This is a genomic window from Crateriforma conspicua, from assembly GCF_007752935.1.
In the GTDB taxonomy this organism is placed as follows: Bacteria; Planctomycetota; Planctomycetia; order Pirellulales; family Pirellulaceae; genus Crateriforma; species Crateriforma conspicua.
This window is the reverse complement of sequence record NZ_CP036319.1, coordinates 3,632,039-3,747,381: the sequence shown is the minus strand read 5'-3', so window position 1 is coordinate 3,747,381 and position 115,343 is coordinate 3,632,039. Positions and strand designations below refer to the sequence as shown.

The 115,343-nt window shown below is 57.8% G+C and carries 77 protein-coding genes and 1 pseudogene (2 of these 78 running past the window's edge); 37 read left to right on the top strand and 41 right to left on the bottom strand.

Going from position 1 to position 115,343, the window contains the following annotated elements:
* Positions 1–6,023 carry the 3' end of a right-handed parallel beta-helix repeat-containing protein gene (locus tag Mal65_RS13920; RefSeq protein WP_145298634.1) on the top strand. The gene continues 21,286 nt to the left of window position 1, outside the view, so only the last 6,023 of its 27,309 coding nucleotides appear in the window; the start codon falls outside the window, past its left edge; it ends in the stop codon at positions 6,021–6,023.
* Between the two features lie 151 nt (positions 6,024–6,174).
* Positions 6,175–6,765 carry a hypothetical protein gene (locus Mal65_RS13915; RefSeq protein WP_145298631.1) on the top strand — a complete coding sequence of 197 codons (591 nt, stop codon included), beginning with the start codon at positions 6,175–6,177 and terminating at the stop codon, positions 6,763–6,765.
* Positions 6,766–7,153: 388 nt separating this feature from the next.
* On the opposite strand, the pseudogene Mal65_RS27590 reads toward Mal65_RS13915, so the two are convergent.
* A pseudogene (locus Mal65_RS27590) lies at positions 7,154–8,354 on the bottom strand (IS256 family transposase); the annotation flags it as partial.
* 469 nt (positions 8,355–8,823) lie between these two features.
* Between Mal65_RS27590 and Mal65_RS13895 the strand changes: the two are divergent.
* The gene (locus Mal65_RS13895) at positions 8,824–9,981 is read left to right on the top strand and encodes a DUF6807 domain-containing protein (protein ID WP_315852808.1); all 1,158 of its coding nucleotides are present in this window, start codon (positions 8,824–8,826) and stop codon (positions 9,979–9,981) included.
* 192 nt (positions 9,982–10,173) lie between these two features.
* On the top strand, positions 10,174–10,542 hold the full coding sequence (locus Mal65_RS13890; protein WP_145298615.1) for a flotillin-like FloA family protein: 369 nt from the start codon (positions 10,174–10,176) through the stop codon (positions 10,540–10,542).
* Positions 10,543–11,161: 619 nt separating this feature from the next.
* Here Mal65_RS13890 and Mal65_RS13885 read toward each other — a convergent pair.
* From Mal65_RS13885 to lacZ, 3 genes are all read right to left on the bottom strand, one after another.
* Positions 11,162–11,947 carry a PEP-CTERM sorting domain-containing protein gene (locus Mal65_RS13885; RefSeq protein ID WP_145298612.1) on the bottom strand — a complete coding sequence of 262 codons (786 nt, stop codon included), beginning with the start codon at positions 11,945–11,947 and terminating at the stop codon, positions 11,162–11,164.
* Between the two features lie 263 nt (positions 11,948–12,210).
* The gene (locus tag Mal65_RS13880; protein WP_145292848.1) at positions 12,211–13,440 is read right to left on the bottom strand and encodes an ISL3 family transposase; all 1,230 of its coding nucleotides are present in this window, start codon (positions 13,438–13,440) and stop codon (positions 12,211–12,213) included.
* Between the two features lie 520 nt (positions 13,441–13,960).
* Positions 13,961–17,134: a beta-galactosidase, LacZ type gene (gene lacZ / locus Mal65_RS13875; RefSeq protein WP_145298609.1), complete on the bottom strand. Its 3,174-nt coding sequence runs from the start codon at positions 17,132–17,134 to the stop codon at positions 13,961–13,963.
* Between the two features lie 610 nt (positions 17,135–17,744).
* On the opposite strand from lacZ, the gene Mal65_RS13870 reads away from it, so the two are divergent.
* Together Mal65_RS13870 and Mal65_RS13865 are read left to right on the top strand one after the other, a co-directional pair.
* Positions 17,745–18,008: a hypothetical protein gene (locus tag Mal65_RS13870; protein WP_196784152.1), complete on the top strand. Its 264-nt coding sequence runs from the start codon at positions 17,745–17,747 to the stop codon at positions 18,006–18,008.
* A gap of 149 nt (positions 18,009–18,157) precedes the next feature.
* The gene (locus tag Mal65_RS13865) at positions 18,158–19,420 is read left to right on the top strand and encodes a hypothetical protein (RefSeq protein WP_196784151.1); all 1,263 of its coding nucleotides are present in this window, start codon (positions 18,158–18,160) and stop codon (positions 19,418–19,420) included.
* Positions 19,421–19,457: 37 nt separating this feature from the next.
* Here the strand turns inward: Mal65_RS13865 and Mal65_RS13860 are convergent, their stop codons facing one another.
* The 4 genes from Mal65_RS13860 to Mal65_RS26505 all read right to left on the bottom strand — a co-directional run bounded on the left by Mal65_RS13860 (position 19,458) and on the right by Mal65_RS26505 (position 22,270).
* Positions 19,458–20,471: an SGNH/GDSL hydrolase family protein gene (locus tag Mal65_RS13860; protein WP_165701263.1), complete on the bottom strand. Its 1,014-nt coding sequence runs from the start codon at positions 20,469–20,471 to the stop codon at positions 19,458–19,460.
* Positions 20,472–20,482: 11 nt separating this feature from the next.
* Positions 20,483–20,899 carry a bifunctional nuclease family protein gene (locus tag Mal65_RS13855; RefSeq protein ID WP_145298605.1) on the bottom strand — a complete coding sequence of 139 codons (417 nt, stop codon included), beginning with the start codon at positions 20,897–20,899 and terminating at the stop codon, positions 20,483–20,485.
* A gap of 183 nt (positions 20,900–21,082) precedes the next feature.
* On the bottom strand, positions 21,083–21,979 hold the full coding sequence (locus tag Mal65_RS13850) for a PIN/TRAM domain-containing protein (RefSeq protein ID WP_390621854.1): 897 nt from the start codon (positions 21,977–21,979) through the stop codon (positions 21,083–21,085).
* Between the two features lie 153 nt (positions 21,980–22,132).
* Complete coding sequence (locus Mal65_RS26505) at positions 22,133–22,270, bottom strand: hypothetical protein (protein WP_165701262.1); 138 nt, start codon at positions 22,268–22,270, stop codon at positions 22,133–22,135.
* Between the two features lie 200 nt (positions 22,271–22,470).
* Between Mal65_RS26505 and Mal65_RS13845 the strand changes: the two genes are divergently transcribed.
* Complete coding sequence (locus Mal65_RS13845; RefSeq protein WP_390621974.1) at positions 22,471–23,706, top strand: sulfatase family protein; 1,236 nt, start codon at positions 22,471–22,473, stop codon at positions 23,704–23,706.
* Positions 23,707–23,767: 61 nt separating this feature from the next.
* Here Mal65_RS13845 and Mal65_RS13840 read toward each other — a convergent pair whose 3' ends face one another.
* From Mal65_RS13840 to xseB, 4 genes are all read right to left on the bottom strand, one after another.
* Complete coding sequence (locus Mal65_RS13840; protein WP_145298599.1) at positions 23,768–24,643, bottom strand: NAD(+)/NADH kinase; 876 nt, start codon at positions 24,641–24,643, stop codon at positions 23,768–23,770.
* Positions 24,644–24,651: 8 nt separating this feature from the next.
* Positions 24,652–26,559, bottom strand: coding sequence for a 1-deoxy-D-xylulose-5-phosphate synthase (gene dxs, locus Mal65_RS13835; RefSeq protein WP_390621973.1), 1,908 nt, complete (start codon positions 26,557–26,559; stop codon positions 24,652–24,654).
* 98 nt (positions 26,560–26,657) lie between these two features.
* Positions 26,658–27,695 (bottom strand): polyprenyl synthetase family protein, encoded by a 1,038-nt coding sequence (locus Mal65_RS13830; protein WP_196784149.1) that lies wholly within the window; start codon positions 27,693–27,695, stop codon positions 26,658–26,660.
* A gap of 95 nt (positions 27,696–27,790) precedes the next feature.
* Positions 27,791–28,228, bottom strand: coding sequence for an exodeoxyribonuclease VII small subunit (xseB, locus tag Mal65_RS13825; RefSeq protein ID WP_145298597.1), 438 nt, complete (start codon positions 28,226–28,228; stop codon positions 27,791–27,793).
* 308 nt (positions 28,229–28,536) lie between these two features.
* On the opposite strand from xseB, the gene Mal65_RS13820 reads away from it, so the two are divergent.
* Positions 28,537–30,099, top strand: a complete 1,563-nt coding sequence (locus tag Mal65_RS13820; RefSeq protein ID WP_145298595.1) for a coiled-coil domain-containing protein — start codon at positions 28,537–28,539, stop codon at positions 30,097–30,099.
* 798 nt (positions 30,100–30,897) lie between these two features.
* Positions 30,898–31,881, top strand: a complete 984-nt coding sequence (locus Mal65_RS13815; RefSeq protein WP_145298593.1) for a hypothetical protein — start codon at positions 30,898–30,900, stop codon at positions 31,879–31,881.
* Positions 31,882–32,050: 169 nt separating this feature from the next.
* Here the strand turns inward: Mal65_RS13815 and ppk2 are convergent, their stop codons facing one another.
* From ppk2 to Mal65_RS13775, 9 genes are all read right to left on the bottom strand, one after another.
* Positions 32,051–32,863 carry a polyphosphate kinase 2 gene (ppk2, locus tag Mal65_RS13810; RefSeq protein WP_145298591.1) on the bottom strand — a complete coding sequence of 271 codons (813 nt, stop codon included), beginning with the start codon at positions 32,861–32,863 and terminating at the stop codon, positions 32,051–32,053.
* A gap of 220 nt (positions 32,864–33,083) precedes the next feature.
* Positions 33,084–33,254 (bottom strand): hypothetical protein, encoded by a 171-nt coding sequence (locus Mal65_RS26500; RefSeq protein ID WP_165701261.1) that lies wholly within the window; start codon positions 33,252–33,254, stop codon positions 33,084–33,086.
* 269 nt (positions 33,255–33,523) lie between these two features.
* Positions 33,524–34,735, bottom strand: a complete 1,212-nt coding sequence (locus Mal65_RS13805) for a DUF1559 domain-containing protein (protein ID WP_145298589.1) — start codon at positions 34,733–34,735, stop codon at positions 33,524–33,526.
* A 696-nt stretch (positions 34,736–35,431) separates the two neighbouring features.
* Positions 35,432–36,106, bottom strand: coding sequence for a (d)CMP kinase (gene cmk, locus Mal65_RS13800; RefSeq protein ID WP_145298587.1), 675 nt, complete (start codon positions 36,104–36,106; stop codon positions 35,432–35,434).
* A gap of 117 nt (positions 36,107–36,223) precedes the next feature.
* The gene (locus tag Mal65_RS13795) at positions 36,224–38,917 is read right to left on the bottom strand and encodes a transglutaminase TgpA family protein (protein WP_165701260.1); all 2,694 of its coding nucleotides are present in this window, start codon (positions 38,915–38,917) and stop codon (positions 36,224–36,226) included.
* Positions 38,917–40,305, bottom strand: coding sequence for a DUF58 domain-containing protein (locus Mal65_RS13790; protein ID WP_145298583.1), 1,389 nt, complete (start codon positions 40,303–40,305; stop codon positions 38,917–38,919). Before Mal65_RS13790 ends, Mal65_RS13795 begins: the two co-directional genes overlap by 1 nt.
* Positions 40,306–40,351: 46 nt before the next feature.
* Positions 40,352–41,248, bottom strand: a complete 897-nt coding sequence (locus Mal65_RS13785) for an AAA family ATPase (RefSeq protein ID WP_145304909.1) — start codon at positions 41,246–41,248, stop codon at positions 40,352–40,354.
* Positions 41,249–41,403: 155 nt separating this feature from the next.
* A complete protein-coding gene (gene alaS / locus Mal65_RS13780; RefSeq protein WP_145298581.1) occupies positions 41,404–44,235 on the bottom strand; it encodes an alanine--tRNA ligase in 2,832 nt (943 codons plus the stop codon).
* A 244-nt stretch (positions 44,236–44,479) separates the two neighbouring features.
* The gene (locus tag Mal65_RS13775; protein WP_145298579.1) at positions 44,480–47,350 is read right to left on the bottom strand and encodes a sulfatase-like hydrolase/transferase; all 2,871 of its coding nucleotides are present in this window, start codon (positions 47,348–47,350) and stop codon (positions 44,480–44,482) included.
* Positions 47,351–47,902: 552 nt separating this feature from the next.
* On the opposite strand from Mal65_RS13775, the gene Mal65_RS13770 reads away from it, so the two are divergent.
* The gene (locus tag Mal65_RS13770; protein ID WP_145298577.1) at positions 47,903–48,928 is read left to right on the top strand and encodes an alpha/beta hydrolase family protein; all 1,026 of its coding nucleotides are present in this window, start codon (positions 47,903–47,905) and stop codon (positions 48,926–48,928) included.
* 50 nt (positions 48,929–48,978) lie between these two features.
* Here Mal65_RS13770 and Mal65_RS13765 read toward each other — a convergent pair whose 3' ends face one another.
* From Mal65_RS13765 to rfbB, 6 genes are all read right to left on the bottom strand, one after another.
* Positions 48,979–49,596 carry a hypothetical protein gene (locus tag Mal65_RS13765; RefSeq protein WP_145298575.1) on the bottom strand — a complete coding sequence of 206 codons (618 nt, stop codon included), beginning with the start codon at positions 49,594–49,596 and terminating at the stop codon, positions 48,979–48,981.
* A gap of 122 nt (positions 49,597–49,718) precedes the next feature.
* Complete coding sequence (locus tag Mal65_RS13760; protein ID WP_196784147.1) at positions 49,719–51,272, bottom strand: OprO/OprP family phosphate-selective porin; 1,554 nt, start codon at positions 51,270–51,272, stop codon at positions 49,719–49,721.
* Positions 51,273–51,610: 338 nt separating this feature from the next.
* Entirely contained in the window at positions 51,611–52,567 is a 957-nt protein-coding gene (rsmH, locus tag Mal65_RS13755; protein ID WP_196784146.1) for a 16S rRNA (cytosine(1402)-N(4))-methyltransferase RsmH, read from the bottom strand.
* Positions 52,564–53,508, bottom strand: coding sequence for a sugar phosphate isomerase/epimerase family protein (locus tag Mal65_RS13750; RefSeq protein WP_145298572.1), 945 nt, complete (start codon positions 53,506–53,508; stop codon positions 52,564–52,566). The genes rsmH and Mal65_RS13750 overlap by 4 nt, the downstream gene beginning before the upstream one ends.
* A 151-nt stretch (positions 53,509–53,659) precedes the next feature.
* Positions 53,660–55,765: a BBP7 family outer membrane beta-barrel protein gene (locus tag Mal65_RS13745; protein WP_145298571.1), complete on the bottom strand. Its 2,106-nt coding sequence runs from the start codon at positions 55,763–55,765 to the stop codon at positions 53,660–53,662.
* Between the two features lie 422 nt (positions 55,766–56,187).
* On the bottom strand, positions 56,188–57,207 hold the full coding sequence (gene rfbB / locus Mal65_RS13740; RefSeq protein ID WP_145298568.1) for a dTDP-glucose 4,6-dehydratase: 1,020 nt from the start codon (positions 57,205–57,207) through the stop codon (positions 56,188–56,190).
* Between the two features lie 203 nt (positions 57,208–57,410).
* On the opposite strand from rfbB, the gene Mal65_RS13735 reads away from it, so the two are divergent.
* The 14 genes from Mal65_RS13735 to Mal65_RS13670 all read left to right on the top strand — a co-directional run bounded on the left by Mal65_RS13735 (position 57,411) and on the right by Mal65_RS13670 (position 79,136).
* On the top strand, positions 57,411–59,684 hold the full coding sequence (locus Mal65_RS13735; protein ID WP_145298565.1) for a S9 family peptidase: 2,274 nt from the start codon (positions 57,411–57,413) through the stop codon (positions 59,682–59,684).
* 227 nt (positions 59,685–59,911) lie between these two features.
* Positions 59,912–61,231, top strand: a complete 1,320-nt coding sequence (locus tag Mal65_RS13730; RefSeq protein ID WP_165701259.1) for a Gfo/Idh/MocA family protein — start codon at positions 59,912–59,914, stop codon at positions 61,229–61,231.
* Between the two features lie 622 nt (positions 61,232–61,853).
* Positions 61,854–62,717: an RnfABCDGE type electron transport complex subunit B gene (locus tag Mal65_RS13725; protein WP_145298559.1), complete on the top strand. Its 864-nt coding sequence runs from the start codon at positions 61,854–61,856 to the stop codon at positions 62,715–62,717.
* 108 nt (positions 62,718–62,825) lie between these two features.
* Positions 62,826–67,778, top strand: coding sequence for a 2-oxoacid:acceptor oxidoreductase family protein (locus Mal65_RS13720; protein WP_196784145.1), 4,953 nt, complete (start codon positions 62,826–62,828; stop codon positions 67,776–67,778).
* A gap of 10 nt (positions 67,779–67,788) precedes the next feature.
* Complete coding sequence (gene rsxC / locus Mal65_RS13715; RefSeq protein WP_145298556.1) at positions 67,789–69,132, top strand: electron transport complex subunit RsxC; 1,344 nt, start codon at positions 67,789–67,791, stop codon at positions 69,130–69,132.
* On the top strand, positions 69,129–70,172 hold the full coding sequence (locus tag Mal65_RS13710) for an RnfABCDGE type electron transport complex subunit D (protein WP_145298552.1): 1,044 nt from the start codon (positions 69,129–69,131) through the stop codon (positions 70,170–70,172). Before rsxC ends, Mal65_RS13710 begins: the two co-directional genes overlap by 4 nt.
* Positions 70,169–70,939, top strand: a complete 771-nt coding sequence (locus tag Mal65_RS13705) for an RnfABCDGE type electron transport complex subunit G (RefSeq protein ID WP_145298549.1) — start codon at positions 70,169–70,171, stop codon at positions 70,937–70,939. Before Mal65_RS13710 ends, Mal65_RS13705 begins: the two co-directional genes overlap by 4 nt.
* On the top strand, positions 70,939–71,583 hold the full coding sequence (gene rsxE / locus Mal65_RS13700; protein WP_145298546.1) for an electron transport complex subunit RsxE: 645 nt from the start codon (positions 70,939–70,941) through the stop codon (positions 71,581–71,583). The genes Mal65_RS13705 and rsxE overlap by 1 nt, the downstream gene beginning before the upstream one ends.
* A complete protein-coding gene (locus Mal65_RS13695; RefSeq protein WP_145298543.1) occupies positions 71,580–72,161 on the top strand; it encodes an electron transport complex protein RnfA in 582 nt (193 codons plus the stop codon). The genes rsxE and Mal65_RS13695 overlap by 4 nt, the downstream gene beginning before the upstream one ends.
* A 58-nt stretch (positions 72,162–72,219) precedes the next feature.
* Positions 72,220–72,444, top strand: a complete 225-nt coding sequence (locus Mal65_RS13690; protein WP_145298540.1) for a hypothetical protein — start codon at positions 72,220–72,222, stop codon at positions 72,442–72,444.
* On the top strand, positions 72,435–73,295 hold the full coding sequence (locus tag Mal65_RS13685; protein ID WP_145298537.1) for a ferredoxin reductase domain-containing protein: 861 nt from the start codon (positions 72,435–72,437) through the stop codon (positions 73,293–73,295). The genes Mal65_RS13690 and Mal65_RS13685 overlap by 10 nt, the downstream gene beginning before the upstream one ends.
* A 273-nt stretch (positions 73,296–73,568) precedes the next feature.
* On the top strand, positions 73,569–75,722 hold the full coding sequence (locus Mal65_RS13680; protein ID WP_196784144.1) for an ATP-binding cassette domain-containing protein: 2,154 nt from the start codon (positions 73,569–73,571) through the stop codon (positions 75,720–75,722).
* Positions 75,719–77,056, top strand: coding sequence for an HlyD family secretion protein (locus Mal65_RS13675; protein ID WP_145298535.1), 1,338 nt, complete (start codon positions 75,719–75,721; stop codon positions 77,054–77,056). Before Mal65_RS13680 ends, Mal65_RS13675 begins: the two co-directional genes overlap by 4 nt.
* 298 nt (positions 77,057–77,354) lie before the next feature.
* Positions 77,355–79,136 carry a TolC family protein gene (locus Mal65_RS13670; protein WP_196784143.1) on the top strand — a complete coding sequence of 594 codons (1,782 nt, stop codon included), beginning with the start codon at positions 77,355–77,357 and terminating at the stop codon, positions 79,134–79,136.
* A gap of 400 nt (positions 79,137–79,536) precedes the next feature.
* Here Mal65_RS13670 and Mal65_RS13665 read toward each other — a convergent pair whose 3' ends face one another.
* Positions 79,537–80,613 (bottom strand): hypothetical protein, encoded by a 1,077-nt coding sequence (locus Mal65_RS13665; RefSeq protein WP_145298532.1) that lies wholly within the window; start codon positions 80,611–80,613, stop codon positions 79,537–79,539.
* Between the two features lie 130 nt (positions 80,614–80,743).
* Entirely contained in the window at positions 80,744–83,626 is a 2,883-nt protein-coding gene (locus Mal65_RS13660; protein ID WP_145304904.1) for a hsp70 family protein, read from the bottom strand.
* Between the two features lie 44 nt (positions 83,627–83,670).
* Between Mal65_RS13660 and Mal65_RS13655 the strand changes: the two genes are divergently transcribed.
* Positions 83,671–84,018 (top strand): MGMT family protein, encoded by a 348-nt coding sequence (locus tag Mal65_RS13655; RefSeq protein WP_145298529.1) that lies wholly within the window; start codon positions 83,671–83,673, stop codon positions 84,016–84,018.
* Positions 84,019–84,050: 32 nt separating this feature from the next.
* On the opposite strand, the gene Mal65_RS13650 is transcribed toward Mal65_RS13655, so the two are convergent.
* The gene (locus Mal65_RS13650) at positions 84,051–85,865 is read right to left on the bottom strand and encodes an Hsp70 family protein (RefSeq protein ID WP_145298526.1); all 1,815 of its coding nucleotides are present in this window, start codon (positions 85,863–85,865) and stop codon (positions 84,051–84,053) included.
* Between the two features lie 54 nt (positions 85,866–85,919).
* Positions 85,920–86,813: a helix-turn-helix domain-containing protein gene (locus Mal65_RS13645; RefSeq protein WP_145298523.1), complete on the bottom strand. Its 894-nt coding sequence runs from the start codon at positions 86,811–86,813 to the stop codon at positions 85,920–85,922.
* A 381-nt stretch (positions 86,814–87,194) separates the two neighbouring features.
* Here Mal65_RS13645 and Mal65_RS13640 point away from each other — a divergent pair, with 381 nt between their 5' ends.
* The 4 genes from Mal65_RS13640 to Mal65_RS13625 all read left to right on the top strand — a co-directional run bounded on the left by Mal65_RS13640 (position 87,195) and on the right by Mal65_RS13625 (position 92,476).
* On the top strand, positions 87,195–88,277 hold the full coding sequence (locus tag Mal65_RS13640; protein ID WP_145298520.1) for a sigma-70 family RNA polymerase sigma factor: 1,083 nt from the start codon (positions 87,195–87,197) through the stop codon (positions 88,275–88,277).
* Between the two features lie 113 nt (positions 88,278–88,390).
* A complete protein-coding gene (locus Mal65_RS13635; protein WP_196784142.1) occupies positions 88,391–89,806 on the top strand; it encodes a TIGR01777 family oxidoreductase in 1,416 nt (471 codons plus the stop codon).
* Positions 89,803–90,252, top strand: a complete 450-nt coding sequence (locus Mal65_RS13630) for a hypothetical protein (protein ID WP_145298514.1) — start codon at positions 89,803–89,805, stop codon at positions 90,250–90,252. Before Mal65_RS13635 ends, Mal65_RS13630 begins: the two co-directional genes overlap by 4 nt.
* Before the next feature lie 136 nt (positions 90,253–90,388).
* On the top strand, positions 90,389–92,476 hold the full coding sequence (locus Mal65_RS13625; RefSeq protein ID WP_196784141.1) for a M13 family metallopeptidase: 2,088 nt from the start codon (positions 90,389–90,391) through the stop codon (positions 92,474–92,476).
* Between the two features lie 225 nt (positions 92,477–92,701).
* Here Mal65_RS13625 and Mal65_RS13620 read toward each other — a convergent pair whose 3' ends face one another.
* From Mal65_RS13620 to Mal65_RS13610, 3 genes are all read right to left on the bottom strand, one after another.
* Positions 92,702–93,370 carry a DUF8091 domain-containing protein gene (locus tag Mal65_RS13620; protein WP_145298511.1) on the bottom strand — a complete coding sequence of 223 codons (669 nt, stop codon included), beginning with the start codon at positions 93,368–93,370 and terminating at the stop codon, positions 92,702–92,704.
* Between the two features lie 27 nt (positions 93,371–93,397).
* Entirely contained in the window at positions 93,398–93,961 is a 564-nt protein-coding gene (pyrE, locus tag Mal65_RS13615) for an orotate phosphoribosyltransferase (protein ID WP_145298508.1), read from the bottom strand.
* A 174-nt stretch (positions 93,962–94,135) separates the two neighbouring features.
* The gene (locus tag Mal65_RS13610) at positions 94,136–95,566 is read right to left on the bottom strand and encodes a L,D-transpeptidase family protein (RefSeq protein WP_145298505.1); all 1,431 of its coding nucleotides are present in this window, start codon (positions 95,564–95,566) and stop codon (positions 94,136–94,138) included.
* Positions 95,567–95,790: 224 nt separating this feature from the next.
* On the opposite strand from Mal65_RS13610, the gene Mal65_RS13605 reads away from it, so the two are divergent.
* Complete coding sequence (locus tag Mal65_RS13605; protein ID WP_145298502.1) at positions 95,791–97,137, top strand: Gfo/Idh/MocA family protein; 1,347 nt, start codon at positions 95,791–95,793, stop codon at positions 97,135–97,137.
* Positions 97,138–97,163: 26 nt separating this feature from the next.
* On the opposite strand, the gene Mal65_RS13600 is transcribed toward Mal65_RS13605, so the two are convergent.
* The 3 genes from Mal65_RS13600 to rny all read right to left on the bottom strand — a co-directional run bounded on the left by Mal65_RS13600 (position 97,164) and on the right by rny (position 100,762).
* The gene (locus tag Mal65_RS13600) at positions 97,164–97,919 is read right to left on the bottom strand and encodes an apolipoprotein acyltransferase (RefSeq protein WP_145298499.1); all 756 of its coding nucleotides are present in this window, start codon (positions 97,917–97,919) and stop codon (positions 97,164–97,166) included.
* A 178-nt stretch (positions 97,920–98,097) separates the two neighbouring features.
* Complete coding sequence (locus Mal65_RS13595) at positions 98,098–99,042, bottom strand: alpha/beta hydrolase (RefSeq protein ID WP_145298496.1); 945 nt, start codon at positions 99,040–99,042, stop codon at positions 98,098–98,100.
* 151 nt (positions 99,043–99,193) lie between these two features.
* Positions 99,194–100,762 (bottom strand): ribonuclease Y, encoded by a 1,569-nt coding sequence (gene rny / locus Mal65_RS13590; protein WP_145298493.1) that lies wholly within the window; start codon positions 100,760–100,762, stop codon positions 99,194–99,196.
* A 320-nt stretch (positions 100,763–101,082) separates the two neighbouring features.
* Here rny and tilS point away from each other — a divergent pair, with 320 nt between their 5' ends.
* On the top strand, positions 101,083–102,168 hold the full coding sequence (tilS, locus tag Mal65_RS13585) for a tRNA lysidine(34) synthetase TilS (protein ID WP_231131133.1): 1,086 nt from the start codon (positions 101,083–101,085) through the stop codon (positions 102,166–102,168).
* On the opposite strand, the gene bcp is transcribed toward tilS, so the two are convergent.
* On the bottom strand, positions 102,152–102,625 hold the full coding sequence (gene bcp, locus Mal65_RS13580) for a thioredoxin-dependent thiol peroxidase (RefSeq protein WP_145298487.1): 474 nt from the start codon (positions 102,623–102,625) through the stop codon (positions 102,152–102,154). The two genes, tilS and bcp, sit on opposite strands and share 17 nt — an antisense overlap.
* 273 nt (positions 102,626–102,898) lie before the next feature.
* Between bcp and rsfS the strand changes: the two genes are divergently transcribed.
* The 3 genes from rsfS to Mal65_RS13565 all read left to right on the top strand — a co-directional run bounded on the left by rsfS (position 102,899) and on the right by Mal65_RS13565 (position 107,073).
* Positions 102,899–103,447, top strand: coding sequence for a ribosome silencing factor (gene rsfS / locus Mal65_RS13575; RefSeq protein ID WP_196784140.1), 549 nt, complete (start codon positions 102,899–102,901; stop codon positions 103,445–103,447).
* Between the two features lie 15 nt (positions 103,448–103,462).
* Positions 103,463–105,451 carry an arginine--tRNA ligase gene (argS, locus tag Mal65_RS13570; protein ID WP_145298484.1) on the top strand — a complete coding sequence of 663 codons (1,989 nt, stop codon included), beginning with the start codon at positions 103,463–103,465 and terminating at the stop codon, positions 105,449–105,451.
* A 1,220-nt stretch (positions 105,452–106,671) separates the two neighbouring features.
* Positions 106,672–107,073, top strand: coding sequence for a hypothetical protein (locus Mal65_RS13565; RefSeq protein ID WP_145298481.1), 402 nt, complete (start codon positions 106,672–106,674; stop codon positions 107,071–107,073).
* Between the two features lie 148 nt (positions 107,074–107,221).
* Here Mal65_RS13565 and Mal65_RS13560 read toward each other — a convergent pair whose 3' ends face one another.
* From Mal65_RS13560 to Mal65_RS13550, 3 genes are all read right to left on the bottom strand, one after another.
* Positions 107,222–107,707 carry a glycine cleavage system protein H gene (locus Mal65_RS13560; RefSeq protein WP_196784139.1) on the bottom strand — a complete coding sequence of 162 codons (486 nt, stop codon included), beginning with the start codon at positions 107,705–107,707 and terminating at the stop codon, positions 107,222–107,224.
* 239 nt (positions 107,708–107,946) lie between these two features.
* Positions 107,947–109,263: a coproporphyrinogen-III oxidase family protein gene (locus Mal65_RS13555; RefSeq protein ID WP_145298478.1), complete on the bottom strand. Its 1,317-nt coding sequence runs from the start codon at positions 109,261–109,263 to the stop codon at positions 107,947–107,949.
* Positions 109,264–109,427: 164 nt separating this feature from the next.
* Positions 109,428–110,609: a BamB-related PQQ repeat family beta-propellar protein gene (locus Mal65_RS13550; RefSeq protein WP_145298475.1), complete on the bottom strand. Its 1,182-nt coding sequence runs from the start codon at positions 110,607–110,609 to the stop codon at positions 109,428–109,430.
* Positions 110,610–110,927: 318 nt separating this feature from the next.
* Here Mal65_RS13550 and aroD point away from each other — a divergent pair, with 318 nt between their 5' ends.
* The 3 genes from aroD to Mal65_RS13535 form a co-directional block, all read left to right on the top strand.
* Entirely contained in the window at positions 110,928–112,418 is a 1,491-nt protein-coding gene (gene aroD, locus Mal65_RS13545; protein ID WP_145298472.1) for a type I 3-dehydroquinate dehydratase, read from the top strand.
* Between the two features lie 138 nt (positions 112,419–112,556).
* Complete coding sequence (locus Mal65_RS13540; protein WP_145304900.1) at positions 112,557–112,994, top strand: GNAT family N-acetyltransferase; 438 nt, start codon at positions 112,557–112,559, stop codon at positions 112,992–112,994.
* A 189-nt stretch (positions 112,995–113,183) separates the two neighbouring features.
* Positions 113,184–115,343, top strand: the 5' portion of a protein-coding gene (locus Mal65_RS13535) for a hypothetical protein (protein WP_145298468.1). 588 nt of this gene lie beyond the right edge of the window; 2,160 of the gene's 2,748 nt are visible here — the first part of the coding sequence; its start codon is at positions 113,184–113,186; its stop codon lies off the right edge, out of view.

Below are 115,343 nucleotides of genomic sequence, written 5' to 3'. Positions count from 1 at the left end.
TCTACGACAACTTGCGTGGTATCGAGTTTGACTCTGCGAATATCGCGAACAATCGTGTGTACTCCAACACAATTGGCCTGTGGTCGGGAAGAAGCTACGACTCGGATGTGATCGGCAATACGGTCTACAGCAACAGCGTTGGGATCAGCCTGGAGGGTGAACGTCACAACCCGCTGATCGCATCGAATCTGATCTACGCGAACACCAACGGTGCGATCTCGGTCAGCGGCGGCTGGGTCCACGGCGGTTCAATCTACGATCCCGAACTGGGCACGCGGATCGAGGGCAACACGATCTACCAGGAGGTCGGCGACGCGGTGACGCTTGCCAACTCCACGGGGATCTCGCTTGCCAACAACATCATCCGGGTCGATGGCGGCGCAGCGATCAATGTGGCCGCCGACGCGATCGACCAGTTCCAAAGCGATTACAACCTGTTCGATTTGCGGGGCGATGCGGCGATCGCGGTCTGGGATGACCGGTCGTTTGCAACGTTGCCAGACTGGTCGTTGGAACTGGGCATGGACCGCGGCGGCCAAGTCGGCGATCCGATGTTTGTCGACATCGACGGAGCCGATGACGTGTTGGGCTACACCAGTCAGGTCGTCGAAACGTTCATCATTGATGACGGGGATCCGGGATTCTCGACGACCGGCAACTGGCAGGAACGAACCACCAACGGTTACGAGGACGACTATCTGTACGGCAACGCTCAGCAAGAGCACTCCGCTCGTTGGACCTTCCAGGATCTGGTTCCTGGGGCGACCTACCGGATCTACACCACTGAGCAAGGCCGAAACTACAACACTGACTATCGGGTTTACTCGGGCGATCAGTTCATCATGCGTGGCGGTGAGCCGACCGTCGAGGGCGATTGGGGCTGGCTAGCGACGATTCAGGCACCATCGGATTCGATCACAGTCAGTACATCTTTCGCCGCGGATTACAACTATGGTCGTAAGGTCGACGCGATTCGATTGGACCGTTTGGAGATTAATGATGGCGGAGACGAGGACTTCCACCTTTCCAGCGGATCACCGGGGATCGACGCGGCCGATCCCAACGCGGCGTACTTTGCCGAACCGCTTCCCAGCGGTGACCGGGCCAACCTGGGGGCGTATGGCAACACGGCCGAGGCGACCCGTAGTGATTCGCAGTTCGTGCAGGTGCTCTCACCGATCGGCGGTGAGAAGTGGATCGCCGGGGACACCGAAACGATCCAGGTTCGCAGCAGCGGGCTGACTGAGCAGCGGACGGTGCTCGCGATCAACGCCGGCGGTGCGTCGGTGGGCCGCTTCGGAATCAATGATTTTTTGGTTGAGGGCGCCAATGCCGCGACCAATGCGACGGTTGACCTGTCGCTGGTCACCGATCCGGCCCCTGCGGAGGTCTACCAGAGTTATGCCAGAAGCCATTCGTGGTATGAACCGCTGAGGTACGAGTTGCCGTTGGCCGCGGGTAGCTACGAAATGCGGCTGCACTTCATCTCGGACAGCGGCAGCCTGTTCGATCTGTCGATCGATGGTCAGGTCGTTGAAGCCGGTTTGGATTTGGATGTGCAAGCAGGTGGTGTCGATAAGGCACTGGTCAAGACGTTTAGCGTTATCAGCGACGGTCAAAGCCCGACCGAGATCCGCATGAACAGTTTGAACGGTTGGTACGCTCAGGGATTGGCAGCGATCGAGTTGGTCCAGCCCAACGCCTTGGGGACGAGTGATCCGGTCGTCTCATTGGATGTTTCGGTCGACGGGGGATCCACCTGGAGCGAGATTGCCGCGGACCTTCCGCTCGATGCGAGCGGGCTTGCCAGCTACGACTGGACGATTCCCCCATCACTGGTGACCGCCGGCAACGAAGCGTTGATCCGCGTCCGTGGCGACGGAGTCAGCGCCCAATCACGCGGTGGCTTTTTGATCTCACCGGCGGGCAACCAGTACTACGTCAACATCGCCGGTGACGTGGACTTTGGCGACAACCAGTACACGACCGCGGTGGGTGACAACGCGGCCAGCGGCCGCAGCCCGGATTCACCGATGGCGTCGCTTGGTGCGTTACTCAACGCGTATGACCTGGACGCCGGGGACGTGGTCTACGTCGACAGCGGCAATTACCAACTGATCGACAATCTGCGGATTACCGCCGAGGACGCGGGCGTGACGATCACTGGACCGACCGAAACGGGCAAGACAGCGACGCTGGACCGGGGTGCGACCGGGGAAGGCCGTTATGCGATTGAGTTGATCGGGACGAGCGACGTGACGCTGAGTGAACTGACAATCACCGGTGGTCAGTCGGCGGTGTATTTGGGTCAGGACGCGGGTAACGAACGGATCGTGATCGCCAGCAACGAAGTCTTCTCGGTCGGTTCGACATCCAGGGAAGGTGCGATTCATGTCGGCGTGGGAAACTCAGAAGTCACGATCGCCGGCAACCGGGTTCACGACAATGGCGGAGTGGGGATCAGCGGCTATGGTGGCCTGATCGAGATCGCCGGCAACGAGGTGTTTGCCAACGGTGGGTACGGCATCGACGTCGGGTACTCTGGCAATCGTGACCTTCTCCGCAGCGTGACGGGCAACCTGGTTTACGGCAACGCGACTGCTGGGATCAAGGCGGATGGTTACTCCGGCAATCACCCGACTGAGGTGATCGGCAACACGGTGTACGGTCACACGACGGACCGAACGTGGTCCGAAGAAGGTTCCGGTATCATCCTCAGTGGTGCGATCGCCCGCGAGAACGAGGTTTACGACAACCTTCGCGGGATCACATTCAATTACGATGCTTCGGTGATCGACAACCGGGTGTACGGCAACGCGACGGGATTGTGGTCTGAGGACCGCGGCTATGAATCACGGTTGATCGGCAACACCGTCTACAGCAACAGCGTCGGGATTACCTTGGGGGGTGAACGCCAAAACCCGTTGATCGCATCGAACCTGATCTACGCGAACACCAACGGTGCGATTTCGATCAGCGGCGGCTGGAAAACTTTTAGCCCTGACGTAGGGCCGGGCACGCGGATCGAGGGCAACACGATCTACCAGGAGGTCGGCGACGCGGTGACGCTTGCTGACTCCACCGGGATCTCGCTTGCCAACAACATCATCCGGGTCGATGGCGGCGCGGCGATCAACGTGTCGGCCGACGCCATCGATCAGTTCAAAAGCGATTACAACCTCGTTCAGATCGGTCCGGGATCCTCCGCTGCCTTCGGCAACTACGCCGGCAACGTCGCAGCCAACTTGGCAGCTTGGCAAACAACCAGCGGCGTTTCAGGCCATTCGATCCAAGGCGATCCGTTGATGATCGATCCGAACGGGATCGACAACCTGCTCGGCTACGTGGACAGTGTCGATTACGGCGCCGACGACAACTTTGCCCTCCGAAAGAACTCTCCCGCCATTGATCGCGGATATAGTTGGACCTTTGCTCAAACGGACTACGTCGGTTCAGTCAATCTCGACGATCCGGCGACGCCCGATCGTGGTAGCGTCGAATATGGCGAGACGACTCTGACACCAATCACCTTTTCACTAAGGGGAGCCCAGCACACTGGATACACGGATGGACAGTGGGCGAGTCACGAGATCTCGCTACCGTTCGAGTTCCCGTTTTTCGATCAAACGGCAAGTTCGCTGCAAGTTCACTCCGACGGTTGGATCGCGCTGGCCGGCGGCCATATTGCTGTGCTAAGTGCCGACATCGCGACCAATGTTAATCGTGGCGATGCGATTTACTTTGATGACAGCGTGTCCGGCGAAGTCTCCGTTTATTGGGATTCTCATTCGGTCGAGTTGAACACTGACGTCAAGTTCGGTGTCAGGCTCCATCAGGATGGTCGAGTGGAATGGCTGTACGGAACCACGGGAGGCCAGGACGGACAGGTCGAGATGCATGGTGGATCGGGCATTTGGACTCGAACTGCTTCCATTTCAATGGCGACCGCTTCGCTGAGTGATGTGGCGATCGGCTTCGACTTGAGTGCCGGAAACCGAGACATCGGGGCTCTTGAGTTCCGCGGGTCCAGCGAAGACATCACCGCACCGGTCGTCGCAACGACAGTTCCCGCCGGGATCGAACAGCAAGAATCACTTGCCCAGGTGTTCGATTCGATCCAGGTTCAGTTCAGTGAAGAAATCAACTATTTCGATGCAACCTCCTTTGACGCCTACCAATTGCGTGAAGCAGGTGACAATGGTGTGTTTGGAGATGGCGACGACGAAGTCATTGGGTTATCGCCCGTCTTTGAGCTTGGATCCAACGCGGTCTCGCTCGCGATCGATCCGGTCCACCTTCGCGAGATCGCTTCTCCACTAGCCGCCGCGGCATCTTTAGCAAGCTTCGCATTCGTGAAAGACTCGGCACCGCCGCAGCGTTACCTTCCCGACGGAAACTACCGACTCGAACTCGCAAGCAATCCGACGTCCAGCCTCCGCGATACCGCTGGTATTGCTTTCGACGGCGACGGCGACGTGGAACCCGGCGGTGATTATGTCCGCGAATTCCAGGTCGAACACGGTCCGCAGCTCGAACTCCTGTTTCTTGACTCCAACCACGTCGACGAAGGCGACGTGGTCACAATCATCGGTCACTTCCAAGACCTGAGCGATGCCGCCGAGCACGTCCTCCGAATCGACTGGGGCGATGGGTCAGCGGTCCAGGAGCACTCGCTACCACACGGCTCGGGCGCTTTTGAATTTGACTATGCGTATACTCGTGACAGCCAGAGCGAATCCGACGGGATGTTCAACATCGAAGTGATGCTCGAAAGCGATTTGGGGCGACAGCTACAATCCGACGATCGATTTTTGACCGTTACGGTCGACAATGTCGTACCGGAAGTTATTTCGCTTGAGATTCCGGGTTTGATCGAGGAGGACCAAGAATTCCAGATCACGGGAACGTTCACCGATCCGGGAATCGATGATCAGCACATACTCTGGATCGATTGGGGCGACGGTGAGGCACTTGAGGAAGTCAGCCTGCCGAACGGCTCTCGCATTTTCTCGGTGTCTCATCGCGTTGAAAACGTCGTTTCCCGACCCCTGCCGCAATCGCGTCAAATTAGCGTTGTGATCCGGGACAACGTCGATTCGAGTCAGCCGCTCGGCGGCGAGATCGAGGTTCTCTCTCAGAACAGTCCGCCAGTCATCGAGGATGCAACCTTCAATCTGCCCGAATCGACGCCAAGTGGTGCTGTCGTTGGGCAAATTAATAACGCGGACCCCGATCTAATTACGCCCGGCAACGACATACAAAATTTCCGCATCTTTGGGGGGACGGATCAGGATCTGTTCGCGATCAATGACTCTGGACAACTGCGTTTCGTGAACGGTTTTCAACCGACGACGGGAACGTATCAAGTGATCCTCGAAGTCACAGACGGACGCGGTGCGACCGACCTAGCGACGTTCACGGTTCAAGTGCAAGCGGCACCGCAAGTGGCCGACGTTGTCATCAATGGCGGAGATTCCTCACGATCCATGGTCACGTCGCTAATGGTTGTCTTTGATGAGTTGATTGAACCTGAGACGCTTCCCGATGCATTCACGTTGACAAACATCACGACCGGCGTGGTAGTCGATTCACTCATCGTCGGTGAACCAACAACTGACATCGAGGGCAGAACCATTGTCGAGCTGAGGTTTGGGCCGGGGGCATCCGTCGTTACCCGTGAAGGCGATTTCGCGCTCGGAAACTCACTTGCCGACGGCAACTACCGATTGGACATCAACGGCAGCCATGTCCGTTCAGCCACGACAAATCAGGTGATGACACACGATCACGTCTTCGGCGGAAAGACAGCGTCGGACGTGGATGATCACGACCAATTTTTCCGTCTGTTTGGCGACAGCAACGGGGACGGAATCCGCAATGGAATCGATTTGCAAGCGATCGTTCCGACGCTTTTCAACCCGGAAAATTTTGAAGCCAGCTTCGACATCAACGGCGATGGTGTCATCAACGGAATTGACCTGCAAGCGTTGATTCCAACGCTGTTTGGACCTCGCCGAGAATAGACCTCCCCTTTCGTTTTGCTTTCTAGAGACAAAGTTTATGTTTGCACGATCATTGTCCATCTGTTTTGTAGCAACGGCGTTAATGAGTACGTATGCCAGCGGTAGCTTGGTATACGACCTCGCACTTCGCGTCCCTGGACAGAAACCAAGCATGGGTGCGATCATCACCCTGAAGCCGGGTCAAAGAATCTTGGGCGTCGAGCTATTGCTCATCGAGACAGTTCTGCCGGGTAGTGAATCGATCTTCAAAAACGACGCGCAGACCGTGGCGTTTGATGGGACAATCAACCGGAGCGGAAACCTGTTGGCGTTTTCAGCGGACCTATCCGCAAATGGGGCCGATGGACGTTTCGAGAAGTTGGTGGTGAATAGCTCGGGAGGTGGACCGAGTCCCATAAACGACGGGGATACCGTCGGATACTTTGCGCTAGGTATCTTTGGTCAAACCGGTGTAATGCCAACAACGACCGACGCGGATACTGCTGAGGCGGTTTTGGGTACGGTGGACCTGATTGCTCCTTTGACCGGTTCGACAACTTTTACTCTCGCGGACTATTCAATGGATGACGGGGACTTTACCACGTTCTCGACCGGTAGCCTCGAAGCAGCTGCTCGTGGATCGGGCGGTTCATTTAATCCCAACTCGTTGACGCTCACCGCAGTCCCGGAACCATCGGCTTTATTGCATTTAATTGCCGTATTTGCTTGCATTGGGTTGAAGCGGAGCCGGTTGCAGGCTTGATTTCCGACCGGCATCCGTCTCCTATTGAGTCCTGTGCGAGGAAATTGCTTCACGTCAAGCTGGGGCCTCCCGCGTTGGAGTGCCCACGAAGCACCTTCTGTGGATTCGCCTGCCATTGACAGTCTTCGCTCACGCGCTCCGATGAAACGTGGATGTTCGGGGCGGGCCAGATTGCCAATCGACCCCACTTCGTCGATGACCAAACATGCTCTACCGGGTTCGGGTCTGGATAGCAGGGCGTTAGATAGATGAATAGAGCAATCGTAAAATGTTGTGTTTCGAGGTGTTGAATTTGGCAGCGGTCTGTTCTTGCAGAATTCCGCCATTGAAAGAAAGACCGTCCTTCGATGACGAGGGTCATCTTTTCGTGGCAGTTCAGACGCCCTCATTTCTTCGAGGTTGACTCGGCAAGCTTGAAGATTATTGCCAAGCTCGAACGACGAGTGCCATTGCCTTTGGTCTTGCGATGACGAAGCCGGATCGTCGAGAAAGTCAATGCAATCGGACTTGTCGTCCTGAGATGAATCCGGTGCTCGGCAGGGAATTCGTAGAACGTCAGCAGCAGGTCGCGGTCTTTCTTCAAGCAGTCGCGAGCCTAAGCGTACTTCGCTGGGTATTTTTAGATGAACGCATCGGACGCTTTCTCCGCATCATCCTTCGTCTCGGCTTGCCAGATTTCATGAAGGTCGCCTTTGGCTTTGGGCTGAACGCTCCTCGGCAACTTGTTCAGAACGTTGGCCGTTTTGTGACCCCAGCAGCGCTGCCCTTGCATTTCAGGGAACGCTTTGCAGATCGCCGCCCAGAAACCGAGGGCACCGTCACCGACGGCGATCCTCGGGGCCTTCTGCAAGCCGCGCTGCATCAGGTCAATCAGCAACTCACTCTAGCTTTGTTCGCTTTCGCGATAAACGTCCAGCACGGCAATCAGTTCCTTCTTACCATCTGCGCGTCGCGCCCATGAGGACCAGTAAACATCACTTTTAGTCGGCATCATCTTCCAGGCGAACCTTCGTGTAGATGCCATCGGCCCACACGTAAACGTACCGCTTGCCCGACAGATCGTGCTTGCCCCAGTCGTCGTACTCACTGCACCACTGTTTTTTGAGCCGACAGACAACATTGGGACTTAAGCCCGCTGCACGCTCTCCAACCAGGGCTTGCGCGAAATCGCTCGTGGAGATCGCTTTGAGGTAGAGCCAGGCAATGAGTTCTTCAATCGATGAGGTCTTTCTTAGATAGCTCGACTTCACACTTGGTGCAAAACGGACACGGCGTTCGGGACCAGGGTCGTTGTCGCGGGCTCTTCGCTGAGTGAAGAAAATCTCGTCGACCCGGTCAGAATCTGCCGCTCGGGGAGAAAGCCGTTGTTGACGACCAAGCGTTGTCCTTGCTCGTCGGTGCGATGGGCATGCTGGGAGATAGTCGTCAACTTCGGCATCGATGGCTGACTGGAGCATGCCTCTGTCTCCCTCGCGGGCGTTCTCACCAAGCGTCCTTTTCTGATCAAACTAAGCTCTGAAGGAAAGGACTTCCCGATCCAGAGGCCAACTCTCTGGAACGTCTTGTCGGCCTGCCTTAGTCTTGGGCATGGTGTATTCCCTTGCCCACTTCGGGACGCCCAGGTGTAGCGGTTTCAGCAGGATGCGCAACCTTCATTCTCTTGTATCCATCGACAAAGCAATCGTCGGCTACTCGACCGCAACGAGCATTCAGGGGTAACTGATGTGGGGGACGCCTTGCCGCGTCAAGCCAATTTTATCAAGCGACCGCTGGGATCATTGTCGCTGATTTTGGACTCATCGTATTCTTTTGAAGATGCCATCGACGCGACAGATCATCCGATGATCGTGTCTCTCATTATCGTCGATGGTTTCGTTGGAATGTCCCGAAACGGTTGGTTTGACTTGAAACCCAGCGCCTGCGTCACAAAAACGCTGCATCGGGGGCGCAACGCGGAGGCGACGGATCGAAGTTCGCCATTCCTGCGCTGTCTTGTTCTCTTGTCCCCTGCGTTTCAGTCACTCGTTTACACTGCTTTAAGCACGGGGCCAGCAACTGATGTTGTTCTTGTGCCCCGAGTGTTCCGACCCGACCAGCATCCAGAATGATGGTCAGCGTCGCTCGGGAATTTACGCCGATCAACCTTTCGCAGTCACATCGAAAATGCGCGCAGCCTTAAAAAGCACAACGAGTACTCTTGCGAGGACACGCCGTGAGCCAATCCTATCGGGACCGCTGACGCTGATGCTTTGCATTGCGTCGGTTCCGCTGGCTGTTCAGGGCGAAGACCTCGTGTTGACGGAGACGGAAGACACCATTCGCATCACGCTCCGCCAGAAACCTGTGCTTGAATACGTGAAGACGGCGCGGACGGTCCCGTCAGGGCTGGATCAGTACTACCAGCGTAATGGCTACATCCATCCGGTGTTTGCCCCCACGGGCGAGCAAGTGACAGGAGACTACCCGTTGGATCATGCTCACCAGCACGCCCTGTTTTTCGCTTGGACGAAAGCAACGTTTGATGGGACCCACGTGGATTTTTGGAACCAGGCGAAGCAATTGGCGGGCATCGAGTTCCGCGGCGTGTCCGAGATCAAACGATCTCGCAAGCGCGTTTCATTTTGCGTCAAGCACGCCTTCACTGTTGGCCAGGGGAATGAGCGAGTGGATGCGATTCACGAGACTTGGACTGTTTCCGTCTATCTGACCCCGAGTGATCATTTTTTGTTCGACGTTGAAAGTCGTCAGCGATGCGCCTCGGACAAGCCCCTGAGGATCGAAGAGTATCACTATGGTGGCATGGCGGTTCGCGGAAATGCGACTTGGCTGAAAGAGAACGCGGATCGAACGATTAAGCCCGGTGACCTACAATTTTTGACCAGTGAAGGAAAGAACCGTTGGGACGGCAATCATACTCGCCCCCATTGGGTTGCGATGTCTGGCAAAATTGCAGGGCAGGACGTGTCGTTGACAGTGTTCTGTCATCCCGACAACTTCCGCGCACCTCAACCCGTTCGGCTGCATCCAAATAAGCCGTACTTTTGTTTCGCTCCTTCTGTGGTCGGCGATTTCAAAATCGAGCCCGGTGAAGAATATGTATCGCGGTATCGCTATCTTGTGACCTCTGGGCCTGTCGATGTCGACCTTGTGGATAAACACTGGAAACAATTTTCCTCGTCAAACGAGGATTTGGTCCCGGGCCGTGAATCCAAATGAACCAAGCTCCGGAGAGTGTGACCAATCCAACGTTGTCGCATTCTTTCCGTTGCGATTCACATCCGTTCCTTGCCGGTACTGGCAGGCAAGAATGAAGATTCCGCCGTGTTTGGATGGCCAGTTCCTGCATGGCTAGACAGTTGAATTGCATGATTAACGCCGCTTGCCCCAGGGACATCCGAGAACCCGAGCATGAACAACGAATTGATCGCCATCATTGTTGCTGCGTTTCTTGCCGTCTTTATATTGGTTGTCGCGACCGTGTTTCTATTGTTGATTCGACCGTGGTTGCAAGTCTTCTTGTCGGGCGGAAAGGCATCGCCGCTCACGATTTTGGCAATGCGACTTCGCGGGATGCCGGTCAAAACGATTTGTGACGCCTACGTGATGATTGTCCACTGTGGCGTGGCAGTCGACATTAACCAGATTCAAAGGGCACACTTGATGGGGGCCGATGTCGACAAATTGGCGCGTGCCGTCTGCTTTGCGAAGCAGAACGATGAACCGTTCGTTTGGGACGATCTGGTGGCGACCGCGATCGAAGACAACTCGCGTCGTTAAGCTCGTGTCTACGAATTGATCGCCCGAAAGTCGGTTACGAATTGCAAACAATCAAATCGGACCAGCCGATCGACGGTAGATTGCGCATTGTCGGAACGCACGGAATTCTCGGATCGCTTCATCGGCAAAAGCGTACAGATCAACGCCAAGACCAGAATCCAGGATGCAATCGGAACCAACGTTTTTCGGAGTTCCGAGGGGTGCTCGTTCGCTTTCATCGTTCGACTCATCCGATTCGGCTCGTGGGGGTCTTTCAACAGAGATCCCACGTGAAGGCCGAGTGAGCGCCAAAGCTTCCTATTTTTCGATTTTTCCTGGCCACTTTCTCCGTTGGAGCATCTTGGTCGACGAAGGGCTACCTTGAGAAACGATAAGAAGACACAGGGTATCGAACGGATACACTGAACCCCACGCACTCTTGCGGTGATGTAACCAAGAGCTCGAAAAGTGGCGGCAGGCTCGCCAAGTTTTCAGGTGCTGTTTGGGTTCATAAGCGTCAATCAAGAACCCCAAATGCGCACCAACGGGTCGCCCCCGGCGACTCCCGCCCTCTCAACACGGCTCCACAACTCAAAAAAGACGCCTGACCCCTTTGGTGTAACGCGGAGCCAAGTCCGTTTCACCGATTTGTTTTCCGGCGGTCGCGTGGACTACTGAGAAGCGATGATGAAGCCCCTGCCAAACGTCTGCGTCGCTGAACGGCATTTTGAAGAGAGACCGCGCCAACACCAAAAAGAAACATCAGGCTGGAAGCAGGTTCCGGGACCGCTGAGGCGTTGTGGGTGAATGACCTCCACTGCGTTTCACCCTGTGCATTGGTTGTCCCGTCACCGAACAAAATCGTTTCTGTCGTGGCCCCGCTGGAGTAAGTCGTGCCGGCAAGAATCAAGTTTCCATCCTGAAACAAACGGATGGGGCTCCCCAAAGTTTTCCCGTCAACCACAAGTGAGTAATCGTGGAAGGCATTGGTATCCACTGATGTGTTCTCGGGTCCGCGAGAGAGGGGCCCGTCGAGGAAGAAGACCTCATCATTGCCGACAAAAAGGACTGCGCTGACATCGGGGGCAACTGTGACTGCGACTAAGCCTACTTCGCGAAAGACTTGGTTACTGAAGCCGGAGATGTAGGCCATCTCAAAATCGACCACCGTCTGCGACGGGATATTCAGCTGGGTGCCACTCATCGAGTAGAACATTTGCTCGAGAACGTTATCACTCTGGAGCGTGAGTGTTGGTGTGGTGAATACAGGATCTTCTGGAGTCGAGTTGTCAAAAAGTGAGTAACCGACAGCATTTGGTGTCACGCCCGAGGAACCCATCCAGGTGACAATTCCACCTTCAACCGCCGACGTGCCAGAGACGAGAATTACTAAAACGGCTACATAACCTGCAGGTTGGACTCTCATCAATTCACAAGTCTCATTCGAGTTTTGTCGTTCGTATGCCTATGATTAGATCCGAAAAAGTCTAATTTCGGATATGCCATTTGTCAAAAACGTGGCTGGCACGAACTTAGTCCAGTCCTGTAGGTCATGCTCCGCATGACAGGGACTCTCCGACCGCGGGCGGCGCTGGGCGACGTAGACACCGTCACGCACAGCGTGACCTACTGATCTATGGTCGCCGCTGGTCGGTGGAACTTCACATCTAAAATTTGGTCCATCCGGGTTTATTGTGGGCAGAGATCCAGTCCGCCGCAGTAGAAATAGATCGCGGTTTTGAAGTTCTCTCGGTTTCGGTAGCCACCGACGCGTCGTTTGATTGACATGATCTTGCTGTTGATTCCTTCGGCTACCGCGTTGGTGATTCCATGAACGCAGTAACTGACGACGTTGGCGAGACGTTCCTTGATGGTGCGGGCGACCTTCTTCAGCGGAGTCAGCTTGGTGTGAATCACTCGCCGGTACCAGTCCTGGAAGAAGAGCGTTGCTGACCCCGCGTCCTCATGGTGCCACAGATCGCGAAGCATTTCCTTATAGGCCCAAGCCTTTCCCGTCTCCAACTCTTGCTTGTAGACCCGGTCGAATCGTTCTCGCTGGGCGTCAGTCAGGTTCTCTTGCCCCGAGAGCCAGAGATAGCGAGTTCCCGTCAAGCGATCATCGCCCTGACTCTTCAGTTGGCGGTGTTCGCCGCGGCGAACCTTGTCGACCGCCTCGCTCGCCAGCTTCATGATGTGAAAACGATCGTGCACGATCTTGTGCTCCGCCATTGGAATGTTCTGCTTCGCGCTTCGGACGAACGCGGCACTCATGTCCATCGCGATGGCCTCGACAGAATCGCGTTGCTCCTGCGAAAGCTGCGAAAAACAGGCGTTTCCGCTCTCGGTATCGTTGCCATCGGAGATCGCTTCGACGGTGCTGCGATCAAGGTCATAAATCAACGTGATGTAGTTTTGCCCTTTGCGGAAGGCCTTTTCGTCGATGCCAATTCGCGGCATCGGTTTTGCCGACTTGCGAGCTTGCCCGCGAGCGACTGCTCTTTTGAGAATGTGCCAGGTCTCGTCCCAGCTTGTCTTCAAGATGCCTTGGGCTCCTTGGACGGTTTGCGTGGCGAGCAACACATCGATCGCAAAGCGTTCAAAGAAAATAGTGAAGCGACTGCTCTTCTCCGCCCAAGGCAACGTCGCCTGCCTGACGCCGTGCTCAGGGCAATTCACCCGAGGCGGTTGAGCGTGAAGGACGGTGCGGAAATGCATGGTGTCCAGGTGTCGCCAGCGACGCGACTTCGTGTGATCGTAGACCGAGCAGGCCTTGCCGCATTCAGGGCAACAAAATGAGGTTCCCTCAGGATGTTCGACGTACACGTCAACTTGCTGGGCTTCGGGATCGAGTTTGACATCAGCCACGAACCAAGGCTGCTTGAGTCCGAGGATCTGCTGGTAGAATTCGGTTTCTTGCATCGGTGCCCTCCTTTGCGGAGAATTCTAACCGACCCACAGAATTCCCGGATGGACCTAAAATTTGCAGACACCGATGAGGATGTAGCACTTGCGTTGCCAAAGTCCTGCGATGGTTCGCAAAGAATTTCACAGCCACTTGATTGGCGGCACCCCGATCCGGGCGGCGATGATAGCGTCCACATCGAAGCTCCGCATTTCGCCGACGCGGTTGAACTTCACCGGTGCAATGCAAGCACTGGAAAAGTTCGCCGCGTCGCTAAGGTTAGGGGGCGGACGTTTTCAACAGCGACGGGAAAACCCGCTCGAAACACTATCAGAACTTCATGCGGGAAAACGGCCGGGGCGTCAAGGAGCCAGGGAATCGAAACGTCGCGTCAAACAATTCAAGCTCATGCAAAAGCCCTGTGATCCGGACCGAAAACGTTACCCCACGGCAGCTTAGCGCCGAAGTTCACGCCATCCACTTCTGATCCCTCAAACGCAGCAGGGCTGTTGATGGGTTGCAGTGAATGACGTGATGTTACTTGGGGCGAATGGTGAACGACCACTGTCGATGCCCGGCGGGGATGCGATACTTTTCGAGCGGCATCGCCTTGGGTGACCAAGAGTCGGTTCCGCCCACACCCATTTGTCGGTCATCCAGGTTCAGCGTGTAAAAGCCTTGCTCCACTAAATCGTAGGTGTGTCGGGCTTCGTCAATGTTTTCCGATGAGTAGGGCCAAATCGAAAACCCAAAAGGCTTCGAGCCGTCGATTCGAATGGTTTGGCCTTCACCGGACAATTCCAACCATCGCGTTTCGGTTCGGTAGCCATTTTCTTGCGGCATGGCGTACTCGAAATACAGATCGTCGGTGGGCTGCACATGCCGTGCGACTTCCGCACCGCTGTTGCGGTCCCAGTAGTTTTCCCACGGGCCCTTTCCAAAGTACTGCGAAGCGGAAAAGACCTTGGAGATGCCCATGGTGACACCGAAGCGCGGAAGGTTGGGAAGCGTTTCATCCGCGTCCAGATCCAGTGTAACCGCAACGGCACCGTCGCCAGAGATGCGATAGTCGATCTGTAGTCGCAACCGGTCATGGACCTGGATGACAGTGACGTGCGCGGTGTTTGGTTCGGAGGATTGCAAGCGAACGGACTGCGTTTTCAGCTTGTCGCCCAGTTCCTTCCAATATTTTTGGCGAACATGCGTCTTTGCTCCTCCCCGGTCGTTGTCCGTTTGGGGACGCCAGAAGTTTGCTCGCATCGGGCTATGGATCCACTGGACACCATCCATTTCATAACTGACAAGTGCACCGGAGGTTCGGTCGATTTGTGCGGTGAATGATTCTCCGACAAAGGTGTATTGATCCGCTTGTTCGCGAATCTCCAGCGTTGCTAATGACGGCGGATCGTCGGAGGCCGGCGATTCCATGGGCAGTTGAAACTGCTCTTTCGCAATTTCATATCCTTGATCGCACCACAAGCGGTCGCTGGTCTCGTGGAAGCTGACACGCAACCAGTATTCGGCGTCACTGTCGTCGATCGGCATCGAATAGGGAAGCGTGATTCGCTTCGCTTGCCCTGCCGGGAGGTCGATAGTGCCGAAGTCTGCTTCTTCGATCGTCTGTCCGTCCTTGGAAAGGGACCAGCGGACTGCATAGTCATCCGCATTGTTGAAATGAAAGCGATTGACGACGTTGATCGTTCCTTTGGTCAGGTCAACTGCTTCGAAAGCGATCGGCTGGAAAATGTATTTGCATTCCTGGGTCTTCGGGGTCGGCGTCCGATCGGAGTTGAGCACACCGTTGAGGCAGAAGTTGTTGCTGTTGGGCTGATCTCCGAAGTCCCCGCCGTACGCAATGTATCGGTCGCCCGCTTCGTTGGTGGTTTGCAAGCCTTGATCGATCCAGTCCCAGATGTAGCCTCCCATCAAGTTGGGTTTCGAACGGATCAAGTCCCAGTATTCTTTCATGTTGCCGAGGGAATTGCCCATCGCGTGGGCATATTCACACATCACGATCGGACGGTGGATGTGCTTTGCATCGGCAAGTTCACGCAGCTGATCGACCGAGGGGTACATGCGGCTAATGCAGTCGACATAGGGCGGGTCATCGGGATTGGCTGGCAGAGCCCAACGTTGTGACTCGAATCCACCGGCTGGATTGTACTGTGGACTGCTCGGGTCCCCCTGGGCACCTTCGTAGTGGACGAAACGACTCGGATCGTAATCCTTGATCCAACCAGCCGCCGCGGCGTGAATGGGCCCGCATCCCGATTCGTTTCCCAGCGACCATGAAATGACCGAGGGGTGATTCTTGTCCCGTTCCACCATGCGGATCACACGATCATTCACGGCAAAGTGCCACGACGGTTCGTTCACCAACTGTCCCTTGATTCCATGTGACTCCAGATTCGCCTCGTCCATGACATAAATGCCGAACTGGTCGCACATGTCATAAAAGTAGGGATCGTTGGGGTAATGGGATGTTCGGACGGAATTGAAATTGAATCGCTTCATCAGGCGAACATCTTCTCGCATGTCCGCTCGCGTTAAGGCTTTGCCATGAACGTGATCATGGTCGTGACGATTGACGCCCATTAGTTTGACGGGCACTCCATTGACCAATAATTCGCCGTTCTCACTGATATCGATCTCGCGGAAACCGACTTTGCAACTTCGCGCCTCCGCCAGTTGTCCATCGGGATCGGTCAATCGGAAGACGAGTGTGTAAAGGTAGGGCTGCTCGGCCGACCACTTCCGAGGCGAGTCGACGTTTGTTTCCATCAGCCCAAACTTCACATTGTCTCGTTGTGGGTATCGTTCGTTCACAATGGCGTCGACGTCGATCTTCAGCTCCGAATCCAAGACGGCTTTACCAGTGGAGTCATGAAGCTGAGCGGACAATGTCCAGCCTTTCCATCCATCCAGCCGATCGGCCAGGATCCGCGGTCGAATCCGAAGGGTCGCATTTTGGAAGTCGTCATCAAGATCAGTGCGAACGAAGAAATCATTGAGCGCAGTCCTTGGCTGGCGAAGAAGCAGCACTTCGCGATGGATACCACTGAGCCGCCACATGTCTTGGTCTTCGAAGTACGATCCATCGGACCAGCGAAACACTTGGACTGCCAGACGGTTCGTCCCAGGCTTCACCAGCTTCGTCACGTCGAACTCGGCGGGCAGGCGGCTGCCTTGGCTGTAGCCAGCCAACTGGCCGTTGACCCAAACGTAGAACGCCGATGATACGCCGCCGAAGTGCAGAATGATTCGGTCCTTGGTCCATTGTTCGTCGACTTCGAAGTCTCGAACGTACGACCCGACGGGATTCTCGCGATCGATCCGCGGGGGATCAGCTTTGAATGGGTAGACCGAATTGGTGTAGATCGGCTGGCCGTAGCCTTTGACCTCCCAGCTTGATGGGACAGGCAGGGTGTCCCACTGCGTCACATCAAAATCAGATGCGAAGAAATCATCCGGGCGGTCTTCGGCGTTCGGCGTGAATTTAAACTTCCAGTCCCCGTTCAAAGACGTCATGCGCGATTCTTTTCGGTCGCCCAGCAGCGCGTCTTCCGCGGTCGCGAATGAGTAGGACGTAACACGCGGGGGCATTTTGCCCTTTTCAATGACTCGCTCGTTTTCCCAGTCGTTAGGGAAGACCTGGGCGATTGCGGTCGATGCAAAGCACAGCACGCACGCAACGAAAAACAATCGTGACATGACAAGGGACTCTCGGGTGGGGATCATGATGGCCCGAATTCGAAACGGGCGTCGGCAACTTGAACGCATCGCAATCGGATCGGATGGGGAATCCATTGTCCAAAGTCGCGTGCATTTCGTTCCGCGGTGGTTCCTAAGAATCTAACATCTTCCGCCCGGGGATTCATCCATCGACAGGCAATGGTCGAGCCTGGCCATGTGGATCACAGCTTGTGTTTTTGTGTGCCGGCTGGCTTTTGTCACTACAAATTGGCCTGGCAATACATTCTGTCATCGGATGCTGAGGTGCCTGATGCGACCATTCGTGACCACCGCAGCCGATTTGATGCAGAGGCGAAAGGCACTGATGTCAATCCAGTGTCCCAATCGAGACTGATTGATTGGGACAAGTAGCAGAGCGTGGTCAGCACGGCATCGGCGCAGCGTTGCCCGTTATGGAAGAGGATGCCGGGCGTGAAGGGCCGCTGGGACGTGCTAAACTTCGGCGGAAACGCAGTGTGATTTTTGAGCGATCGCGACTGCTGGTTCGTGCGGGTTGTTCCAGTTGCAGAGTTTGGTTCTGGGTGGGTTCTTTCGAATGGTCGAGTATTGCCGACGATGTCATCGCGCTGTGGATCCCGATCGCGATTGGATCGAGCGATTCTTGCGCGAAGGCGCCCCCGATCCACCGGAGTCGCGTGCAACCAAGGCCGACTTGCGACAGGCGATCGCCGAACGGGATTATCTGTTGAAGCAACTACATGCGATGGCACTGCGGATGCTCGCCAAGGAATTGTCGATTGCCTCTTCGCCGCCGTTGTCCGACGATCGTTCGCCGTCGCAGATTCATGAGGACATGCGGCGTTGGCTGCAGGACCAGCGGCCAGGATCCTAAGTCGCCTCGGCGATCGCGCGTCGCTAAACAGTCGTCTTCACTGAAGAATCAGATTCTGGCATCTTAGGTGCACTGAAGCGGGATTAAGTTGACGCCATTGAAGTCCCGCCATTGATGCGTCGCGTTCCATACGGACGGAGTTTGCCGTTTTGAGTTCTACCGAGATCCTGTCAGATGCGCCGGAGACGTCCGTGGATGCGGAGACGCCGATGGATTTGATCGAAATCGGTGTGATCGTTGCTGGCCCGTTGGATTTTGTCGATTCGCGGGCGGCCAAGCTGGCGGTCGAACAGGCGGACGCTCGTTTGACTGAGATGTTCCCCGGTTTTGAATTCAATTTCTTCGAAATACGACGCCCGGAGCTTTCGGCCGGTGCGACGAGTGATTCGACATCGATCGAGCCGGCCTTGTTGTTGCAGCGGGCGCTGGAAGAACGTGACGCGCGGCACTGGGATTTTGCGTTTGTGCTGACCTCCGCGGAACTGGAAGGGATTTATTCGCCGTATTGTTTTGCGGCGTTGAGTCGATCCATGGACGCGGCTGTGATTTCGCTGTCACTGATCGATCCGCAAGCCTTGGGCGTTGATGTTGATCACGTCGAACGCATCGAGCGAATCGCCAGACGTCTGAGTCGTTTGATGTTGCACGCGATCGGGCACTTGACCGGATTACCCAAAAGCGATCACCCAAACGACTTGCTGTATCACCCGCCCGATGCACAGGCGTTGGATTTGATGGCGGCGCTTCAGCCGGAGGATGTGGAGCGACAACGGGAAGTCTTGGAATCGATCGCTGACCAGCGTTTGGAAGAAGGGGCCGGTAAACAATTGAGTTCACCGGCGTTTGCGATTCGCGCCGCATGGATCAATCGTGCCCAGATTTATCGATCGATCTGGGCGGCTCGGCCGTGGGAGTTTCCCAAACGTTTAAGCCGGCTGACGATCGCGTCGTTTTCGGCGCTGGCGATCTTATTCATGACCGCGGAATCCTGGGACTTGGCACTGGCCCAAGGTGCACCACGGATCGTGGGCTTGGTCGCGTTGACCGTTTTGACCACCACGATTTTTGTGGTGACGCGACAGCAATTGTTGGTTCGCCGACGCAAACGACGAAGCGAGCAAACGGTGGTTACCAGCGTGCTGGCGATCGCCATCGTGTTGCTGGGAATGACGGTGACTTGGCTGACACTGTTTTTGGTTGGTGCCGTGTTGTCACAATTGTTGTTTCCGTCGGGCCTGATTGCTTCTTGGGCATCGTCAACCATTGAAACGACCAACGACTTGTCGTGGATCCATCGACCTCAGATGGCGGCGTTCAGCGCATCGCTGGCTTTGTTGATCGGTGCTTTGGGTGCCAGTTTTGAATCGCAACACTATTTCCGCCACATCATTTTTGTGGACGAAGAGATCTAGCAAGTGGATGCCGGAACCGCGTTGCTTTTGGTCCAGCCTACGGCTGAGCTGGCAGTTGTTTCGATTCGATCTGGTCAAAGATTCGGTCGGCCGCTCGGACGGCTTCGTCGATCGGCAAGCCTTGCGGTATTCCGGGACGTTGATGGCCTGCGGCCGTTACGAAAGCGTCACGCAATAGACGCATCGCTTTGACGTGTTCGGGCGCCGCCACCGGTTTAAACTCAGAAGCATTCGCGGCATCTTTGGATGATCGAGATTGCCCCAATGCGTTGACGATGATCGTGGCCATCACCGCATGACCGCGATCACTGGGATGCACTCCATCGGGTTGCAAAGGCTCCGACGATGAAGCAACCGACGTTTGATTGTGTAACGCGTCGCTCATTGGGCCGTGCAAGTCGATGACGGCGTACCCGCTGAATCGCATTGATCGCAGCCAGTCCGCATAGGTTCGCATCACCGCCGGGTAATCCCCGTCGATCGGTTGTCGAAACCGCGAAGCATCGAACGAGGGCGGTGTCACGTGAATGATGGCGATGTCACGCTGGACCGCAGCATCATGCAATCGCTGAATGCCATTGCGGAACGCGGCAAACCGTTCGTCGCTGAGCGGTTGATAGATTCCACAGTTGATGCCGTAACAGGCAATGATCAAATCAGGCCGACTGACCCGCAGCACGTCATCCAATCGTGTATGCAGATCTGGTCGTGGAAACCGTCCGCCCGCATGTCCATCTTCGCTTAAGCCGGAAACGGTTTCACTGGGCAAACCCATGTTGATCACGACCGGCGGCGCATCGGGACGCTGGCCGCGCAGCCATTGCTGGATGGCCGCGACATAGCGACCGTCAAAAGTGATGCTGTCACCCAGAAAGACGATTCGATCCGCGTCGGAAACCATCTGCCACATCGATGGTGACGATTCGTCGTCTGTTTCGACCGACGGTGTTTGTGCCAAGCTCGGCGAAACCACCATTGCCATCAACCAACCGGCGATCGCGACGGTGAACAAAGCGTGGCGGCGAATCCGGCGTAACGTCAGACATCTCATGGCGACGCGGCTCACGAAGTCGTTGATGTGGCTTCATCCAAAACCGTTTCGCTGACATAAATGGGCAGCGGTGGGTCGAAAGTCACGGCCACCGCAATCGCATCGCTTGGGCGGGAATCAATATCGATGGTTTCACCGTCGCTGCGGATCAATCGCAGCTGAGCGAAATAAGTGTGATCGTTCAGGTCGCTGATGATCACGCTTTCGACGGTCGCATCCAGCGCTTCGGCGATACGGACGATCAGATCGTGAGTCAACGGACGCGGCGGCTGATAGTCTTCTTTAACGCGGCGATCGATATTGGTGGCTTCGAAGATACCGATCAAGATCGGGAACTCACGTTCGCCGTTGACTTCCTTCAGATAGATGACTTGGTTGTCGGTCAGCTCGGAGATGATGATCCGAGCGAGCTGCATTTCGACGGGCATAGGCGTTCGGCTTCCCTGAAACGATTCGAATCATGACGCAACCACATTGTAGCATTCTGTGGTGGGTCGTAGCGTGTCGCGGCGTCCGCACTTAAGGTTTGCTCAACGCATGGGCGGACGAGCGAGCGATCAATCTTCACATTCGGACAGCCTACGATCGCGTCGGCCATCGGTGGCGGACGATCAGCCGCGGTTGGCGTCGCCGTCATAGCGGGTGAAGATCATCTTTCCGGCGTTGGTTTGCAGGGTGCTGGTCACACGCACCTGCAATTCTTGGCCGATCCGTTTGCGTCCACCTTCGATGACGACCATGGTGCCATCGTCCAGGTACCCGATCCCCTGTTCGGGGCCTTCGCCGGGCTTGATGACGCGGATCCGAAAAACTTCATCGGGCAGATAGACCGGGCGGAGCGAATTGCTGATTTCGTTCAGGTTGATCACCGGAACGCCCTGCAGCTTGGCGACCTTGTTCAGGTTGAAATCGCCCGTGACGACTTTGCCTTCCAAGTGTTTGGCCAACAGCACCAGTTTCAAGTCCACCGATTGGCCGGCAAATTCGGGCAGCTCGCGATCAAAGATCTGTAGATCGACTGTTTCGTCGGCCCGCAAACGGTTCAGCACGTCCAGTCCGCGGCGGCCGCGCGTCCGGCGCAGCTTGTCACTGCTGTCGGCGATCGCCTGCAATTCGGTCAACGCGAATCGCGGCATGATCAACTGGTTGTCGAAGATCCCGGTGGCCACCAAGTCGGCGATGCGTCCGTCGATGACCACGCTGGTGTCCAGGATCAGCGGCTTGAAGCCTTTGACCTCCCGAACGAATTCCACGTAAGGAATCAGAAACCGGAAATCGTCTTTTGTTTGCAACAGCAAACTGGTGCAGACATACACCAAGACCAAGCCGACAACCAATTGGAACGCGCGGCCGTTGACCATTTGTTCCAGCATAGGCGCCATGGCGATCCACAAGATGAACGTCAACAAGACCCCGACCAGCACGCCGAAATAGACCGCGGTGATCGTGTCGATGCGTTTCTTGGGGATATAGATGTCACCCAAAACCACGGCCGACGCCCCCGCCATGACCGAGGTGAACAGGGCGTAGGGAACCCACGATGGCGCCCCTGTCGGCACTGTCGCATCGATGACCGCAGCGGACACGCCGCCGGCACAAGCGATGAACAGACAGCGGAGTACAATCAGTGCCATCGACGATACGTGGTGGATTCGAAACGGTTAAACTGGTCGGGTGACTCGGGCGGTGGTGATCAAAACGAAGCCTGCCGGCGTGTTGTCACACGACTCCGACGATCGCAGCACAAAACTGCGACCGATGATCGGATCGCCTTCCACACTATCGCAAACCAGCAGCATTGGTTTGTCCAGCCCACTGAAAAAACTGCTAAACGGTTCGCTCTGACATGAAAAGCATGCATCTCCGTCATTTTCGCATCTTGTTCGTTTTGATCGCAATGTGCGTCCTGAGCGATGCCTGGGCCGGTCGTGCGGAGGCTGACGATTCTGAGGGGCCTGGATCGGGGGCATCCGGCGGATCGGACCGTCCCAATGTGGTGATGATCATCAGTGACGACCAAGCCTGGACCGATTACGGATTCATGGGGCATGAGCACATCAAGACACCGCGGCTTGACGAACTTGCCGCCCAGTCGTTGACGTTCACTCGCGGGTACGTCCCCACCAGTTTGTGTCGCCCTTCTTTGGCGACGATGATCAGCGGGCTGTACCCCCACCAACACGGCATCGTGGGCAACGATCCGCCTTGGGCGGGCATGGACGCGGGGCAACGCCGTCCGCCCCACACGGCCCAGCCGTATTTGCAATCGCGGATCGATTACTTGCGGCACATCGATGCGATGACCACCCTGCCCGATCGCTTGGCGCCACTGGGATACCGATCGTTGCAAACCGGAAAGTGGTGGGAAGGCAACTTTCGCCGTGGCGGCTTTGACGCCGGGATGACGATCGGTGACATGTCACGCGACGGGCGCCACGGCGACAAGGGCTTGGCGATCGGTCGACAAGGCATTGCGGAAATCGATGAATTCCTGGACCAGAGTGTCAACGATCATGCACCGTTCTTCGTCTGGTACGCACCGTTTTTGCCGCACACTCCCCATACGCCGCCTCAACGTTTGCTGGACAAGTACGAACCCGTCGCGCCGTCATTGTCGATCGCAAAGTACTGGGCGATGTGCGAATGGTTTGACGAAAGCTGTGGTGCGGTGCTGGACAGTCTTCAGCAACGCGGGCTAAGCGATAACACGATCGTCTTGTACGTTTGCGACAACGGCTGGGTCAATCGAACCGACGCCAGCCGGTACGCACCACGCAGCAAACGCAGCCCCAACGAAGGCGGCATTCGCACACCGATCATGGTCCGTTGGCCGGGGCACGTCGAACCCAAGATGGAAAACGACCAAATGGCCAGTTCCATCGATTTGGTCCCGACCGTGTTGGCGGCGGCCGGACAAGACATCCCCGCTGAACTGCCCGGAATCAACCTTTTGGATGCCGCTGCGGTCGAGGGACGAAATCAATTGGTCGGCGAAATCTTTGACCACGACATTCGATCGCAAACCGACCCGGCAGCCAGTCTGCAATACCGCTGGATCATCCGCGATTCGATGAAGCTGATCGATCCGTCGGAATTGATGGACGACCAATCACTGCAGTTGTACGACTTGGCCGACGACCCGCATGAAAACCACGACTTGGCGGCCGAGCGACCGGATTTGGTCGAAAGTCTTAGCGAAGCGCTGGACCAGTGGTGGGCACCGAAAACAAAGTAGTCGCCAACGTATTGGGCGACTGACTTTGACGCGTCAGCACGTTTCGTCATCGTGCCAACGTCTAACGATCCGGGTTCACGCTGCCGCCCCAACCCAGTTTGTCGCGCAGCGTGCGATGGTCGTTCTGTCCGGGCACCGATAGCATGCGGAAACTGACATCCGCACGACAGATCCGGACGCGGTCGCCGGGATACAGCCGGTCCATCGGCCGACCGTCCACGACGATGGAGGTCGATTCGGTCGGGTCGGTGATGGAAAATTCCATCACCGTGTCGGCGGTTTCCACCAACGGACGATACGTCAATGTGTGCGGGCTGATCGGGCTGACCACCATCGCCTGCAGGTGACGACGCAGAATCGGACCGCCGGCGGACAGATTGTGGGCCGTCGATCCGACCGGTGTCGCCACGATCAATCCGTCGCAGCGGTATCGAGTTGCCAAATGACCGTCGGCCCAAAAATCGATGTCCAAAATTCGATAAGGCGGGCCGCCCAAGATGGCCCCTTCGTTCAATGCCAGTTGCTGCGCCGCGACTTGGCCGCCACGAAACAGCGTGATCTGTAGCATCAAGTGTTCGACGACTTCGAACCCGCCACAACAAACCTGCGGCCAGGTATCCAGGAAGTCATCGGGCGACAACGCGGCCAGGAAACCCAAGCGACCACAGTTGATGCCCAGCACGGGAATCTGGTTGGTGCCCATTTGACGCGCGGACTGCAAAATCGAACCATCGCCGCCCAGAACGATCACCAAATCGTGATCCTTGTCCGCAAAGTCATAGGCGAACTCCAGGTCCTCCACCACGATGTCGGCGCGCTCGGCGATCGCCGGCCGAATCCGTTCCAACTCCTTGCGAACCAAATCCCGATCCGGCGCCCCAAGAATGGCAACTTCCGGACGGCTTCGCATTCGGTCCAGCCAAGCGTCGGTGGACATCGCGTCGCTCACGTCGAAACCGAGGTGGAGATGCCCGCTTCTTCACGACAAACGTCGGCGATGCCTCGCGGTGACAGTTGGCTTTCGTCCAACAGTTGGGAACGATCACCGTGTCCGACGAACTGATCGGGAAGCGCCAGTGTGCGAACCCCACGGGTATCCAGACGCTGTCGAGCGGCCGATTCCAAGAAAGCTGATCCAAAACCGCCGACCGTCGTGCCTTCCTCCAACGTGATGACAAACCCGTCGCCGCCGACAACATCCGCGATCATCGCTTCGTCGATCGGTTTGACAAAACGAGCGTTGATGACGCGAACACTCAATTCGCCGCTCAGCAGATCCGCCGCCGCCAGGGCGTGTTCCAACATCGCGCCGTACGCGACGATCGTGCCGTCGGTGCCCTCGCGAAGGACTTCGCTTTTCCCGATGACGATTTCGTCCGGAATACGGTCCAGCTGCGGCGCCGACGCTTTCGGGTAACGGATTCCCGAGGGGTGATCGATTTCCAATGCCTTTTGAAGCATCAGTTCCAACTCGGCCGCATAGCCTGGCGCCATCAACACCATGTTGGGGAACAGACGCATGTAACCGATGTCGTAAACACCGTGGTGCGTCGGACCATCGGGTCCGGTCAGCCCGGCGCGGTCCATCATGAAAATCACGGGCAAGTCTTGCAGTGCGACCTCTTGGAAAACTTGGTCATAGCTGCGTTGCAAGAACGTGCTGTAGATGTCCACGATCGGACGCAGCCCTGTTTTTGCTTGCCCCGCCGCAAAGGCAACCGCGTGGGATTCGCAAATTCCGACGTCGAAGAATCGATCGGGAACTTGTTCACGAACGGGTTCCAGTTTGTTGCCTTGGCACATTGCCGCCGTGATCACCGTCACGCGATGATCGTTCTGCATCGCACGCAGAATCGCGTCGCGGGCGTGGTTGGTGTACGGGGGAAGCCCCGAACTGGGCAACGTGACCGGACCTTCGTCGGTGTCTTTGAATGCCGGCGGTGTGTGAAAGAACACCGGGTCTTCGGCCGCCGGTTTGTAACCGTGCCCCTTCTCCGTCACGACGTGCAACAAGACCGGTCCCGACATGTTGCGGACCAGTTGCAAATACTTGCGCAGCAACTGAATGTCGTGGCCGTCGATCGGGCCTATGTACCGGATGTCCAGTTCTTCGAACAACATCCCGCCAAGCAGTCCTGCTTTGACGCCTTCCTTCATCTGTGCCAGCAAGCGTTCGGCCGGATCACCGAACATGGGGACGTGGTCCAGCAAGCGAACGACTTCGCTTTTCAAACCCGTATAAAACGGATTGCCTCGCAAGCGATCCAAGTACTTGGCCATCGCGCCGGTGCGAGGACAAATCGACATCTTGTTGTCGTTCAACACGATCGTCAGATCGTCGCCAAGTTCGCCGGCGTTGTTCAACGCTTCGAAAACAATCCCGCTTGGGAATGCACCGTCGCCGATGACGGCCACGGTTTTGCGGTCGCGTTCGTTTTGGACATAGTCGCCGCTGCGCAGACCCACCGCCGTGCTGACGCTGGAACCGGCGTGACCGGTCATGAACAGGTCGTAATCGCTTTCGGCCGGGTTTGGATAACCCATCAAACCGCCGGCAGTGCGGATCGAGGCAAAATCGTGATAGCGGCCGGTGATCAACTTGTGCGGATAAATCTGGTGCCCGGTATCCCAGATCAAGCGATCGCGAGGAAAGTCGTATTCCGCGTGCAGGGCCAGACACAATTCAACCACGCCCAGGTTGGACGCAAAGTGCGCCGTTCGCGTTGCCAACAGATTGCACAGAACGTCCCGGATCTCTGCCGCGACTTCGTCCAATTTCTCGTGCGAAAAATCTCGCAGCGGGCGTGAATCGCCCAGTGCCGCCAGCAAGGGGTGCCGGGCGGCTGATGTCACCGGCGTTTGCCTGTCAGTCGTTTCGTTTTCAGTTTGCTTCTTCGACACGCCCGATCGTCCTGACACCGGTTGTCCGGTTGGTTGTTCGCTATTGTCCGTCAATGCGTTCGCTCCAGTACATACCCCGCCAATTTAATCAACCGCCACGCGCCGTCACCCAGCAACCGGGCATGCGACACCGCCGATTCGGTCAACTGCACCGCTTTTTCACGCGATGCTTCGACGCCCAACAGGCCCGGATACGTCAACTTTCCTCGCGCCGCATCCTTGCCGACTTGTTTGCCCATCGCGTCGGCGGTCGACGTTGTGTCCAGTAGATCGTCCACGACTTGGAACGCCAGCCCAAGGTCTACAGCGTAGTTGGACAAGTTTTTCCGCGTCAAAGCGTCCGCACCGGCCAGAATCCCCCCTAAAGCCAGCGATGCGTCGATCAACGCCCCCGTCTTTCGGCGGTGGATCGCTTCCAGATGGGCCAGCGCCGCCAGGCGACCGGGTTCGTCCGAAGTCCAATCGTTGTCGCATTGACCCGCATGATCCCGCTCGGCTTGCAAATCATCGGACTGTCCGCCCACCAGAGCCGTCGCGCCCGCCGCGATCCCCAGGTGCCGGACGGCCGGGCCGACCAAAGCCGGATCACGGATCCCGTCGGCCAGGGTCGCAAAGGCCGCGGTCAGCAACGCGTCGCCGGCCAGGATTGCGGTCGCTTCGTCAAACTGCAGATGCACCGTCGGACGGCCGCGACGCAAATCGTCATCGTCCATCGCGGGCAAATCGTCATGGATCAGCGAATACGCGTGAATCATCTCCACCGCGGCGACGGCGGGCGCCAGCTGCCACGCCGCTTCACTGTGCGGGTCGATGCCGCACACCTGCCCGGCCATCAACACCAAGGCCGGTCGCAATCGCTTGCCCGGGGCCATCAATGCGTAACGCATCGCATCGGCCAACAGTGCGGGACATCCATCACCGGTCACGACTTCGGAATCCAAAGCACGCAACAACATCGCTTCGATGGGCGCCGCCAAATCGGCCATGCCCGTTGCGTCTTGGGACGATGCATCAACGCCGGACGCGCCGTTGCCGGATGCCCCGCCGGAAGATTGCTGAGATGAGACGGATGACGATCGTGATGTCACGTGGGGCCGGATCCTTTCAGGCTGCCGCATTCATTTTCAAACACTGCATTGTAGGCAGACGAACACCCAGACAAACGGGGGCTGAAAGCTGCAACCTAGAACAGATGCCCGGCGCCACCGTCGTCCGAATCCCCGGAAACCTCATCGTCCGATTGCCCGTCACCACCGACGGTCCGCTTCTTCGCCCCACGTCGACTGCCACGCGCGGATTGTTTTTGCAGCAGATCGTCACCGCTCGCGTCGTCAAAGTCGGTCGTGATCGGCTGGCCGTCGGCATCGATACCGGCCAGCAAGCGGACCTGCTGTTCGGCACGATTCAGATAGTCATGGCAGCGTTTCAATTCTTTGACCGCTTGTTCGTACTGCTTCAGCGATTCGCTCAAATCCAAATCGCCGCTTTCCAACTGATCGACCACCGTTTCAATCTTTTCGACGGATTCTTCGAACACGAATTTCGGCGCGTCGCTGTCCGATTCCGACGGATCGGATGCCGCGGCGGACGTTCGGGTGCGTGTCGATTTTTTCTTGGCCATCAGCGTCTCGGGTCTCCCAAGGTCTTCTCGGCGGGGTGCGTCGCCGGTGACTGGCAGGCTAACGCGCGTCGAGATTTTTGTCAGTCCCGTCGATCGCTCACACCGATGGGTGATCACGCCGGCCGGATAGCACAGGCCCTTTCACCCCGCACGATCGCCACGATTGGAATCATTGAAACCAACGACCGTGGTTCGATTCGTACGACGAATTCTTTGACGCCAGGCGGTTTACGACCTAGATATCAGTGGACGGATGCTCCATTCGGACCGTTCGACACAGGCAAAGAGATTCATGGCTGACCGCAACAATGGCTCGAAAAACAAGGAAACGGAACCGACGTCGCAACTCGCGAAAGCCCGAAACGAAGGTCGCATGCGCCCCCGAAACGGCGCTCCCTTCGCAGAATCCTGACGCCACACCGGTCGACCCGCCGGAAGCCGACGAGTCCACGCAAGACCCGGTATCCGATCAAGTCCCCTTGGTGGAATCACCGTCGGTCGCGGTGCCTGACCCGGTTGCCACCGATGGCCCCCAATCAGACGACGCAGCGGCCCCATGCGATGTCGCCACCAGTGACACCGAAGCGGACGACGTTCGAAGCACCGACGATATCGACGACGTCGTGGCCGCCATCGAAAAAGCGGTCGCCATGGCCGATCGTCATGACGGCGATGATTGCGGCACGGGCCAAGAATTCGAACCGTGTTTCGAGGACGTCGCCGAGGCGTACGCCGACCAGACTGAGTGCCCCTTCGATGGCCCCTTGCCGGCGAATTTCGAAGCGGTCGCCGATGATGTGGCGAACCTTGATGATTCGACAAGCCATAGCGATGACCAGGCGGGCCAGGAAACCGATTTGGGTTACCGCCCGGTCCCCTCGCATTGGACCCCCGCGTCGCCGGCAGCCGACAGCCCGCTGACCGCGTTTGCCATCGATCAGTTCATGCCCGCGGATCCGGTTCGCCAACAGGCATGGACGACGCAACCATCGCTTGCACCGGAGGCAGTCGGCCCCGCAACGGCGATGTCGTCGGAGCTGACCGAGCGTTTGTTGGCAGAATTCGCCGACTTAAAATCGCACGTCATCGAAGCCACGGATTTGGAATCGCTGAAGTCGCGGATCGATGAACTGACCGAAGCCAACGAATCGCTGCAGAAGCAGAATGATGAACTGGCCGAACAAAACGCCGACTTGGCTTCCCGCGTCGCCGGCAGCAGCGTCCAACAATCGATCGAATCCGACGCCACGCAGCCCGGCGGATCGCCCGATCTGCTGACATGGGAACAACGCAAGGAATTGATCTATCGGCAAATGGAAGAGGACTCTTTCGACGCCGAATCGTTCCTGACGACCTTGAAGCAGAAACAAGAATCCAGCGGCGTCATCGCGGCACAAGCGGCAACACCGGGCGACGCTGAATCACTTGGCGACTTCGATCTCGCCGATACAGTCGATCCCGCAGATACAGTCGCACGGTTGTTTGACCAGCTGGAATCGTTGCAGCAACAAGTCGAACGTCGTGACGATGAATTGGGCGAATTGCGTGTATTGTTGGAACAACGCGGCCCGGCCGAAGACGGCATGACAGTGGGGGCCGCATCGATCGCCCAGATGTTTGACGCGGATGAATTGATCCAGGAAGAACGTCAACGTCTGCAAGACATGCAGGCGGATTGGGAAGAGAAATTCCGCAAAGTCGAAATCGAGGCCTCTTTGGAACGGGCCAAGCTTTCACGCGAACGCCAAGAACTGCAGCGGAAGAACGCTGAACTGGAAGAACGTTTGGCCCACGCACGCCGTGAATGTGAACAGAACAACGCCGGCGGTGAAGGAAAGAAACGCCGCTGGGCCGCCCAACTGGGACTCTAGGCGACAGCTATTGCATTCGGGGACCTAACGCATCGGCGTTCTGGCGGGTCCACCGGGCGGTGTTCGCGCATCAACAAGGCCGCCCTTCGCACCGCGTCAGGCGACCCATTTTCATTCGGCTCGGAATCAATGGTCGTCGAAGATCTCGGCAATCGGTGGGCTATTTCAAACCATCGAAACGTCACCGAACCCCGACGTCACCAAATTCGTCTATTTCTTGCGGTGACGAATCTTGGCTCGCATCCTGCGCTTCTTACGTCCGACTTTACGACGTCCTTTACCTGATTTCTTGGTTCCCACCGAGTCGAGTCTCCGAAATGTGATGGATGTTTGCTTGGCCGCCCACGACGGCCACGGATCAATGAAGGTATTCAGCCAAAGAATGCGGTGCGTGTGAGGTCGCTAACGGCCGCAGTGCAGCAAGCGAACCCCGAAATCGCAACGCGGTTGGTGCCCCAAAGCGTCGGGGCCAGGCGGATCGCGGGTTTTGGCGCCTTCCGCGTCGCCTGTTTCGATTCAAAGCAGCACGGAAGATTAGCAAAAATCACGCATTTCACAAGTCATCCTGTCGTTGGCCCCCGGTCAACGGCCGGTTTTCGCAGCGACCTGCGTCATTCCTCCAGCCGCGTCACCGAAGCCGTCCGTCCGCCCGGGCGACCAGAGCCACAAAGATCTTGACGTGCGGGTGTACAGAAAGTTAACCACCGGTTGAAAACCAGGGCCAATGCAGCGATTTTCGTCGCCGGCCCGGCGGTTTGCCGTTTGTGATTCGCGCCCCGCACCGAAAAGATCAATCGCTTGGCGGTCCGACCTGATTCATTGCCGGAATGGAAATCTCGTCCCGTTCGCCACGCGAAAGGGGCCGGCATTGGTTTGTTGGCCGCGCTGTCGTTGGCCGGCTGTGCCAACTGGCGTCAGAGCGAAACGGAGCCTGTGGTCACTCACAAGGCCGAATCGGTTCAAACGCTGCACCATCGCACCGATGCACTGGTGATGAGTAGCCGATTCATCACCATTCGCCCGCCGGAACCGATCGCCAAAGTTGCTGAAAGTCTGGCCGCGGAAGACACCCCTGATGGGATGGCAAGCCAGGATTCGGAATCCAGTCCCGCCGGTGATTCTTTCCTGCCCGATCCCTGGGACACGATTTGGAACTGGGTCGATGAAACGGTCGTCGATGCGGGCGATCGTCGACGCCTGTTGGATAACGGTTTGCGCGTCGGATTGGTCAAGGATCGTCAAAAGGTCGATCAGTTGTTGGCGGAAATGACACCGCCGTCGGACTTGATCAACGACTTCATGGAACAGACCGAAATCGCCACTGACGTCTCGGGGCTAAGCGGTGCGTTTCCGGTGCGATGGGCCGAGCGTACCGAATTGTGGGTTCGCCGGGCCGACTCGAAAACGCGAACCGTGTTGGCTCGCATCGACGGCCAAACGGTCGGCCGAACCTTGGATGCGCCGCAACCATTGTTTGCTTTGGAAGCGAATCCGACATCGATGGCCGGTCAAATTCGGCTGACGTTTCGGCCGGAGATTCAGCACGGACCAATGAAGCGTTCGTTCACGCCCAGCAAGGCGGCGGTTCGAATGGAACAACGTCGCGATGCTTGGTCGCTGGCCGAAAATCAATGGGACGTTCGGCTGAGCGAAGGCGACGTTTTGATCGTGGCGCCGACTCGGACCACACAGGCGTTGGGCAAAGCGATGCTGACGCAACAAACGGCCGATCAACAGACCTTTCATACTGTCGTTCTATTGACGTTGGATCGGATTCCGTAGGTTGAGTTGGTTGTTTTGGCGGGGGTACGGGCCGCCGCGTTGCCGAAATTGCGTCGGGCCCTAGTTCGGTATAGGGCCTGTTGCGGACGCTACGTTCGCAGAGCGAAAGGCGACGATTGGGGTCCGCACCAGGCCGGCTTCCAACAAGCGATGTTGCGGCGAAGGCACATCAATAGTGCTGGGGCACAAAGTTACGGCCGGACAGGGATGCCGTATCGTCATAGGCCCCTTCTTTGGACCGCTTGGGCAATCTGACTTCTTCGGCGGGGACCTTCTCGTACGGAAACTGATTCAACAGGTGCCGGATGCAGTTCAATCGTGCGCGTCGCTTGTCATCGGACGGCAAGATGTTCCAAGGTGCGTGGTCCGTGTCGGTGGCTTCCAACATCATGTCGCGTGCCTTGGAATACTCATACCACTTGCTGCGCGAAGGAAGATCCATCGCGCTCAATTTCCACTGCCGCAGCGGGTCGGTGATCCTGGCTTCGAACCGTCGCTTCTGTTCCTCGTCACCCACCTCCAGCCAATACTTGATCAGGCGGATTCCGCCATCGGCGATGTAGATTTCGACCACGGGACATAGCTGCAGAAAACGCCGGTGTTCTTCTTTGGTACAGAACCCCATCACATACTCGACACCGGCGCGGTTGTACCAACTGCGGTCAAAGATCACGATCTCGCCGGCGGCCGGAAAGTGGTTCATGTATCGTTGAAGGTACATCTGGGACTTCTCGCGATCCGACGGTGCGGGAAGTGCGACCGTGCGAAACACACGGGGGCTGACGCGTTCGGTAATGGCGCGAATCGTCCCGCCCTTTCCCGCGGCGTCGCGGCCTTCGAAAATAACGATCGCACGGATGCCGTTGTGCTTCACCCAAGCCTGCAAATGACAAAGCTCTGCCTGCAGTTTGCGAAGCTCTTTCATATATTCCGTACGTTTCATCTTTGACGCGGCACGCTTGGAATCCGGTTTCGAAGCCATGTTGTTTGTCTCGCATCAAGTGGCAGTGGAACCATGCGGCAGGTTAAGCCTATCTCTCAAAGCTTAGCGGATGAAAGATGCTGTTTGACACACTGGGCACGGGACCAGGATACGCCGGAAGCATCGGCTGATCGTGCCGGCCGACGGCGCAATAAAAAAAGTCATCCGCCACAAGCGTGACGGATGACCCGGTGGGGAATTCGGGGTGAAAGCACACCGATTAACGAGCCGCGTCGGCGGCCGCTTGTTCGGCTTCGTAAGCTTCCATTTGGTCTTCGATGTCATCGGGTTGTTCGATGACGGTGTTGTCGCCGCCACCGCTGCATCCGGTCATCATCGGAACGGTGAAGATCAAAGCGGCAAAAGCCAGAATCATGGAACGAGTCAACATGGATGGAACTCTTCGGGGGTTTTACAAACGAGAAAGAAAAACGGCTCGGGCGACGGCAACATGTTCGCTGTCGTTGACGTTCACCGTCACGGACGGCCGATAGGTTCAAGCCATCAGTGGGCAATCGAATCACGACCGGTGGGCTTTGCGGGTCGACTGGGCCGCGGATGTCTGGACGACTTCACACGGCCCCTGTCTTTGGCAAAGACGCGTTTGGTTAACACGCTGGTGGTGGGTTCCCATCCAGCGTGCAATGTTCGACGGCCGGTTTACAGGTCGGTCGAGTCGTAAGTTTCGCGGCTGGCGCGGGTACCCATGGCACCCCAAACGCCGTACGGGCTGGCGATACCCGCGTTGCCAGCGGCCTTGTAGACCGTCTTGGCACGACGATCACCGGCGTCGATGGCGTCGGTGATGAACTTCACCGCACCGTCACCCATCACGACGTGAACGCCGCCGGGGTGCTGGCTGCTGGGCGGATAAATCCCCCAGGTGTTGTCGTTGCCCGTTCGCGAAACGGTTTCGCTGTTGGGCGGCAGGATCGTGTTGAAACCGGTGAACTGGTGACACCCGTCGGACCAACGAAAACCACGTGCACGGCTTGACCAGTTGCCATCACCACCGGTGCTTTGGTCGGTGGTCAAGTTGGTATCGGGCAACCAGTACAGCGGACGATTCGGATCGATCAGACCTTGGTCCAACGCCCATGACGGGTTGTCACGCAGCGGTCCCGAACCGGGGCCGTCGGCCGGTGCGGTACGGATGTCACGAGTACCGGAATCCGACAAGATTTCGCCGACCATGATCGTGTTGGACAATCCGTCGACGACGTCACGGAATTTTTTGTACTCGCGACAGACGAACATCCCACGTCCCGAAACGTTGATCTGTTCAACGTTGCCGGTCGAAAAGTTGTTCGGGGTCACCCACTGATAGGCACCGACGTCCAAGTATTCGACCGCGTCACCCATGCAGTTGGCATAGTTACAACGGCCAAGAGCGGGCGAACCGACACCGGGGTCACTGGGGCAACGGAACGACGAAACGTCGGTGGCCCAAGGACGATAATCGCCACGCCACGGGGCGGGGCCCATCGACGGCCACGGCGGGTTCTTGGGATCGCCGTTGGTCTTCACGGCCATCGGATTGCTGATCTGATCCCACAACGGTTGTTGCTCTATGAACGGCAACAGAGGAACCAAATAGCTCAGACGCAATTGATTGCTTCGCGTGCTGTCGCCGATGTTGGTTTCGCCACGCGAGCCGCCCATCATGGCGGGCAAGTTGTTGAACGCCGAGTGATAGTTGTGCAGCGCCAATCCGATTTGCTTGGCATTGTTGCTGCAAGACATCCGACGTGCGGCTTCACGTGCCGACTGAACCGCCGGCAACAACAGGCCGACCAGGACGCCGATGATGGCGATCACCACCAACAGTTCCACCAGCGTGAAGCCCGGTCGAGAGGAGGATGTTTGTCTCATCTGAGAACTCCAAAACTTCGAGAAAGATAAATCGCCCCGCGGATCAGGTGCGGGTGTACACCTTTTGTCGCACTCGACTGCCCCAGTACGACAACTGAGTTCCCAGAAGCACCGCTAATGAGCATTAGTGGTGGACGTTCCAGCAACTTGATCAAACGTTAACGATCAGCGAGTTTCAATTCCATTACGCCGGAGCGAAGGTTCGTTTATCTTGAGCTAACGAACGATCACCTTTATCGGTGACTTGCCAATGGTGCGACAAATAGCCCTACGGAGGTGGCGTATCTGCGCCCCTTGCTGCTCATTTATCGGTCGCCTGTCTTCCCTTAGGGCTTTTTTGTGGATTGCGACCATTTGTTGCGATACCTCATCTGGCCTCGAAAATTCTTCAGGAATTTTTCCACTGGTGACGTTATGGCGCACCCTGCACCCGCCAAAACAGTCTGATGAGCGACTGCGGCCAATTGCTTGGGTGTCCGCGTGCCCGCCAAGCAGTCGAAACTGTGCGATCGAAACGGTGCCATCAACCCACTTCCGCGTCGCAGACGTGTCAAAGTGGAACGATTACCGTGGCGGCAGCCCTTTGGCGTGGGGGTGGCCAAAAGAGCTGATGTGCCCAGACATCGGATTTCGACGCGATAGCAGCGGGCAGAAGTTTTGCGCCCAATGGAAACCTAAAGCGTTCTGTCCGCCTAGTTAAGAAGCCGTCTTGGACGTTCGGGATTCCAAGACGCCGTGGATGATTTCCAAAACCGCCTGCAGCACTTCGTCGCTGGACAGACAGTCGGTATTCACCACGATCGCGTCATCCGCCGCACGCAGCCGACCAACGTCACGCGTGGTGTCTTCCAGGTCGCGTCTGTTTTGGGCGTCCAGGATTTCGTCGATCGAGAGGTCCACGCCCGTTTCGGACAATTGCAACTGACGGCGACGGGCGCGGGTCTGCGGTGACGCGGTCAGAAACACCTTACATTCCGCGTCAGGGAAAACTTCGGCGCCTTGATCGCGTCCCTCGGTGACAATGTCTTTGCCCTCGGCGACCTGTCGTTGCATTTCCGACAGCCTGGTCCGCAGCGGCAAAAGATCGGCGATCCGACCGATGGCGGCACTGACCTCCGGTTGCCGGATCTCCTCCGAAACGTCTTCGCCGTTAAGAAAAATGCGTTGGTCGTCCCAACGCAATTCCAAGCAACCAGCAAATTGTTCCAAAGCATCGACGTCATCGAAGTCGATGCCGGCCCGAAGGCACCCCAGCGTCACGGCACGATACATCGCGCCGGTGTCAAGAAAATCGAACGCCAGTCGGTCAGCGACTTGGCGAGCGATACTGCTTTTCCCCGCGCCGGCGGGGCCATCGATGGTGACGATCACGTAGCGATTGGTCGCGTTTGAAGTCCAGAAGTCAGTCCAACAAAGTATAGCCGTGACTTCCGATCATTCCACCGTTTGCAGGCACCCGGGCCGCAGCAAACGACACGTTTTCGGCGTCTAGGGTTTCCCAGCCGTTTCAACAGCATCGGGTTGTCCAGCTTGCCCAGACGCGCCCGCGCCGATGTCCCCCTGGTTCACGATGCGGCCCACCCGCTCATTCAGATCGTCTAACAGCGAATCAGTCACCTTTGCGTCCACTCTGTCACCACGATATCGCATGGCGTAGAACAACCGCGTCAACGCCGCGAAGGGTTCCCCGGCGGGAAAACGTGACGGTGACGTCTTCGCAGAAATTTCGGTGGACAGTTCGGCTGGGGTCTGGCCCGTGCGTCGATGGACGCCCAAACGCTGCAGCTGATCGACGGCATCGGCATAAAACGCCAAAGTGGGGCGTGCCGCGGTTGTATCGGCCAAGTCACCGCGATTGCGACCCAACAGCGCGGGTAACTTCAGCCGCAGCAACACGATCACCATCACCGACATGCTGATCGTCGCAAGCGCGGCGGGCAATGAAAATCGATTGCCTTTGGCCAACGACCCACCGCCCAGTTCACCGGCCCGAGCCCGCGCCAGACTGGCCTGCAATCGCTGAATCATTTGGGTGTAAGCATCGCTCATCGGCGTCGATCCCGCGGTGGCCGACAGCACGCGGTCTTGGCGTCCCCCGTCCATGTCCACCACGTAGTCGTCCCACAGGTTTTGCGCGATGTCCAGCACTTGGTTCACACCGCCGCTGCGATCCGGCATGATTCCGCCGCCCGATCCGCCCGGCGTCGGATCCAATCGCACCCAGTAGTATTCCGAGGGGCGCTGTCCGGCCAGATTCGCCGTCGGCGGTAGTTCGTCTTTGTGCAACAGGGCTTCGACCCAAGCATGGGCATGCAATTGTCGCGCGACGTAGTAGTCCCCCAATGTGTTGTATTCGTCGGTGCAGTAACCGACGACCATTCGCGCCGGGATGCCTTCGCTTCGCAGCATCATGATCAGTCCGGATGCGAAGAACTGGCAATGCCCGCGTCGATCGACCTTCAGGAACTGTTCGATCGGGTCGACGCCTTCCAAGATATCGGCACTAAGATCCAAGGTGTATTCGAAGTCGTTTCTGGCGGAGAACAGATTTTCGGCCGCTTTGACGAAGTCAAATGTGCTTCCACGATCGGCTGACATATCCCGTCGAATCATCTTCGCCAATCGCCCGGCCGTTGGGATATTTTCCCGGCTCCATTCGGTGCACAGTTCCAGATACTTTTCCCAGTCTTCTTCCGTCTTGTAGCGTAGGTTCCGGATTTCCAACCGCTGTTCCAATCGGGCGTCGTCTTCGGAATCGATGTCCAACAATTCTTCATCGTCGGCAAATCTTGTTTCATCTCGGTGCGTTCGGCCCCAGGGATCGTCGGTGGTCCAAGGTGAAATGAATTCCGACTGGTCTCCCAGATAGAACGCGTTGGTGGTGTATCGGATGCGATAGCGTGGGTAGCCGCCCGAGGATCGTTTGGGCCGAGACAATTCATAGCTTGCCGGCGTGTGGTGGATCCGTCCCGGGCCTGCGACCTCGAAATAGGGAACGATTCCGAACAGCGACTGGGACTTGGTGGCTTCGTGATTGACGGTGACCGTTACCGAGTCGAACAGAGCGCGGTCCTTGGCGGGGATCCCGTCGTATTCCACGGGCGTGGGCGCGAAACGACTTAAAACGCCCGCATTGCGTGATCGCCACATGCCGTGGGAAAGCTCGTTGGACAAATCCACGCTGTACGTCTCCAACGCTCGGCCACGCAGGTACATCGGCCCGGTGATCTGATACAGCTTTCCGGTCCGCCGATCTTGCAATCGCACGCGGAGTGCCGTTTCACCGCTTTGCAGCAACTTTCCGACTTGCATCAAGTCGACTTCATCGTTGAAGCCCACCAATGCGGACCCGGCACTGCCCATCGTCGACGCGTCGGTCATTCGCGGCAACGCATAGAAAAAGATCGCGGCAATCAACATAACCGCCGGCGTGATGGTCATGCCGATGACCCAGAACGTCCGGCGTCCGGCCAGTGCCAGCGATTGATTCGATTCCGGGGTGCCGGTCAAAATCCACGCTTCATCCAGATCGATCTCCGGTTCATCGTCTTGGAACATTTCGTCGCTTGGCGGAACCGTGATTCGACCTTGCGCGTCCAGCGCACTGTGGAACGTTTGGTCGATCGCCAAGGAATCATCGCCTTCGGTTGCCGCACTGGCGGTGGACAACAGGCTTACACCAAAGACACCGACCAAACCAATGGGGATCAACGCAGCGCCGAACTGTAGCGCATCGTTGAACACCGCCGCAACGATCAGTTGCAATAAACAAAAGACGACGATCTGTTCATAGATCCGCTGGGTCTTGCGCTGCAGCATCAAGACGGCTTGTACCGACACCAACAAATAGGCGACCGCCTCGATCTGTTTGCTGCCCGGACCGCCCAAGTCGCTGAAATCGCTGACACAGTAAAGTCCGGCAATCCCCATCGCCGTGTAAGCCAGCGGGGCGGGCATGGAGAACAACCGGAAGCGATCGACGAACAGATAGCCGAAAATTGAGAACACGGCCGCGGTCGTGGCCAAGCCTTCCAAGTTGTCGCCACGCATCGCCAGTCCGCCCAGGCACGACAACACGGCAAACGACAACTGGGTGCGATTGATCAGCCGACGCTGTGGTTTGGTGGGATTGGCGACGACCACCGACCCACTGGCTTCGCCGACCGTCTGTCCGCTGGCCATCACGCTTCGTCCTTTCGCAGCCCGGCCGACGCGGACGCGTCCGAATCCAGGAACTGCTTGGCGGATTGACCGGAACGCGACGTTCCCGGCGCTGGTCGGTTGGACGAATCTTGGCTGACGATCATGCCACCGACGGTATCGGTCGTCACGTCCAACCATCGGATTCGCCCGCGACGCGCCCACATGGTCAGAATGTCACGCAGTTCCGGATCCTCGTTCATCGCGTCTTCCTGGGATCGCGGGCTGGCCACAATCAAATCTTGGGGCAATCCCACCGCTTCGACGGCGTGGTCCAGCGTTTGTTTGATCGGCGGTGTGGCCGACGGTTGAATACGGGCCAGGGTTTGAAACAACCTTCGCCGCGCCTCGAACGACGTCCCCGCAATCATCGCGCGACTGCTGACGCCGGCCGAAGCGAAAACGACCCGGTTACCCGGCTGGGATGCCAAGTCGACCAACAACGTGGCGGCCAAACTGATCGCCGTTTCCACATCGTCGCCCGTCCGAATGCGTCCGGACCAATTGGAACCGGACGATTTCGAACCGGATGATGATCCCGGCAAAACGCCTTGCATGGCTTGGTCCGGTGCGTACCAAGCGTCCAACAGTAAACAAACGTCGTAACGTCGTTGCTGTTCGAACTGACGCACCGCCAAGTCGCCCAGCCGCGCGGTGGTGCGCCAGTGGATCCACTTTGGATTGTCACCGGGATGGTATTCACGCAGCCCGAAAAAGTCGCCTTCGTCATTGCCGCCGCGATGCGCACCGACCGTCGCGCCGCCGGTCCGCTGCAATAGAACGTTCTTCCATCCCCGACGCAGACGCAACAAACGCGGATACACGTCCAGCACTTGGCTTTGGTCCGATTGGGCTTCGGCCTTCATCAGGGAAAACGGAAAGGTCGTGGACACCGTGACCGGCCCGAATCGATACGACCCGCGATCGGCGATCCGGCAAATGTACGACGGCGTTACGGTTTGACGCCCGCCGACGACGCCGATCCCGCTGACCGCTTTGGCGCGTTGTTCCGGCCCCGCCGTGCCGCCGCCCAAGACTTTCAGCCATCGACCGCTGTTCCGTTGATCGTCCAGAACGATTTGATCGGTGATCCGCAACATCCACAGGGGCAAGAATCGATTGTGGTTGGTCAATCGGAACCGGACACGAAACGGTGTGCCGGCAAACGCTTCGCTGGGCAAACGGCGGCGGATGTCCACCGATTCTGCCGCTCGAGTGCACCACCGCCACTGCGTGATCAACGCCCCGACCATAATGGCCGCCAAGACCAACAACAGATTCAGCCCGCGGATCGCACCGCCCAGCATGGCAAAGGCGATCACGAATCCGAAGTGCCAACCCAGTCGTGTCAAACGGGTACGTCGAATCATGTTTTCGGGGTGACCAAGTCAGTTAGGTCAAACGTCGTCCGGTCAATCAAACCGGGACCGGCACCTGTTGCACCAAATCGGCAACCTGTTGTTCGACATAGTTTCGATCGGCGCCTTGGAAAATGCCCTCTGGCAACACGCGGTGCGACAGCGCGGCGACGGCCAATTGTTTGATGTCGTCGGGGGTGACGTAGTCGCGGCTTTCGGTGATCGCCCGAGCCTGGCATCCGCGATAAAAGCTGAGAGCGCCTCGGGTGCTGACGCCGACTTGGAAAGCGTCGTGCTGACGTGTCGATTCGACAATGTCCAATAAGTATTCCACCAACGAATCGTCGAACTTCACCTCGCGGACCGCCATTTGGGCGTGCCGGACCGATTCGACGTTGACGACGGGTTGCAACTGATCGACCGGTTCACCGGTGCGGTGCGTCGACATGACCTGGCGTTCCATTTCACGCCCCGGATACCCCACGCTGGTCCGCAGCAGGAACCGGTCCAACTGGCTTTCGGGCAACGCATAGGTGCCTTCGAATTCGAAGGGGTTCTGCGTGGCGATGACGATGAACGGGCTGGGCAACGGATGAGACTTTCCGTCCACACTGACGCGTGCATCGCTCATCGCTTCCAACAACGCGGACTGCGTTCGCGGTGGAGCACGGTTGATTTCGTCCGCCAGCACGACGTTGGCAAACACCGGACCGGGGCTGAATTCAAACTCGTGTCGGTCGGTCCGATAAATCATGCTGCCGGTGATATCGGCGGGCAACAAATCGGGCGTGAATTGCAATCGAGTAAAGCTGCCTTCGATGGACTGGGCCAACGCTTTGGCGGCCAACGTTTTCCCGACGCCGGGAACGTCTTCCAGCAAGACGTGTTCGCCGGCGATCAGCGACAGGACCAGCATTTGGACCACGTCGGGTTTGCCCAGCAAGACCTTTTCGATGTTGGCCGATAACAGCCGTGAGGTTTCAAACGCGGGGTCGTACATAGAAAAGCTGGGTTCAAGATCCGGTCATTGCGTCGCCGCCATTCTATCGGATGGTAACGACGCAAGGTGGCCCGTGGGGATCATTGTGGCTTGGATCACGCGTTTTGGCGTCAAGCATTTTCGCTAAGTGCCGCCTGGATCTCCGCGATCGCTGCGTCCAACGCTTCGGGCAACTTACTGGCATCTTTGCCACCGGCCTGAGCCATGTCGGGACGACCACCACCGCCACCGCCGAGGGCTTTGGCGGCGTTGCCCACCCATTTGCCCGCGTTCAGCCCGCGTTTGACCAAGTCATTGCTGAGCCCACCGACCAGCAAGACCTTTTCGCCCTGACGCGCGGCCAACAGTACCGCCGAAGCATGGTCGGACTTCTTGCGAATCTGGTCGATCCAGCCACGCATGATGTTCGGGTTGGCTCCCGGCGTCTCGGCGACCACGATCAGACAGTCACCGACCGTTTGGCCCGAACCGATCAAATCGTCCGCGGACAATTTGCCGCCTGCGGTCATCTTTTGCAGTTCGTCCAACAGATCCGATCGATCATCCAGCAACGCCTTCAATCGATCCGGCACATCCGACGTGGCGACGTTCAACAACCGCGCGGTGTCACGCAAAATTGCTTTCGCCGCTTCGTATTCCAGGGTTCCCGGATCCGCATTGCCGACGATCGACGCGGCGTGTTCGGTGGCCACGCCGCTGTTCAGTTCCTTTTTGATGCCGCGGACGTCGTTGGCCAAATCCGTCGCCGCTTTGACCAGATTCTTTTGGCTGCACCCCAGGATCTCCGCGGCCTTGCGAGTCGTTTCGATCGTCGATTCGATATGCGATTTCGCTCGAGGCCCCGTCAACGCGACGATACGCCGGGTGCCCGACGAAACGCTTTCTTCGCTGACCAATTCGAACGCTTCGACGTCGCCCGTGGACGTCAGGTGAGTTCCGCCGCAAAGTTCTTTGCTGAATTCACCCATCGAAACCATGCGGACGGGGTCGGGGTATTTTTCACCGAACAACATCATCGCGCCGGCTTTGCGTGCATCGGCCAAGGCGACCGTTTGCCAGCGGATCGGGTCTTTCGCTTGGACGCGATCGATGACGTCGGTGCGAATCGCCGCCAACTTGTCTTCGTCCAAGGCTTCTTGGTTGCTGAAGTCGAATCGCAACACGTCCGCTTCGACCTTGCTGCCCTGCTGTTGAGCGTGCGCGCCGACGTTCTTCTGCAACGCGTAATGCAAGATGTGGGTCGCGCTGTGGGCCCGCTGCAACGCTTGGCGGTTGTCTTGGTCGACGATCGCTTGGCAGGCGTCGCTTTCGGAAACCTTTCCTTTCACCAAGCGTCCGTGGTGAACGACCAAGTCGCCGTGTTTCTGTGTGTCGGTCACGTTGAATTCGAAACCGTCACCGCGGATCACGCCGACGTCGCCGACCTGGCCGCCGGATTCACCGTAAAACGGCGTTCGATCCAAGACCAACCGCATCGGTTGATCGGGATCGGCCGATGCTGATTTCACCAACGTCGATTCGTCCGAATCATCATCGGTACCATCGCCGATGATGATTCCCTTGATCGTGGCTTCGGCGGTCGTGGCGTCGTAACCCAAGAACTCGGTATGTCGCAGCGATTCCTTCAACGTTTCCAGCGGACCGGTTTGGAACAGTTTGAACTGATCACCGCCGCTGATTTCGGCGTGACGCTGCATCGCTTCGGTGTAGCCGTTCCAGTCGAATGTGAAGCTCTTTTCGGCTCCCATTTGTTGCAACAGTTCCGGCGGCACTCCGTAGCTGGTGTAAAGGTCGGCCGCCTGGTCACCATCGATCATCCCGGTGCCAGATGTTTCCATGTCACCGAAGATGCGATCGATCCGTTGTAGCCCCGCATCGATGGTCGCAAAGAATCGTTCTTCTTCGCCGCGAATGACGCCCTGGACCCGCTGGACCGTTTCCGTCAATTCCGGATACGCGGGTTTCATGGCATCGGCGACCGCGTCGACGATCTGATACAGGAACGGATCGCGCAATCCCATCTGGTGTCCGTCCAACACCGCGCGTCGGATCAGCCGTCGGATGACGTACTTGGCCCCATTGGCACCGGGGTACACGTTTTCGTGGACGGCAAAGGTGGCCGCGCGGACGTGGTCGGTGATGCGGCGTAAACGTCGGCCGTTGTCGCTGTCGTATTCATAGGGGACCGACGTCACTTCCGCGGCCGCTTGGACGATCGGCATCAAGATGTCGATGTGATAATTCGTCGGGACCTTTTGCAGCACACTGGCGGTTCGCTCCAGGCCCATCCCGGTGTCGATGTTTTTACTGGGCAGCGGACGCAGGTTGTCCGGCGGATCACCGACGCGATTGAACTGCGTGAACACCAGATTCCAGATTTCGACATCGCTGCCGTCATCCAGCACGTAATAGATTTCGCTGCACGGACCGCACACGCCGTCCGGACCCTGGCTGGGTGCCGACGCGGGCCAAAAGTTCTCGTCTTCCTCCATCCGCGCGATCCGCGACGTGGGCAGACCGATCCCTTCGTGCCAAATCTTGGCCGCTTCGTCGTCATCCTTGTAAACGGTGACTGACAGTCGACCTGGATCCAGACCCAGCCATTTTTTGTCGGTCAGAAATTCCCAAGCCCAGCGAATCGTGTCTTCTTTGAAGTAGTCGCCGAAGCTGAAGTTGCCCAGCATTTCAAAGAACGTGTGGTGGTACGCCGTCCGTCCGACGTTGTCGATGTCGCCGGTCCGCAGACACTTTTGGCACGTCGTCGCGCGGGTGAAGTCCAGCGTGACTTTGCCCAGGAAGTGGTCTTTGAATTGGTTCATTCCGGCGGGAGTGAACAGCACCGAGGGGTCCCAAGTGGGGACCAGCACGTCGCTGGGACGGCGGACACAGCCTTTGGTTTCGAAAAAGGCCAGGTACTTTTCACGAAGCTCGTCGGTTTTCATCGGTCGCGGCGTGGGGCGAATGCGGTGGCAATTTCTGTCGACGGTGATTCAGCCCGATTCCGAACGCTGGATCAGGGACCAGCGTCGTGGTGGGCCGGGCGGGCACCGTCGACAGCGTCTGTTTGGCCCAGAAGCATATCGCAGGAACCGATTCTGCCGAAGACCATCAGACGCCGGTTCTGGCTCGATCCGCCCCCATCACCGCGGGCCCCCAGCGCGTCGCCGCCATCGCCATGGCGGTGGCCTATTTCCACCGCCGCTTTCCGAACCGCTTTTCCTGCTGGCCGCGCGGCACGGTGACCACACCGTCAGCCGGCAGCGACTCGTTCCACTGCAACAACTGGTCCTTCAGCCGCTGGGTGATCTGGGGACGTTTGTCGGCCATGTTCTTCGTTTCCCCGATATCGTTGGCCAAGTCGTACAGCTCCACCGCCGATCCATCGATGTTGCACAACAGTTTCCAATTCTTGTCACGGATGGCCAAATCCGGATACGGCTGTTGACGGTTGCCCGGATGGTCCGGCGGCCGACGCCACATCAGCGGCGTGTTCCGTTGGGCTTGGTTGTACCCCAACAATGCCGACAATAAATCTTCGCCATCGGGTTGGTAACTTTCCGGGGCTGAAACGCCGGTCGCCTGCAGAATCGATGGCACCAAATCGATCGCCGATGCGATCGTCGTTTCGTTGACCGTCCCCGCCGCTTCGGGACGAATCATTCCCGGCCCCCAGACGATCAGAGGGCTGCGGATGCCGCCTTCGTACAGCTTGCCTTTGAAGCCACGCAGGGGGCCACCCGCACCAGCACCGGGTTCATGGCCATTATCGCTGGCGACAAAGATCAACGTGTTCTTGGCCAGTTTGGGATCGTTGCGGACACGGTCAAACAGCACGCCCAACTGTTCATCCATCGTTTTCAAAACGGACAGGTACAGCGTGCGTTTTTCTTGGTCACCGCGACGTCCCGCCGGTGGGAAATAAGGGGAGTGCACGTCGTCGGGCCAAACGTTGACGTAAAACGGCGGTGTCTCGTCGCCCTGAGATACTTCGCGAACGAAGTCCAACGTCTCAGCAACAAAACGTGACGTGATCACGCTGCGGTCTTCCCACATGATCGGCCCCTTGCCCAGTTTGTCGCTGCCCAACGCATGCGGCTTGGGCGGCTTTCCGTCGTAGGCGTCTTTCAGTGGCAAGACGCGGGGGCCCAATCCTTCGAAGTTGGTCAGTGACCGAACGAAACCGTACTTCGAAATCATCGGCGCATCGCCGACATCGCGTTGGCCGCCCATGTGCCACTTGCCAAAGTGACCGCACGCGTAGCCCGCTTGTTGAAGCAATCGAGGCAACGTGACGGCTTCTTCGTCCAGCCAATCGGCCACACCCCGCTCGGCGTTCAATTCGCGTGATGCCAGATAAGACGTGATGCGATGTCGTGCGGGGTAATGTCCGGTGGTCAACGCCGTTCGCGACGGCGAACAAATGGGCGAATTGACATAAAAATTCGTCAGCCGGATGCCTTCGGACGCCAGCCGGTCGATGTTCGGCGTTTGGCCTTCGATGCCACCGAAGCAAGACAGGTCGGCCCAGCCCATGCCGTCGATGAAGACCATGATCACGTTGGGCGGCTGGCCGGAGGGCGGCAACAATTTGGCTAGTCCAACGGAATCGGGTTGATCGCCCTGGTCGGTCATCCACTGGTCCAACCGAGTGCTGAGCCGAGCCAGCTGGCTGTGGTGTTCCGGATCGCGTGCCAGGTTCAATAACTCCAGCGGGTCTTCCTGCAAGTCGTACAGTTCCTCCGCTGCACGTTGTTGGTACCGGCGAACCACGTTGGCGGCATCGGTGTCATCGCCGGCTTTGGCTTCCCAGCTCGGCCAATACCCGGTGTCGGCGGGCTTTTTGTCGATGTGGGTTCCGAATTGGAATTGTGGATACAAATTTCGGATGTACTTGTACCGCTTGCCCGTGACCGCACGCGCCGGATAGACGTTCATGTTGCCGTCGCCGCTGTGCGTGGTCAGGATCACGTCGCGATGCGTGTCGGCTTGTCCGGTCAAGACCGGCATGATCGATCGACCATCCAGCTTCACCGGTGCCGCCGCGTCGGGATCGCCGCCCGCGGCCGCAACCATTGTCGGCAACAGGTCGACCCAGCTGACCATCGCGTCGGTGCGGACACCGCCCTGGATCTTTCCAGGCCAAGAAACAATCAACGGTGTTCGGATGCCTTCTTCGTAAAGGTTCCATTTGGCGAACGGCCACTGGGCACCGTGATCGCTGGTGTGAATGAACAACGTGTCTTTGCCCAGCACGTCCATCGTTGCGTCATAGACCGCGCCCAATTCGTTGTCCATTGTTTGGACCGCTTGCAGATAACGCTGGCGTGCCTCCCGCGTTTCTTTCGTGTTCACGTGATGTGGAGGAACACGAACGTCATCGATCAAAAACGTTTCTCCCTCGGGCCACGGGACGTGCGGCCAATTGGTGCCCACAAACAAACACAACGGCTTGTCGCTTTGGCGGGCCCGCAACCATTTCACCGCTTCATCAACACACTGGTCTTCGTGGTAGTTGAAGAACTTTGCCACGTCGAAACCGTATTCCGGCGTCTGGCGATAGTGGCCGACTTTGCCAAAGGCGGCGACTTCATAGCCCAGTTCTTGCAAGTACGCGGGCAGCTTCTTCAAGTCCGCCGCCGGTCGCGCGTGGTTGCGTTCCGCCCCGTTTCGTGCGGGTGAAATCCCGGTCAACAAGGCGGCGCGACTGGGGGCACAGGAGGGTGACGCCACATAGGCCCGATCAAACGTCATCCCGACGTCGGCCAAACGCTGCATGTTGGGCGTTTGAATCTCGGTGCTGCCGTAGACTGAACTGTCGGTGACCGTGTGGTCATCGGAAAGGAAGACGACGATGTCCGGTCGTCCTGTGCTTGCCTGCTGTTGTGCCTCGTCCCTGTCCGGAACGCCGTCATCGGCCCGCAGGTCGACCGCGACAGTACAGAAGACGATCGCCGACGCGACACCGATCCTGGCGATCAGGTTCGCGGAGAAAAGCCGATCGCAAAACGAAAACACACGATTCGCCGTTTGGGACGGCCAGCGGTTTCGAAAGAACATGGTGGGCTGTGGGATGAGGGGTGTTTGGGAACGTGAACGCCGTCAAAAACGCATTACGAACCAAGAGTCGCAGACTTCGACAAAAGTTTTGCGAAAGCCGTCACCAGTGTAGAAACCCGCACGAAAACGTGCATCAAATCACGCCAGAAATTGGACTGCACTTGCGACGGCCTTGCCCAGCAGCGATAATTGGGTTGTCGGGTCGCGGTAACGCGCCGCGACGGACAACTTCCGAACGATTGTCGGGGCCGCTCTGGTTGGCACCTGGACCCGACATCGTCAAACCTAAAACGTAAAGGAGGTGATCAAGTGGATTATTGCTGTACTAGCCAACGGGGTGGTAACCCGTAGCGATGCCGGCGGGCTGATGCCTCGGCACAGCCACCCCACTCGCGATCATCTGCTTCGACTTTGATAAGTCTGGCTGATCAACTGCGAGACAAGCCCGTTTGTTGAGATTTTACCTTGGTCTCGACAAGCGGGTTTTTTTATGGACTGACCCCACACGCCATCCTCTTCGCTACGCGTCTTCCTTTCTGTTCATCAGCATCCATGACGGATTTTCTGCCGATCGCCCGCCACGCATTGTCGATGGCACTGTTTTGGGGAATCCCGATCGTCGCCGCGGTCGGGCTGATTGCATACTTCGGCTTCGCACGACTGATCGCGTCCAAGTTGCTCGGACGTCGCGTACTAAGATGTACCGACGAAGAAAGCCCCGCCGATCGTGGTTTTGACCAGATCGCGTTTGAGATTCAGGTTCCCTCATACAACGCGGTCGACGGTGACACCGAAACGCCCAAGTGTCGCCTGGACGGTTGGCTGATCCGGCCGCCCGATGCCGGTCCCGACGACCGACCGCCCTGTGTCTTGATGGTGCACGGATTCAGCAGCCACAAGAATTGTTTGTGGACGTTTCCCGATGATCCCGACTATCGCGCATCGTTGTTGCACCAAGGTGCCGATTCGCTGTGTCGTGCCGGATTCGCCGTCGCCGCAATCGACCTGCGGAACCACGGTCAAAGCGACGAAAACGGTCCGGTCACTCTGGGAATTCGCGAATCGTACGACGTCTTGGCGACGCTGCGATACCTGAAAGCCAACGCGGATCGACTCGGGATCGACGGCAGCCGGTTAGGTTTGCGCGGCGAGAGCATGGGCGGGGTGACCAGCCTGATCGCAGCCTCCATAGACGACTGCGGATTGATCGCGGCGTTGTGGTGTGATTCGACATTCGCCGATGGTCATCGTGTGGTCGGCGACTTTTTAAACTATGCGGGCGTCTGGCGCGGCTTTGCGCCGGCGACGCGACTGTGGCTGAAAACGCTGACCGGGCTGGACGTCAATGACGCCAGCCCGGTTCGTTATGTCGAAAAGATTCGCTGTCCGGTGATGCTGGTTCACAGCACGGGAGACACGATGGTGCCCATCGAACACTTTGACCAACTCGCGTCGGCCGCCTGGGCAAACCCACCGGAAACTTGGCGTTTGGCGGGCCACCGCCACAACCGTTTATGGAAAGAACCCGATTACCACCAGCGGCAAATCGAGTTCTTTCGGCAACATCTGGGGGCCTGATCGAAAGTCGATCCGATGTTCGACGCCGTCGGCAGCGACAAGTCGTACGCCTACTGAACGACTGCTGATTCCAATTTGTCGGGAACCGGATTCACTTCGATCGGTGCAAAGTAGTCCATCGCGGTGTCTTCGGTTTCCCCTGACTGATCGTCTCGGGCGACCTGCGGTTTGCCGGCCGCGACGTGCAATTCGGGGAACCCACCAGCGGCCCATTCTTCGTTGACCACCATTCGAATGGTTCCGTCTTCCGACATGGCCGGCAAGCCGACCTGTTCCGGCGGCGTGTTTTCGCTCAGGTGCAGTTGCTTGCATCGCAGTCGGTGGATCTTGCGATAACACGACTTGCAAACCGTAACGACCGACCAGTCATAGGTGCAGACTTCTTTGGTGTGCGTCTCGGTTACCAGTTTGCGAACGGTTCGAATGCGACCGCATGGTTTCAGCGGACCGCATTCCCACCAGAACCGGACCGGCGGAATGCAGATGTCTTCGCATTCGACATCACGGCATTCCACATCAACTTCTTCGGTATCCACGGTGACGTGGCACCGTTTGGCTTGGCAGACACAGCAGGTTCCGCATTCTGCCAGTGCGGTGTTGGAAAACAACGACGCGGTGGCGACACTGACCAGAAAGGCGACTTTTGAAAACAGACGTTGGATATTCATGACACTTTCCATTGGATTTGGGATTCAGATTCGGTGGGAAGGCTACGGTGGATCCCCCACGGTCCGACGTGATGGCCGGACCGAACCGATGCACCGGAGCGATGGATCGATGCGTGTGACGATTAGAAGTCGACCATGTACCGCATCCCCCAGATCATGAAATCGCCACCGTCATAGGGTGCCGCGGCGGCGTTGTCTTCGATGTTGCCCCAGATCAGGTTGGTCTGGACTTTGCTGTACGCGGTCCAGTGCCAGTTGAAGCCAAGCGTTGCCATGTCGGCGACACCACCTTGGATGTTGCTGTCGCTCAGGTCCAAGTGGTCGTAACGGGCGGCAACTTGAAAGGCACCCAGTCCCCAACCGCATCCGCCGCGGCAGCGATCCACCAGGAAGAAGTTTTCAAACGGCTTGACCCGGTCCAGAACACCGTTGGATCGCTTGTACGGGTTGAATTCACCGGTCAGGAAGTACGACACATAGACGTATCCGCCGTGGAAGAACAAATCGTCGTCGATGGCGACGTTGTCACGCTGCATCGGCGTCAGGAAGTATTCACCGGTGATCTGAAGCGAACCGACGTTGAAGATGGATTCGAACGCGACCACTTCGTACCAGTCGGCACCTTCGATGCGTCCGGTGTTCAGCCAACGTTCCGAACTACGGGCCAGCGGTCGGGTACGGAATCGTCCCTCGTTGTTGTTGTCGTCCAAGTCCGTTTCGCCGTCGCCGTCCGGCTTGGCGACCGCACCGGCCAACCCCAAGTGCCAGTAACCACGACCGCCGCTGGTTTCGTCGTACCATGGCGACGCCCAGATGCGAGCGTAACCGCCCATCTGCAACGCATCACCGATGAATCGCCCGGACGTGTTGATATTTTCCAGGTTATAGATGCCGTAGGCCCAACCGATGGATTCTTCATCGTTGTGACCGTACATCGCCAAACCGAACCGGCGGGCGTCTTCATTGAACGATTCAACGGCCAGGGGACGTTCGGCGAATACGTTGAAGCGGCTACTGTTCAAGTGGTCCAAACCCAACGGACGCTTTTGGTTTCCCAAGATCAGCCGATTGTTGCCGGGCAAAGCGGCCCAACCGATGTAGGCGTCTTTGATTTCTGGCGTGCTGGGGTTGTTGAAGTCGATCTGCATCCGCCAAAACATGTCGCCAGGGACATCGCCCTTCAATTCCAAACGAATTCGGCGGAACGTCCAGCGGTCTTCCGGGTCATGATTCGGGTCACCATTTTCGATGATGTTGATTCCTGGATCCGTCTCCGCAAAGTTCCAGTTGTCAATGTGGACCCGGCCGTTGATGCTGGTCGACGGCTTTTTCTTGGCCGCGGCTGCTTTTTTGTCCAAACCTTCTTGGAAATCGTCCCAGTCGCTTTGCAGAGCTTCCAGTTTTTCGGTCAGCTCCTCGATGGTCGCTGCCGTTTCGTCTGCGGCGGCCTCATTCTCCGGTGCATCGAACAGTTCGGACGATTCGCCCTCCCCGTCGGCTTCGATCAGCGATGGTTCATCGGCCCGCGGCGCGAAATCGCTGTGCGGTTGCCCCGTTTCGACATCGGACAACACGGGTTGTGCCAGCACGAACTGATCGGCTGATAACGTTGGGGTAAAGCCCAGGATACCTGCCAGCGCAGACGCCAAGGCTGACGCCTTTAGTGAATGATTCATCCTTGAATCCATGATTGCAACGACGTGACTGAATCAACAATCACAATGCCCCCAAAAGGGCCGTGACCGTTCCGCTTTGTGTTTGACAAGCCCTCCTGGCCGACAAACACCTGTCTTCGCCGGTTCCATCGCCACAGACGTGGGAACCCGCCTGTTGACAATCTTCGGACCAGCCCGACGTTTCGAGAAATGCGAACGTCGGGGACTTAATGAAACTTCACCCACCTGCGTCCATCGACGCAAATAACCCGTACGATCCGTTCGTGGGGGCACAGACGGTCCGCTTGCTAAGACCGATCATTTGTGCGAACACGAACGACAAATGTGGGCAATGCTGCTCAAGATTCAGCGTCACGCCGCTGTGCGATCCGTAGTTTTGCGCTCCGGCTGCGCGGGTTGTGCTGGATTTCCTGGTCGGTCGGGCGCAAGGGTTTCTTTGTCAGCACTTCCAGGCGGTCTTCCTGGCGGAACGCGTTCTTGACGATCCGGTCTTCCAAGGAATGAAAGCTGAGCACCAAGATACGTCCGCCCGGGGCCAGCCAATCGGCGACCTTCTGCATGGTGCGCGTCAGGATGTCCAGTTCCTCATTGACCGCGATCCGCAACGCTTGAAACGTTCGTGTGGCGGGATGGATGTCGTGATTCTTGGACCGTGGAACACATCGCCGGCAAATTTCCACCATTTCGGAAACCGTGCGAACGGGACGTTTGGACCTGGCCCGAGCGATGATTTCGCGCGCGATACGGCGGCTGTAACGTTCTTCGCCGAACTGATAAATCGCGTCGGCAATGGCCTTTTCATCGTGACGCAGCAGCCATTGGTGCGCCGGGATCCCGCTTTCCGGATCGAAACGCAAATCCAGTTCCCCGTCGCTGTTGAAGCTGAACCCACGGTCTCGATCGGCCAGCTGATCACTGGACAAACCCAGGTCCAAAATGATCGCATCCGCGGCCGGAAAGCCCGCCGATTCTAGTGCGACCGGGGTCGATTCATAGCTTCCCAGATAAAGATCAATTCTGGGGTCCAGCGGAATCGATTCGGCACGTTGCGAAACCGCAGGGTCGCGATCTAGGGCCACGATCGAAAGCGAATCCCAGGAAGAATCAGACGTCTTTCTGCGAAAGTCGTCGAAATGCTGCAGGATCAAGCGACTGTGCCCACCGCCGCCAAAGGTGCCGTCGACGACCACACGCGGATGGATTTCACAAGCGTATTGCACGATCTCATCGGGCATCACCGACAGATGGATCGAGCGCGCGGCGTTCGGTTGCGGTTCCGATTCAGACAACGTCACGCTTTGGGTTCGTTGCAATGAAGGGCCGTTTCCATTTGTTGCCGAACGGTCTTCAGGTGCTGAAGATCGCCACCGCCGACTTCCGCGGCCAGCCAGCCGCTGTATCCGATTTCCCGCAGTGCCGCACGAACGTCGTCCCAAGGCAAATCGCCTTCGGTGATCGCGGTGAACTTGTCATCGCTGCGTGAAAACCCTTTGATGTCCAGCTTCATCACCCGGTGGCCCAACGTGCGGATCCAATCACCGGGTTGGCCGTACTTCCAGTGATTGCCGATGTCGAACTGCATACCGACCAAGGGCGAATCAAAGCGGTCGACAAAAGCGGCCATGGCATCGGCGGTTTGATCGTCTGGGCCGTCGTGTTCGTACAAGAACTGATTCCAAACGTTCTCGATCAGGATCTTGACCCCCGAGCGTTCGGCTTCCGGCAATGCGGCTTCGACCGCCGCGACGGCGCGGTCCATGACCACATCGGGCGCCCCGTCGGTGCCCCGCCCCGGGACCAGCAACATCGTGTCGGCACCAACGGCAGCCGTTTTGCGAATCCCGTCTCGCAGCAACGACAACGCCTCCGCACGGACATCCGGATCCGGATCGGTGTGCCGCGTTCGCCAGTGATACCCACCAACGGTTCCGTCGATGATCAAACCGGTTTGCTCGGCTGCCGCGATCGCTTCCTCGGCATTGATGTTGGTCGTCATCAACTCCACGCCCAAAAAGCCCGCGTCTGTGGCAACCTGGAACTTCTCCGCCAGGGTTTCGCCTTCGCGGACCATACCGATTTTCAGTGTCGTCCAAAGCCAGGCGTCGGTCGTGGGCGTGGTCGAACGGTGCTTGGAATCGTTGGCGGCGTCTTGCGCGGATGCCCCCAGCGATTGCACCGCACCATAGACAGCGGTGCCGGCGGCCAGACTGTGTTGCAGGAAGTGTCGACGTTTCATGTGATCGGTCTCTCGCGGAAAATTCCAGGTGGCGAACGCAGACGCCATGACAGGCATGGCGTCAGTGTACGAAAGACGGCCGCGACAGGTGACCCGTCGCGGCCGTCAAAGAATTTTCAAACGCCCCACCGATCGGCGGGCTTGCCGGGCACTAGAAGTTGAAGTCGGCTCCCACGTACGCACCGTGCAAGAAAACGCTGTCGGTTGCGTGAATCGTGTCGGGGTGACGCGACGTTCCATAGTCTTGTGCGATCTGGCTGGTGCTGGTCGCCACCCCGCTGAGCCCCATCACGCGATAGCCGCCGCGAACGGTCCAGGCGTTGGACAGTCGATAGCCCAGTCCCAGATCCAGTTCACCCAACGTCGCCAGGACGGTGTCTTCGATGTTGGTTTCCGCCAAGTCCATGGGATCGCCGAAACGATAGGCCGTGACGTTCTCGGTTCCGACGCGGCGATAGGCTTGGGCGTGGTTGCCGTACAGGCCGAACTTTCCGGAACAGTTCAGGTTCAAGCGATTGGTCAAACAGAACACCAGTCGACCGCCGGCCTGGTAACCGAACAAGTCGTTTTCGACACACGACGTGTCATAGATATCGTCGAATTGGTAACCGGCCGTTCCGTTGATGTTGTAAGCCAATTGCGTCTTGTCATCGAACTGGAACCATCGGAATCCGTGACTGGAAACGATCTGCAGTCGTCCGTTACAGGGCCGCACCAGCGGGCCCGCGGCACCGCCGTATCCGAATCGACCGCCGTAACCGCCGGCGCCCAATCCCAAGAATTTGCGATACCAGTGTGCCGATGCGATGCCGTCGCCACACATCGGTGCGGCACGCTGGGCTCCCATCAGACCAAAGCAATACAGATTGACTTCCACGCCGTCAAACTGGACATCACGCTGGGCTCGCACATTGGCGGCACCCGATGAACCACCCGAGGTCCCCGTGATGTGGTTGTAAACCTGTTCCTGACCGCTGCCGAAATCCATGTGGTAATCGTGATACGACTGCATCGCGGGACGAATGAAGTTCGTCGCCGTGATCGCACCGGGATGCGTGTAGATGTACGTCTCTTGATCGGGATCCAAGTGGAACACGCCGACGCCAATGCCCCAGCGTCCACAACCCACGTACCGGCCACCGTAAGCTTCGAAGCCGACGGACGAATCGGGATCGACGATGTCGGACCAAACGGCGGGATAACCGTTGTCGATGCCGTAGACCTTACGCGTGTTGTCTTCAAAGCTAAGGAACAGCAAATTGAATCCACCGAACCACGGGAACAAGGTCGGCCGTGCCGCCACGCCCATCGGGCCACAGGTGTCGGTTCCGCAAGCACCCGCGGCCATCGGCATACCGGACATCGGCATACCGGCCGCCGACCAAGGGGCCGCCGCAGCATCAGTATACGCATTGCCGGAACCCGTGTTGCACGTTTGGCAATCGGATCCTTGCACCGGAGCCTGCATGATGGGCGCCTGCATCACCGGCGCGTCGATCATGGGTCCGCCGTTGGGTGATCCCATCACGACGCCTTGGTGCGACATCCCGTTTTCATACGCACCCATGGGCACATACGATTGCGGCACCCCCGCGTGGGAATAGCCCTGTGCGTGCCCGTTGGACGCTTGTGGTTCCGGCGTCGGTGTAGGAATGGGCTCCGGTTTTGCGTCGGCATTGCCGTTATCCGAGGCTGCTTTGAACAGACTCATGAACCCGCCGGTCTTCGATCCAGCCGGCTGGGCCGTTGTCGGCTGGGCGGCGTATTGCGGCGCCGGATAGCCGCTGTGGCCTTGATAGGTTTGCGGCGGTTGCGGTTGCGCCGTGGGTTGGAAGGCTTGTGGATTGAAATTGTTCCACTGGCTGGGCCCCGACGGCGTCGCGGTTTGGCCGGCCGGCGGCATTTGGCCCGGCATCATTGCGTGAGGCGAAGGCTGGCCGCCGGGGTATCCCACGGTTTGCGCGGCAACGCCCGTCGGCTTGGCTTGGGGCGACGTCCCTCCCTGTGGGGCGGCCGGCGGATACATCGTCGGGCCGCTGGGCGATGCGACCGAACCGGTCGGGGGCAAAACCGTTGCCGCCGCAGCCGGGCCGAACATCGAAAACGGGCCCGATGTTGCCGGCGCACTGGCGGGTGTCGGTTGCGGATAGCTTTGGCCGGCGGCGGGTTGATTCGCCACGACCGTCGACAGCATTCCCGTACTCAACACGCCGACGCCCAGCGTTCTGGTCAGCGGCCGCAAGATGTCTGCCTTCATCGAAACAATCCCTTTATCGTGATTTCCGCCCCGAAGTTGACCCTGGCGGTGCTGATCGATCCCAAACAAGTCGCCGTTGCGCTCGATGCGAATCGGGCCAGCGTGAATGCTGCCAGATCCCACTGAGAACCGGCGAGACCCGCGGATCAACCAAAACCGTCAAATCCGTCTGAACGGTTTCAAACCGGACGACCCAAGGGCTCGTTGCGTACAGATCGACGCAGTGGGGCGTGGACACACTCCGTAAAATCGGAATCTGCGGCAGATCAGGCAGTCCTCAAACGCAGATCACGAATCCTCGGAACATCCGGATCGATCGAAGCATCCGATACAACTGCGACAAGCCCGACAATCGTCAAAGTTGCCCGCTGTCAAAGGCGGTCGGCCAAGACCACGTGGTCTCCACCACCCGCCGCCATTCCTCAAGCCAGCGGATTGGTCTGCAAAAAGTCGAGATGATCCAGATACCAGGCAACGGTTTCACGAATGCCTTCCTGAAACTTCACCTCGGGTTCCCATCCCAGTTCGCGGCGAATCTTTTGGCCGCGAATCGCGTATCGAAAATCGTGACCGGGGCGATCGCGGACGAACTGGATTTGATCGACGGACGTTTCAGATCGTCCCACCAGCGAGTCCACCGATCGACAAACGGTTTTGACGATGTCCAAATTGGATCGCTCGCCACCACCGCCCACGTCATAGACTTCGCCCGGACGGCCGTGTCGCCAAATTTGTTCCAGCGCTCGACAATGATCGCTGACATGAATCCAATCGCGAACGTTGGTGCCGTCGCCGTAAACCGGGATTGGCTGACATGCGACCGCCTGACGAATGACCACGGGGATCAATTTTTCGGGAAACTGCCAGGCACCGTAGTTGTTGCCACAATGCGTGATGATCGTCGGCAACCCGTACGTTTGGTGATACGCCCGCACCAAATGATCGGATGCGGCTTTGCTGGCGGAATAGGGCGAATTGGGACGGTACGGCGACGATTCATCGAACGCCCCGTCGTCACCCAGCGATCCGTACACTTCGTCGGTGGAAACGTGCACCACACGAAAGTCATCACGCTGTTCGGCGGGCAAGCTTGACCAATACTGTTTGGCTGCTTCGACAACACCGAATGTGCCCTGGACGTTGGTCCGCACAAATTCACCGGGGCCGGCGATACTGCGGTCGACGTGGGTTTCTGCGGCCAAGTGAATGACCGCGCTGCAATGATGTCGCTTCAACAGTTCGGCAACCCGATCCACATCACAAACATCCGCCTTCACAAAGGTGTAATTCGGATCATCGGCGACATCCGCGACCGCTTCCAAGTTTCCCGCATACGTCAGCTTGTCCAAGTTCACCACACGACAATCGCCACGACTGATCAGTTGGTGAACCAAATGGCTGCCGATGAATCCGGCGCCGCCGGTGACCAAAACCGTGTGCATGAACTTGCGATTGACAGAGGAGTTGGGGATCGAATCGCACCCGAAAATGATTGCCCGGCGCCGGACGTCGGCACCATCATGATCGCTGTCACCGAAGGTGTAAATTGAGAGACTGCGTATAACGACGCACCATGAAACCAAGGGTGCCAGTCCTATGCACCCGGTCACTGTCGACCGAGACACAACGAAGAAGCTTCACGGGAATGAAATTGCACCGACAAAACACACGCGTCACGAGTTCAATCCGCTCGACGGCCACCTTTGCAATGGTGTTGCTGACCGCCTGCGTCGCATCCGCTGAACGTCTGACGCCGGAAAGGCTGTGGGATCTGCAACGCATCGGTGAATCGGCGGTTTCGCCGGATGGATCACAGCTAGCTTTTCTGGTCACGTCGTACGACCTGGAACAAAACGAAGGTCGAACCAGCGTGCACCTGATGTCACTGGACGACCAAGCGGTTGGCAAAGCCGACCAAGTCGCCACGGCGTTCGACACCCCCTTGGCGAACATGAAAACGCGCGTCCTGATCGCCGACGTGAAAGGACTCAGCAATCTGGCTTGGCTGGATCACACAACGGGCCCTCGGCTGTTGTACATCGCGCCGGCTGAAATCGACGACGCGGACCAATCGGATGACGAGACTGGCGACGCCGATGAAACGACGCAAAACGATCCGGAGGATGAAGAGGACGATGACGAGGAATCATCCGCTGACGAAACACCACAAGTGTTCATGCTGGATCCGGCTGGCGGGGACCCCGTGCAGTTGACTCATGTGGCCAAAGGTGTTGGTAACTTGAAGGCGGCTCCTACCGGAGATCGGATCGCCTTCACCACCGAAGTCAAACTGGGAACGACGACGAAAGAACAGTATCCCGATGTGCCCAAAGCCGACGCTCGCGTTATCGATGCGTTGATGTATCGTCACTGGGACCACTGGACTGAACCGACCTACAGCCACGTTCACGTTTGCGGCATCGACGAACAGGGCGTTGCATCGGAGCCGGTGGATTTGATGGCATCACTTCGTGCCAACTGCCCCATGCCACCGTTCGGCGGCAAAGACGAATTTGCGTTCAGCCCCGACGGCCAGGAAATCGCGTTGACATTGAAACTGGTCAACAACCCGGCCGAAAGCACCGACAGCAATGTCTACATCGTTCCGACCGACGGTGGACGACTGACCAACATCACGCCGGGGATGCCGGGCTATGACCGCAGTCCCGTCTATTCACCCGACGGTCGCTATCTAGCCTTTCATTCGATGCGCCGCGCGGGTTTTGAATCCGACCGCAATCGGATCATGATCTACAACCGGTCCAGCGGCGACATCCGCGAAGTCACCGTCGGATTGGACCAAACGGCTCATTCGGCGACGTGGGCATCCGACAGCCGCTCGCTGTTTTTCTACAGCGAAATGCGAGGCACCGATCAAGTCTTTCGAATCGATTTGGAAGGCCAGTTGCAGCAGATTTCCAGCGGGCGTTTCAATCATGCCATCGTCGACACGCTGCCCGGACACGATGCGGTCTTGGTACGCCAGCAAAGCATGCTACGACCGGTCGAACTGGCGTGGCTGAATACCGAATCCGCCAAGCTGACCACGATCACCGACGTCAACGGATCGATCTTCAAAGATCTAGATCTGCCGACCGTCGAACAGCGTTTCTTCAAAGCCAGTGACGGAAAGATGATTCACAACTGGGTCGTCTTGCCGCCGGATTACGACCCTGATACCGACCGCCAGTGGCCGATGCTGACCTACTGTCAAGGCGGTCCCCAAGGTCAAATCGGCCAATGGTTTTCGTACCGCTGGAATTTTCACATGATGGCGTCCCAAGGTTACGTCGTCTTGGCGGTCAACCGACGTGGACTGCCCGGGTTCGGACGCGAGTGGAACGATTCGATCAGTGGCGACTGGGGCGGCCAAGCGATGCAAGACATTTTGGCTTCCACCGATGCCATGATGGCTGACCCGACCATCGACCCGAAACGTGTCGCCGCGATCGGCGCCAGTTTCGGCGGCTACACGGTCTACTGGTTGATGGGCAACGCGGACGATCGGTTCTGCAGCATGGTGTCCCACTGCGGCGTGTTCAATTTGGAATCGATGTATGGTTCGACGGAAGAATTGTTCTTCGTCAATTGGGACTTGGGCGGACCGTACTGGAAAAGCGGCGAAGTTGCGGAGGCTTATAAGAAATTCTCGCCGCATCAATACGTCGACCGATGGAAAACGCCACTGTTGATTATCCATGGCCAACGCGATTATCGCGTCCCGGTGACCCAGGCGATGGAGGCCTTCACCGCAGCCCAAGTACAGGGCGTCCCCAGTCGATTCCTGTACTTCCCCGACGAAGGCCACTGGGTTTTGGGGCCACAGAACGGTGTCTTGTGGGGCACGGTCTTCTTCGACTGGCTGGACCGGTACTGCAAGCCCGGTAAGCAGGATGCCGCCGACGCTGACGCAAACTAAGCGGCCAAGGTTTTCTGGGTTCAGCACACACCTGACGCCCTGATTTCGGTCACGCGGAATCGGGGCGTCGGCACGTCAGTTTGTCACAGTGGCTTGCCAGCCGCGATTACTTTGGGCCATCTGATTGCCAAGAAGATCACGCAGCCCCATCCGAGCCACCAGCGACGACCATGTTCGGCTGCTTAAGAAATCCCCGCCTTCCGCCGATGCATCGCAAGGACCGTCTGATGACAGCCGCACTGACCCGCCGTGGTTTATTGAAAACCGCCGCCGCTTTCGCCGCCCCCACCTTCATCCCCGCGACCGCGCTCGGCCGTGACGGCGCGACTCCGCCCAGCGAACGCGTGACCATGGGCTTCATCGGTTGTGGTCGCCAAACCTATTTCAAGAACATTCCGTTGTTTGTGCGTACCAAGGGTGTGCAGGCGATCGCCGTGTGTGACGTCGACCGCTGGCGGTTGGCCAATGCGGTCCCCCAAATCAAAACGCAATACGACAGCGGCAAAGCCAAAGGCACGTTCACCCGGGTCGATCAATACGAAGACTATCAAGACCTGTTGGCACGAGACGACATCGACGCGGTCTGCATCGCGACACCGGATCATTGGCACGCCGAGATGGCGATCGATGCCATGCAGGCCGGCAAAGATGTTGCTTTGGAAAAGCCGATCATCCGCACGGTTCGACAAGGCCAAGATTTGGTTCGTGTTGCAAGCCAGACCGGACGCATCTTCCGTGTCGACAGTGAATTCCGCAGCGGTATGCCCGCGCATCGCGCGACGACACTGGTTCGCAACGGCTACGTGGGCAAAGTCCGCCGGGTCGTCACCAGTGTTCCGGAAACCGACATCCCCTGCCCACCGCAACCGGAGATGCCCGTCCCCAAAGAACTGGATTTTCAGCGGTGGCAAGGATCAGCACCAAAAGTCCCCTACACGACATTGGGGGTTCATCCGCAGCAAGATTACTCGCGTCCCGGATGGATGCGTCGATTGTTGTATTGCGACGGAATGATCACCAACTGGGGCACGCATCTGTGCAACGGTGCGATGTGGGCGACCGACACCGAGCGTACCGGACCGGTGGAAATCAAAGGCCGCGGAACCTATCCCGATCGCGAGAGTTTTTGGAATGTCCTGTTGAAGTTCCAAGTCGATTTTCGGTTCGCCGACGGCCTGCAATGGGAATACCGAACCGAATCACCGTACCTGTTGATCGAAGGCGATGAAGGTTGGGTGCGTGCCGGTTTCCGAGACATCGACGCGTATCCGAAATCGCTGCTGACGGTGGAACCGAAGCCGACGGACCAAAGCTTCCGATTCAAAAGCGAAAAGCAAGACTTCATTGACTGTGTCCGCGACCGGTCCGAAACGCTGGAACCTGCGGAGGTCGGGCATCGTGTCACATCGCTTGGGTTGCTAGCCCACATCGCGATCCACAGCGGTCGGTCATTGCAGTGGGATCCCGTCAATGAAGTCTTCGTCAACGACGACGAGGCCAACGCTTATCTGGACCAGCCCATCATGCACCGCCCGGCTGACGGTTGACCATCAAAGCAAAGTCGGGGATGTCGCACCGAGTTCCCCGGTAATCATTCAGGCGTTTCCCGATAGGCGGATTGTCGCTGGCGCAAAGGTTTCACCGTCACCTGTTCTTGCGTGCCCTAGGCTTCAATCGAGACGGATGAAAATCGGCCGCGACAATCCGACACGCTATCGACGCAAACAGGTTTTTACCCCACACGCTGACGGGGCAAGAAACGACGTGTGGTGTCAGGAACGCCCGCTTTTTTCCGACTCAATGCGAATCACACTGCCTGCGGCTGCCAACGATCATTTGTTGCACTGAACCAGACAATGGATAAACCAGGCAGGTTGTCGGACCGCGACAAATCGTCTTCGGTCTTCCAACGGTTCAAACAATCGTGTCATCATGGCACATGAGCGATGTGCAGGGTCAACACGCGGCCCGTTGTGGATCGATCAAGGTAGGAATACCGCCGACATTTGTGTGCAGCAAAACCCTCGTTTTCACATTATTGGTTGTTTTAAGTGCGGCGTGGAAATTTTCCAATACGCAATGCAACAGCCATACACTGCTGTGACAAAATGTCATAACGGAACTGAAGGTTAGCTTTCGTTCCGGTGGCTTGAACAAAGTCGATGCAAAATGAACGTTGTCATCTCGGTCCTTGCAATCGTCGTCCTGACCAGCCTGCTGGCCACGTTGTTGGTCGTTGCCGGTCGTTTTCTTCATGTCGAAGAAGACCCCCGCATCGATGAAGTGGAGGACATGTTGCCGCACAGCAATTGTGGGGCCTGTGGCAAACCTGGTTGTCGTGCCTTTGCCGAAGCCTTGGTGGCCGGCGACGCACTGCCCAGCGGATGCACGGTGGGATCACCCGACGACCATGTCAAAATCGCCACCTTCTTGGGCGTGGACGTCGGATCACAACAACGGCGTGTCGCGCGTCTTGCCTGTGCCGGCGGCAATAACGTGGCCCGTGACCGTGCACATTATCAGGGAATGGATTCATGTGCCGCTGCGGCTCTTGTGGCCGGAGGCGGCAAGGCATGCTTTTGGGGTTGTCTGGGCTTGGCCGATTGTGCCAACGCCTGCGACTTCGATGCGATCACCATGAATCAACACGACTTGCCGGTGGTCAACGAAGACGCCTGCACGGCATGCGGTGATTGTGTGCAAGCGTGTCCTAAGGATTTGTTTTCCTTACAAGTCGAAGCCCAACGCTTGTGGGTGGCCTGTTCATCGTTGGCCGAAGGCGACGGCGTCTTGGAACAATGCGAAGTCGGCTGCACCGCGTGCGGACGATGCGCGATGGATTCTGAAGGTCAAATTGTCATGCGTGACAACTTGCCCGTGATTCAACCGTCAAGCAATCCGTTGACCGACACACCCACCAAACGATGTCCCACCGGCGCGATTGTTTGGATTGACCAGACCGCGGGAATCGTCAAAGGGGACGCCGCCGCAAAAGTCATTCGACAAAGTGAGATTCACGATGCAATCACTTGAACCATCCAGCGGGTAGCTTTTCCTTGGGACCCGTTCCCCATCATTCGACATTCAACATTTCCCACACTTCATCCCATCCTTTGAATCAACGAATCGGCGAAGGCAGTCATGTCTGATCAAAAGAACCAAGCCGGCACCGTCAAATACCCCGGCATCCGCGTCGCAATGGACGGCAACACGGCGGTCTCGATGTGCGAACGTGAAAGCACCGATGCCGCGGGCGCGTATCCGATCACGCCGTCGACGCAGATGGGTGAAGCCTGGGCCGAAAACGCCGCCAAAGGGCACATCAACATTTCCGGCCGTCCGTTGATCTTCATCGAACCCGAAGGCGAACACGCGGCCGCCGCCGTGACCGCCGGTTTGTCGATGACGGGATTGCGGAGCAGCAATTTTTCGTCCGGCCAAGGCATCGCGTACATGCACGAATCGCTGTACGCCGCGGTCGGCAAACGTTTGACCTATGTGTTGAATGTCGGCGCCCGTGCGATGACCAAGTCGACGCTGAACGTGCATGCCGGGCACGACGATTATCACTGCATGGACGACACGGGGTTCTTTCAGTTGTTCGCCAAGGACGGACAATCCGCGGCCGACCTGAACATCATCAGCCACCGGATCGCGGAATTGTCGCTGACGCCCGGTGCGATTGCTCAAGACGGTTTCCTGACGACGCACTTGATTGAATCGATCAAAGTGCCCGAACGTGCCTTGATTGCGGAATACCTGGGCCTTCCCGAAGACATCATTCAAACCCCCACCGCCGCCCAGCGAATCATCTACGGCGAAACGCGTCGTCGCATTCCCGAACTGTGGGACGTGGACAATCCGGTCATGTCGGGCACGGTGCAAAACCAAGACGCATACATGCAAAGCGTCGCGGCCCAGCGTCCTTACTTCTTTGATCACATTCGCGATCTTTCCGAACGTGCGTTTAAAGAGTTCTACAATCTGACCGGACGGCTGTACGAGCGCGTGACAACCTATCGCGCCGAAGACGCCGAGTACCTGATCATGGGCCAAGGCAGCATGATCCCCACGGCGGAAGTGGTCGCGGATTATCTACGCGAAACTCGTGGCATTCGGGTCGGCGTGGTCAACTTGTTGATGTTCCGTCCGTTCCCCACGGACTTGGTCGGCAAAATCTTAAAGGGACGCAAGGGCGTCACGATTCTGGAACGTCTGGACCAACCCCTTGCGGTCGACTTGCCCATCATGCGGGAAGTCCGCGCGACGATCAGCCGCTGCATGGAAAACGGTCGCGAACCCGACCGGCCGCCGTTCCCGCAATGCGCGTCATATCAGCACATGAACGATGCCCCGCCCCTGTATTCCGGATCCTTCGGAATGGGCAGCCGTGACTTGCAACCCGAAGGCATCATCGGCGCCGTCGAAAACATGATCGACAACGGCGCCAAGCGAAAGTTTTTCTATCTGTCGATCGACTTCTTGCGTGAAAATCCGGTCAGCCCGAAGCAACGGATTCACCAGGAAGCCATCTTGGATGCGTACCCAGAAATTGGCGAACTGGCCATCCGCGGTTCAGAAAACCCCAACCTGATGCCCAAGGGCGCCGTGACCGTGCGGATGCACAGCGTCGGCGGTTGGGGTGCGATCACGACGGGCAAAAACTTGGCCCTGACGTTGTTCGAATTGCTGGGTTACCACATCAAAGCGAACCCGAAATACGGCTCGGAAAAGAAAGGTCAACCAACGACGTTCTTCCTGTCGGCCGCGCCGGAACCGATTCGCGTCAACAGCGAATACTTCTATGTCGATTGCGTCTTATCGCCCGATCCGAACGTGTTTGGACACACCAATGCATTGGCCGGTTTGAAGGAAGGTGGTGTCTTCATCATCCAATCGGACAAAACGTCGACCGACGCGGTCTGGAAAAGCATTCCAGAACCTTACCGTCGCATCATCGTCGACAAAGACATCCAGCTTTATTACCTGGATGCCTTCAAGATTGCTCGCGAAGAAGCTAGTGACCCGGACTTGCAATTGCGGATGCAAGGCAACGCATTCCAAGGCGCATTTTTTGCCGCCAGCGGTGTCGGCCAAGGCGCCGGGCTGTCCGAAGAACAGATGCTGGAAGCGATCGAGGCACAAATCGAAAAGAAATTCGGTGCCAAAGGCGCTCGAATCGTCAATGAAAACATTCGCGTCGTCAAACGTGGCTTTGTCGAAGTCAAAGCGGTGCCCCACGGCGATGTCGACGTCAACGGCGATGCCAACGGCGCCAAACGCGAACCGGCACTGCCGATCGTGTTGCGTAAAGAGCCCAAGGGGCGTCAACCGCTGACCGACATCCATCGTTTCTGGGAAGAAACCGGCAACTTCTATGCCCGCGGGCAAGGCAACGACGGCATCGCCGATCCGTTTGCCGGTCTGGGCACGATGCCAGCACTGACGTCAATGTTCCGCGACATGACGGGCATTCGATTTCACCACCCGCAATGGGTCGCCGAAAACTGCACCGCGTGCGGACGCTGTTACACGGTGTGTCCCGATTCGGCGATTCCCGGTCTGGTCAACGAAGTCACCCAAGTGTTCGACACGATCGTCGCACGGGTCCGCCAGCACGGAAACGATCTGCAACACCTGGGCGGGGCGGTCCGCGTGGTTGAACAGAACCTGCGTTCGATCTTTGCCGAAGCGGAAGAAAGCGACAACGTCACCGGAATGCTGGACGAAGCGATTGGAAAGACGATCCGCGACAGCAAACTGGAAGGCGAACAACGCGAAGGCCTGAAGCGAGAACTGCAAATGTTCCGCGACGAATTGGGCGAATTCCAGTTTGCCCTTTCACGGCCGTACTTCACGATGAAAGAAAAGGAAGCGCAGGGCGAAGGCGGTTTGCTAAGCATCACCGTGAACCCGTACACCTGCAAAGGCTGTATGGAATGCGTGGAAGTCTGTGACGACAACGCTTTGGTATCCGTCCCGCAAACGGAAGAATCCATCCAGACATTGCGGGACAACTGGGATCTGTGGGAAGCATTGCCCAACACGCCGCAGAAGTACGTCCGCGTCGATGACATCGAAGAAGGCGTCGGTGCGCTGGAAACGATCCTGTTGGACAAGGGCAACTACATGGCCTTGGCCAGCGGCGACGGTGCCTGCCTGGGTTGTGGTGAAAAGAGTGTCGTGCACATCTTCACCGCCACGGTCGAAGCGTTGATGCAACCACGCGTCAAGAAACACATGCAGAAGCTGGACGACTTGATTTCAGCACTGCAAGCACGCATCAAAGAGAAACTGGTCAGCGAAATCGATCTAGGGAACACGGATTCCTTTGCCCAGATCATCGACGACATCAGCGGCGGCGATCTGACGCTGGCCGGCATCGCCCAGCAAGTGGAAAAGCAACGCGGCGGCGATCCGATCGACCAGGGTTGGCTGCGTCAGGTTACCAAATTGATCGGCGACCTGAAAGAATTGAAATGGAAGTACACCGAGGGCGTCACCGGACGCGGACGATCCAACGCGGGCATGTTGAATGCCACGGGATGTTCGTCGGTCTGGGGAAGCACCTATCCGTACAACCCCTATCCGTTCCCGTGGGCCAACCATTTGTTCCAAGACGCCGCATCGATCTCGATGGGAATCTTCGAAGGACACATGGCCAAAATGGCCGACGGCTTCAAAACGATCCGCATGGCGGAAGCCGAGTTGGCCGGCAAGCCAATTGATCCGTCTACGTTGACCTACTTCAACTGGGAAGCCTTCACCGACGAAGAATGGCAACTGTGCCCACCGGTGGTTTCCGTCGGCGGCGATGGTGCGATGTACGACATCGGTTTCCAAAACCTGTCGCGTGCCTTGATGTCGGGCAAGCCGATCAAGGTGTTGGTGCTGGACACCCAGGTGTATTCCAACACCGGCGGACAAGCTTGTACGTCCGGATTCATGGGCCAAATATCCGACATGGCTCAGTTCGGAAAAGCCACCCAAGGCAAGTCAGAGATTCGCAAGGAAATCGGCTTGATCGGCATGGCTCACCGCACCGCGTACGTCTTGCAAAGCAGCGTGGCCAATCCGAATCACATGATCGAAGGCTTCATCGAAGGCTTGAAGACACGTCGTCCAGCGTTGTTCAACTTGTACACGCCGTGCCAACCCGAACATGGCATCGGCGACGACATGAGTGCTCATCAAGCCAAGATGGCGGTCGAATCCCGCGCCTACCCGATCTTCAAGTACGATCCCGACCAAGGCGTTACACCGGAGGAATGCTTCGATCTGGAAGGCAACCCGTCGATCAAGCAAACCTGGCCGACTTACACGCTGAAGTACCACGAAAACGGTCGCAGCAAGTCGATGGAATTGCCGATGACTTTCGCCGATTTTGCGGCGACCGAGATCCGATTCCGCAAACACTATCGTGTCGCGCCACCGGAAACGTGGAACGACAACATGATTCTGCTGGCTGATTACCTGGAACTGGACGCCGACGATCGCGAGGGCATGTTCCCGTATATCTGGAGCGTCGACCGCGAAGGCAATCTGATGCGTTTGCTGGTCGCCCAACCCATCGTCGGATCATGCGAAGATCGTCGCGATTTCTGGGCCATGCTGAAATCGATCGCCCGCGTCGGCGAATCGGTGATCGATCGGACCGCGATCGAAGCGGAGGTCCGGCAAGAAGTTTCCGGCCGATTGGCGCAAGGCATTTTGCAGCTGATCAGTGGCGACGCTTCGGCTGCCGCCCCTGCCGTCGACGTTCCGGTCGCAACGCCGACCGCTCCTGCACCGACGAAAGCGGAAAGCAATGGATCGGCCGCAGAATCCAACGGTTCGGGATCGTACATGGCCCCTTGGATCGACAGTGCCCAGTGCACCGCCTGTGACGAATGCGTCAACTTGAATCCGGACATCTTTGTCTACAACGACCAAAAGAAAGCCGTGATCAAGAACCCGCAAGGTGGACCGTACCGCGACTTGGTCAAAGCGGCCGAACGTTGCACCGCCCAGGTGATCCATCCCGGATTGCCCAAGGACCGGTCGGAAAAGGACATCGATAAATGGATCGCCCGCGGCGAGAAGTACAACGGATGAGAACGGTCGCATGAGGCATTTACTGGGAACCAAGACGTTCGCCCACGGTATCCATCCGCCCGAATTCAAGGCGGATACCAAGGATATGGCGATCCGTCAGTTTGACTTCGCGTCGCTTCTGATCGTGCCGCTCAGCCAACACCTGGGCAAACCGGCGATACCGATCGTTGGCGAGGGCGCCGAAGTCACTCGCGGACAGTGTATCGCCCAGCCGGATGGGTTCATGTCGGTGGCGATCCATGCGCCGGCAACAGGCATGATCCGCAAGATCGCTCGTTCACCGGCCATCAACGGCAAGATGATGCCCGCGTTCTTTCTGGAACCTTTCCCGGCATCAACCCAAGAAATGCCCGGCGGGAATCCGTGCGATGCTGAAACGGCATCGAAGGACGAAATCATCGCCGCGATTCAACAGGCCGGCATCGTCGGTCTGGGCGGCGCGGCGTTCCCCACGCACGTCAAACTGAAAGTCCCCGACGACAAACAAGCGGATTTGGTGATCGTCAATGGTGCGGAATGCGAACCGTACCTGACCACCGATCACCGCGTCATGCTGGAACACGCCAACGATATCATGCGTGGCATCCCCTATGTCATGAAGGCGACGGGCGCGCCGCGAGCCATCATCGCGGTGGAAGACAACAAACGTGACGCCGCCGAAGTGATGCGGAAGGCAATCCCGCCCGGTCAGCCGATCAGCGTGGAAGTGTTGCCCGTGAAGTATCCGCAAGGGGCCGAAAAGATGCTGATCACGGCCATTTTGGGCCGCAAGGTCCCCTCCGGCGGTCTGCCGATCGATGTCGGGGCGGTCTGTATCAATGTCGGCACGACGGCCCAGATCGGTGCGTTGTTGCCCAGCGGCCAAGGCTTGCAAGATCGCGTCATCACCGTCGGCGGCCCCGGGGTTCGGCGAAAAGGCAACTATCGCATCCCGATCGGTACGCCCCTGCGTTACATCTTGGACAAAGTCGGCACCGAGCCGAACGTATCGACCGTGGTGATGGGCGGTCCCATGATGGGCCACGCCGCGTCCAGCCTGGATATTCCAATTACCAAGGGATCCACCGGAGTCATCGCGATGGTCGACGACCAGACCGACACGATGATTTCACGACACGAATACCCGTGCATTCGTTGTGGCCATTGTGTGGACGCTTGCCCCTTGTTTTTGAACCCGTCACAGATGGGGTTGCTGGCCAATGTCCAGCGGTATGACGAAATGGCGTCGGATTATCACCTGATGGACTGCTTTGAATGTGGATGTTGCACATTCGTCTGTCCGTCGCACATTCCATTGGTGCAAAAGTTCCGTGTGGCGAAGTCGGCAATTCGAAAGGCAAAGGCGGCCGTATGAATTCCCTGGCAAAAACACTGACGATACGTAGTTCGCCGCACATCGCTGCGGTGGCCGGCGTCGACACGATCATGTTCAACGTGGTCATGGCGTTGATGCCGGTGTCGTTGTATGCGGTCTATGCATTCGGACTATCGGCGTTGTTGGTCATGGTGACCGCAGTGTTGTCGTGCGTGTTGACCGAACATCTGTTGTGCCGTGTCAGCGGTCGCGTGACGACGGTCGGCGACTGGTCGGCCGTGATCACCGGTCTGCTTTATGGACTGACCTTACCACCCAGCTTGCCGCTGTGGATGGTCGTCGCCGGTGGCGTGATTGCGATCGGACTGGGCAAGTTTTTGTTCGGCGGTCTTGGCGGCAACCCGTTCAACCCGGCCTTGGTCGGTCGCGCCATTTTGCAGGCCGCGTTTCCCGCCGCGATGACCACTTGGCCTGTTTATGAAGACCGGCCTTTCGCAGCACTTCCGACTTCGACGTTGACGTTGCCGATGACGGTCCCGCAGTACGACGGGATGACGGCACCGACCCCGCTTTCGGACTGGAAATTCAATCAAGTTGCCGCATCGACGGGCGATCTGTTTCTGGGGGCCACCGCCGGATCCACCGGCGAAACCTGTGCGTTGCTGATCCTGATTGGCGGCGTCTACTTGGCCGCACGAAACATGATGTCTTGGCGGATTCCGGTTGGTGTGATCGGAACGGTCGCGGTCCTGAGTTTTGTTTTGAACTTATGGAATCCTGACAAGTACGCCGGCCCCTGGTTCATGGTGTTTTCCGGCGGACTGATGCTGGGAGCCGTCTTCATGGCCACCGACATGGTGGCATCACCGATGACGCATCTGGGGGGCTTGGTTTATGGCGCGATCATCGGGTTGCTGGTCGTACTGATTCGCGTCTGGGGCGGTATGCCCGAAGGCGTGATGTACGCGATCCTGATCGGCAATGCGTTATCACCACACATCGATTCGCTCATTCAACCGACGGTGTATGGAACCGCGAAAGGCCGCAAGAAGGAATTGGCGAAGGGCGGAGCGAAATGAACAAATACGAGGTTGGCCAACAAGGCCAAGCCGGCCAGTCGGGAAAGCGACAACCCGGCACCGTCCAGATCTATTCGGTCCTGTTGGGGATGGGCGCGTTGTGCACGCTGGCGATCGTCGGTGTGTTCGAATTCACGTTGCCCATCATTCAACAAAACCGAATCGCCCAACGCGAAGCCGCGATTCTGGACGTGTTGCCCGGTGCGACGTCCAGCCAAACGTTTGATTTGGGGGCCGACAACAAATCGTTTGACGTCCCCGCCGATCCAAATGCCGACGGCCAGCATATCTACGCGGGCTACGACGACGACGGCAACTTGGTCGGCTTGGCGATCGAAGCCAGCCGGATGGGATACCAAGACGTCATTCGCATGCTTTATGGCTATTCGCCCGATCAGGATGCGGTGATCGGCACGCGGGTGTTGGAAAGTCGCGAGACGCCTGGGCTGGGTGATCGGATCGAGAAAGACGAAGCGTTCCTGGCAAACTTCGAAGCGTTGGACGTGTCAGTGGACCAAGATTCGAAGCAACTGCGAAACAAAATCGAATTTGTGCCATCGGGCGAGAAGAAGCAACCATGGCAGATCGACGGCATCACCGGTGCCACGATCAGTTCCAGCACGGTGGCGGAAATGCTGCGTGAAAGTACCGCGCAGTGGGTGCCCTTGTTGAAGTCACGTCGAAACGATTTTGAATCGGGCTCGGTGTCCGGCGTCCAAACGGAATCTGTGCCGGAATCGGAATCCGCACCTGAGGGGGAACAGTGATGGCTGTGGGCCTGCAAGCCGAATCGTCGGTAACCCCGGCGGACTTTTGGGACGGCGTCTGGAAACGAAATCCAGTGTTCGTCCAAGTGCTGGGCATGTGTCCCGTTTTGGCAGTGACCAACACGGCGATGAATGCGTTGGCGATGGGGTTGGCGACCTCGTTTGTTCTGCTGATGTCCAACATCGTCGTTTCACTGATTCGCGGTATCGTTCCGAAACAGATTCGGATCGTGACCTTCATTTTGGTCATCGCGACCTTTGTAACGATCGTCGACTACGTGATCCAAGCGATCAGTTTGGATTTGCACAAAACCCTTGGGGCTTTCATTTCACTGATTGTGGTGAATTGCCTGATCCTGGGTCGCGCCGAAGCGTTTGCATCCAAGAATGGGACTTTTCGATCGGTCCTGGATGCGTTGGGCATGGGAATCGGCTTCACCTTGGCACTGCTTTGCTTGGGCGGCGTCCGCGAAATCATGGGTGCCGGATCGCTGTTCGGCGTTCGGTTGCTGGGTGCTTCGTATCAGGAATGGGTGGTCATGATGTTGCCGCCCGGTGGGTTCTTCACGCTCGCCGGATGGCTGCTTCTGATCCAGTGGTTCAATCAGCGATCGGCTGACAAAGCAAAGGACGTGGCATCATGAACGAAGAACCTTTGGGAACGATCTTCATCAACGCCTGTCTGGTCAACAATTTTGTGCTGGCGTATTTCCTGGGGATTTGTCCGTTTCTGGGCGTTTCCGGAAAGCTGACCACGGCGTCACGCATGGGCGTCGCGGTGACGTTCGTGATGTGTGTCAGTTCGGTGGCCGCGTATTGCATCCACGCCATCTTGGCGGCCATCGGAGTGGAGTTCTTGCAGCTGATTTCGTTCATCGCGGTGATTGCGTCGACGGTTCAGTTGGTGGAAATGTTCATCAAAAAGACCAGTCCCGCATTGTTCAACGCGTTGGGCATCTTCTTGCCGTTGATCACCACGAACTGTGCGATCCTTGCCGTCGCGTTGTTTCAAACGAATCGAAACTATGGCTTGTTACAGTCCATCGTGTTCGCTTTCGGTGCGGGCGTTGGATTCACCCTGGCTTTGATTCTGATGGCGGGATTACGGCAAAAGATGGAACTGTCCAATCCTCCGGATATCGTCCGCGGAACCGCGGTCACGCTGATGTTGGCGGGCCTGCTTTCCATTTGCTTCATGGGCTTTGCCGGACTGTTCAACTGATGAAAACCCCTGACATCTGGCCACCGACACCAACGACGTCCGCTGCGGAGCGTTCACGATGATGCTGTCGTTATTGAAAGCCATGCTGTGTATGGCAGCCATTTTGGGGCTGTGGTTGTCCATTCAAAAACTGTGGTGCCTTAGCGAAGACAAACCGGCCCAGCACGATGCGCTGCAGGGGCGAACCGGTTGCAAAGGTTGCGGCGGCGGTCGCTGCAAAAATCACACCACCTCATCCAATTCTGTACGTTCATCAACAAAGGGAATGCAGCGATGCAGTTGAAAGATTTCGACATCAGTACAAGGTATGCGGCCCGCGTGGTCAAAAACGAACGCATCACTGCACCGGAGTCCGGTCAAGAAGTCCGCGAGATTGTCGTCGAGGTGGATGATCCGGATTTCGATGTGGAAGTCGGCCAGAACTTTGGCGTCCTGGCACCCGGCAACCCGGCTTTGGGCCAAGAACACCACCTGCGTTTGTACAGTATCGCCGATGTGCCCCGTACCAACGGTGACGGGACCACCGAATTCACCATGTGTGTTCGGCGATGCGACTACATCGATGATTTCAGCGGTGAACGATACAAGGGAGTGGCATCAAACTTCTTGTGCGATTTGTCGCCCAACCAAACCTTCACGATCACAGGCCCTTACGGACACGCGTTCGACGCCCCACGTGAAAACAACGCCACATTGGTGCTGATCGGGATGGGAACCGGAATCGCCCCGTTCCGCGCATTCGTGAAATACTTGCACGCCAGTCGACCGGAATACGTCGGCCGGGTGATTCTGTTCCACGGGGGACGCACGGGATTGGATCTGCTGTACCGCAACGACAAGAAGGACGATTTTGCGTTGTACTACGACAGCGAAACCTTCGAAGCCATCAACGTCCTGAGCTCGCGGCCCGCACTGAGCGACTCGATCGACTGGGGGTCCGCAATCTTGCCTCGCGGGGAAGAAATTCGGCGGCTGTTGGACCAGGACGATACTTACGTATACCTGGCCGGGCTGACGCCGATCCGGAACGATCTGGACACCGTCATGGGCGAAGTGTTTGGATCTGCGGAGGCTTGGCAGGATCAGAAATCACAATTGGAATCCGACGATCGCTGGGTCGAATTGCTGTACTGATTCGTTGATTGCCGATCGCAGATTTCCAAGCGTCAATTGTCGCCTTGCCCCGCCCAGGTTGTCACCGGATGGCAGGCGGTCCCCGCGCGGGCCCATCCGCCGGCGTCCAGCGACCGATTTGACATTATTGCTACCCTATCGGAGGTACCGTTTTTTCAGAACAATTTGCGGAAAACAGGGGCACGACCCTTGAACCAAACACGCAAAATAGACGAAACCTATTTCGCGTAATTGTTTTCACATCAGTTCAAACCTGAAATCCGCAGAGCGTTCATGACGGCGACGGACTCGACCAAGACGGCCGCAGATCCGGTGATGGATTCCGGCCGTGAAGATCGCGTGTACCGGGTGCTGGTCCAAACCGGACTGGCCCTCGGGATCTCGATGGAACGCAGCGATTTCGATTTCGCAGCGTTGTCCAAATCCGCCGACGAAATCACCCATTTGGTCGATGCAGGACGGCAGGTCGGTATCACCCTGAAACCGACTTCGACTCGCGATTCCCAAGCGTTGTTCGACTTGGTCGCCGAGCGTTTCCCCGTGATTTTGGCGATGTCCGACGGGCGATATTTTGTCCTCCAGCGGTCGCTTGCCCACGGAATCGAAGTCAGCCAGATCGGCGAAATGGTGACTTCCGTGCGTTGGTTCCGGCGCGACCTGCGGCGACAGTTGCGTGGCGACCCCAAGGCGATTGTTTTCATTGCGAAGGAAGAATTGCAATGTGCGCCGATCTCATCCGGCGATCATGGCGATTCCGATTCTGGCCACGATGACGATCATCACCACCACCATTCGCCGATCCGACGCTATTTTCGGCTGCTTCGGATGGACGGCCGCGACATCATCATGGTCGCCCTGTTTGCGTTTGTTGCTGGGGTTCTTTCGCTGGCGACCCCGCTGGCGATTGAATCGTTGGTCAACGTTGTCAGTTGGGGAACCTATCTACAGCCGTTGGTCGTCCTTGGCATCATGTTGTTGGCCTGCTTGGGGTTGTCGGGCGTCCTGCAAGTCTTGCAAACGGTGGTGGTCGAAATCATCCAGCGGCGGCAGATGGTCCGCCTGGTCGGGGATCTTTCGCACCGTTTCGGACAAGCCAACCAGGCATCGCTTCACGACGTTTATCCGCGGGAACTGGCCAACCGTTTGTTCGACATCGTGACCATTCAAAAGTCGACGGCCGCCTTGCTGTTGGACGGCATCACGATCGTGTTGACGGCGATTTTGGGCATGTTCTTGCTGGCGTTTTACCACCCGTTTCTGCTGGGCTTTGACATCGTCTTGTTGCTCAGCATGGTTCTGATCACATGGATCTTGGGACGCGGTGGTATTCGAACGGCGATCAACGAATCGATTGCCAAGTACGAGATCTTCCACTGGCTGCAAGACGTCTTGGCGTTGCCGACCGCGTTCAAGATTAACGGCGGGCAATACTTGGCGGTCGATCGCACCAACCGCTTGGCGGTGGATTATTTGGATTCGCGTCACCTGCAGTTTCGCGTGATCTTGCGACAGGTCATCTTCGCGGTTTCCGTGCAAACGATCGCATTGACCGCGTTGCTGTGCCTGGGCGGCTGGTTGGTGATCAATCAACAGTTGACGCTGGGTCAGCTGGTGGCCAGTGAATTGGTGGTCACCGTGGTCGTCGGTGCGTTCGCCAAAGCGGGCAAAACTTTTGAAAAGTATTACGACGTTATGGCGGGCGTTGACAAGGTCGGGCACCTGTTGGACATCCCGATCGATTCGCACCGCGAACTGGGTGACTTGGCCGGTGGACCGGCGTCGATCCGTTGGGGCGGTGTTAAGTTTGCCGAATCGCCGGCCACGAAAGTCGAACCGGTCACGGTGCAAGCCGGCCGCGCCGTTGCCATTTGCGGCGACGATGTGGACGGACGATCGCTGTTGATGCGGTCGTTGGCCGGACTTTCCCGCCCCGCCGGTGGCGGACAAGTCGAAATCAACGACATCGACGCGGCTTTGGCGGCGCGCGAGGGCGGTGGTCAGGTGGTCGGTTATGCCGGCGACGCGGAGATCTTTCACGGATCGATTCGTCAAAATATTGATCTGGGGCGTTCCTCGGTCAGCCGGAATCGGGTGCGTGAAGTCTTGCAGGACCTGGGGCTTTGGTCCGATGTCATGCGTTTGCCAAACGGCCTGGCAACGCCGCTTCTTACCGGCGGCGAACCGCTGCTGCCCAGCCAACGCGCCAAGTTGATGTTGGCGCGAGCGATGGCCGGACGTCCTCGCGTCTTGTTGGTCGATTCGGTGCTGGACTGCTTGGCCGGTGAAGATCGAAAACAGGTTTGGTCGGCGATCGCATCCCCCGATCGCCCATGGACGTTGGTCGTATCAACCAGCCACGCAGAAATCGCACAGTGGTGTGACGAGCGAGTGTTCTTGCGTCGAACATCCCAGGAGTCGGGTCAATGAGATCTGCACAATTGCTTTGGTCCGATTTTCCCGCTTTGCAACTGGTGCGCACCGGTCGCATGGTGCGTTTGGCCGGAAAATTGACCTTCGTTGCTTTGGTCGTCAGCATCTCCGCGATGATGCTTTTGCCTTGGCGTCAAACCGCTCAAGGCGTGGGAAACGTCGTCGCACTGGACCCTCAAAACCGTCCGCAACCGGTGATGAGTCCCGCGAAGGGTGTGGTCAGTTATGTGAAGCCGGGATTGCGTGAGGGCAGCTTTGTCGAACAGGGCGAAGTCGTCTTGCGCATGACACCTTTCGCAGCCAACAACATCAGTCAACTTGAAACGCAGATCGCCACGTCCCGAGCGAAAGTCGAAGCGTACACGTTGGCCAAAAGCAATGCCGAAATGAACAAGGAACGTCAAGAAGACGCTAACTTGCGCACCATGGAATCGTTGGAAGAAGAACTGAATGCGACGAAAGCGAAATGGGAACAAGCTTTGTCGGAAGTCGGCGCGGTCGAAGCGGATTTGCGTGACAAACAACGGAAATTTGAAGTCGACAGAGCCGTGGCCACGCGAGGTTTGGTCCCCGACGTCGAACTAAACTCTTCGCGCGAAGCCTACGAGGCTGCGAAACAAAAGTTGGCCAAGGCACGACAATACGCGGAGGAAGGCGAAGCCAATTACATTGGGAAACAGAGGTCGTTGGAAGCAAAGAAGGGGGAACTGGATATCAAGTTGCGTGAAGCGGAGCAGAAAGTTTTGAAAGAACAAACGATGCTTCAAAGCGCGCTGAAAGAACTAAGCGAACTGGAAAACAAGCGTGATGAGTTCAACCGTTTGGAAGTCCAGGCGCCGCGCAGCGGGTATATCCAACAGTGGTACGGCTTGGCGGGAAGCGACACCGTCAAAGAAGGCGACCAACTGTTCGTCATCGTCCCAGACGCGGCCGAGTTGGCTGTGGAAATGAAGGTCAGTGGCAACGACATGCCGCTGGTTAGCGAAGGGGATCACGTACGACTGCAATTCGAAGGATGGCCGGCGGTTCAATTTGTCGGGTGGCCATCGGTTGCCGTCGGGACCTTCGGTGGAAAGGTCAATCGCGTCTTTCCGACCGATGACGGTTTGGGCAACTTCCGCGTGGTGGTCACCCCCGAGAAAAACTTTGCCCATGATACTGACTGGCCCGATCGTCGTTACCTGCGGCAGGGCGTTCGTGCCAACGGATGGGTTCTGCTTCGGCGTGTGAAACTGGGTTATGAGATCTGGCGACAACTCAACGGTTTCCCGCCGGTGGTTGCTTCGGAAGAACCCAAGGAAAAGCTGTCCAAGGTTCCGTTGCCGAAGTAGCTTGTGAAACGCGGCGAGAAACAGCCGATTGCCGGCGATGGCTTCGCGGCGCGAGACAACCTCTGCAACGCATAGGGCGTTGACGTGGCTGAGCATCAGAGCTTTGAGTTCGGGCCGCTCCGACAATCCGCCCGAAAAGTCAACCAAGCTTCACTGACCCGTATGCGACGGCCCTTTTTCGGATACCCCGGTGCGACCAGTCAAACCCTGCGGAATATTTGTGTCGAATGATGAAACGGGGTTGTGCCTGTCACTCCGTTTATGCCGCTAGAAGCTCACTGGCAAGGATGCCCGCGTGATGTTGTCCTCACGACCGATCAATCGCATCGCCATGGCGCTAATTTTTGCGCTGACGCCGACGGCGTTGACCATCGGGCAAGAGTCGCCGCCTTTAGACTCAGACGCGTCGTTTGCGCGAATGATGATGCTGATCGCATCCGGGGATGACGAAGCCACCGATAGCGGATCCGGCGATGAGGCGGACGAGGCCAAGGCCGATGTTCGCGATGGGTCGGCGAGCGAAGATAGATCGGCGGGTGCGCAGAACGACACACCCGAGTTCACGCCGATCGAGATCTTTGATCCACAGGTCACGCAAGCCACCACACTGACGATTGCCGATGTTGTCGCGAGCCTTTATCGACACTACCCCAAGGTGATGGAAGCCAGGCAGGAACCCGCCGTTGCTCGGGGCGAACTGGTGGCGGCTTATGGTGCGTACGACACCAAACTGCAGGGCTATTCGCTAAATGAAGCCATGGGGTTTTACGAGAACTACCGGCACGGGATCGGCGTGGTTCGGCAATCTTGGTGGGGGACCTATTTGTCGGCCGGATATCGAATCGGACGCGGTTCTTTCCAGCCTTGGTACAAGGAACGAGAGACCAATAAGGGTGGTGAATTCAAGCTCGGTTTGGGGCAACCGCTGCTGCGCGGCTTTGCGATTGATCCTCAGCGGGTTGCCGTGTTCCAGGCATCAATCGAAACCTTCGCCGCAGAACCCAAGATCCTGCAAGCTCTGCTCAATGCGTCGCGTGATGCCGCCAACAGCTACTGGGAATGGGTCACCGCGGGGGCCATCTTGCAGGCTCAGCAAGAACTGTTGACCCTTGCGGAGACTCGAGGCGAGCAGTTCAAGATATTGGTTGAAGCCGGGAAGTTCGCAGAAATTGATTTGATTCTGAACGAACAGTTGATCGCCGAACGCCGCGGAAAGGTCTTGGAATCGCAACGGAAATTCCAAGCGTCCGCGTTCAAATTGGCGCTCTACTTGCGAAACGACTTGGGCAACCCATTGATACCGCCGGCGCAATGGGTCCCCCGCCAATTCCCCGCGGTGACAGCACCGCCACAGGAAAGTTTCAACGATCAGCTGTCCGCCGCTTTGGCGCGACGCCCCGAACCGCAGTTGTATCAATATCAAATTCGCCAAGTCGAATTGGACCGCAGACTGGCGTGCAACGATCGATTGCCGCGTCTGGATCTGATCGGTGAAATCTCTCAGGACATGGGCGAAGCGGCGACATCCTCACGTGACAAAGGTGATTTTCAGTTGGTCATTGGAGTCGAGGGCGAGGTGCCGCTGCAGCGACGCAAGGCGCTCGGGAAAATTCAGTCAACGACTGCAAAGATTCGACAGCTGACGGAAAAACTGCGTCTTCAACGCGACCAAATCGCCACCGAAATTCAGATCGCACGAAATGCTTTGGAACTGTCCAGCCGCGTCGTCGATCAAGCAGAAGTTTCTCTCGAAGCCGCCATCGAATCTCTCGATCGGTATAGCTTTGCGTTCGAACGTGGCAAAGTCGACTTGATCTATTTGAACCTTTTGGAAACCAAAGCCAACGAGACGGAAATCAAGTTGATCGAAGCCCAGCGTGATTGGTTCGACGCGTTGGCCGATTATCAAGTGGCATTGGGATTGGATCCACTTGATCAAGCGATGAACGTCGCCGCTCTGCCCCCATCGGATCTTCCCAAAGCTGGTCGCACTCTGCTGCACGAACAGCAACCAGACGACGTCATCGACCCCGAAGAATTCGAAAGCGATTGGAAAAAGCACACCGCCCCCGCCGAGTGAACGACAACGCGGCCGCAAGTGACTCGAGCTTCCTAATTCGGGGCACCCATATTCTTACCGCCTCTATTGCTTCTATTACGGCCACCCATTTTCTTGCTTATATTGTCGACACCCAACTTCTTGCGGTTGACGTCTGACATTCTCCGGCAACGTGGCAAAGCCGCGTTTCTTCGCTCTGAAGCCGCGATGTCGTCCACGCGACAAACTGACGTTTACGTGCGTGCATGCCGCGCAGACAAATCGCCGCGAGCGACAAAACTGCAAATCTTTGCGTTTTCCCGCGATCGCAGGTCAAATTGCTGTGCAAAACTTCCAGCTTGCGCAGCGTTCACCGCCGCGTCGAACGAGGACGCACTAGGAATCAGATCGATGATTCGTTGCGAACGTTTGCACGGTATGGCTAGTCGGAACAGAGTCCCAGTGGGTTGTCCGGTGCACACATCCAGTGTTGGCCGCACCGCACGGCTTCACGTGCGAGGCTTTCTGGCGTTCCCGCCGCACGCTTGAAGACGCGGCCGAAGCGGCGAACCACATCGCACCACCCCCGAGTGTCGACGCCGATGCGGGATAGAATCGGAGCCAAGTGTTTCGGTATTGACCCCAGTTTGTCCGACCGAAGTTGCCGACCGGTCCAGTCGAGCAATTCCAGGTATCGAACCAGCGATATCCCCAAGAAGCCTTTGGAACTCGCCCGCCGCCCCGATTTCTCGACACAGGGACCAACCGGGTCCTTCGCCTCATTGATCTCTACCGGGCTCATCCATCCACTGTGGCGACGCCGGCGACTTCGTTCCCACTCATGCATGCTTGGCCGCAGTCGACTCGGTTGCTGCGGCAGGTCATCGATGCGATCTTTCGCTCCGGTGTAAGGACTTGATTCTGGTGTTTCGGCAATCGCTGCACGCACCGGATTTAAATCCACATAGGCCGCACAGGCTAGCAAACTGGCTTCGTCAAGCAGGTTTTGCAACCGGTATCGCCCCTCCCAAAACCTGCCCGTGCATTCGTCTTCGCGGTTGGCACGTCTGGCGATGAACTCGGCAACACACCGCATCCACCAGCTGATATCCGACAGTCGTCGTCGACGTTCGGCCAGAACTTCCGGATGATTCACCAGCGCCGCGATGTCTGCCTCGGTCGGCGGTTCGGCTGAACCATCCGGACGCCGGCGAGCCGGAAACAACCGCAACCACCGACCGGCCACTTCCTGGTCGCTCCATGCAGCGACAACGTCCGGACGACTTCGAAGCACCAAGTGCAAGTGGTTGCTCATGACCGAATAGGTCAAGCAGTCGATGCCGAAGACGCTTGCCATGAACTCCAGGCGGTCCCGGATCCACTGTCGCCGGTGTTCAAAGGATCGGCCAGTCAGCGGGTCTTCACCGCACAAAAACGCCCGGCGGACGCAGCGTTGTACCGCGTGAAAGACCTGCACCTGAGCAGGGTCCGCGACTTCATAGCGTGGTTTTCGTGGCATCAATCCATCCCCAATTCTGGCTGTCGAACCGACTGATCGTACCCGTCATCGGCGGAAAAGACAAATAAATATGGGTGGCCCCTATCAAGACGCTATTAAGAAGCGTGGGGATTGCGGTTATTTCTCGTTGCTATCCGTTCAGGCGGATGCCGAGGGGGAGCGATTCGCCGAATACGGCGTCCTGTTCTTCGCTGGCAAGGTCACCGCCGCTTTGAACGAGCTGCACGTAGTGTTCGGACGCGCTGTTTTGCCTGAGGTAAGAGGTGACTTGATCGCGGTCGCTTTGTGAAAGATCCACGAATCGGTCGCCGGTACGCCGGGCCAGTTGAACAAGGGCAAGTTGCAACATGGTGCCAGTTTCAGGGGCCAGCGTTTCCGAGTTCGATCGACCAAAACGGATCAGGTCGTCACACCAAATCTCCGCCTGCCGTCGTGGCACGATCGACGACATCACACCCGCGACCGGTCGCCGGCTGCCCAACCGTCCGATCGACCAAACCAACGTCGGATGCTGCGCGGCGCGTTTGGGACGCTGCAAATCGGCGACCGCAGCATTTCCAAATCGAATCTTCTGGTCCACCGCAATCTGTTCCAACGATGCGATCAAACGCCACGCTTCGATGGCTTCATTGGCGGGGACATTCGTCTTGCCTACCAGAATCGACTGCCAAGTGTTCGACAATTGATTCTGTTGCGCCGACGTCAGCCCACCGGCAATCCGACGCCACAAGATCAATGTTTCCAATCGCGATGCGGCCGCCGGAAACGCGATCTTTCCATGCACACGACGCCAAGTTTCCGCCACCCGCCAATCGTCCACGGCCACACCATAGCCCGGCCGAAGACAGTAGCCCGCCAAATTCAACCAACGTGCTTCACGGGTTGCGTCGGTGCGACGGCCCGATTCAAGATCCATCAGACTTTGCCACAATTCACGAAGCAGCGAAGGTGGCCAAGACGATCGGTGCTCACCGATCACCCGCTGCAGCTCCTTCACCAACTTGCCAGGCTTCAGCGTCCCCGTTTGCTCTGAATCGAACACCGATGCGATGCATTCACTGGCCTGCTGCACCACCGCTTGATCCACGATCCCGGCTGCTTCGCCGGAAGATTGATGGGCTTCGCGATCCGTTTCCAATGTGCTGCGAATGTCAAAGTCAAGTTTCCAGCGTTGACGGGAATCGACTTGCACACAGTGGATTGCGACTGTGCCGATCTCGCTCAGCTCAGCCTCCAAACGTACCGCCACCGCTCGATCATCGTTTCGTCTGCGTCCCTTCACCGCTGTGCGTACCGGTGGCAACGCAGACATCGATTGATTGTCGATCGATACAACCTGGTCGGCTTGATCCGCCAATCGAGTGCTGCTAACCCAAACAGGAAATTGCACCGGAGTCCCCAGCTGCATTGTCAGCGGCTGTGAGTCCGCGGTAAAGATCTGGCCCGGTTGGGCGCTCCCAGGGATCAGAACCAAACCGGCCGGCGGATCTTGTTCGACCTGAAGGTAATAGGAACGCCCCAGGTTGGCCGCGATTCGAACCCCTTTGCCACGTCGAACCATCGCGTAATAGGCGGCCCCGCGGGCAACGGCCAAATCCAAACGGGCTGGCGTCAACACTTTCGGTGTGTGATCAAACCAACGCTGTATGGAATCAACGATTCGGTCCTGCAGTCGGCTGGACGACATGACGCCACCGTTGAACAGCACCAACGTCGGATGGGTCTGCGCAGTTTCATCATCGTCGTCGATCCCGCTATGCCGATGTTCGTTCAGGAACGCAGCCAAATGACGCGTGATCGCGGCATCGGCTGCATAAGGCAATCCGAATTCTTGAAAGCCGCTGGCGCCCGTTTGAGGCTTGTCCGCAAAGTCGACAACGGGAAAAAATCCATCCAAAACGACACGATCTATTTCTTCGTCCGACAAAGTGACCTGCAGGCCACCGCTTAACAGCCCCGAACCTTCACCCGGTAAATGAATCGTGTATTCGACCGGGCGGTCATCCGCCAGCATGATTTCCTTGGCGGTCCTGGATGCCCCGATCAGACGATCCCATTGGCTGGGTGACAATTCATCGGGCCCGGCATCAGACATGCCTTGCAACAATTTCTGTTCTGCAAACTTGGCAATCGCCAGATCCAGGTTGTCGCCACCCAAGATCAAGTGATTTCCGACAGCGACGCGATGGAACTGAACCGTTTGCGTCGCATCACCGCCGGCCGATTCGGATGACGCTGTGGATGCCGGTTTGACGCGAATCAGGGTTAGGTCGGTTGTTCCACCGCCCACGTCACACACCAAGACCAAGTCGCCCGGACGAACGGATTCGTGCCAATCGCCACCTTCGCGATCGATCCAGCCATAGAACGCGGCTTGGGGTTCTTCCAATAAGTGCAATCGTGGCAAACCCGCCTGCTTGGCCGCCTGCACCGTCAACTCGCGGGCGACTTCATCAAACGACGCGGGCAAGGTCACCACGACGTCTTGTTCACCCAGCGGATGATCCGGATGTGCATGATCCCAAGCGGATCGCAAATGCCGGAGGTAAGCGGCCGAGGCCTCCACCGGCGACAATCGATCCGCCGTTGGATCACCGTGCCACGGCAAAAACGCCGCAGAGCGATCGACACCGTCATGCGAAAGCCAACTCTTGGCGGATTGTATCCGACGCCCCGGATGTCGCTGACCCGCGGTTCGTGCCAAAGTCCCGACACATCGGTCCGTCGTCGCGGTATCCCAAGCCATCTGCAATGACGCGCCGGAACGTTCCGCGTCGGTGCATTGGTAGTGAAACGATGGCAACGTCAAACGTGATTCACGAACGCCAAAGTCGACCCACTGCGGCACGGAAAAGTCATCCACCTGCCAGCTGGACGCATCATCACCTTCGTTATCAACGAAAGCCAACGCACAGTTGGTCGTTCCCAAATCGATCCCGACGGCATACCGTGGCGATTCGTTGACGGAGTCGTCGGCATCGGCATGCGTTGCCCGGTTGGCGTCTTTGTTCATCACAGCGGCTGAGGGTTCGGTCGAAACAGGACGCAGGATTTTCGATGTCAAATCGTTCCGACGCAACCGGCGATCGATCACGTAGCACATCCGACGTGGACGCCGACATGTGGGCCGCGTTGGCCAAGGCCGTGGAGGACCTGCGTCCAGGCGAAGTCGTCAGCTATGGCGATGTCGCAATGGCCGCCGGGTATCCGCGTCGCCATCGTGCGGTCGGCACACTGCTGCGGCAAAGTCTGGATGCCCTGCCGTGGTGGCGCGTCGTCTATTCGTCCGGACATCTGCCGCCGGTCAACCCGACCCTGCAAGCGTCACGTTTGATGGACGAGGGCGTTCAGATTTCCGGCCTGAAAGTCACCCGGTCGCCATTGGGACGATTCGCCGAGGCGTAAACCACTGGCGGCCCTGCAAGATTGTTTGGTTGTCAGTCCGCATCATCACGGACGTTGAATTCCATCTTCCAGGCATCATCCGACTTGGTGCTGTGACACCATAATTCGAACATCCCCAATTCGGTGACTCGACTGCGGAACTGCACTGGAATGAAAGGATCGTCACCGGCCTGCTGGCTGGTCAACGTCAATTCAATCGGATCGCTTTCGACCAATTCGTCTTCGGACCATCGATCCAGTTGCACCCCGACGCCATCGTCGGCACGCACACTGCTGGCGAAGAATCGGAACCGTGCCGGCGCACCGACGACCAGCCCGACCGGATCGCCCGGGACATCCGTCTCGGTCCCTTCTTCCATACCCTGCGGCGCCACACACAACGCACGCAGCGGCCGCGGAACCCCGGGGATCGCCAAGCCGGCCGTTTCGATGCCGATGTAATAGGACCTTGCCGTACCACCGCGAATTCGTATGCCGCCGCTTTGTTTGGACCACCCATAGTAGGCCGCGCCGATGGCCACCGACGTGTCCAAGTCCTCCGGTCCGCCCAACACGGTCGGTGCGGTTTCGCACCACGACGCGATGGTCTGGACGACACGGTCGCGGATGGCCGATGAGCGAAAAACACCACCATTGAGTAGCACGTGGGTGGGTTGCGCCAAAGACGAACCTGATGCGTCACCACCGGTTGCACCGGAGTGCTGTGCCAAGAACGTTGCGATGTGTTTTGTGATCGCGGGATCTTGTTCAAAAGGCAATCCTATGTCTTGGAAACCCGATTGAGGTTGCCGCACAGGACGTTCGTCAGCCGAACATGCCGGAAAGAACCCGTCCAAAACACAAGCCACGACTTCATCACGATGCAACGTCGTGCTGATGGTCGAAGCGATCAAAGAACTGCCGCGTCCAAGGACCGACACCGTCTGTTCGTCGGGCCCTTCCCCGGACAACAGTTTTTCCTTTGCGGCGCGACAAGCGTGCCACAGCGCGACGCTTTGCCAAGGATCCAACTGGTGGCCTTCGGCGGCCAATTTTTGCGAAGCCATATGGGCAAGAGCCAAATCCATATTGTCGCCGCCGACCAGTAAGTGGTTGCCGACCGCCATCCGCTTCAGATTCAGTTCGCCGTCGTCTTCATCAATCGACACCAGGGTAAAGTCGCAGGTGCCGCCGCCCACGTCGACGACCAACATCACATCGCCGGCTGACAATTCCCGTCGCCAATTGTCCCCGCGTTCGGCCAGAAAACGGTACACGGCCGCTTGAGGCTCTTCCAAAAGCACGAAGTTCTCGTTCAGCCCCGCATCGATCGCCGCTTGTCGGGTCAATTCGCGAGCCGCCGGATCAAACGATGCCGGCACCGTTAATACCACTTGCTGATCTGCCAAGCGGTGACCTTCGTGCTTGGATTGCCAGGCCGCGATCAGATGGCTTAGATACCGACCGGTGGCCGCGACCGCCGAAACCTTGGGCACATCGGCCGGTGATTGCCACGGTAAAACCGCACTGCCCCGGCCGACCGACTGGTGACACAGCCAGCTCTTGGCGGCCACCACGACACGCTGGGGATTGTCGGCAGCCTGATTGCGGGCATAAACGCCGGCCACGCCGCCGCCAGGTTCGCTTTGCAACGCGGTTCGCAGCGATTCAATTTCACCGTCGCGCGGCAAGTACAAGAACGATGGCAAGTGCAGAAACGATTCCATCTGGCCCGGTTGCGCCAGTTGGTCGATCGGCATCACCGCGTCGGCGACATCGCCGGGCGATACATCGGTTTCGTTGGAAAAGGTTCCCACCACACAGTTGGTGGTCCCCAAGTCGATGCCGACGGAATAAGCAGCGGTCATAGATTGGTTTTCAGGCGAAAGACATCGAGATCGAAAAATCGACCCCGTTTTCTGTTAGTTTCGCCCAAGATTCAATCGCATCATCGCCGCCAGTTCCACCAGGTGTCGCAGACCGTCGCAATGGGCGGTGTAACGCAAACGAGGACGCAGTTGATCCGAAAGCGCCCGCCCGCCGATCAGAAGCGGCACGTTTTCACCGATTGCTTCGGCCAGACGCACCTGAGCGGCGACAAAATTTGCGGCGTCGGCGACCACCGAAACGCTCATCCAAACCAATTGCGGCGAATAGTCATGAGCCGCCTGGACGAAACTGTCCATCGGAACGCTGGCCCCCAAACTGGTCGCCCGCCAACCGACCTCGCGGAGTGCCAACTCCACCATCGCCGTGGGCAATTGATAAGGGTCACCCTCCGGTGAACCGCCGATCGCAACCGGTGCCCCCGCAGGCGGATCGGGCATCTGCGATCGCAGATCGTAAATCAGCCGCATCGCAATGTCGCAACCACGACGCTCCTGATAAACGTCCAGCTGATTGCATTCCCAGGCGCGACCAAATCCGTGCATCGCGTCGGTGATCAAGTTCTCCGCCGCTTCGCTGCGTGTCATCCCGGCGTCGATGCGTCGAGCCAGTAAATCACGGCACCGCCGTTCGTCGCCCGCCGCCAGTGAATCCCGAAACTCCTGCTGCAACGGATCGGACGCATTGCCGATCTGTGTCCGCCGGTTGGGCGGCAACACGGGCAAGCCCAGCACTTCCGGTTGGCTGAGCGAACGGTTCTGTGAAGCCAGGAAATGCTGAAGTGCGTCCAACGTGATCCTGCGGTGCCCGCCCACCGTTCGGATCGTTGGAATCAATCCTCGATCGCACCATCGCTTGACCGAGGATTCGCTGACCTGCATCGCCTGGGCAATCTGCTTCGGTGAATATTGCGGTTGTCGGGCGGCCACGGGATCTCGATTTGAACGTTTATGAAGGAGGAAACGATCTCAAGTGAACGTTTTGCATCGAATCGTTCACGGAGACTGTAGCCAATTCGTCCAGTCTGGCAGCGACTCTGAACGCAAATCAGCCAAATCGATGGCCCACCATCCCATCGGCTGGCCATCGGTCACCGACAATCATACGCCTGAAAACACGTAGAAAAAGGTCATTTCCCGCATTTTTCCTTCAACCGACGGTATACCGCTTGCTTTCCCAAGTGACGAAAGATAGAACTTTCATTGAGATGAACGTTTTGGCTGTTTAAAACGTCCACGTCGGCCGGTTGGGGTAACGACCACCTCCACTCGCCTTTCGCGACCTACCAGACCTCTTACCGAGTGTTCGACATGCCCAAGACAGTGCCCACGTCCGCCCGTCGCCCGGTCAGCCCCTCCGAAGCCAAATCGCCTGCTCCCAAACGGGCCAGCGATTTTCCCGCACGACGCCCCGGGTGGATGAACAGTGATGAATTGGCCGAAGCGGTCGCCGAGGTCGCTTCCGATTTGGTCGACTATCAATCGATGTCGGACGCTGAACTGCGAATCGCCACCAAACGTCGATTGAAAGCCGAGATCGATTTCATCGCCAACGACAACTTCACCAAGCCGGGTTGTGGCCAAGAGGTGTTCGGCGAATCACTCGAGCTGGCCCCGCGACAGACCAGTCTCGGCATTGCCGCGATTCGAAAAAGCGGAATCGACTTGCCCGTCCACCTCAGCCGGTTGTGCGAGGCCCCGCTGTTGAAGCCGGACCAGGAACGGATGCTTTTTCAGCGAATGAATTTCTTGCTACAGCACGCGTCGATGCACCGTGCTCTATTGAACCCCGACCGTCCGTCGCGGCGACGACTGGAATTGATCGACGAGATGATTCGATTGGCCGAATGGCACCGCGATCGGATCGTCGAAGCAAACCTGCGTTTGGTGTTTTCGATCGTCAAAAAGTTCGTGAACACAAACAACGGATTCGACGAACTGCTTAGCGATGGCATCGTTGCTCTGATCCGAGCCGTCGAAAAATTCGACTTCGATCGCGGTTTCCGATTCAGCACCTACGCCACCCAGGTTGTTCGTCGCAATTCTTATCGGACGGTTGTTGTGAATCAGGAAGAACGCCAGAAGGTGGCCGGGGGAATCCAGGACATGGACATCGATATCAGCGACGACGAACGTACGTCGGCGATCAGCGAAAAACGCTGGCACGAATTGCGAAGCCGATTGGCCGTGATGCTCAATGACCTGGATCGACGCGAAAAGTTGATCATCCGTGCTCGCTTCAGCTTGGGATCGCACCGCAAGGTCCGCACGTTGCAATCGTTGGCCGATCGCTTGGGTGTTTCCAAAGAACGTGTTCGCCAATTGGAACGCCGAGCCATGGACAAATTGCGTGCCATGGCGGGGGATGTCAAACTGGCTGACTTGGAAGCGTAACCGCTGCACCGGAAAATTTGTCCGCAGCCGGGTAGAGTTTTCGTCGGCTGGTCAGACACTTCCGTCGCCGGATCGGTAAGAACCGCCACCTTTTAACTCGGGGCAAAGCTGTCGTGACTCGATATGTTGCCGAAAGCCGGTTGCCGGTGTCGCAGGAACAGGCGTTTGCTTATCACGAACGCCCCGGATGTCTGCAGCGTCTAACGCCACCCTGGGAATCCGTCTCGGTAGAGAAATCGGACGGAACTCTGCAAGCGGGCAGTCGCGTGGTTCTGAAAACGTCGTTGTTTGGCGTTCCTTTGCGGTGGGTCGCGAGACACACCGTCTACGATCCGCCATCGGAGTTTGCGGATGTTCAAGAATCGGGCCCGTTTGCCCATTGGGAACACCGTCATCGCTTCGTCCCCATCGATCACAGCTCATGCCGCCTGATCGACGATGTGACTTACACCGTTCCGGCGGGTTCGGTTGGCAATGCACTCGGCGGAGGTGTCGCCCGAGGCAAAATCGAGTCGATGTTTGCGTATCGCCACCGCGTAACTCGTGACGACCTGGAATTGGCGGCAAACACACCGCTGTCGCCACAACGAATCGCTATCAGCGGTGCGTCCGGGATGGTGGGCGACACTTTGTCGTCGATGCTAACGCTGCTCGGTCACGACTGCCGTGACATCGTGCGAGACAAAGCGAACGATGAAAGCGAAATCGGTGCCTGGTCGGACGATGACGCGGTGCAAAAGTTCGAGCAGGTCGACGCCGTGGTTCACCTGGCCGGAAAGCCGATCGCGTCGGAACGCTGGACCGATGAAGTCAAGCAAGAGATCCGTCACTCACGGGTCGACAAAACTCGCGAGCTTTGTGAAACGCTGGCGAAGTGCACGAACAAACCCAAAGTGCTGATCTGTGCCTCGGCCAGCGGAATCTACGGCGATCGTGGTGACGAGATCTTGACGGAGGATAGTGAGACCGGAGATGACTTCTTGGCCGATGTGGCCAGTCAGTGGGAATCCGCCTGTCGTCCTGCGGTCGAAGCGGGCATTCGTGTCGTGAACGCTCGGTTCGGTTTGATTCTTTCGCCTGCGGGCGGTGCGCTTGAAAAAATGCTGACACCGGCCAAGTTTTGCGGCGGCAAATTGGGCAGCGGCAATCAGTTTTTTTCCTGGATCGCTTTGGACGATGTTCTGGGCGGGATTTATCACTGCATCGCCAACGAATCAGTCAGTGGTCCGGTCAACTTTGTGTCGCCCGAACCGATTCGCAACCGCGACTTTGCCACCATCCTTGGTCGCGTACTGGGGCGTCCATCGCTTTTCCCTGCCCCCGCCGCCGCCCTGCGGTTGGGTTTGGGTGAAATGGCCGACGCGTTGCTGCTTTCCAGCACGGCGATCATTCCGAAACGGCTGAGCGATTCGGGTTATCGGTTCCGTTTCACCGACCTTGCGGACCAACTGTCTTATTGTCTTGGCAAACATCGCTTGCCGTCGTCGACATCCGATCCCGATTCCAATCAATCGGTCCAAGCGGCATGAACGCGGGGCAGTGGGCGGTTTTGCTGAACGTCGCATCGACGTGGTACATGGTCGGCCTGATATGGGTCATTCAAATCGTCCACTATGCGATGTTCGACCAAGTCGGGGAACAGAATTTTCAACGATACGCGGTGGACCACGCGCGACGAATCACACCGGTCGTCGGCATCCCGATGCTGATCGAACTGGCAACGTCGGCATATCTGGTTTATCGCCCGCCGCCACAGTTGGGCGTTTCATGGCTGTGGATCGGGTTGGTGATGGTAGGCTTGATCTGGGCGTCCACCGCGGCGATCCAGGTGCCTTGTCATGATCAGCTGGGACGTGGATTCGACGCGGACGTTTTTCGCCGCCTGGTTCAAAGCAACTGGATTCGCACAGTCCTGTGGTCCGCTCGCGGCGTCTTGACCTTCTATCTGGTCAGCCGATTGTTGTCGGCGGATTGATTCGTTGTCGCCCGACGGACATGTTATACGTCGCACGCCGACTGTCTTTCCGGCGTGATTTCAAAGGCCTGTAGGGACGAAAGTGACCTTTGCCGGATCCGCTTTCCGACGCATTCAACTAGGGAGCATTGCGGGAATGAAGTTTTGTCTAACCATGGACATGTGCCGCCGAATCTCGGGGCTCGCCGCCGCGTTGTGGATCGGATTGACAATCGTGCACAGCGTGCAAGCCCAGGAATCGGCCGATTCGTCGCGTCGTCAAACCAGGGCCAATCGAACCAAACAATCGGGGATCGACAAGACGCTGTTCGCGGCGGACATCGACCCAGGCGACAACTTCTATCGTTATGCGAATCAACAGTGGTTGGATTCGACCAAAATTCCCGGCGACAAAGCGGATTACGGGATCTTCACGGTCTTAAGTGACCGCACACGACAACGTGTCCGAGTGTTGATCGAAAACGCGGCACGGAAAGACGCGGAACCGGGAACGCCGGCGCAAAAGGTTGGTGATTTGTACAACGCCGTGATGGACACCGCGGCACGCAACGAAGCCGGATTGCAGCCGATTCAATCACTGATCGACAGCATCGATGCGGCGGAGGATCGTGAATCTTTGGCGTCCGTCATGGGCAAACTGGTCACCGCCGGTGTGTATGGTCCGTTTGCGCCGTATGTCTCGGTGGACGCAAAGAACAGCGACGCCTACACGGTGTACGTCACGCAATCGGGACTCAGTCTGCCCGATCGTGACTACTACCTGGAAGACAACGAACGCTACCAAAAGCTACGCCAGCAACTGTCCGAGTACATTGTGGATCTGTTGAAAGCCGGCGGAGGCGACGGAGGACAAGCGCCGGCGGTGGTCAAGATCGAAACGCAGATCGCCGAAAACCACTGGACAAAGACCGAGAATCGCGACCCGGACGCGACTTACAACGCGACGAGCCCTGACGATTTGGACCAGATGCTCGGTTCGTTCGATTGGCCGGCATTCGCATCTGCCTGTGGCATCGAAGGGCAGGACAAGTTTGTCGTTCGCCAACCGAGTTACTTGCAGGCATTGGGCAAGTTCTTCGAACAACACGACCTGGCGGCGTGGAAAGCCTACTTGAAGTTCCACACCTTGGATGCGTACGCATCGTCGCTGACCGAAACCCTGGAAAAGCGGCACTTCGACTTTCACGATTCAGCGGTCAGCGGTATCGATCAACAGGAAGCCCTTTGGAAACGCGCGGTCGGTGTCACCGGAAGCGTCTTGGGCGAAGTCGTCGGCCAACTGTACGTCGAAAAATACTTCACGCCGCGAGCCAAACGTCGCATGTCGGAGTTGGTGGACAACCTGAAAGCCGCGTTCGAAAAGCGAATCGATCAACTGGATTGGATGGGCGATGGCACAAAGAAACAGGCGAAGCAAAAGCTTGACTTGTTCACCACCAAGATCGGATACCCCGATGAATGGAAGGACTATTCATCGCTGAACATCCAAGGCGGACCGCTGGCGAAGCATTTGATCGCCGCGTCGCGTTTCGAACACCAGCGAGAATTGGACAAGTTGGGTGGACCGATCGATCGCAACGAATGGCACATGACGCCGCAAACGATCAACGCCTACTACAACCCGGTGATGAACGAAATCGTTTTCCCGGCCGGTATTTTGCAGCCGCCGTTCTTTAACTTGGCCGCCGACGATGCCGTCAACTATGGCGCGATCGGCGCCGTGATCGGGCATGAGATCTCCCACGGATTCGATGACAAAGGCAGCAAGTACGACGGATATGGAAACTTGCGGATGTGGTGGACACCGGATGATCGCGAAGAATTTGAACGCCGTGCATCCGTTTTGACGACTCAGTATGACGGCTTCGCCCCCTTTGATGACATGAACGTCAACGGCAAGCTGACGCTGGGGGAAAACATCGGTGACCTCGGCGGCTTAAGCGTTGCCTATGAAGCCTATCGCTTGTCGCTTGACGGAAAAGAGGCACCGGTCATCGACGGCTTGACGGGTGACCAACGGTTCTTTCTGGGGTGGGCACAGATTTGGCGGCGGCTGTACCGCGAATCGGAGCTACGCAAGCGGCTGATCACCGATCCGCACAGTCCCAGCGAATATCGGGTCAACGGAATCGTGCGGAACATGGACGCTTGGTATGACGCATTCGACATCCAAACGGATGACGAACTGTACCTTGCACCGGAGGACCGGGTACGTATCTGGTGACGATCCGATGGGTGTTTAGCAGCCCATGCTTCGCCATCGTCGTCTTTTGCAGAGCGAAAAAGGCGTGTCGGTAATGCAGCTTTGTGTAAGCCATGCCATCGCTAGCCAAGGGTGCCCTTGTTTTGCAGAGAGACGCCGACGCTAACGTGCTCGGCTCAAGGCACGGCGGGATTCGAACGCTACTTTCGCAGAGCGAAAGGCGACTTTGCGGACAAACTCGGTGTCCTATGCGGCTTTGTAAAGAATGCCGCTGCGTTTGCGGCCGTGGGCTTCGATTGCACCGGTTTGCCGCAGCACATAGGCGATCTTTTGTGCCACCCATCGCGGCCGATCGATTCGTTTCGCCAAGTCGGCGGTGTCGAACGTTTGGCCATCACTGGGAAGCCCGACCAAGGCCAGTAAATCGTCTCGGTCGCGCAACTCAATCGATTCGCCGATCGATTCCAACATCACATCGGCAACGTCGTAATCGGTGTTCCACCGACGACGGCGACGCCGGCCCTTGGTCGGAATGCGAAGCTGTTGTACGTCGACACAGGGGGCTTCGATGACCAGATTCGGGTGCGGAAAAAGCCGCGTGAAGTAGATCAGGTCTTCGAACAAATCCAACGGGCCGCCCTTTTTCGGGCTGAGCCGACGCGACGTGATGGGCCCGTCCTTTTTCTTGGACTTCAAGATCCGAGTCCGGTGGACCACCGGTTTGACCACTCGCACGCGATGTCGTTTGACCAGATCCGCAATTTTGCGGCCGATCGCGGACAGCGATGCACACTGGACCTCAATCAATTCGTCGCCGCGCAACGCATCGATGCGATAACGCCCGATCCGCATCTCAATTTCGTGCGGCGAACCGGCGTACAGCTCTTTCAACTGGCGATGTAGCGTCGTTTCCATCCATGACCACGCTGGGACGATGCCAGCCTATTCCGGTTCGATGCCGAAATCGCGGATCGTGCATAAGGTTTTCAATTCCAGATCGACTTTGGCAAACGCTTCGCTGCCACCAGCCAAACGGTCGATGATGCCGATCACGTACTTCACATCCAATCCGAATTCGCGTGCGGCTTGGACGGCGCGAATCGCGCTGCCACCGGTCGTGATCACGTCTTCGACAATCACCACCGACTGCCCCGGCTGTACGGGACCTTCGACTTGTTTTCCCGTGCCATGCTCCTTGGCTTCCTTGCGAACCATGAAGCCCTTCAGCGGCAACGATTCCAGACCGGCAACGGTCACGATCGATGCGGTGATCGGATCGGCACCGATGGCCATGCCACCGACGGCGTCAGGCATCGGACCGGATTGCTTCATCACATCCAACATGCCGGCGGCGATCAACGTCGCGCCCTTCGGATGCAACGTGATCTTGCGGCAATCCAAGTAATAGCTGGCCTTTTTGCCGCTGGCCAAGGTGAATTCGCCACGCTGCAATGACTCCGATTGCAGCAGGGCCAACAAAGCGTCGCGGTCGTAAGGGACGTTCATCGTGCTCGGTCAGTCTGGTCGGTGAATGGTTGCGATCGGTCGTGGCGATGCCTTGCCACGGCTCGCAGGCCCTTTCCCCGCGAACACGCCAAGCGTAATGATCGGCGTCGGATGACAACAGTGGACGTGCCGCGGACGTGCATGAAGTGCCATCACCCTCGCACGAATCGCATCCTAACGTCGGATCGTCACACTGCTGCCTTGCGACAGAATCCCGAACAAGTCGCCGGCAAAGCGACCGGCCACGCTGATGCAACCTTTGTCGGTCGGACTGTTGCTGTTGGGGCTGCCGTGAATACAGAGCTGACCGCCCAAGTCCATCCACATGCTGCCGTAAGGATTGTTAGGGCTGCCGGGTGGAATCGGCGATCCTGCGGCATCGTAATAGGTGCGTGCCGATTGTTTGTCCAACACGGTGAACGTGCCTTCACGCGGCGTCGGATCGCTTCCGATGGCGATCGGGAAGCGGCCCGCATAGAGGTCGCCCAAGAACAACGTCATCTCGTCGCGTTCCAAGTCGACCGTTGCACGAAAAGGACCACGCAAGACTTTCAAATCCGTTCCCGGCAACACCGTGATCGGATCATCGATGCCATTGATGTTCGCCAACAACTGCCAAGGAATCTCGTACTTCGCGGCGACTTGCATCAGGGTTTCGTTTTGACCGACGCGGTGCGGTTGTTCCAACAGGTGTTTGGTCGAATAGACGACTTCACGAGCCAGCGGGTCCAGTCGGCTTAGCAGCACTTCGCGATCGGCATCGGACAGGCCCGGTTTCTCAAAGAACAAGCTGAGTGTTGCCAACGCTTGCTTCTTTTGATCGTTGGCATACTGCTGGTCAGCCATGTGAACCGCGTTGGCCAATCCGAAATCCGAACTGGACGATTGCGATGAATCCTTGGCAACGTCGGCGGAATCAAATAGTGGGTTTTCGCGAATGCCGCCTTGCCCCACGTCCGCGAACGTCGGTGTGTTGCTGCCCAGCGCGTCGATCGCGGAGCCATCGCTTTCGGCGGATACGCTGGTCGGCATATCCGACTGAGCACTGACTTGTTGATTCCATCCGCTGTCGGTGCCATCGAAGACGGCGCCGGCGACTTCGGCCGAAGGCATGTTGAAGTCATCACGGCCGGTCGAATCAAACTGTTCGGTTCCGTTGATTTGAATGTCGGCGGTTTGGCCACCCGTGTCGGGCAAATCCATCTCGGGGGTCGACGTTGTTGGGCCGCCCAGATCCGCGTACTGGTCGGAGATGTCGCCGTGGATGGCACCACCGCCAACGCCCAGCAGACTGGAGGATTGATCGTCGATGCTGCCGGTCACCCCGGTCTGGGCCACTCCGGCGGGCGGCATCGCCCCACCGTCGGCCATCATCGGATCGCCCGATGCGAACGCGGTACCGGTGTCAAAATCGCCCATTTCATCGCCCAGACTGATGTCCAGATCGCCGGGCATGCCGACATCGATGCCGAATTCTTCGGTCGCACGGACGAGTTCGTCCATTTCGGGGCCGGCCGTTTGTGGTGGTGTCGTCAGGGACACGTACGCAGCGTACATGACCGTGACCAGTAAAACGACGATGGCGGATGTCTTCAGCGTTTGCACGACGGTCCTCCGTGACCGCTGTCGGAGCGAGATCAAAAACCAGCTTCGTAGGCTTTAGCAGGTTCCCCCCGCTGGGTTCTAGATCAATTGGAATGCGCTCGGTCAGATTCGCTAAACTGACCGCGGCGGTTAAGATTTAGCAATCTTCTGCGTGATCTTCGCCGTCGCATTGATCTCGTCATGAGGTTCGCCACGCCCGTTTGTTCTTCAGCGAAAAGACTTCCATGAATTCGAACAAGACTCAAAAAACCACAGCTTCCGAAGCCGCTCCGGTGCAACCTGCTGCAAATCGTCGTCAATTCTTGTCGACCGCCGGCGCCGCGGCAGGGGCCGTCGCCGCAACATCGGGGGTGCACACCGAAGTTTTGGGCCAAAACCCTCAGTCGCCGACCGAAGCGGTTCGGATCGCGTTGGTGGGAGCCGGCGGACGTGGCGGTGGCGCGGTCAACAATACGTTGACGATCAACCCGAACGTTGAACTGGTGGCGATCGCCGACATCGACGAAGAAAAGCCCGCGCGGCTGCGGGACCAAATGGCCAAACGCTACGAGAAGAAGGTCAAGATCTCCGACCAGTCGCTGTACACCGGACTGGACGCGTACAAAAAGATTTTGGACGACGAAAGCGTCGACCTTGTCATCTTTACCACTCCGCCCGGTTTCCGTCCGCAACACGTGATGGATGCCGTCGACGCGGGCAAGCACGTGTTTGCGGAAAAGCCCACGTGCGTCGACCCGGCCGGATATCGCGTTTGTTTGAAAGCGCACCAGAAGGCGATCGCCAACAAGACCGCGATCGTCACGGGCACCCAGTATCGCCGCCAAGTCAACTATGTCGAAGCGATCCGTCGACTGCACGCGGGTGAAATCGGCGACATCATCGGCGCGACCAGCCGCTACTGCAGCAACGGCATCTGGTACCGCAATCGCCGCGACGGAATGTCCGACACCGAATACCAGATCTATAACTGGATGCACTTCATCTGGTTGTCTGGCGACCAAATCACCGAACAAGCGGTGCACAACATCGACCTAATGAATTGGCTGATGCAAGGCCCGCCGGAATCGGCATTCGGCGGTGGCGGCCGATTCACGCGTCCGAAAGACAGCGAGATGTGGGACAGCATGTCGATCGACTATCGCTATCCCGGCAACCGCTTCATCAGTTTCAAGTGCCGTCAGATCCCCGGTGCCAAAGGTGAAAACGGAACCATGATCTATGGATCCGAAGGCACCGCGCAAATCTTGGGCGGCAACGGCGGCGCGTGGCTGAAGGACAAAGACGGCAATGAAATCTGGTCGATGAAGGGCGACATCGGTGCCGCCTATGAACAGGAACACAAAGACTTGGTTCAATCGATTCGTGCCGGTGACCCGATTGTCGAATTTGCGGAAACCGCCGCCAGTTCGTTAACGGCCGTGATGGGTCGGATGGCGGCATACAGCGGACAAGACGTCAGCTGGGACTTTGTGACCAAAGAATCGACGTTGCAACTGTTCCCCGACGACATCGATTTGTCGGCGTCGCGTGAGTCCGGACACGCGATTCCGGGCAAGACCAAACTGGTCTGATCGCGCGCCGCAGCGACATCGCACGTCTAGCGGCGCGGGATGTAAAAATCGACCGTGTCTTTTCGCATGATGCGGTACTTCACCCCGTGCCGCCAAAGCACAAAGTAAGGACTGAACGGGTCGACCAGCGCGATCGCATCCTGGTCGTTCCCGTCGCCCGCTTGATCACGGACGACCTCGCGGTAAAGCGGCCACATCAAATAGTCACGCAGCATCGCATCGCAATTGATGAAATAGAAAGCGGGACGCAAAGTTTCCGCTAAACCCGCGTGGGGCATTTCGATTCGACCGGTCAACTGGCCGACGCGATCCAGAAAGACTTTCAACAAGTCGCTGCGATTCACATCGTCTTTGGGGTGCTTGGGCGGTGCCCCTTCCAAAACACGGATCTCCGGCATCGGGTCCAACGCGTCGCCCGTGACATCGTCGCCCGTGATCGTGGCAAGCGCACGTACGCCGCGCAGCCAGTCACGCCCTGCCTTGGAAACAATATCCGCGGGAATCGGGTCCGGTCGACGAACGACAAAGTACAAATCACGACGCCCGTCGGACCTTTGGTTGTGCCCGGCAACGTCGTACAGACGATCCAGTCGCTCGTGGACTTCGTCGCCGCCCGGAAGATCGCGAAACACGTCCCCCAAACCTGTGCCGTCGGGACGAAAGTGCTGGAAGAAACCGATCAGACTGTCGGGGCCGTCCATGACCGGACCACCGGCGTCATCTTGGCCCATGATGTTGGCGGCATCACGACAACGTTCGATCAATTCGGCCGGTTGGATCAAGAAAGTGAATCCTGGTTGAAGGTCGATGGGTCGGACGCGCCGCCGGAACCGAGCCGCCAGACTTCAAAACGTCCCGCAAACATGCGGGCATGGACGGTATCGGCTGCGAAAACCGGGGTACTGTAGCGGCGCGATCAAGTCGCACCAGGTCCGGCCGTCATCGATCGCCCCGGCGCGTCTACTGACGCTCGATCCATTCGTTGATTTCATCGGTGATCGTCACGTATTCGCCGATGAACTTCATCATCCCCGCGACGACCGGTTCGTGCGTTGCCAAAGCCAGCCCCGATAAACTGTTGGACTGCATCATCGGGACCAGCCCGGTCGCCGATCCACGTCCGATGCGTTTCTTGGTGGCTTCGATTTGCTTGGCCAATCGCATCGCTTCTTTCGCGTCGTCCGAACCCGAACCGGCGACGATCATCGTTGGCAGACGAATCATCGCAGGGTCACGAATCACTTTGTCGATCGCCAATCCTTTGAATGTCTTCTTGGGGCTGACATAGATCACCGCTTTGACGTCCTGGCCCTGTTTCTTGCGGCCGACACTGGGAAAGGCCCAGTCGCGTTGCGTCCAGGTCGCGCCAAAAATGGCACCTTCGCCGACGCCGATCACCACCAAAGCGTTCAGGTTCAGCTTGCCGTCGTTATTCTCGTCCTTCAAGAAACCCTTGGCGGCTTCCAAGTCCGACGACACGATCGCTTCCATGTCGGAGCGTCCCATTCGCTGAGGATCAAACTCTCTTTCTCGGCCGCTGCGATCCACATAAGTCCGGCTGCCACCGTGAGCGCGATACTCAGGAATCAAAACCGCAAAGCCTTGCTTTTGATAAAACTTGGCCATCGGCAAGTACGGACTCGCTTGCCCACCCCATTCATGAATCAACAGAATCGGGATCGCTTGTTTCTTCTTCGTCGACTCCAGATAGATCGCACGCAACTTCACGCCGTCGCGAGTGGTCAAGGTCACGGTGCGTGGTTCTGGTTCCGCCGGTTTTGTCGTTCGACGCTGTCGCCCCGGACGTGTTTCTTGGGCCGACGCACTGGACGGCAGACAGACGATCAAAGACGCGGCCGCCAACAGCAACAGGCCCGTTCGTCGTGACAAAAATTGCAAAGACAAGCTTGAAATCATGATTGGAATCGCCAGAAGATTCGGTCGGTTCGAATGAACGTTTTCCATTCTAACCACCGACGGTCACCGCTTCACATCCTTTCGGTCGACGTGATAGGTCTGGGAGCAAGACCGATAGCGTGCGAATTCGCCCCGACGTTTACTTGGCGACTTCGATGAAGTGGGATTCACGCACCACGGTGACCTTGATTTCACCCGGGTACGTCAGTTCCTGTTCAAAAGCTTTCGCGATTTCGCGACAGATCACGGCGGCGTGTTGATCATCGGTGTTTTCGCTGTTGACCAAGACACGAAGCTCTCGACCGGCACTGATGGCGAAAGCCTGATGAACGCCGTCAAACCGCTTGGCGATCGCTTCCAGTTCTTCCATCCGTTTGACGTACCGTTCCAGCGATTCACGGCGAGCCCCGGGGCGACTGGCGCTGCAGGCATCGGCGGTCGCCACCAGCATCGTGTACGGATATTCGGTCACGATTTCATCGTGGTGACCACGAGCCGCATGGACGACGACATCGCATTCACCCGACCTTGCCAACAAATCGCCACCGATTTTGGGGTGGCCGCCTTCCAGTTCGTGGTCCGCCGCCTTGCCGATGTCGTGCAGCAGTCCGGCGCGGCGTCCGAGGTCGCCGTCCAGTCCGATCATTTCGGCAAGCAGCCCGCTGATAAAGGCGACTTCAACGCTGTGCCGCAAAACGTTTTGGCTGTAGCTTGTCCGAAAATGCAATCGGCCCAGCATCTTGATCACGCGTTGATGCAGCCCACTGACGTTGATTTCGTCCGCCGCTTCGATGCCTTTGCGTTCAATGAAGGAATCAATTTCCTTCTCCGTCGCATCGACCGTTTCTTCGATTTTCGACGGGTGAATGCGTCCGTCGGTGATCAGCTTTTCCAGTGATGCCCGCGCGATCTCGCGACGCACCGGATCAAACGCGCTGACGATGACCACACCGGGCGTGTCGTCGATGATCAAATCCACACCGGTCTTCTTCTCGAACGCGCGGATGTTTCGACCTTCGCGACCGATGATCCGTCCTTTCATGTCATCGGTCGGGACGTCGACGGTGCTGGTCGTGGATTCGGCGGTGTGCGCTGATGCAAAACGCTGGATTGCCGTCAACAACATCTCGCGACTCTGTTGTTCGACTCGCTGTTCCAAAATCTTTTGATGTTTCAAAAGCGTTGCACCGACTTCGCTTTGCAGTTCATCACGCAACGAATCCAATAATTGATCCGTCGCCTCGGTCCGCGAAAGCCCGCTGGCCTTTTCCAGCACCTTGGTCTGTTCGTCGATGCGTTGTTGCAACAGTTCGCGTTGTTGATCCAGATCACGCGTTTTTTTGGTCAGCACCGTTTGGCTGTGTTCCAGCCCGCGTTGCTGTTTGATCAGACTTTCTTCCTGAGTTACCAACAATTCTTCGCGGCGTTCCAGCTTGCTGATCAGCTTGTGTTGCTGGTTTCGTTCAACAGCCAGTTCCTGTTCGGCATCGCGGCGCAACTGCAACGCTTGTTCTTTGGCGTCGACGATGATCCGGTTTCGTTCGACTTCCGCTTCCCGCTTGGCGGCTTCCTTGATCTCTTTGGCCTGCGTTTCCAAGCGTTGTTGGAATCGAGCGTACATCCGCTGGGCCACCGCCAGCACAGCGGCCACGCCCAAGAAGAAAAAGAACAGGCAGTAAAGGATGAATTGAGCTGTCTCGGCAGTCATGTCGCCAACGCGCGTCTTGCTAGGTCAGGGACGTTGAAACTCGTTGCCGGAATCGGAGCCCGTAGCGACCTGTCTATGTCAAAAGCGGCCGCCTAAGGACAGCTCGCTGAAAGTTGCCATGGTAGCGGTATTTGTCCACCGGCGGTATCACCGTCGCCCTGCCCAGGCCGACCCGCGCCGGGAAAAGCATCTGCGGTGCGGCGAATGAACCGGTCAGGCGGTATGGGTGACCATCAACCGTCGCGGTCGCCTCGGCGATTGTCGCCCGCAGCGACCGTGGCCATGATTCCGATATGTCCAGCCGTCCGAACGAAACGTCGATGTCGCCCCCGCCACAGAATCACTGGGACCGCCTGTTGGCCGGCGTCGGGCAGCGTTGGCCGGCCTCGCGTTGGACCGACACGGGCGTGGTGGTCGGTTGCAGCGGTGGTGGCGACAGCGTTGCGTTGCTGTTGGCGTTGCACACGATCCAGCGACAGACCGGCGGTTCCGGTTTTTTGGTCGTCGCACACTTCAACCACGGTCTTCGCGGCGACGCATCGCTGGGCGACGCGGAATTTGTTGCGGACTTGGCGAACAAGTTGGGGCTGACCCTGCGGTCCACCGCGGCGGGGCCAGGCGAAAGTGTGACCGACGAATCGACCCTACGCGACCAACGAATGGATTTCTTTCATCGCGTCGCAGCCGACGCGGGCGCCCGATACGTTGCCCTGGGACACACCCGCGATGATCGCGTGGAGACGTTTTTGCATCACTTGTTGCGCGGCAGCGGGCCGGCGGGTCTGTGTTCTCTGCCCGCATTCCGACCGCTCGGCCACACACCCGAACGCAATGATTTTGTCATCGCGCGGCCGCTATTGAATTTGCACCGGGATCAAATTCGCCTGGCATTGTCGGAGATCGACCAACCATGGCGCGAAGACGCCAGCAACCAGGAAACTGAATACACACGAAATTGGATCCGACACGACGTCTTGCCGGTTTTGCGTCAGCGGTTTCCGCAAAGCGACGACGCCATTGTTCGAGCCGCGACGACGCTGGAATCCTGGCAAGAAGTCATCGACGACTCGGCCCAGCGATGGGCGGACCGATCGATTCGATGCCATCCGGTGATGCCCGACGGACCGACCATCGAAATCGACGCCTGCGATCCACCCGCGACGGCCGTCGTTGTCATGGCGGTCCAGCAAGCATGGGACCGTCTGCTTTGGCCCCGAGGGGGCATGAAAGCGATGCACTGGACAGCGATCGACCAACAAATTCGTCAAGGCGACGCTTTTCTGCGGGCCGGAAAGCCGCAAGCCCACGATCCTGTCGTACCCGCATTAGCCACCGTGATGTTGGCCGGTTCGGTTCGACTTTCGCGGTCCGGCGGACACGTTCGCTTGGTCAGGCCAGTGCCTTGACCGCTTCGATCACCTGATCGTCGTGTCCATCGACGCGAACCCGTTTCCACACTTTGGCCACTTTACCGTCGGCGTCGATCAAAAAGGTCGAACGCTGGATCCCCATCGACTTTTTGCCGTACATGTTTTTTTCGCGATACGCACCGTACTTTTCCGACATCTTGTGATCCTTGTCGACCAGCAGCGGAAAAGGCAGATCGTATTTGTCTCGGAAATCCTGGTGGCTTTCGGCCGTGTCACCGCTGACGCCCAGCAATTGCACCCCCAGATCGGTCAGTTCCCCGTAACGGTCGCGAAACGCACAGGCTTCCTTGGTACAGCCCGGCGTATCGTCTTTGGGATAGAAGTACACGACGACCGGTTGGCCCTTCAGATCGGACAGTTTGACCTTATTGCCGTCGGCATTGGGCAATGTGAACGCGGGGGCTTTCGTGCCGGCTTCGATCCAGTCAGCCATGGTGTTTGGTTCCTAATTTGCTGCAGTTATGGGGTCGACGGAGGTTTGGACCGCTAATCATTACGGTCACGATCTGATAAAAACGGGTCTCGCGGCAGTTTTACAGCCTGACAATGGTTCCGCGGCGCGTTCCCTCGGATCGTGCACCCCGCCGGGCGGTCTGTCCATCGGACATCCCATGGAAACCGTCATCGCGTCGTGCCCATCCCCATGACGACCGGGAATGATCCCGGCATCGTCGATCCCCCTTTTATACGAATTGAAGCAGTTTTCGTGACCGAATCCGAAACGCCTTCGAACGACGGACCCGATTCGACGCCCCAAACGGACGCCAGTGGCGACGGCGATATGGGGCAACAGAAGTCCAAGCCTGTGTCGGCCAATCAATGGATGACGACCGATTCTTGGGCCATCCGACCTTTGGGGTTGGACGGCAGCCGCAAATTGGCCCGCGCGGCGATGAAAGTCGCGCTAGAAAACAAGGCCGACGATGCGTTGGTCTTGGACGTTTCGGGACAGTCGGCGGAATTTGATTTCTTCGTCGTCGCGACCGGGACCAGCCGCCGGCAATTGCATGCGATCAGCGAACAGATCGACGACGTGTTGCAAAAAGATCTCGGTGACCTGCGAATGGGCATCGAAGGCTATCAAGAAAGCAGCTGGATCGTATTGGATTACGGCAACGTCGTCATTCACTTGTTTGATGAAGACACCCGTCAGTATTACGACCTGGAATCGTTATGGGCCGATGCCAAGTGCTTGCGATGCGAAGACTTGGACTTGCGGCCCGACGGCACGGAAATGACGCCACCATCTGAATAGAAAGATTGACTCGCGATGCACCTGCCCCGTGAACTGCAACGCCGATTCCATGAAGTGATCCGGCAACACGTGGACGATCCCGAACAGTATTCAGGGATGATCCGCCCCACCAATGATCCCAAATTCGGCGATTATCAGTGCAACGCCGCGATGCCTTTGGCCAAAAAAATTGGGGGCACCAACCCGCGCGATCTTGCCACCCAAATGGTCGACGCCCTTAGCGTCGGCGATCTGTGTGAATCGCCAGAGGTTGCGGGGCCCGGATTTATCAATCTGAAAATCCGTGACTCTTGGATTTTGGATCGCGTCGCCCAGATGACACAGGACGATCGCTGTGGCGTCGCGGCCGCGGATCAACCACGGAAGGTCATCATCGACTTTTCATCGCCCAACGTCGCCAAACCGATGCACGTAGGGCACATCCGCAGCACCGTGATCGGAGATGCCCTGGCACGCGTCCTGAACTTTCTAGGGCACTACACGATCACCGACAATCATTTGGGCGACTGGGGCACCCAATTCGGAATCATCATCTTTGGTTACAAGAACTTTGGTGACCCCGACACCGTGGCCAAAAACCCGGTGCCCGAATTGGCCAAGCTGTACCGGCTGGTGAATCAGATCAGCGAGTATCAAAAGGCTTGCAACCAATTGCCCGTCGCCAAGCAATCGGTGGATGACGCCCAGAATCTGATCGATGAACTGACCGGAAAGATTGAAGCGGCCGGTGACGATGCGAAGGCCGTCAAATCACTGAAAAAGAATCTGTCGGCGGCAAAAAAGCGTCTGCAATCCGCTCGCGACTCGGTCGCGGCGATGAATGCCAAGATGGACGCGGTGCAGACCAACGAAGACCTGTTGAAGATCAGCCAGCAATACCCCGACATTGCCCAGCGGTGTTTGTCGGAAACCGCAAAGTTGCATGAGGGCGATCAAGAAAACCTGGACTTGTGGACGAAGTTCTTGCCCTACTGTCGTGACGAGATCGATCGCATTTATGACCGTTTGGACGTGCAGTTCGATCACACGTTGGGCGAAAGCTTCTATCACGACCGTCTGCCGGGCGTGGTGGATCAATTGAGCCGTGATGGCATTGCGGCGGAAAGCGAAGGCGCGATCTGTGTCTTTTTGGACCAGTTTGATGCCCCCATGATCATTCGCAAAAAGGATGGGGCATTTCTGTACGCGACCACCGATCTGGCAACCCTGCAGTATCGCCGCGAAGAATTCGCGCCTGACGAGATTTTGTATGTGGTTGATACGCGACAGTCTGAGCACTTTGACAAACTGTTCGCCGTCGCACGGCGAATGGGGATGGAAGATGTCCGTCTGGTGCACGTGAACTTCGGCACGGTTTTGGGGGCCGACGGCCGTCCCTTGAAAACACGCAGCGGCACCCTGATCGGGCTGGAAAGTCTGCTGGACGATGCCGTCGCCCGTGCCCAAGCGGTCGTCTGTGATCCCGAAAGGTTACAGCGGATGGATCCCCCCATGACCGCCGACGAACAACAATCGGTGGCCGAAACGGTGGGGATCGGTGCCATTAAATTCGCGGATCTCAGTCATCACCGAACCAGCGATTATCAATTCAATTTGGATAAAATGGTCGCCCTGGATGGCAACACGGCGACCTACATCCAGTATTCGTACGCTCGCACCCAAAGCATTTTGCGGCGTGCGGAAATGGATGAAGAAGCCGTCGTCGCGTTGGCCTCGAAGACCGAATTGGTGTTCAGCCAGCCACAAGAACGTGCACTTGCGCTTCGTTTATTGCAATTCGAAGAAGCGTTGGTTTCGGTTTACGACGATTATGCCCCCAATCAATTGACCGACTATCTGTTTGAAACCGCACGTGCCTACGCCGTTTTCAATGACACGTGTCCCGTCTTGAAAGCGGAAACGGACCAGATGCGTGCCACCCGTTTGGTGTTGGTCGTGTTGTGCGGCCGCTTGCTGCGTAAAGGCTTGGAATTGTTGGGAATCGGCGTCGCTGCCCGCATGTGATCCCACCGCTTTTCTTTTGCGGTGCCAGGCGGTTGGGTTCTGTGGGAATGGCATGAATTCGATAGGCGTTCGGACGCCACTTTTACGGCGTACGACAATGATGGTTGAGCCGCCGGGCGCTAGCCACGGGTTCGGTCGGTTTGCGGGAACGGCCCGGCCGCTGACGCGTCACGGCTCACGGGGTAAGGCGACTTTGTGAGCCGCAGGGCGCTAGCCGCGGGTTCCGATGATTGACCGGCAAGTCCCGACGCCTGACTTTTGAGGATGCGCCTTTCTGGTAACCCGACGCGTGAGCGAGGGAAATATGGATGTGGACATCGCCTCGCTCACGCGTCGGGTTACCAAAAAAAACAATGACCCGGGTAAAAACGCAACTTCAAAACTCACGCGTCCGGTTGCCATTTGGCACAAGATCGGATCGGAGAAGCCCATACGGTCAGTGAGGGTTCGGACGCTATTTTCGAGGCGTGAAAGGCGACGATGGATGAGCCGCAGGGCGCTAGCCGCGGGTTCGGTTGGTTTGCGGGAACGGCCCGGCCGCTGACGCGTCACGGCTCACGCGGTAGGGCGACTTTGTGAGCCGCAGGGCGCTAGCCGCGGGTTCGGTCGGTTTACGGCAACGGCCCGGCCGCTGACGCGTCACGGCTCACGGGGTAAGGCGACTTTGTGAGCCGCAGGGCGCTAGCCGCGGGTTCCGATGATTGACCGGCAAGTCCCGACGCCTGACTTTTGAGGATGCGCCTTTCTGGTAACCCGACGCGTGAGCGAGGGAAATATGGATGTGGACATCGCCTCGCTCACGCGTCGGGTTACCAAAAAAAACAATGACCCGGGTAAAAACGCAACTTCAAAACTCACGTGTTTGGTTGCCATTTGGCACAAGATCGGATCGGAGAATCTCATTCGATCGTTGAGGTTCGGACGCTACGGATTTACCTGGCGTTACCCCGCTCCAGCGGTGCTCTTGTAATCATTCCTGAAAGCGAAAATCGGCGTTGCCGATTCCTTTCATATAGTTGAGGTTGCAAAGATCAGTCCTGATACGATTGACAAGGCCAAAAATTGTCATAGGCTTTGCCATGTGAATGAGTGATGACATGACGTTCGTCCGCATTCATGTTACTGCTGTGACACGATCATCGGCCGGATCCGCATCGTCGGTTTCCCCCCTTGGTCCCGTCGCAGCGCACGTGGCCAACTATTCTGAATTGGGAGCCGTTATGGCGAAGAAATCTGCAGGACCGAACAAGTCCGCGGCGATTCGTGAGTACTACGAAGCGAATCCGGGTGCAAAGCCCAAAGAGGTCAAAGAAGCCCTGTCCGCACAAGGCATCGAAACCTCCACTGCGTTTATCAGTACCATCAAGTCGAACATGAAAAAGGGTACCGGCACGAAAAAGCGTGGCCGTCCCGCCGGTGCAAGCCGCCGTGGTCGCCCCGCCGGCCGCAAGGCAAAGGCAACGGCGACTCGTGGCACCAAGCGTGCCGCTTCGGCAGCCCCGTCGAGCGTCGATGGCATTTCGATGGACGGCCTGATCAAGGCCAAGAAAATCGTCGATGAACTCGGCAGCGTCGAAGAAGCTCGCGTCGCCCTGAACGCGTTGGAAAAGCTGCTTCGCTAAGTTTGGCGTCGGGTAATCGCTTTCCCTAAGAGCATTCCCACACGTCCGAACGACATTGAAATCAAAATTGCCAGCGAACGTGCCCTCTGCGGCATCTTTCGCTGGCGTTTTTTATGCGCAAGCAGAATGTCGCGTGGGCGAAGCGGACCTACAGATTCGCTTGGCCCTTGATCGTCCGCTGAGCGACTTCCCACGCCTTTTCCAAATGCGCCAGATATTCATCGGGCGACATCAGATGATCCGATTCCATGGAATCGATTCGCCCGTCGCTCGGTCGCATCTCGAATAGCCAACCGTTGCCATAACAATCCGCATTGATCTGTGATGGATCATCCAGCACCGCGTCATTGATGACCGACATCACACCGGCGATCGGTGCGTACAGATCACTTTCGGCCTTCTTGCTTTCGATCGAGCCGATTTCGGCACGGTGCTTCACCGCTTGGCCGGGCTGAAAGGTCCAGTCTAGAAAATAGACGTCCTGCAACAATCGAACCGCATACGCCGTCAGACCGAATCGCAGCGACCCGGCCTCGTCCGGTCCTGTCGCCCACATATGGTTGGCCACAAACCGCCGATCAGTCGGAAATTCGGCCTGGTAATCGCCCATGGCGAAGGTCAGTGTCGAATTCAATGCTGGAACAATCCGGAATGGCGGTATGGAATCGGTAAACGGAGCGATGGACCGTTGGCCGCGTAAGTGCCCACGAGGCACTGTCTATCAATTCAACACGAAGGCCAATGAAAACGTTAACCCGTGCCTAATTTTCTGTCTCAAGGCTGGGCGTCGTCGCCTTCCGGATTGGAAAGCCGGCGTTTTGGAACGCTGCTTTTTTCGAGAGCGAAAGGCGACGATCAAGAAAGCAAGCGTTGTTAGGTGTAACGGACGTTTTGATGTTCCGGTTCAAAGAACGCCGGCAACATCGAATCAACTTGCAACAACCCGTCGGACGTCAATTCCACTCGGTCGTCACCGATCGTTGCCAACCCTGATTCGACATATCCATCCCAGACATCACGCCAGCGGTCCAGCACATCGACGTCAAACTTGTTGCGAAAATAATCCAGTTCCAAGTAACCACGCTTCAGCAACAAGATCATTTCACGAATCAGCTTTTGAAGATCCGTGGGAACAAACCCACGTCCCAGCGGCAACTGGCCCGATTCAATGGTCGAAAGATATTGGTCCATATGCGGTAGGTTTTGATAGTGCACGCCGGACGCATGGCCGAAACTGGCAATGCCGGTGGCCAACAGATCGGCCCCTTTCCACAGGTTGTCGCGGTAGCTGAAGTTTACCTTTTGGGGATCCTTGACCAGCGTATAGGCGCTGCTGACCGCATAGCCCGCCGCGGTGAATTCATCGAACGCATATCGGACCCAATCGCGTTTGGTGCCCCAGTCGGCGACGGGGCTCTCGCTTTGGTTTCCCAGGATGTCGGCGCTATAGACCGTGTTGTACGGCAATTCCATCTGATAAATGGTCAGACTTTCCGGTGACATCTCCAGCGCCTTTTGGACGTTGAATTTCCAGTTGTCCCACGTTTCGCCGACCATCCCGGCGATCAAGTCGATGTTGACGTTGTTGAACCCGGCCGCTTCGATCCATTCCCAGGCTGCAAAGACTTGCTTGGACAGGTGCGCGCGTCCGTTTTCTTCCAGAATGGCGTCGGTAAAGTTTTCCACCCCCAGACTTAGACGCGTCACGCCCATGACCTCGCGAAGCGTCTTTACCTTCGTTTCGCTCAAGGTTCCGGGTTCACATTCAAACGTGACCTCTTCCGCCCCGTCCCAAGTGATGTGTTGACGCAGCCGGTCGGCCAGTTTGGTCAACTGCTTGGGTGACAGAAAACTGGGGGTTCCGCCGCCAAAGTACACGAAACGGAATGGTCGATCGCCCATCACGGCACGGCGGCTGACCATTGAAATTTCGTCACACAACGCGTCCACGTACCGCTGCACTTCGGCCGCATTCACGTCGGTGAAGACTTTGAAGTAACAGAATTTGCAACGCTTTCGGCAAAACGGGATGTGCAGGTACAACCCCAGCGGTGTGTCTTCGGTTGGTGGGTTGTCCAGGGCCGATTCGACCGCAGGCAACTGATCTGATTTCCACTGGCTGTAGGGCGGGTAGTTGGAAATGAAATAGCTTCCAACTTCGGTCTTCTTGTCGCTTGGCGCGGAAGTCATATCCGGTATCGGGTGGCAGGAAAACGGATCGGTGGATGGTTACGGCGAAATTGTAAGGTCCAAGACGTCACGATTGATGCGCCGCTTTGCGAAGAATGTCGTTCCGCCAGGCTTTTCCGCAATGGCTGGGATTCCCCGGCGACATCGCATTCTTGGCCAACGCATCATTTTTGGGCCGCGGGGCCCAGACGCCGGACCACTCCATCATCATCGGCGATGATCATGGAATCGGACAGGATCGCGGGTGATCCGTACAACCCGCCGCGAAATTCCGTGACGGATTTTTCTTTGCCGGTTGTGAGGTCCAAGCGAACCAAGCGGCCATCGGTGGCGGCGATCCAAACGTCATTGCCGGCAACGACGGGCGACGCATCACTGTGGCGACGAAGCGAATAACGCCAACGATGCTGGCCGGTTTCTCGATCAATCGCATCGACTTTCTTGTTCTTGCTGCTGACGATCACCAAGTCATCGGTCATCGCGGCGCTGTTGCGATATTCCTGTGCGCGGTCCGGATCGGTGTATTCCCAAATCATGGTGCCGTCACGCCAATCGAAGGCAAAGATCATGCCTTCCATCGTCGCCACCACCGCCTGTTGATCCCGCACCGACACCGTGCTGCCGGTGGGGCCACCAAGAGGCAACAAGTCGCCGACGGCTTTTCCGCTGCGGACATCCACGACGTGCAGATTTCCGTCGCAACCGCCCAGAAACGTCCGCGTGCCCGCCAAGGTGGGGCTGCAGCGGATCTGGTCGCCCGTTTCGTAGACCCAGATTTGTTCGCCGGTTTTCCCGCCTAGCCTATACAGCGAACCGTCTTGGCTGGTCACCAGAACGTCGTCTTCGAAAAAGGTCGCACAACCGTCGATCGTGCCGTCGGTCTGGGCCGTCCAGATCTCTGATCCGTCGGCCACGTTCAGCGCGTACACGTTGCCGTCGATATCACCGATGACCAAACGGTCGCCGGAAAGGGTGGGCGAAGCGTTGAAACCGGTTTCGTAATCATGCGTCCACAGCGGCTTTCCGGACAGCAGGTCGATCGCCGTCAGTTTGCCCATCACGTCGGCGACGAACACGCGACCGTCGGCGACGACCGGGGTTGATTCGATCGCTTCCCCGGTTTCGTGTTCCCAAACGACGGTCAGGTCCGCCGGCAAGGTTTGGGCCACGGTCCCTGTTCCCTGGACGTCACCGCGGGCGGTCGTCCAGCCATCGTCGGCCCCCGACGCGGAACCGGGCAAAATCGCCAGCACCAGCATCGATGCAGCCAAGGCGGCGACGCGGAAATTCGCGGGGCGGGGACGAACGGGCCGATCGGCCGACGGACGCGTTCGGATGCAGATCATGAGCACTGGTTCCAGCATTGGTTCGAAAAATTGCGGCGTTTGTCCCGATGGACGGCTGATTTGCGGCATCGTGTTTGCCGCGTCGGCGTTCGATTCGGGGCCATTTTGACGCTAATTCGGTTTTAACGTCTCTTTGGGTTGCAATGACCGCGCCAAAGCCTGGTACGACGGGTCCGCACAGCCGGGTCTACGAAAAATCCGAGGGCCATTTATCATAGATGGCCCCGCCGATCGGGTGCGGACCGTTTTCTCGCCAGGCCAACGGTCCGTTTCTGTCCAGCGATTCCCGACTCACTCGTTCTATCACCGCACAGCTTTATGATTTGTGTTTCCCTCGGTCGCGCCCGCCATGCCCGGATGATTGCGGAACACAAGCACTTGGTCGAACAGGGCGTCAAGCTGGTCGAATTGCGTCTGGATTACATCGGCCGTGCGGTGAATCTGAAGCGTCTGATCGACGATCGTCCCGGCCCAGTGGTGATCACCGCACGACGACGCGATGACGGTGGGCGGTGGCTGAAGTCCGAAGAAGAACGCACGATGGTGTTGCGGAGTGCCATCGCCAGCGGTGTCGAATACGTCGACATCGAATCGGACATCGCCGACCAGATCCCGCGGTACGGCAACACCAAGCGAATCATCAGCTTCCACGACTTTGACGGCACGCCGGAAAACTTGGAAGACTTGCATGCCGCGATGGCCGCCGCGGATGCCGACATCGTCAAAATCGCGACGATGGCCAACACCTTCAGCGACAACGTCCGCATGATGGACTTGGCTCGACAGTCCAGCGTGCCGACGATTGCCATCTGCATGGGTGAAATGGGAATGTTGACGCGGATCTTGGCCCATCGCGTCGGCGCACCTTTCACCTACGCCACGTTCAGCACCGACAAAAAGATCGCGCCGGGACAGCTGCACTTCAAAGAAATGCAGGACGTGTACCGTTACGACCAGATCAACGACGACACCCAGTTGTACGGCTTGCTGGGGGATCCCGTTGGTGAAAGTTTTGATCCGCTGGTTCACAACAAAGCGTTCGCCGGCGAAGGCCACAATGCGTGCTTCCTGCCACTGCGCGTGCCGGAAGACGACCTGCACATCTTCATGGATCACGCCCGCGATATCGGCATCAACGGGCTGAGCATTGATCCGCCCCACCAAGGTCGTTCGATCGATTACTGCACCCAAGCCGAAGCCGCAGTCGCGGGCATCGGCGAACTGAACACCATGGCGTTGGATGACGAACGTGCGGTCGGATACAACACCGATTACCGCGCAGCGATGGACTGTATCAGCGAAGTCTTTGAACTGCACGCCGATGCGGAAAAGCCGATGCAAAGCATGTCGGCCACCGTCTTAGGTTCCGGCAGCCTGGCCAAAGCGATCGTCTGGGGTCTGCGGTCCAAGGGATGCAACGTCACGATCGCGACCAAGGATATGGAACAGGGCAACGAGATCGGATTGGCCCACGGTTGTCGTGTCGTCGAATGGGAATTGCGTCATGATTTTCGTGCCAATTTGTTGGTTAATGCCACTGACATCGGCATGCACCCCGATGTCGACAACAGCCCGTTCAACGCGGACCAACTGAACGAGTTGATGGTGGTGTTTGACACGGTGTACTACCCCGAACAAACGCTGTTGATCAAACACGCCAAGAACATCAAATGCCGCGTCATCACCGGGATCGACATGTACGTCCGCAAGATGGGATACCAGTACAAACTGTTCACCGGAAAACAGGCTCCGCTGGACGTGATTCGCAAAACGATCAAAGATGCGACCAACCCGGTTCAGTTGAACTAGTCATGGCTTGATTGAGCGTCGGCTGGCCAAGTTGACGTCGCGCTGAACCGTCACACGGAACATCGGTGCCTTCGGTCGTCGACGATTCCACCAGTTTGCATCGAAAGCTTTGACGCCCAGGAGGCTTCGACCGCGTTGATCGAAATTCGACAAGCGTTGCCCAGTGACGCGGCCGCCATTCACGCCTTGTTGCGCCCGTACGTTTCCCAGCGTTTGTTGCTGCAGCGGAGTGAAGCGGAGATCATCGAGCTGACGCGACACGGTTTCGTCGCCGACTTGATGGTCGATGACGGCCCGCCCAAGCCGATCGGGTTTTCAGCGGTCGAAATCTATAGCCCCAAGCTGGCGGAATTGCAGTGCTTGGCCGTGCATCACGAGCACCGAAATACCGGCGTCGGTCGACGGTTGGTCGAAGAGTGCTTGCAGCGGGCCCGCGAACTGGGGGTGATGGAAGTTTTGGCGATCAGTTCGTCCGAAGCTTTTCTCCGTTCGTGCGGCTTCGACTATTCGCTGCCGGATCAAAAGAAGGCGTTGTTTTGCCAGCTGCGACCGCGACTGTGGCAAGAAGAAGACTGAATCGATCGCGATCAGTCGCGGGAATTTGACTGCGTGCGGAAAGTTTTTCCAAGATTCTCGCGCGATGGTTGCACGGATCGATTATCAGGGCGCCACTAACCCTGGTGTCCCCGCCGCGGTCCAGGGTCTCCCATGATGCTTTGGCCGCCGGGGCTTGATGTCCGCCGCCTTTGAATTGACGCCCGAATCATGCGTTTGACCCTTCGCACGTTGTTGGCCTATCTGGACAGCACGCTGGACCCGCAGGACAGCGAGGCGCTGAAACAGAAAGTCCAGGAAAGCGCCTTTGCCGCTGAATTGGTTCGACGCATTCGCGCGTGCACGGCGGATCCAAAGCTGTCGGCACCGTCCCCCGAGGCGATCGGTCCGATCAACGACGCTAACGTGATCGCGGAATACTTGGACAGCACGTTGACGCCGGAACAGATCGCGGAGACGGAGCGTTTTTGCCTGGAATCCGACCAGCACTTGGCCGAAGCGGCGGCCTGTCACCAAATCCTGACCATCGCATTGGCCCAGAAGGCGACCGTCGATCCCGATTTGCGGGCTCACGTCCTGGGGCTTCCCGATCAAGTCGATGCCAGTGCGGCGACGGCGTTTTCGGTCAGCCAAGTTCCGCCGGTCACCAGTTTTTCCGATGTCGATGTGCCTGCCATGGCGGGGGCAACATCATCGGGCGACCAAGAATCGTTGGAGTCGGTTGGTGCGGCCGGCCCCGATGACCCGACGTTGGACGCGGTACCGCCGGTGGGCCCCGATGATTCGGGCGTTCGCACCGCCGTGACCCGAATCCGTGACAACACACCACCTGGAACCGCATCGGCCAACGCGCCGTCCGCGATCGCCGGCGCGAAGCCGCGACCCATTGGTCGTGATTTCTACAGCGGCACCGTGCGACCGTCGCGGATCACGCCGTGGCTGGTCACGTTGGGCCTGGCCGCGGTGTTTCTGTTCGTCTTCTCCAAAGCGTTCGAACCCGTGCTGAATCGCGAAACGGCGATGCAAGATACGGATGCCGAGGTGGATGCTGAATCTGATTCCCTGCCCATCGCTGGTCCGGCAGCGGAGCCCACTCAGTCCGAGGACTCGGCCACGGAATCGGAGGCTGAATTGGATACGGACACGGACGCCGAGCGGGCGACGGACGAAGCCGGCGATGACGCGACGGGCGACGAAGCCGAACCTGAAACCACTTCGCCGATGACCACGGATGATGCACCCAGTGTGGCGGAAACTCCGAACGACGACTCGGCTACTTCGCCCAGCGACGCCGATTCATCGACGACCGAAACGGCCGCATCGGATTCTGCATCGTCGGAATCCGCTTCATCGGAATCTGGAAACGAAATGTCCGACTCGGCCGCCACCCCGGAATCCCCGATCGCTGGTCCGGCCGATCCCGTGATGGCGGCGACGTATGATGCGACCAGCCCGAACCCGCAAAACACCTTGGCCACCGACCTGCCCGCTGATGATTCGTCGGTGATGGCTGATTCGGATGCGTCGAGCACGCCCGCTGATCCCGCCGCCTTGACGGAGATGTCCGACGATTCAACCGATTCCCTTGCCGAAGATGCGGCACCAGCCGAAGACACCGAACTGCCCGGTCCGGTGGTCGCGAATGAGTCGGAGTTGTTGGTTGCCGTTTCCGGCGAATCGACCGAGTTATTGAAACGAGGGGATGTGCTGGCCGTCGGCGATGATCTGATTGCCGCCCCGTTGTATCGCCCCGCCATCCTAACGCGTGACGACTTGACGGTCCGTGTCATTGGACCCGCCGAAATTCGCATCGCCGACCCGCCATTGGGCGAAGATCCTTCGGCGGTGTCGCCGGAGACGATCGAGTTGCAACGAGGCGGATTGCTGGTGACCACGGCGGAAGCGAACGGTCGTTTCACCTTCGTGTCCGGTGAATTTCGCGTTCAAGTCGATGCACCGGAGCCCGAGACGACGTTTGCGATCCGCCGTCGATTCCAAAGACCCCCGGGTGCATTGCCGCTGGATCCCGGCAGTGTTTCGCGGTCGATCGAAGTCACTTCGCTGGTCGGCCCACTTGAGATCACCACTGAAAAAGCGGTCTTAACGGATTCGACGCCAGAAGAGTCCATTGAAACCGACGACGCCGAAGGTGACGGGGCCGAGGACGGTGACGTTGATCCCGGTGACGTTAACTCCAGCGACGACGAACAGGCCGATGCACCCGAGGAAGCCGACTTGGCGGAACCCCAGCCCGCGGCCGAGCGACAGTGGGTCGAGGTCGGACAGACCGAACAGATCGTGGAGGGGGCTCAGTGGCTGGTGGATTCAGCCGGGAAGACGAAGGTACAGGCGCCGACGGAAAAACCAGGC

What these genes read in the sequence shown, in the direction of transcription:
- Mal65_RS13915 (WP_145298631.1), top strand. Translation starts at nt 6,175, where the DNA reads ATGGGTGCGATCATCACCCTGAAGCCGGGTCAAAGAATCTTGGGCGTC.
- Mal65_RS13895 (WP_315852808.1), top strand. Translation starts at nt 8,824, where the DNA reads ATGTTGTTCTTGTGCCCCGAGTGTTCCGACCCGACCAGCATCCAGAAT.
- Mal65_RS13890 (WP_145298615.1), top strand. Translation starts at nt 10,174, where the DNA reads ATGAACAACGAATTGATCGCCATCATTGTTGCTGCGTTTCTTGCCGTC.
- Mal65_RS13885 (WP_145298612.1), bottom strand. Translation starts at nt 11,947, where the DNA reads ATGAGAGTCCAACCTGCAGGTTATGTAGCCGTTTTAGTAATTCTCGTC.
- Mal65_RS13880 (WP_145292848.1), bottom strand. Translation starts at nt 13,440, where the DNA reads ATGCAAGAAACCGAATTCTACCAGCAGATCCTCGGACTCAAGCAGCCT.
- lacZ (WP_145298609.1), bottom strand. Translation starts at nt 17,134, where the DNA reads ATGTCACGATTGTTTTTCGTTGCGTGCGTGCTGTGCTTTGCATCGACC.
- Mal65_RS13860 (WP_165701263.1), bottom strand. Translation starts at nt 20,471, where the DNA reads ATGAGATGTCTGACGTTACGCCGGATTCGCCGCCACGCTTTGTTCACC.
- Mal65_RS13855 (WP_145298605.1), bottom strand. Translation starts at nt 20,899, where the DNA reads ATGCCCGTCGAAATGCAGCTCGCTCGGATCATCATCTCCGAGCTGACC.
- Mal65_RS13850 (WP_390621854.1), bottom strand. Translation starts at nt 21,979, where the DNA reads ATGGCGGGGGCGTCGGCCGTGGTTTTGGGTGACATCTATATCCCCAAG.
- Mal65_RS26505 (WP_165701262.1), bottom strand. Translation starts at nt 22,270, where the DNA reads ATGCTGCTGGTTTGCGATAGTGTGGAAGGCGATCCGATCATCGGTCGC.
- Mal65_RS13845 (WP_390621974.1), top strand. Translation starts at nt 22,471, where the DNA reads ATGATCATCAGTGACGACCAAGCCTGGACCGATTACGGATTCATGGGG.
- Mal65_RS13840 (WP_145298599.1), bottom strand. Translation starts at nt 24,643, where the DNA reads ATGTCCACCGACGCTTGGCTGGACCGAATGCGAAGCCGTCCGGAAGTT.
- xseB (WP_145298597.1), bottom strand. Translation starts at nt 28,228, where the DNA reads ATGGCCAAGAAAAAATCGACACGCACCCGAACGTCCGCCGCGGCATCC.
- Mal65_RS13820 (WP_145298595.1), top strand. Translation starts at nt 28,537, where the DNA reads ATGGCTCGAAAAACAAGGAAACGGAACCGACGTCGCAACTCGCGAAAG.
- ppk2 (WP_145298591.1), bottom strand. Translation starts at nt 32,863, where the DNA reads ATGGCTTCGAAACCGGATTCCAAGCGTGCCGCGTCAAAGATGAAACGT.
- Mal65_RS26500 (WP_165701261.1), bottom strand. Translation starts at nt 33,254, where the DNA reads ATGTTGACTCGTTCCATGATTCTGGCTTTTGCCGCTTTGATCTTCACC.
- Mal65_RS13805 (WP_145298589.1), bottom strand. Translation starts at nt 34,735, where the DNA reads ATGAGACAAACATCCTCCTCTCGACCGGGCTTCACGCTGGTGGAACTG.
- Mal65_RS13795 (WP_165701260.1), bottom strand. Translation starts at nt 38,917, where the DNA reads ATGGCCAGCGGACAGACGGTCGGCGAAGCCAGTGGGTCGGTGGTCGTC.
- Mal65_RS13790 (WP_145298583.1), bottom strand. Translation starts at nt 40,305, where the DNA reads ATGATTCGACGTACCCGTTTGACACGACTGGGTTGGCACTTCGGATTC.
- alaS (WP_145298581.1), bottom strand. Translation starts at nt 44,235, where the DNA reads ATGAAAACCGACGAGCTTCGTGAAAAGTACCTGGCCTTTTTCGAAACC.
- Mal65_RS13775 (WP_145298579.1), bottom strand. Translation starts at nt 47,350, where the DNA reads ATGTTCTTTCGAAACCGCTGGCCGTCCCAAACGGCGAATCGTGTGTTT.
- Mal65_RS13770 (WP_145298577.1), top strand. Translation starts at nt 47,903, where the DNA reads ATGACGGATTTTCTGCCGATCGCCCGCCACGCATTGTCGATGGCACTG.
- Mal65_RS13765 (WP_145298575.1), bottom strand. Translation starts at nt 49,596, where the DNA reads ATGAATATCCAACGTCTGTTTTCAAAAGTCGCCTTTCTGGTCAGTGTC.
- Mal65_RS13760 (WP_196784147.1), bottom strand. Translation starts at nt 51,272, where the DNA reads ATGAATCATTCACTAAAGGCGTCAGCCTTGGCGTCTGCGCTGGCAGGT.
- Mal65_RS13750 (WP_145298572.1), bottom strand. Translation starts at nt 53,508, where the DNA reads ATGAAACGTCGACACTTCCTGCAACACAGTCTGGCCGCCGGCACCGCT.
- Mal65_RS13745 (WP_145298571.1), bottom strand. Translation starts at nt 55,765, where the DNA reads ATGAAGGCAGACATCTTGCGGCCGCTGACCAGAACGCTGGGCGTCGGC.
- rfbB (WP_145298568.1), bottom strand. Translation starts at nt 57,207, where the DNA reads ATGCACACGGTTTTGGTCACCGGCGGCGCCGGATTCATCGGCAGCCAT.
- Mal65_RS13735 (WP_145298565.1), top strand. Translation starts at nt 57,411, where the DNA reads ATGAAATTGCACCGACAAAACACACGCGTCACGAGTTCAATCCGCTCG.
- Mal65_RS13730 (WP_165701259.1), top strand. Translation starts at nt 59,912, where the DNA reads ATGACAGCCGCACTGACCCGCCGTGGTTTATTGAAAACCGCCGCCGCT.
- Mal65_RS13725 (WP_145298559.1), top strand. Translation starts at nt 61,854, where the DNA reads ATGAACGTTGTCATCTCGGTCCTTGCAATCGTCGTCCTGACCAGCCTG.
- Mal65_RS13720 (WP_196784145.1), top strand. Translation starts at nt 62,826, where the DNA reads ATGTCTGATCAAAAGAACCAAGCCGGCACCGTCAAATACCCCGGCATC.
- rsxC (WP_145298556.1), top strand. Translation starts at nt 67,789, where the DNA reads ATGAGGCATTTACTGGGAACCAAGACGTTCGCCCACGGTATCCATCCG.
- Mal65_RS13710 (WP_145298552.1), top strand. Translation starts at nt 69,129, where the DNA reads ATGAATTCCCTGGCAAAAACACTGACGATACGTAGTTCGCCGCACATC.
- Mal65_RS13705 (WP_145298549.1), top strand. Translation starts at nt 70,169, where the DNA reads ATGAACAAATACGAGGTTGGCCAACAAGGCCAAGCCGGCCAGTCGGGA.
- rsxE (WP_145298546.1), top strand. Translation starts at nt 70,939, where the DNA reads ATGGCTGTGGGCCTGCAAGCCGAATCGTCGGTAACCCCGGCGGACTTT.
- Mal65_RS13695 (WP_145298543.1), top strand. Translation starts at nt 71,580, where the DNA reads ATGAACGAAGAACCTTTGGGAACGATCTTCATCAACGCCTGTCTGGTC.
- Mal65_RS13690 (WP_145298540.1), top strand. Translation starts at nt 72,220, where the DNA reads ATGATGCTGTCGTTATTGAAAGCCATGCTGTGTATGGCAGCCATTTTG.
- Mal65_RS13685 (WP_145298537.1), top strand. Translation starts at nt 72,435, where the DNA reads ATGCAGTTGAAAGATTTCGACATCAGTACAAGGTATGCGGCCCGCGTG.
- Mal65_RS13680 (WP_196784144.1), top strand. Translation starts at nt 73,569, where the DNA reads ATGACGGCGACGGACTCGACCAAGACGGCCGCAGATCCGGTGATGGAT.
- Mal65_RS13675 (WP_145298535.1), top strand. Translation starts at nt 75,719, where the DNA reads ATGAGATCTGCACAATTGCTTTGGTCCGATTTTCCCGCTTTGCAACTG.
- Mal65_RS13670 (WP_196784143.1), top strand. Translation starts at nt 77,355, where the DNA reads ATGTTGTCCTCACGACCGATCAATCGCATCGCCATGGCGCTAATTTTT.
- Mal65_RS13665 (WP_145298532.1), bottom strand. Translation starts at nt 80,613, where the DNA reads ATGCCACGAAAACCACGCTATGAAGTCGCGGACCCTGCTCAGGTGCAG.
- Mal65_RS13660 (WP_145304904.1), bottom strand. Translation starts at nt 83,626, where the DNA reads ATGAACAAAGACGCCAACCGGGCAACGCATGCCGATGCCGACGACTCC.
- Mal65_RS13655 (WP_145298529.1), top strand. Translation starts at nt 83,671, where the DNA reads ATGTCAAATCGTTCCGACGCAACCGGCGATCGATCACGTAGCACATCC.
- Mal65_RS13650 (WP_145298526.1), bottom strand. Translation starts at nt 85,865, where the DNA reads ATGACCGCTGCTTATTCCGTCGGCATCGACTTGGGGACCACCAACTGT.
- Mal65_RS13640 (WP_145298520.1), top strand. Translation starts at nt 87,195, where the DNA reads ATGCCCAAGACAGTGCCCACGTCCGCCCGTCGCCCGGTCAGCCCCTCC.
- Mal65_RS13630 (WP_145298514.1), top strand. Translation starts at nt 89,803, where the DNA reads ATGAACGCGGGGCAGTGGGCGGTTTTGCTGAACGTCGCATCGACGTGG.
- Mal65_RS13625 (WP_196784141.1), top strand. Translation starts at nt 90,389, where the DNA reads ATGAAGTTTTGTCTAACCATGGACATGTGCCGCCGAATCTCGGGGCTC.
- Mal65_RS13620 (WP_145298511.1), bottom strand. Translation starts at nt 93,370, where the DNA reads ATGGAAACGACGCTACATCGCCAGTTGAAAGAGCTGTACGCCGGTTCG.
- pyrE (WP_145298508.1), bottom strand. Translation starts at nt 93,961, where the DNA reads ATGAACGTCCCTTACGACCGCGACGCTTTGTTGGCCCTGCTGCAATCG.
- Mal65_RS13605 (WP_145298502.1), top strand. Translation starts at nt 95,791, where the DNA reads ATGAATTCGAACAAGACTCAAAAAACCACAGCTTCCGAAGCCGCTCCG.
- rny (WP_145298493.1), bottom strand. Translation starts at nt 100,762, where the DNA reads ATGACTGCCGAGACAGCTCAATTCATCCTTTACTGCCTGTTCTTTTTC.
- tilS (WP_231131133.1), top strand. Translation starts at nt 101,083, where the DNA reads ATGTCGCCCCCGCCACAGAATCACTGGGACCGCCTGTTGGCCGGCGTC.
- bcp (WP_145298487.1), bottom strand. Translation starts at nt 102,625, where the DNA reads ATGGCTGACTGGATCGAAGCCGGCACGAAAGCCCCCGCGTTCACATTG.
- argS (WP_145298484.1), top strand. Translation starts at nt 103,463, where the DNA reads ATGCACCTGCCCCGTGAACTGCAACGCCGATTCCATGAAGTGATCCGG.
- Mal65_RS13565 (WP_145298481.1), top strand. Translation starts at nt 106,672, where the DNA reads ATGGCGAAGAAATCTGCAGGACCGAACAAGTCCGCGGCGATTCGTGAG.
- Mal65_RS13555 (WP_145298478.1), bottom strand. Translation starts at nt 109,263, where the DNA reads ATGACTTCCGCGCCAAGCGACAAGAAGACCGAAGTTGGAAGCTATTTC.
- Mal65_RS13550 (WP_145298475.1), bottom strand. Translation starts at nt 110,609, where the DNA reads ATGATCTGCATCCGAACGCGTCCGTCGGCCGATCGGCCCGTTCGTCCC.
- aroD (WP_145298472.1), top strand. Translation starts at nt 110,928, where the DNA reads ATGATTTGTGTTTCCCTCGGTCGCGCCCGCCATGCCCGGATGATTGCG.